This window comes from Enterococcus sp. DIV2449a, from assembly GCF_051711225.1.
Lineage (GTDB): Bacteria > Bacillota > Bacilli > Lactobacillales > Enterococcaceae > Enterococcus_D > Enterococcus_D casseliflavus.
In genome coordinates this window covers 622,501-737,843 of the sequence record NZ_JBIOME010000001.1, presented here as the reverse complement: position 1 = coordinate 737,843, position 115,343 = coordinate 622,501, and the positions used below count along the sequence as shown (strand labels likewise).

Genomic DNA, 115,343 nt, shown 5'->3' with positions numbered 1-115,343 from the left:
GTTTCCTTCGTTTCTTGCCTATTACCTTCAAGGACTACTGTTCGATTTCTTCCATGCCAGCGGAAACTTCGTCTTTTATCTGCTTTTATGGCCAGTATTTGAGCGAATAACACCCACCTCCTATAAATTGGCGAAAAAAAACGACTGATTTCGATGGAACGAAGCATTCGGCTAACTTTGTTTTCGTGTTTCTTTGAAAGAATGTTCGCGTAAAATTTTTCTTAAAAAACAAAAAAACTACGACTACTCTCCTGTTTCCTTTGCTTAAAAATCTATCCAAAAATCTCCAGTGAAAAGCCTTTCGAAAGGGTTTCTTCCATCTTTATACGTCCATTCATTTGAATGAAATGATCCCTCTTTCATCCATGCCCTTGACCGAATGTAGTTGGATTTCTTTCAGATTATTAATGAATGATGATGTTTGCTTTTGCTATCATCAGAAATTTATTATTTTTTTTAAATAACAATTTAATTTTTCTTGACCAAAAGAATTCAGAGGTTTATCCTAGCTATGGAAAATCAACGACTGAATAAAAAAGAAGCAAGTGAAATTTTTAATTCAATTTGACCTTTGACATTTGTGAAAAAATGCATAAGAAACTTGATAGTGATCAAGCGCTTATGGAAAGAAATTTTTTTCTCACTAAATTTCAAAAAACGCTCTATTTTAATCAGTCAGAAAAATCATTTTAAGAAGGAGAAAGCGATGAATGAGAAACAATTACGCTGGTATAATATTGCGCTGATGGCGTTCGTCTCTGTTTGGGGACTGGGAAATGTTGTAAACAACTACGCTCAACAAGGATTGACTGTTGTTGTTTCGTGGCTATTAATTATGGCTCTTTATTTTGTACCCTATGCATTAAGTGTTGGTCAGTTAGGATCGACCTTCAAAGAGTCAAGTGGTGGGGTTTCCTCATGGATCAAAGAAACCTCAACAAAGCGGTTGGCTTTTTTTGCTGCTTGGACTTATTGGGTCGTTCACGTGCCTTATTTGGCACAAAAACCCCAAGGAATCTTAGTGTCATTGAGTTGGTTATTTAAAGGAAATGGTACATTTGTATCAACGATGGGCTCCATGGAAGTCTCATTGATTTGTTTAGCTATTTTTCTATTCTTTTTATGGATTGCCTCTAAAGGATTGACGACCTTAAAAATGATTGGGAACATCGCCGGAACAGCCATGTTCGTGATGTCGATTCTTTTTATCCTTTTAGCAGTTACTGCTCCAGCAATGACTGGTGCTGAAATTGCTACACCAAACATGTCATCTGTTTCAACCTATATCCCTAAATTTGACTTTACCTATTTAACTACGATCTCGATGCTGGTATTTGCGGTAGGTGGCTGTGAAAAAATCTCGCCTTACGTAAATAACACAAAAAATCCTGCCAAAGAATTTCCAAAAGGCATGATCTTTTTAGCCGGTATGGTGGCATTATGTGCCTTGCTCGGCTCGATTGCTATGGGGATGCTTTTTGATGCCAACCATATTCCAGAAGATTTGATGGTCAACGGCGCTTATGAAGCCTTTCAACGACTAGGAAACTTCTACGGAATCGGCAATTTCTTTGTCATTCTTTATTCCATCGCCAATGCGTTGGCGCAAATCTCTGCGTTGGCTTTTTCAATTGATGCCCCATTGAAAATATTATTGTCTGATGCTGATTCAGAATTTGTACCAAATGGCTTAGCAAAACTAAACAAAAAAGGAACACCAGTAAATGGGTATATTATGACTGGTATCCTAGTCAGCATTTTGATCATCATTCCAGCACTAGGAATCGGCAATATGACCGAACTGTATCGTTGGTTGCTGAACTTGAATTCAGTTGTCATGCCATTGCGTTACTTATGGGTCTTCTTAGCCTTTATGCTAGTCAACAAACACGCCAATCGCTTTACTTCCGATTATAAATTCGTGAAAAACACCAAGGTTGGCTTTGGGATCGGCTTATGGTGTTTCTTGTTCACGGCCTTTGCCTGCATTTTAGGGATGGTTCCTAAACTTGATTATGCGGCAGATCCGCAAGCTTGGTTCTTCCAATTGGCCTTAAATATCATTACGCCAATCGCCTTTCTTTTGATTGGCTTGATCTTGCCGATCATTGCGAAACGCGTAAATAAAAAATAATCATTCCCTCAAAAAAGAGGTGTCCGACAACTATTTCAGTTGTCGGGCACCTCTTTCTTTGTAAATGAACTTCTCCGCCGTGCGAGGCATTTGCTCCATCCTCTTGCCGAAGCGTTCATTCTTCGTCATTTTCCTCTTTGATTCCATACTTGATCCATTGCACCTTATAGCGAAAATCTTTGATCAGCTCTTTTGCGGTCCATTCATTCGAAATAAAATCTGTCAGACTATCCATCACAACCGCCATAATAAAATAAAGGAAACTGACAGCTTCTTGCGTATCGTGGATCGTAAAGCGATTTTCTTCCAACAGCTCCAACCACTGACGAATCATGGGCGAATCGTCAGGGATCGCATCGCGCTTCGTCCAGGCATTGCTTTGAGTACATAAGTGGATCATTTTCCAATGATCATCTTCAGGTGACCATTGACTGCACCAAGCCAAGTATTCTTCGATCCCTTTGAAAAAATCATTTTTGTTGCGATTGATAAACGTAAAAATCGCGGAATGGATTTGGTTTGAATAGTCGGCGATCGCATAGTCATAGGCATCTTCTAAGTTTTGAAAGTACTTGTAAAACGCCCCTCTAGAAATGTGCGACTTTTCGACGATGGCAGAGACCTTGACTTGACTGATGTGCTTGCTGAAGAATTCTTCTAAAAGCACGGCATCGATTTTTTCTTTTTTCTCTTGTTTTAAATGAAAAAATGTTGTACTTGGCAAGGGATTCTCCTCCATCATTCGCAATCTACTCCCTCTATTATAAACAAATCCCTCTACTTTTCCACTCAGACTTGTGCAGTTTCTCTTGATGGGGCGTTTTGTTCGATCAGATTGCCATCTTCCATTCGGAAAATGCGATCACTCCATTGGATCATTCGCTCGTCGTGAGTGACCATGACTGTCGCTTTCTTTTTCTCATGCGCTTCTTTCACCAATAACTTCACCACTTCATACGCATGATCGGTGTCTAAGCTGGCAGTTGGTTCATCCGCCAAAATCAAGCTTGGGTCATTAAACAACGCCCTGCCGATTGCTACTCGTTGACGTTCCCCACCAGATAAATCGCGGGGAAACTTGTCTTGAAGATCGAGAATATCTAATGAAGCAAGCAATTCATCAATCCGTTCCTTTTCCTTGGCTTTTCTTGAAACTTTGTCGACCAAATAAAATTGTTCCTTTACCGTTAGAAAAGGGATCAAATTCGAGCTTTGCAAGATAAACCCAATCTCTTTAAAACGCAACTTCCCTCGTTGCTTTTCATTTAATTGGGAAAAGTTCACCTGGTTGATGATGATCTCTCCCGATGTTGGACTTTGTAAGCCGCCAGCGATGGTCAAAAAGGTACTTTTTCCTGAACCAGAAGGGCCGATGATACTGACGAACTCCCCTTCTTGAACGTGAAAATTGAGTCCTTTTAATGCCGTTACTTCGGTATGCTGCTTGCCAAATTTTTTTATAATATCCTTCATTACTAAAATGTCTTTCATCTTTGTTACCCTCCTATTGCCGTAATTGGATCGACTTTTGTGACCGTCCGAATGGAGAATAAGCCGCCTAGAACTGCCACGAGAATCAAGATGCCGCTATAAAGCAGCCATTGCTTGAATTCAAAGAAAAATGGCATGGCATCTGGTAAAAACAAACTGGTGCCGTATGCCGCCGCAAAGGCTAGGGCTACCCCGATCACACCGACCATAAATGCTTGCGCAATAATTGATTTGGCAATAAAGCTGGTCCGAATCCCTTGGGCTTTCATCACACCAAAAATCGCCGTTTTTTGTAGGGTGATTACATACATGAAAATCCCCACGATTGCCGTTGCAACAACAAATAAGAAGTAGATCATGGCATTTAAGGTCAAGTTTTGAGCAGAAAATCCAGGAAGCTTTTCAATAAAGTCTTCCGTTGCCAACACTTTGAGCTGAGTTCCTTCTTGGTTATCGACTTTCGGATCACTTGATTTGGTCACAATGATATTGATGGGCTGCTCCTTGTCAGATGCAAATGGTTGGTTAGCAAACTTCATTTTCGTCCAAGTATCGAGGGAAGTATAAATAACTGGTGACACCGTATAAGACGTTTCTGGGGTGATCCCAACGACTTTGAAGGTTTCATCTGAACGCCCGATTTTCACTTGATCCCCGACCTTGATACCTTCTTCTGCTAAGTTTTCTGAAATCGTGATCTCATTTTCTTGTGAAAACAGCTTGCCTTCTAAGACTTCTGGTAACAAGAACGCATCCTCTTGTGTACCAAAAACAGTCACATTGACTTGTTCATCGTTGACCGTGATGACACTGCTGTATAGACCAATCGGGGCTTTTTGGGTCCCTTCTACACGGTCTAGATCCCCTCTCGTCAATTGCGAAGCCGCAAATGTGTCATTCGCATCTTCTGATAAAACGATCGCGGATGAATCCCAGTCGACGATGGCCTTTTTAAAATCCCAGTTAAGTCCGGTAGCTAAGCCAGACAATATAAAAACAACATAGGCGATCAAAAACATGATTCCTACGATCAGCCCATATCTTAATTTTGAATAACGCATTTCTTTTATAGCCAGAAACATTGCTCTTTCCTCCTGTTTTCCAAATATTGACAAAGTGTCACTTTTTGAAGAATACCACACAAGGTGACACTTTGTCACTTTTTACAACTCGGAAAGTTTGTAAGGTTGATCGATCATTCTTTTTCTGTCATTCACTGAGGATGTTTTTTTTAAAGGAGTGAGGAAAAAGAGAGTTGAATAGTGGGCGTTTCGCGTAAAATACGCCATTTCCTTTTAACATTCTTGGCTAGATGTAAAAAAAGCATGGCCGACCGTAAATAGTCGAACCATGCTTGGCAAAAACGAACACGAGGTTTTCATTACTGGTATTCTTGAGATCAGCTGACTTTGCTTTGTCCAATTGTGGAAATTACTGCTCGTAACTGATGACACGAAGTATCAAACTGCCGTTTTTCCTCAGGGGTAAGCGTCAATTCAATAATTTCGCGGACGCCGTTTTGGTCCACGACTGCAGGAACCCCTGTGAATAAATCGTTGATGCCATATTCCCCATTAAGGTAGGAAGATACCGGCAGAATCGCTTGCTCATCATTTAAGATCGCTCGAACGATTCTTGCGACACTCATCCCTATCCCGTAAAAAGTTGCTTGTTTTCGATCGATGATTTCATAGGCAGCATTTTTTACTCGTTCAGAAAGAACCGCTAAATCGGCAACGGTCAAACGATCCTTTTGCTTGATCAATTCTAGGATCGGTTGCCCACCGATCGTTGTATGGGACCAGACAGCGACTTCCGAATCACCGTGTTCCCCAATGATATACCCATGAATATTCCGTGGATCGATGGCTAATTTTGCCGCCACTTCTTTTCGAAGTCTTGTGGTATCGAGGGTCGTTCCCGTACCAACGACACGATTGGCTGGCAACCCTGACACACGCCATGCTTGATAAGTTAAGACATCGACTGGGTTTGAAGCGATGACAAGCACGCCATCAAAACCTGAAGCCATCACTTGTTTTGTGACGCTTGCCATAATTTCGGCGTTCACATCGATCAATTCAAGCCGTGTTTGTCCTGGCTTTTGGTTGACCCCTGCGGTAATAACGACGATGTCAGCATCTTTACATTCCGAATACTCTCCCGCCCAAACTTTGATGTTTTCTTGCCCCCATGACATACCGTCTAACAAATCGAGGGCTTCTCCTTCTGCTTTGTCCCGATTGACATCGATCAAGACCAATTCATTGATCAGTCCTTGATTGATCATGGAATACGCAATGCTCGTTCCAACGAAACCTGTTCCGACAACGACAACTTTTCTGCTTGTACTTTTCATGTGCGATCCCTTCCCTTTCTTTTCAAATACTTGTGCTATTGTTTTGCGTATAGTACGCATTTTCTCAAAAAATAGATGATTTTTTTGTGTTTCCTTAGTAACTATGACCGGCAATCAGCGCTTTGGTTTGCTGATACAAATGAATTGCATATTTTCCTAACACATAGCTGACGACGATTACGGCAAAGCTTGTTTCAATAATCGTTAAGGCTTGTAGAAACCCAAATATCAGTGGGTGATTTGCAAAAAACAGTGCTGATTTGAACATTGCAGTCGCCGAGATCACAAGAGGAAACGTAAATGCCGCATAGCTTGGGTAAAACCCGACTGCCAGCATGTTTTTCATATAAGCGACGACAAAGAAATAAATCGTTTGTGACAATAACAGCATAAAGGCGACAAACCAAGCAGAGCCTTGTTCAAATACGGAAAGGTAACCTGCTAAGCAAAGAGAACCCGGCGCGGTTAAAATCGTGATCAATGGAACTGCCGCACGTTCCGTCAGTTTTTGATGGACGATTCGCTTTAAAATAATCGGCAAAAGTGCAAAATACAATACCAATGCGATCCAGACAATCACTTCTCCTAGCTCTTTAAAAAAGACAGCAGAAGTATTGGGAATGACGCCAATCCCGACGAAGGTAATAAACCAGCTTGGATAAATGTATTCCAGCGAAAGGTCGACAGGCAAAATATGCACGACAACAAAATAGATCATTAAAGCAAAATGTAAGCCGATAGCCCCCCACCAGAGCAGATCATTCACCACTGCATTGGGAATGACCCGTTCAAAAACAGTGGAAATCACCATCAGCGCCATCGTAAAGGTCGGCGCAACCGAAGCAACGATTGGGTTTTGCAACTCTGACATCGTGTGCTTAAATGTAAAGCATACTTTCAGAAGGAAGAGCCCCATGATGAAAATACCAAGGGTGCAAAACGCATTTCCAACCGTCTCCATTCCTTCTGAATACAATAAATTCCCCAAAGACACAGTGCCTAAAATCAAGCCGCAAATCGGGATTGGCAATGAATGTAAAAAATGCTGGATCGATGTTTTCATCAACTCATCCTTTCTTAATGTATGAAAATTTCAATTAAATTTGCTTTCTTTTTTCTCTACACTTATACTATAATCACCTGATAACTATTTGTAAAATTGTACTTTTAAATACTAATTATAAATTTTATTAATAATAAAGGAGTCCGCAAAATGATTGAATTGCTCAAAACCTTCATTGTTGTTTATGAAACTAGAAACTTTAGCCTTGCCGCCAAACAGCTCTATAAAACTCAGCCAACGATCTCCTTGCAAATCCAACGATTAGAGGCGGAACTTGGCTTCAAACTTTTTGAACGTAAAGGAAAACAATTGATTTTACCCACCAGCCAAGCGGAGTTTTTGTATCCTCGTGTGGTCGAGTCTCTCCGCTCATTGTCCACTATTTTTTCGCAAGCCAAAGACACCAAAAATTTTAAAACAGCGTGTGTGCTCGCTTGTTCAAATACCACCGCCGTCTACTTACTGCCCAGTATCATGGCGCAGCTGATTGAAGAATTTCCAACGTTTGCCTTTGAAATCAAAATCATGAATTCGCAAGAAGTAATCGATGCCGTCGAATCAAACAAAGCCCATATTGGCCTGATCGAAAAATCAATCGTTTCGCCATTGATCCAAAAAGAATTCGTCTATCGCGATGAATTGGTGTTAGCAGGCAACCTCGCTTCTGATTTTTGGGTCTTGCGGGAAAACGACTCGGGGATGTACTACATTAACGAAACCTATCTGTACGCACAGCACTTGCATCCGCAAATCATCAAAGCCAATAACAGCGAAGTGATTTTGTCCCTACTAAAACAAAACATCGGCAAATCGATCATCTCGAAACTCTCGTTACCACAAGAGTTGCCTTGGCAGGAACTTGATCCAGAGTACCGCTATCGTGATCTTTTTATCATTCAGAATCGTCAACGTGTGACGCCGGAAACCGGAGAGGTTTATGAGGAGATTAAACGGCTGTTGTTGGCATTGATTCCATAAATATTAGTCTTTTGAACCAATTAAAGTGAATACAAAAAAGACGCTGGAGTGTCGTTTGTCGCTCCTCCAGCGTCTTTTTATTTTTATAATTCCTTGATAAACCGTTTCTGTTCATGACTGCTATGATAGCCATGGTTTTCATAAAACCTGTGAGCAGCATGGCGTTTGACATTCGAATTTAATCGAATGCCTTGCATTCCTCGCTGTCTGGCTTCTTCTTCAATTGCAGACAGCAGCTTCCCACCAACACCTTGCTTTTGCACTTGATCGTCCACTACTAAACCTAGAATATTAAAAAATTGCCCAGCAGAATAAACTGTCGAATACGGCTGTGCTTCAATCATCCCAACTGCTTTCCCCTTTATTTCGGCGACCAGTAAGAGATGGTCCTCCTCAGCTAAGATTCTCTTTAGACCTTCGATCAATACTTCTTCTTCGATTGGATAGCCTAGTACCTTCGATAAGTGAGCTAGTTCTTTACGATCAGACAATGCTGCGGCTCTAATTTTCATAGTATTCTCCCGTCTTTTGGCTTTTTATTCGGTCTTGTTTTAGATAACTCACATTCATTTATCAACTTAGAAATTAATGACAGCTAGTTGATTTGTTAAAGTGCAATAGAAAAAAAGTATACAGACAGTGTACTAGAAATCACTTTGCTGTGATCTTTTATGTTATTTAGCTAAACCAGTTTTTAATTTTGATCAAATGAAATGAGTGCGTATTCGTTAGGTATATACCTGATTGTCGTATATTCGAATAATTTTCCCATATCATTATAGACCGCATTTTCCAGTATCCCCACACAATTATTTTTTCCCAAAGCTAATTCTTTAAAGTCAGAGTCTTTTGCAGACTCAACTTTCATAATGGATTTTGATGCAGCGATTTTAAAATCTAAGTTTTGTCTGATATGGTCGTAGATTGATCCGGCTATGATTTTCTCATTAAGTCCCTTAACAATACTTTTTTTGAAATAACTCGTATCTGACATCATCGCTTTCCCATCAATAATTCGTAATCGTTTCACAAGGTATACTCTTTCACCAACCGGAAATGAAATTTTTTTTGCTAATGAATCATCAACAGTCAACTCGCGAAATTCTTGCACAATTGTTTTTTTTTCGACCTCAGTGTCTGCGGATAGTGCCTTCAATCCTTGAAAATTTCCTACCTTGAAAGACTTCTTGTCAATCTCGATTCTTTCAAGAATAACTACCCCTCTTCCTTTCACACTATAAACCAATCCATCTTCATTAAGCAGTTGAATCGCTCGGCGAACTGTATTTCTGCTAGTACCAAATCGCTCAATTAACGCCATTTCGGTCGGTAAAACCATTGTATCGTTATAAAGTCCCTCATTAATTTCATTTTTCAAAGTGTCATATATATCCCGAAACTTATTCACCATAGTTCCACCTCACTCTTTCAGTTAATTATAGCATGATATCATTCTACCTATACAAAAAACTTAAATTTGTTTAAACAAATACTTGATTATTTGTTTAAACAAATTTAAAATGAGCGTAACCGGTTAAAAGAAATGAGGAGGTTTTATTATGAGTGACAAACAGTTAGCGGAGTACATGATTGAGTACGTTGGTGGAAAACATAATATCAAAAATGTGATCCACTGCATTACACGTGTTCGTTTCTATCTAGTGGACAAAGAGAAAGCCGATACAAATAAGATAAAAGAGTTGGATGGTGTAATGGGCGTCGTAGAAGCTCAAGGACAATATCAGGTGGTTGTTGGAAACAAAGTAAATGCTATTTACGAGGAAGTAATGCGTCAGTTAAACAATGATCAAGTCTTTGATTCTACAGAGGGAGTGGTAGAAAATGATTCCAATAGTGATTTTCTTCAGCTATTTCGAAATGGCTTCAATCAGTTTATTGGCATAATTACAGGTTCAATGATGCCCGTCATCGGTCTTCTTGCAGGAGCTGGAATAATCAAAGGATTACAAGCTTCGTTGGTGACGTTTGGTTTACTACAAGATAGTTCGCAATCTTATCTATTGATTAGTACGATTGCAGATGGCATTTTTTATTTTTTACCTGTCATCTTAGGTTTTACTGCGGCTCAAAAATTAAAGGTGAATCCTATTGTTCTGGCAGTCGTGGGTGCGATACTCATTCATCCAAATATAGTCACTATTGCTTCAAGTACAGCTGCGAAGGTCGCTATTTTTGGCATAGAATTTCCCATTATGAATTATACAGCTTCGGTTTTCCCTATTCTGGTCGCTGCTTGGTTAGCAACGTATGTTGAAAAGTTTTTAAAGAAAATTGTTCCTCTCGTGATTTCTTCCATTGTGTCACCAATCGTAGAAGTTCTGGTACTAAGCTTAGCCGTTCTTCTTATCATCGGACCAATCATAACGATTATTAGTGATGGGCTTGCATTCGGAATTAGTACCATTTTTGACTTTAATACGATTATTGGCGGAGCAGTCTATTGCGCACTTTTTCCAGTCTTAGTGGTCTTCGGCATGCACTGGCCATTGATTCCGATCATCGTCAACGATTTAACTGTCAACGGATTTAGTATGATGAATGCCTTCTCGTCTGTATTGATGATGGGTATTGCGGGTGCAACGTGCTCAATCGCATTAAAAACAAAAAAAGCTCAACTAAAACAAGTTGCCTTTGCTGCCACTCTTTCACAAATATGCGGTGTTGGCGAACCGGCAATCTATGGTATTCTACTAAAATACAAAAAAGTTTTCTATCTCGTGACCCTTTCAAATATTTTTGGTGGAGCTTTAGCAGGCTCCCTTCACTTGGTCAACTATGGATTCGCAGGTGGGGTTATAGGATTTGCCTCTTTTATCAACCCGGTTGCAGGGATCGATAACAACTTCTATGCTTATCTACTCTCTCATATAGGAACATTTTTGCTATCCTTTCTTTTGACTTGGCTTTTTGGTTTCAATGATAAAATGAAAGCTGCAGATGAACTGTAAGGTGATATATGATGAAAAAAATAATTTGGCATCAATTATTTTCTAATTACCAAGTACTAAACTTTTCTCCTAATGGACGTAAATTACGTTTGAGAATCAAGCAGCCGCTTTCTGGAAAACGATTAGCACTCGAACTTTGTAACCGCTATGACTCTTTTGATTTAAACGTAGAGTCGATAAAAATCAGTAGTGATCCGAGAACCCAACAATCTAGTGTTATTACCTTAGATAATCGACCACAATTCATTGTCCCAGCTGGGTCTACTTTATGGACAGATGACCTTGATTTTTCAGTAACCAAAGGAGCCGATATTCTGATAGAGGCATTATTTTCTAACGAGATCAATCGAGTATCTTCCTCGGCAAACTTACTGTCTGATCAATTAGTCCGTTCGAATATAAGAGAAACCAATAACTTTATTTTTGGTATTACTTCAGTTGCTCTAGAAACGAATGTTGATGCAAAAGTCATTGCTTTTTTCGGCGATTCTTTAACGAATCAAGGATATTTTAGTGATAGCGTCATCGACAATCTCAACAAGCGTGGTCTGGTTGCAACAAGCTTTAATGCTGGCATATCAGGCAATCGTCTGACACATGTTGGTTCAGGGATTTCTCGTTGGAAAGACAGCTTTGGCGTTGCAGGAATAAACAGGTTCCAAGCAGATGTCGTGGATCAAAAGCCAGACTTGATCGTTTCATTGATCGGGTTAAATGACTTATTTCATCCAGGAACTGGCTCACCGCTTTCAGAATTACCTACCAAAGAGGAGTTGATCCAACACTACAAAGTTCTAATAAGTCTGGCAAAAAAAGCCGACATTCCGTTTGTTCCCCTCACGCTTCCCCCTTTTAACTATTCTTACAACCAAGGAAAGCCGAGTTGGACCGAGGAAAAAGAAGCTATCCGAACTGCGTTTAATCAATGGTTAATGACGCAAGAAAATACGATCGATATCAATGATATGGTAAGAGATCCTTCTGATAAAACGAGATTAGCTTCTGCATTTGATTCGGGGGATCATCTGCATTTTTCTCAAACTGGAGGGGAAATTTTAGGAAAAGCTGTGGCTGAGAAAATTCTTTGCCTTTCATTGCTGTGAATTGATAGACTCTCAACAAAAACTGTTAAAAATAGTCAAAAATAAAACCTACCTCCCATACACATCTGGTTAAAATGTATACGGGAGGTTGACCTTTTCACTATGAATTTTCTTCAACTCTGCACTTGAATATCCTTACTCTCGATCACTAGCAATTATTCTACATACAATGTCACAAATTTTGCATGGCCTATCTTTTCAAGAGTGACTACATTCTTTTCCACAAGAAGTGCTTCTTTTGTAGCTTCTTTTAAATCGACTGTTTCTACTACGTTCACTGGATGGTTAAATGTGATCGTCGCGTGTCCAACTTCATCTAAAAGCCCATTGTATAGACGCAAAATATAACCTGGACGAGCTTCGGCTTTTTTCAATACACTTAGGGTCAAATTGCCATTGATCTCAAAAAGACTATAGTTTGCCGGTAAGGTTGGTTCAACCGGCCCTAAAGTAAAAATCAATCGGGAATTCAGGAATTCTGCGGATTGATAAAGCGTGATCGGTGTTACTGCTTGTTTGGCATGTTGTGCAACATTTGCTTGATCAAATCCTTGAGCAAAGTAAGCAACAGAGAAATCAAAATGCATCGTTTTGTGGCACTGCGCAGCTGGTGTCGCAATCACTGATTCTCCTGAAGCACGCCCTGGTCGATACAGTAGATTCTCTTTCCCCATGAAGCCATAGGTTCGGAAAATCGTTAAGCGAATCGTATCAAACGCTTCCCCCACGATCTCATATTCACGTACCCCCTGAGGCATGACTGCTACGCCATGGGACGCATCAAATAAACCGACAAAAGATTGACAAGTTTCTATAGCGATCGGCTTCTCATTCCATTGCTCTTTATTAGCTTCCCAAAGAGCCATTTCTTTTTCAAAAACAACCGGACGCTGCAACGTGCCAAACTGTTGGTCAGCCAGCGAAAATTTTGAGACAATTCCGGTATCAAATAGCACACATACCCGATGGCTATCCACTTGTTGGTTTTCAACCGTTAATTTGAAATCTATTTGTTGCGATTGTTTTTTTAACACAATCGTCAATTGGATCGGCAGTGAAGCCGAGACCTTCTTTTCTGCACGTTCAGCTAAATCCTTCGGAACCCTCAGCGTGAATGCCACATCAATCTTTTGGTAGATTGCTGATTGCTGAATCGAGATCGTTGGTTGCGCATCAATTGATGAAATCACAAAATCTTTCACAGGTGGTGAATAATTGAATGAATCACCATCGTCGCCATTTTCTTCAATGATCCCTTGATTTTGATAAAGCACCTGATTGGTTTTATCTAGAATATCCAACGAGCCATTGCTATTGACAGTGATCTGATAGTACTCATTTTCGATCGTATTGGTTGTAATCTCCTGCAATGGTGCGCTTGTATCACCTTTTAAATCAATTGTCAGCTGGGTATACCCCATACTCGGCACGTCAGTCGTTTCTATGGCAATCTTTGCTTTATAGACTTTCTCCGGCAAATAGATCTCCTTGACTGGATCTAATATGTTCCCCTGATTCAACACATACTCCGTTTGGTCGGTAAGCTCTAAAATCGTATAAGGTAACGCCTGACCTGACTGGTCAAGGATCGCAAATTCTTTTTGCGGCAAATAGACCTCTGCTTCGATCACCCCATTACGTTTTGTGTCATAGGTATTGAAAAGCGTAAAAGTAATTTCTTTTGCTTGTGGGTTGTTGATTGCAGTAGAAATCTGTCGTAACGTCAATTCGACAAGATTCATAGAAATATCTCGCGCTTGCTTATAGCGCATATAGATATCTTCGTTGGTCGTATCAGAAACACAAGAACCAATCGAATCATGCGCCGCATTTTCAAACATTAACTTCCAAATCTCTATGACTGTTTCTACGGGGTACTCAAATCCTAATTGCATAGCCATGGTTAAGATAGGCTCCATGACATTGACTAAGTAATGTTGGATCTGAGTGTTCATCGCCTTCAAATCAGGGCGTGAAGAAAAAATCGTTTTGTGAATTCGCATCAATTTGCCGTTGATCAGTTCACCAGCGATTTCTTCCAACTCAGGATGGCGTGCTTTGACCGCAGCAATGTATTTTTCGATCGTTGAAAATTGTAACTCATACTCATCCTGATACAGTTGATTCATTCGATCAACCAATTCTGGAAGATTTTCTCTAACTGGTGCTTGGTCGAAACCATTTGGAAAATACACTTGATCCGTTGCACTGCGTCCCCAAGTCGTTTTAAACGGTTCTTGATGTAAGAACTCTGCTAATTCTGCTTCTCGTTCAGGAATGGCACCGCCAATGTAGTACCCACTTGGGATCTGGTAAACATTGACCACAGAACCATCTTCTCCACGCCATTTGTACTCTGTGTGTTTAACATCGTCATCACTTACACCGCGCCAAAACATCGTGTCAGTGATACCAAACTCACGATAGATTTGTGGCATACTAGCTGCTTGTCCGAAAGAATCTGGCACATAGCCGACATTCATGTAGGTTCCGAATGCTTCACAAATTTTCATGCCATATAACATATTTCGAACAATGCTTTCTCCCGAGATCACTAATTGATCGGTTTGTGTGTACCATGGGCCAATGATCAATTTTCCTTGTTGGACAAGTTGTTGAATCCTTTCTTTGTCCTGTGGGCGCCATTTCAAGTAATCATCTAACAGAGAAGCCTGTCCATCTAAAATGAAACTTTCATAAGGATCATCCTTTTCTAGTTGTTCAATGACGTTTTTTAGATCGTGCATCAAATAGATTTTCGAGCGACTCGTCGTAAAATACCATTCGCGATCCCAATGACTGTGGGGTACGACATGTACTGTTTTTTTCATTCAATCATTCCTCTCCCGTGATTAAAAAAGGCACGTAACGATGGGTGTCGTTCGTGCCTATTAATTTTTCTCAATTTTTTTACCATCTGGTACGCATCATTTGATCCTTACATAAATGCTTCGAATTTTGAAAATCGTTTCTCTTCAAATACTCTTGTTTTCTTCCCCAAGTCTTGTCCTTGTCAAATACCTTAAAGCGTTCTTGAAAAATCACCTGCTCGTGCCTTTTCTTTTGCTACTATTTAGCTAATCAGCCTTGTTGCTTAATTTTCAAAGCTCACTTCAATATCATCGAGGGCAATATCTTCTGTTTGTTCTTCTTGCTTATTGAAATTCACGAATAAAGGCGCAACAAAACCGATGAAGGCTGCTCCTGCAAATAGTCCAATCAAATACGCCCAACCGTTTCCAACAGTGAAGAAGCCGTAGATTCCCCCAACTGGTGGCATTTTGTCATACATTCCTAATGCGATCCCCAAACCAGAAGCAATTGCACCTCCCAACATGTTGATCGGCACAAGCCGTAATGGATTGACTAATGTAAAAGGAATTGCTCCTTCTGTGATTCCGATGAACCCCATAATAAAGTTATTACGCCCAGCATCCAGTAGCTCTTTGTTGAATCGATTTTTGTGGAACAAAGTTGCTAAGGCATATCCAAATGGTACCGCACAAATCGCAACGTTCACGATGATGGCTGGTAAATAGACTCCTTCCGCTAGTAACACATTTCCTGCCATCCAAGCAGCTTTGTTTACAGGTCCCCCTAAGTCAGAGCCAATCATTGCCCCCATGATGACTGCCAGTAAAATTTTGTTAACGTCATTTTCAATCATGGTTCGGATCCATTCAACCAAACTAGTATTGATCCACGCCAATGGCTCAGAGAGTAAGGCGCCCATGACGATTGCTACAGACAATGTAGCAATCAAGGGTAAAATTACCAGCGGCATCACCCCAGCAAACGACTCCGGTAATTTGATATGTTCTTTCGCCCACTTCACTAAGTATCCTGCTAAGAACCCAGCAATAACTGCCCCTAAAAACCCAGCATTGGTGCTAGAAGCGACTGCACCACCGATAAAGCCGGCACCTAGCGCAGCCTTATCTCCAACAGAATACGCGATAAAACCAGCCAAGACAGTATTGATCAAGCCGATTCCTGTCCACCCTACTTGTTCAATCAAATAAAGCGCATGTTTAAAGCCTTCCGTGTCAGCATAAGGATCTAAGCTTGTGATCCCCATACCAAGAGCAATCATTTTCGGAATGGCAACAACCAGTGAAGCACCAATAATCAATGGCAGTACAAAACTAATTCCACTCATCAAGTGGCCTTTTAAATCTGCTAGAACTCTTTTCATCATCCTTGCCTCTTTCCTTTAGTTTGCGTTTCTTTGTTCAACAGCAGCTACACATTTCTTCAGCACCGCTTCCGGTGCTTTGATACACGTATTGATATTTACTCGAATTTGTGGTTTTCCTTCAAACCGTTCCATCCCAACAACTTTTTGGTCAGTCGCTAAAAGCAAGAAATCTGCTTCTTTTGCTTCGGCTGCAGTGATCTCATTGACTTGCCCTAATGAGCCTTGCTGTTCGATCTTGACCTCATAGCCAAGTTTCGCACCAGCTTTTTCTAAAGCTTTTGCCGCCATCGGTGTATGTGCCAATCCAGCTGGACAGGCGGAAATTCCTACTATTTTCATACAATTTTCTCTCCCATCATTTCCTTTTTGATCAATTCTGCTAAATAAGCTTTGTCTTCTGATTGTTGAATCTGCTGGATGAATGTCTCTTCAAGCAATGCGGTTGCTAGGCGACTCAACATTTGCAGATGCACCGTTCCTTCATCTTTTTTAGGAACCATCAAAGCAAACACATTTTTGACTGCCGAATCATCGAAGGTTTCCCATTCGATGGCTTGCTCTAAACGAATAAACAAAACGGTCGGTTCCAAAACCGGTTCAGCTTTTGCATGTGGAATAGCAAAGCCTTCTTGTAAGCCGGTTGAATATTGTGCTTCCCGTTCAATGAATGCCGCACATGTATCTGCTGCATTGGTAACGATCCCTGATTCATAGGCATGATGCGCAATTACGTGAAACAGTTCTTCTTTTGATGTAACAGCCACATTCAAGAGAATATTTTTTTCCTGAAAATCCATCTCATCTGCTCCTTTCCTTTATTATGAAACCATTAGCGTAATTCGTGTGGTTTATTTTCTGTACACGTTTAATTTACGGTTTCTAATTCACGATGTAAACACAACAAATTTCCAATTCAAGTGGCAATCATTAGTAAAGCGTTTTCCAAAATGATTGCCAACTCTTCTGGAAATTTTCGGTACTGGTGAAGCATTTCATTCTTATTCTTTCTATTGTATGATGAGAAAGAGCACGGAGGTGAAACAAGTGTCAAAACTTGCTTATCAACGATTAGATGAACTAATGGAAGTATTAACTAGACAAACGGCGCCGCTACCAATGAAGGAGTTAACGAAAAGCTTCTCGATTTCTGAGCGAACGGTTCGGACCGACATAGCAAATTTGAATGATTTGTTAACAAATGTGGGTGCCTCCATCAAGTTGATTCGAGGGCAAGGCTATTTGTTGTCTATTGGTTCAAAAGAACGATTTCATGACTGGTGGACTGAAAGTATGTCGACTACCGAGTCCTTTCTAACTACGAGTGAAGAACGACAAGCCTATCTACTTTTCCTTTTATTTAAGAATGAAAACCCTTTATCCTTAGATGATTTTCTTGATCGATTATTTATTAGTAAAAACACCTTTTACTCATACTTAAAAACGGCTCGAGACAATTTAGCGACCTATCAATTAAAAATAGTAAATCGTCCAAATATTGGCTTTGAAATCTTGGGTAACGAATTCGCCAAACGACTAGCAATCAGTGATCTGTTGATTGAAAAAGATCTCCAAGAGTATTTGGTGGGCTTTACGGAAATGGAACTTGAGTTGTTTGATACGATTGATCTGACCCGCTTGCAAGAATTGTCATTAAATCATCTGGCGCCCTTAGACTTGTTAGACTCTGACTACTATCATAAAAACATTCTTTCTCATTTTGCTTTAGCAATCAGTCGCTTTATAGCTGGCCATCAGATCAACGAATTTCCCTTGCACGTGCCCGCGCTCAAAGAAGACGCCCAGAAAGTTGTTGGTCACTTCTTAGAAGAAATCGATCATGCATTTGATATACAATTGACTGCTGGAGAAAAACAATACTTCATTTACTATCTTGCGATGAATGCACCACGTTTAGTTGAAACAGGCGATGCAAGCGATTCTTCCACGAAAACTGCGAAAGCCATTGTGGAAGAATTATTAACTGCGATCAAACAGACGTCAAACTATGCGTTAGAGACAGACAAGATGTTAATAGAAGATTTGACATCTCATATTGAGGGCTTTATCAACATGAATCTAATGGATGCACGCCGTAGCAATCCATTGCTGGCAACGATCAGAAAATCTTTTCCACAGGCTTATGATTTATGTTTGACTCATTTAGAAACGGTAAGCCTGAAACACGGTTTTTATTTTTCTCCTGATGAGATCGGCTATATTGCTTTGCACATCGCAGGTGCTATGGAAAGGAGTTCTATCAGAAATCATCATAAACATCGCGTCATCCTTGTTTGCGGAACTGGTCGAGCCATGAGTCGTATTATTGAAGCAAAAATTATCAAACACTATCAAGAAACGATCGAAGTCGTTGATCGCTTTTCTTACGTCGAGCTACAACAATGTGATCTTTCTTCGATTGATTTTGTGATCACAACCGTTCCATTAGAACAGTTCTCGGTTCCTTCTATTTATATCAACATGGCCAAGCTAGATAAAGAAATTGACAAAATCGAACCGTTTATTGAAACGCTCAGCGAAACAAAAGACGGCATCTATTCATTGTTTCATAAAGCATTTTTCTTCATGAAAATCATGTAGATAAAGAAACCTTACTAAAAAAAATGGCGCAGCAATTGTACCAAAAAGATTTTGTGCCCCAAGATTTTTATGACAGTGTGAAAAAACGAGAAGCAATTAATCAGACCAATATTAACGAGTGGCTTGCTATCCCCCACCCCATGACATTGATGGCAAAACGCTCAGCCGTTTCAGTGGCGATCATTCCTGATGGCGTTGATTGGGGAAATGGTGATTTGGTTAAATTCGTCTTTCTCTTTGCGATTCAAAAAGACGAATATGAAGATACCGAAGAAATCTATAGTCTTTTATTAGAGTTGATGGATCGTGAAGATATTCAACAAGCAATTTTGCAAAAAAGTGACTATCACCACTTTTTGAGCTGTATAAAGCAATTATAAAAGGAGCTGGGGAATCCAGCTCCTTTTGTTGATTCTAACTTAGGCGAGATACAAACAAACTATACTTATTGAATAGTGGTTTCTAAACTCAGAATGAATAGATCTATGTTAAAAATCAAGTAGGTTCTATCTAGAGTACTCTTTTTAACTTACTATATTCATCAATTGTTACTGCCAGCCAATCACACTAAGTTCTGGCCACTTCGAACACCATTTTTCAATCTTTTTTTCATAAACTTCCCGGGAAATCATCGCTTTGTTTGGTCTTACTATCCCAGAAAAGAGGTCATACATGCCATAAGGGGCAAAAATCTGGAGCTTGCTTTCCTGATCGACAAAAACACCGATCGAAGTTGCAGTACTGGGCCAAGTACTGATCGCTTCTTCAGTAGAGGTATATGCGGGAATAGAAAACCCGAATTCTTCTTCATACCATAGATGCACCCTCGCCTCATTCTTTACATCCAGCGCATATTGATTTTGTTTAGTAGTTTCCACTATTTGTTCTAGCACCATTCGTTCTTTCTCTTGACTCAAATCTGTGTCAAAATAAACGATATCCACATCACTTATTCCGTAACCGATGGGCTTAGAGAAAAGATGATTCCATACAGACTGCGTGACACTTCCTCCGCCGACATAAAGGTTTGGAATACCTAAAGCCGAGACATCTTTAATGATATTGTAAAGAGCAGTATCTTTTTTCAAAATATTAATCAATACCGTTTCTTGAATAGCTAGACTCTTATTCTGATACATTGTTCTTCTCCTTTTCTAAGGATTATTTTTAAATAATCTTCAAAATAACTGTGAGATTCTATACCATCTAAATAAAATGCAAATGTATATTTAACTAGACTCTGACAAAACTTTTTTTACTTATAGATATTGTATCATTTTATTCAAAGTAATTGCTTTCAATAGAAAAAATGGCAACTATCAACTAAAAATCAAAAGAGCGATACTTACCAACAATTTCCACTTATTTGACAATCCCTCCCTTTTCAGCTAAGATTTTCTTATTGTCACATTAATTGAATATCCAAACCACCACCGGGTGTAGAAGTGTTTGGTAAACTCATTAGGTCCTTGAAGAGTTTACTGGATGCTTATTTTTTTTGAGGAGGAAAAAGTATATGACATGGATGTATTTATTTTTAGGCGGTTTTTTTGAAGTGGTATGGGCTTCGACTATGAAGCTAAGTAATGGATTTACCCACTTTTGATATAGTGTCTCTACACTACTCGGAATGATTTTCAGCTTTGGCTTCCTGGCTTTAGCGGTAAAAAACTTACCATTAAGTATTGCTTACCCCGTTTGGACAGGGATCGGCGCAGTTGGTTCGATCATTGTCGGCGTCGTGTTCTTCAAAGACCAGCTATCCCTTCTGACTTGGGTGTTTGTTGCTTTATTAATAGTCGGGATTTTGGGCATCAAGTTTACCAGCGGACATTGATGATATCTAAAAAACAGCCGTCAGTTCATTTCTGGCGGCTATTTTATGGCAATTCATTCAGTTTCAGTATAAATATAGTTAGCTTAAGTATAACTAAACTTTACTTTTGTATAACTATGGTTTACAATGATTTTGGGAGGTGATCGTTTGAAAGAAGATTTTGGCGACTCTATTGCTAATAAAGTATATGAATATCGGGTGTTAGCTAGGCTTACTCAACAAGAACTTGCGGACAAAGTAGGTGTTTCAAAACAAACGATTTTTGTCATGGAAAAAGGCAACTATACGCCAACGCTTTTATTAGCCTATCGTCTAGCGAACGTTTTTCAAGTGGACATCACAGATTTATTTACTTATACAGAAGGAGAGAGGAAATATGGTCATTAAATCACTTTCAGATATTCCCAGCGCATTATTTTACCGTCTGAAAACTTGGGCAGAATATTCTAATGCCAACTGGAACCTATTGCTAGGTATCGGTATGCTTTTACTGATTTTTGGCATTGCTTTGGTTTATGTTTACACTAAAAAAATTGGCAAAGAAGATGAACATTCGCAAAAAATTTATTACATCTCCACCATTGCGATGCTGCTAACGATCGTCTTTTTAGACATTCTCTTTCCAAAAGATTACATGTGGAATCAGTTTTTCCTTTACAAGTATGCTCTGGCTTTTATAGTGAGTGGGCTGAGTTTGGTTTATCAGTATAGAAAACAATTTTTATAAAAAACAAACTCGGTCCCTTTAAGATGGGAACCGAGTTTTTTTTCTGTGATCAGTACCTGTTCATAGATCACTCACTTTTTATTCGCAGAAGTAAAGCAGAAAAACTGCAAACAATCGTAACATTCGAAAATTGTTTGCAGTTTCCTACCTCTAATTTAGTATAAGCAACACTCGATCAAAGCTTCTTCAAGCGTTTCTTCGATCCTTCTTACTCACTCTTTCTTTTTGAGCGTTTCATAAAGAGACCTAATAGTGATGCGACAACCAATGCCACTCCTCCATACAAACCGTACGGCGTTGCTTGTTCCCCAGTTTTCGGAAGAATTTTTTCACTAGTTGCTGTTTTTGTTGTTTCTGGTACTTTAGTCGTTGGTTCCTTATCAGTAGACGATGTCGTAACTTCTGGATTTGTCTGATCATTTGGTGTGTTGCTTGGCTCTTTTGATGGGTCTGTCGGTTCGGTTGGATTTTTTATATACGTCACAGTCAGTTCCCTATCTTCATCTTCCACAGTCAATCCTGTTTGTTCTTTGACCGTCGTAACATCTGCCGTGTAGCCATCAATATTCTTGCTTTTCACCGCATCAAAGGTCGTATCATCATCTTTAGCTTGCCATTCTCCAAAAGTTTTGTCACCTGTTGCTTCATTGGTAATGACAGTTCGTGTAAAAGTAACACTGTCCGTTTTGTCTGGTGCGGCTTTCTTACCATCTTCATACATATAATGGATCGTTTGTTTGACTTCTTTGGTTTCCGTAGATTCGATCATGTTTGGCGAATAAGTGACAGTCACTTCGCGATCTTCTGATTCTGCAGTCAACTCAACGACTTTATCAACCGTTTTTTGGTCTGCATTGTATTTGTCAATTTCTGGACTTGACACTTCATCAAACGTTGTATCATCATCTTTGGCTTGCCATTCACCAAAAGTTTTGTCACCTGTTGCTTCATTCGTTGTCACTGTCCGTGTAAAAGTAACAGTGTCCGTTTTGTCTGGTGCGGCTTCTTTGCCGCCTTCGTAGATATAATGAATCGTTTGCTTGACCTCTTTGGTTTCTGTTGACTCAGTTATATTTGGTGAGTAAGTAACGGTCAATTCTCGGTCTTGGGTGTCGGCTGTCAAAACTGTGACTTCATCTATGCTTGTTTTGTCTGCGTGATAGTTCTTGATTTCAGGACTTTTCACTTCATCAAACGACGTGTCATCATCTTTAGCTTGCCATTCTCCAAAAGTTTTGTCACCTGTTGCTTCATTGGTAATGACAGTTCGTGTAAAAGTAACACTGTCCGTTTTGTCTGTTGCGGCTTTCTTACCATCTTCATACATATAATGGATCGTTTGCTTGACCTCTTTGGTTTCCGTAGATTCGATCATGTTTGGCGAATAAGTGATAGTCACTTCGCGATCTTTGTCCTCTGCTGTCAAACCTGTGACTTCCTCAATGCTTGTTTTGTCTGCGTGATAGTTCTTGATTTCAGGACTTTTCACACCATCAAACGTCGTGTCATCATCTTTGGCTTGCCATTGACCAAAAGTTTTGTCACCTGTTGCTTCATTCGTTGTAACTGTCCGTGTAAAAGTAACAGTGTCCGTTTTGTCTGGCGCGGCTTCTTTACTATCTTCATACACATAATGGATCGTTTGCTTGACCACTTTGGTTTCTGTTGACTCAGTCATATTTGGCGAGTAAGTAACGGTCAATTCTCGGTCTTGGGTGTCGGCTGTCAAACCTGTGACTTCGTCAATGCTTGTTTTATCTGCGTGATAGTTCTTGATTTCAGGGCTTTGCACTTCATCAAACGTCGTGTCATCATCTTTGGCTTGCCATTGACCATAGGTATTTTTTCCTGTTGCTTCATTCGTTGTGACTGTGCGTGTGAACGTGACCGTGTCTACTTTGTCTGGGGCGGCTTCTTTGCCGTCTTCATAAACATAATGGATCGTTTGCTTGACCTCTTTAGTTTCTGTTGACTCAGTCATATTTGGCGAGTAAGTAACGGTCAATTCTCGGTCTTGGGTGTCGGCTGTCAAACCTGTAACTTCGTCAATGCTTGTTTTGTCTGCGTGATAATTCTTGATTTCAGGACTTTGTACTTCATCAAACGTTGTATCATCATCTTTGGCTTGCCATTCACCAAAAGTTTTGTCACCTGTTGCTTCATTCATTGTGACTGTGCGTGTAAAGGTGACCGTGTCTAGTTTATCTGGTGCGGCTTGTTTACCGTCCTCATAAACATAACGGATCGTTTGTTTGACTTCTTTGGTTTCTGTTGACTCAGTCATATTTGGTGAGTAAGTAACAGTTGATTCACGATCCTTGTCCTCTGCTGTCAAACCTGTGACTTTATCAATGCTTGTTTTGTCTGCGTGATAGTTCTTGATTTCAGGACTTTCCACTTCGTCAAACGTTGTGTCATCATCTTTAGCTTGCCATTCACCAAAAGTTTTGTCACCGGTTGCTTCATTCATTGTGACAGTTCGTGTAAAAGTAATAGTGTCCGTTTTGTCTGGTGCGGCTTGTTTACTATCTTCATACACATAATGGATCGTTTGCTTGACCTCTTTAGTTTCTGTTGACTCAGTCATATTTGGCGAGTAAGTAACAGTTACTTCGGAGTCTTTGGTGTTAGCTGTCAAACCTGTAACTTCATCTATGCTTGTTTTGTCTGCATGGTAGTTCTTGATTTCGGGACTTTTCATTTCATCAAACGTCGTGTCATCATCTTTAGCTTGCCATTGACCAAAAGTTTTGTCACCTGTTGCTTCATTCGTTGTAACTGTCCGTGTAAAGGTGACCGTGTCTAGTTTGTCTGGGGCGGCTTCTTTGCCGTCTTCATAAACATAATGGATCGTTTGTTTGACTTCTTTGGTTTCCGTAGATTCGATCATGTTTGGCGAATAAGTGACAGTTACTTTAAGATCTTCTGATTCTGCAGTCAAACCTGTGACTTTATCAACCGTTTTTTGGTCTGCATTGTATTTGTCAATTTCAGGACTTTGTACTTCATCAAACGTCGTATCATCATCTTTAGCTTGCCATTGACCAAAAGTTTTGTCACCTGTTGCTTCATTCGTTGTCACTGTTCGTGTAAAGGTGACTGTGTCTACATTGTCTGGGGCTGCTTCTTTGCCATCTTCATACACATAATGGATCATTCGCTTGACTTCTTTGGTTTCCGTAGATTCGACCATCTTTGGCGAGTACATGACAAATTCTTCAATATCTTCTGAATCGGCCTTTACGTCCATGACTTCATCGATAAATTCCCTATCTGTAAAGTAGTTGGCTATCTCTGGACTCTTGACTAAGTCAAAGGTTGTATCATCATCTCTTGCTTGCCATTCACCGAATGTTTCTTCGCCAGTGGCTAGATTCGTTGTCACTTCTCGAGTAAATTCAACTGTATCTACGTGATCTGGAGCAGCTTCCGTACCGTCTTCATGCAAATAGTGAATGATTCGTGCGACAATTTTACTTTCTTCCTTGGTTTCTATCAAGGGACTATAGATATACGTGACCGTTTGCGGAACTTTGCTAAAGACAACCTTCTCATCCCCATGGACTTCCTTCAATGTATAGTTAGGAATATCTTCAGGAACAACTTCAACTGTATCGCCAATATTTCCGCCAGTCAGTACATTAGGCGGCAATAATTCCTTACCATCTTCATCTAAGTAATTGACTGTGACTGGTGCTCCTTCAATAAACCAAGGCTGCCATACATAGGTATCAGCCATCGTCGCGCCATCATAGGTCAACACTAGTTCCTCTGACTTCAATATGTGTTCACCATATGGCGCATCTACGATACCTGTCCCTACATTTTGCCAGTAACCGGTATAATAACTTGAATGGAATCCGTACATCCCACTTGGGTCAACCAAGTTCACCGGATAGGAATTGCCTGGCCAATTGTTCCACCCAACAAAACTGAATTTTGGTCCTAATTTTAATTCTCTTAGATAGCGTACATTTGCTAAAAACTGGTTCATCCCGGCACCTAAAGAATTTATGACACCGGTGCTATCAAAATTCGATAAATCTAATGTAGATCCGCTATAGCCATAAAACATACTATTCATCGTGGTTGCTTGACTCGTATCAAGATAAGTCAGTCCCACAATCTCATTCAATTGAGAGGGCACGGTGCCGTAGTGGGAGTAACTCTCAAACAACCCTGCTACATCTGCTGGCAAAATGACTGGCGCTGTGAGAACAACTTTTTTTATGACCATATTTTTAAGTTCTTCCGTTAAAGGAATCACTTGATCCACCGCAGTTGTCAATGTACCTGCTCCTACAGTCAAAACCCCTTCAATATCTAATGTTGCTGGCGCAGTCCCCCACATACCCGTCCACAATATATTTTCTGCTAGCGCAGATTTTACTTCCTGACTCTCATCAGCCGCCATACTGCTTTCTGTGTCTTCTTCTGTACTGGCGTTTTCTGCAGACTGTTCTGTTCGCTGATCAGGTTCCGTTTCTTCTACTTGAGTTGTCTCGACTGTTTCTTGTTCAACTGCTTTTTCTTTGCTCCCCGTTTCAGAAGTGGTCGTTTCCTCCGTTACTGCTGGTTCGGAAACTTGCTGTTCAGAAAGATTCTCACTCGTACTCAGTGTTGCTTCCTCTATCTCTGAAGTGCTGATTGTTTCGGCCGCAGCAGGGATGCTAACAACTGCTTGTGTGACAATTGGGCTTCCCAAAATAAACACTGACGAACTAACAAGAAGACGCGACAATAGTTCTTGCTTCGCTGATTTTTTCATTACTGTTCCCTCTTTCAATTTAAGTGAATAAGCGCAGCGATACTCTCCCCAATGCAAAAAAGCTGCCCGTTGACAACTACTTCTTACTTCTATGTAATACGTTCGTTGTTCTCATTCCTTATGTCCTGCATTATTACATGGTTCTCGGATCAGGACACGACAATAAACGGCTTGAAAAATACAAAAAAAGTCCTATTTTATAAAAAGAAAATAAAGGAATATGAAGGGGGCGATCGCTAAAAGTGTATACAAAATACAATAAATAACACGTTATTGTCAGACTACACTCTATTTTTAACTCTTTCTTCTCAATAACTTACCACACTGATGGGAGTTCTGTGATTCTAAAAAAGATGTGTTAGATTAAAAAAAGAGGACTGATTCCTCAGCCCCCTTTTGCTTTGTCTGCTTTTTAATCAATGAAGCGTAAGCAACACCGTTATTCAAGAAAACACTGGCTTACCATTACTTTTGCCGATAGGTAACCATAAAGAAACGTTCCGTTTTTCTAAAATGCTCTCTTTATCGCACTATCCCTTAAAAGCTATCGCATCAATTTGAAAAAGAATCCCCACCTCGCCAGAATGAGCAAATTCTGTCTGAATCGATTTTCTAACAGGAAATTTCCCATGGAAGGTTTCTTTTAAAATCTTTTCCATAATCGGAATATCAAAAATATTTTTGAAAAGTACATCCATCTTTACCACATCTGCTAGTGCCAAATCCACCAATTTTAATCGCTCTTCTAATTGCTTCAGTGCTCCTACAATCTGCTTTTCGATCGGCTCGCCAATATTTCCCACGCAATAGCCAACAAAAACAAAATTTCCTGCTTCGATCACGCCCGAAAGCGCCCATTCCTCATTAATATCGTAACGTTTTATCATTTTCTTCTTTACTCCTTTTGCGTTTGAGCCATTTTTTTCACTACTTTTATAAAAAAAACTTCTATGCCTATGTTTTGCCAAAACACAGGAAATTCAATGATTACCGCAAATGAATGTTTCGTTTTTCAACCAAAAGAAAAACTCCTAGGACTACCATCATGATGGAAAGAGCCATTCCTACAGAAAACTCATCACGACTTCCAAAATGAAGAATCTGCCAAAGCCTTGTCAGCTGCTTTACATTTGCGGCTTTTACGATCAGCTGTAAAAGATAATAGAGGAAAAACAATAGGGCAGTGACACCGAATGCTTTTGCTGCCGTGTAGCAAACAAGCGCTTTTTCTTGTTCATCTTTCGTTTGGACAAAGGCATAGTATACCCAATAGCCCCCATATATTGATGTAAGAATAGACACTGTTACGATAAAATACTTTGTAAAAATATACCCTGCTTCCCCGATACTCATACCCATTCCTTCTCTTCTAGTACATTTAGTGTTCATTTTATGATGCTCTTCTACTTTGGCTCATATTTAACAGCTTATTGATTTTTTCTTTATTGCTTCAGCCAGCCTTTATTTACGGCATCATCTATAAGTTTTCTAACATAGTCCCAAACTTCTGGCATAATTTCTTTGATGACCTCGTTTCGTTTTAATTCGCGTTCAACATCAATGTTATTTTCTATCCAGGTATTCCCGTCAAAGTAGTATATCTGCAAGACAGGCTGTAACCTATCGATAGCCGATGCATATTTTGCTTCTACGGTTGCCATTTCCTCAAACTCTTCTCACAAAGCCATAAATTCATCATATTGTTCACTCGGTAATGTAGAAAATAAACTTGTAGCTGCTTCCCGTTCTCGCTGTACTTTATCCAGGTACCCAGCTTCATCATAACAATAGGTATCACCTGCTTCGATTTCTACCATGTCATGAATAATTAACATTTTGAGTACTCGCAACAAATCCACTTGCCCTTCGGTTGCGACATGTTCTGCAAGCAATAGTGCACATAATGTCAAATGCCAGGTGTGCTCTGCATCATTTTCTCGTTGGTTTCTATCATAGATTAGTGTCGATTGTCTAAGGATGGATTTAAGCTTGTCAGCTTCGACAATAAACTGGATCCTTTTTTCTATTGCATTCATTTGTGACCTCCACTTATTTGTTAAATGAATTTATATCAAAGGTACAGCTTTTTTCCACAGTGCCTCCAAAGTTGCATAAAAAGACTGCAGCCTTTTCTTTTGGTAAAACAATTACTCCTGCACAAACCTTAATGGAGTCTCCCTTCAAACTTCCTACAACACTTTTTTCTCACGAATGATCTTTGTTGATACTTAAACTACTCCACGGAAAAATGCAATGAATGGGGCGTAGGCGCGATCAATGTCAGTCCACATCTTTCTTTAAAATAGGTTTTGCTATCTTGTTTCGCCACTTGCAAAATTTCTGCTTCAGCAAAAGGGACCACATTGTCACTCCCCCGCAATTCACTGCATTCCAAAATAATCAAAATCTCTGCTTCTAATGTATTGATTCTCGCATACTGTTCAAAAAAGTTCTCGTGATTGATTTCTTGGATCGCTCGTTTGATTTCGAAGCAATTGGCAAGAATCTTTTCTTTGAGTTCTGGAAACTCTTCCTTGAAAAAAAGCCGCTCCGTTTCTTCCATGTAGAAGTTTAAATATTCTTCCATTGAATGGATCTTAAATGCTGACTCCATCTTTAGCCCTCCTGTTCTATTGATTGGTGAATCTTATGTAAAATCCTGTTTATATGTTTATCGTTGTAACGAATACGTCGATGCGTACTCTATGGAAATATTGAAAGGAAATCGACCTTTAGGCTGAAATCACTAGCATTACGTTAAATAGAGGATTCGAACACTTTTTTTTCCCTTCGCTTTTTCGTAAAACGTTTCTGTTGACCGAGATCTTTATGCCTGCATTATTACATGTTTTTTAGGAAAGGAGACGCCAATCATTTGTTTGTTAGAAGCAAATAAAGTCCTGTTAGATACCTTCGGGTTGGATCGTATCAATTTTAGTTTCATAAAAGTAAACAAGCCCAAGAGCCGATTGAGCGATTGACAAACTACATAGGAAATCTGAGAAACGCTGTGCAAAACTTTTCGCTTCCCACTATAAAAAGGGAGGATTCTCTGGTTTTGAGAATCCCCCTTTTTTTCATACTGTGAAATTCACAGTTTTACGTATGTTTTTGACTAAACTCATTCTGGAACTTTTCAACTGCTTCAATCAGTTCAAGCCAGCGATCCCCCGTTGGAAAACTATTCCATTTAAAAAATTGGACGTTGGGGTTTTGGTCAATAAAAGCTTGCCGATTGACGGGGTAATCTGTCACGACAAAATCGGGATTTTCGGAAACAAATGAAAGTGTGTAACCGAACCAGCGTTTCAATCGTTCCTTTTGTCTGATTTCTTGGATTTTTCCGAATTTTGATTCGTGAAAAATACGAACCGTAGAACGATCAATTTTCGCTACCAGAGAAAGAAGCATACTATATTGAAAAAGCAAGCGATTGTTCGCTTCATACATGGTTGCAAAAATTGGTGATTGTTGCGCTAACGATTGGTACATCTCCTGAACAAGCGGAAAAATCTTAGGAAAGACACGGCGATAATCTTTGTCCGTGGTGCTTTTTCCAAAGGCATCGATCTTATTTTTCGATGCAAAAAGAAGCGAAACCGAATGAATATTCAAGGCATTGACCAACAAATAATCAATATTGCTTTCAGAAACGAGAAAAACTTTCTGAGCGTTTTCCGCAAATAGCCTTGCTGCAGCGATGGCTTGAGGAGAAAAATAAGCCCCAATTGTTAGCTGACTAGGAATCTCTTCAGGTAAGTACGTCGTCATGACAGAAAACATATAATACAAGAAGAGAAATTCTGTTTCTGGAAGCCCATTTAGAATCAAATTGTTTCTTAGCAATGGCTTGATCAGCTCTTCTTTAAATTCTTCAAAGGAAATCGTCAGATGCCTCATCTCCCTCATCTCTTGAGGAATCTCTTTTACAGGAAAGCCTCTTTTAAAACGATAAATACTCAATGCCAGCAATTGCACAAATTTCTCCTGATCAATCCCGCGATAAAAACTGGGATAACTTGTCAACTTTTTCTTCAATGTACTGACACTTTGTTTCGTCAATCCACTATAACGCGCGTTCGTTGCATCATAGATCTGCCAATACATGATGTGGAAAAAATGCCGAATGCGGTATTCTTCGCCCACAAAAAGCGGTTTTCTTTTTAGGTTCAATCGAATGTGATAATTTTCAAGAATCGTTTCTACTTCCTTTAGTTTTCTTTGAACCGTGCGATTGCTGACATAATGTTGTTGGGCGGTTTCTTCCAGCGACACATATTTATCACTGAAGAGTCTGTCTAAAATTTGAAATGGCATGCTTTCTGCTAGCATGACCGAATAAAGCTTAGACAAAAGAAAATTCGGCGCAAAATAAAGCGTCATCTCTCTACCTTCATGCAACGCAATCTCAAAATAAGGATATGCCGTTTGCAAATCGAGTGCTCGCTCAAAAACTAAGACGATTCTTCGTTTTGATAAGTTAGTCTTTTCAGCAAGGACATTTAGTTTTTCACGCTCCACAGCCTGCTCAAAAAAATGCGCAAACAATTCGTAAACATCTTGGTCTAATTTAGTTAAAAGAAATTTATACATAATAATACCTCTTAACTTTATTTTTAAGGTAATTATACTCCTTTCACGATCTATTTTCATTCAGTGTGTATTCATTGACTACTTATTTCATTTTATAAGAAGCTGTCTCTGAAACTATCACCTTCTGAATCATTTAGGATAAGCAAAATTATGGCTACAACTACTTAGAACTACGAGTTACTATGTCTGGAGAACATTGCTCTTTCTAACAGCTAGTTTAAGACGACAAAACAGTCCAAACCGCTATTTATCAAAAAATTATTTTATAATAATAAAAGTAAAAAATCGTATATTTTGCTACTATAAAAAGTGGGTCGGTTTTTAGGAGTATTTACAATCGAATAGTTAGGTAGCCTTTGAGCATTTCAACAATTCCAAAAGCTTTTACTTTCTATCAATTACGCTTATATAAAGTTGAAAATTAGTACAGTTATTTTTAATGCATCTTCGCCATAATCAAGCTAACTTCTTACATTATTTAAAAAGAATGGGGGGACAGGTGTTCATGCTTCGCTGAATGAACTGAAATCAATGAAAATATCAAAAAAAATAGTATGGTCAAGTGTTGCTAGTATTCTCGTTCTAATTTTAATAAGTCTCGCTGTCTTTTTCTCCCCTAGTAATAAAGCTGGGATCGTTGTCTCAAATGACCTTGGAAAAATCACAGTTCCGTTGCGAATAAATAGAACCTATTTAACTCAAACAAACACTGTCTTCTATCAGCCTGAAATACGCTCAGCCAAAACAGCTCTGGAGGAGGCGAATTTATTAGGAGAAAGTACACTTTCGATAAAAATCGGTGAGGAAGAAAAAGAAATTGTTTCTTATATTGATGCCAATGTTAAGAACTTCTCTCTAGAACTAAACGTGATAGACTATGACAAAACAACAGGAAAATTAGTCTTGACTATTGCCTATCGGGATGGCTTGAATGATGAATTCAAGAACGTAACATTCGAAAGATAACTGATAAAAATCTATATTCTCGCTCATATTTAAATAGGGTTAAACAAAGAGTATCCAGAAAACAATCAATTCTGGATACTCTTTCCTCTCTATTGAAAAGCTTTTAATTTTCAGTTTTTCTTTTTCGTCTCAAAATTACTACGAAAGAAAACAGAACAGTGATGACTCCCAAAAAGCCCATGATTCGTTGACCTGTAAGTTGTTCTCCTGTTGCAGGCAACTTATTTTTTGATTTGGTTTGTGTGTTTGTTTGCTTGCTGTTATTTCCTGAGCTATTCCCGTTCTCTTCTTCCGGCGTCATGTTTTCTGATTCTGGTGTATCTTTTCCTGAATCTTCTCCCGGTTCATTCTCTTTATCAGCACTGTAAACATAAATAACTTCTTGGACGGCATCACTGAAGGTACCTTTTGCATTTTTAGGCGTCTTTGAAACCCGCCAGCCAGATATTTCTTTGGCGTTGCTTTCATAAGACAAGCCAACTTTTCCACTAAGGATCGTTGGTTCAGCTAATTGATTTCCTTCCATGTCTTCATATCTTACGATAACCAGTGCTGCATCACTACGTTCATAGACATAGGTAACTTCTTGCGCATTTTCACTATAAGTCCCGTTAGCGTTAGTTGGTGTTTGAGAAACGTACCAGCCTGGGATCGTTTTGGCTTCACTTGTATATGGTAACCCTATTTTGCCACTCAATACCGTCGGGGCGGATAGTTGATTCCCTTCTTTATCTTCATACTTCACGGTAACTGGCGCTGCATCGCTACGTTCATAGACATAGACGACTTCTTGAGCTGTTTCGCTGTATGTCCCGTTGGCGTTAGTTGGTGTTTGAGAAACGTACCAGCCTGGGATCGTTTTGACTTCACTTTCATATGGCAGACCTATTTTGCCATTCAATACTGTCGGGGCGGATAGTTGATTGCCTTCTGTATCTTCGTACTTCACAGTCACTGGCGCTGCATCACTACGTTCATAGACATAAACCACTTCTTGTGCCGTTTCGCTGTAAGTCCCGTTGGCATTAGTTGGTGTTTGAGAAACGTACCAGCCGTTGATTGCCTTAGCTTCACTTGTATAGGGTAACCCTACTTTGCCATTCATTACGGTTGGTGCTGCCAATTCATTGCCTTCTGTATCTTCATACTTGACCGTCACTGGCGCTGCATCGCTACGTTCATAGACATAAATTACTTCTTGGGCACTTTCACTGTAAGTCCCATTGGCGTTTTCTGGCATTTGGGGTACGTACCAGCCGTTGATTGCTTTAGCTTCACTCGTATAGGGTAAACCTACTTTGCCATTCATTACGGTTGGTACTGCCAATTCATTGCCTTCTGTATCTTCATACTTGACCGTCACTGGCGCTGCATCGCTACGTTCATAGACATAAATTACTTCTTGGGCACTTTCACTGTAAGTCCCATTGGCGTTTTCTGGCATTTGGGGTACGTACCAGCCGTTGATTGCTTTAGCTTCACTCGTATAGGGTAAACCTACTTTGCCATTCATTACGGTTGGTACTGCCAATTCATTGCCTTCTGTATCTTCATACTTGACCGTCACTGGCGCTGCATCGCTACGCTCATAGACATAGACGACTTCTTGTGCCGTTTCGCTGTATGTCCCGTTGGCATTAGTTGGTGTTTGAGAAACGTACCAGCCGTTGATTGCTTTAGCTTCACTTGTATAGGGTAACCCTACTTTACCATTCATTACGGTTGGTGTTGCCAATTCATTGCCTTCTGTATCTTCATATTTCACGGTAACTGGCGCTGCATCGCTACGTTCATAAACATAAACGACTTCTTGTGCCGTTTCGCTGTAAGTCCCGTTGGCGTTAGTTGGTGTTTGAGAAACGTACCAGCCATTGATTGTTTCGGCTTCACTTGTATAGGGTAACCCTACTTTCCCACTCAATACTGTCGGTGCAGATAGTTGATTCCCTTCTGTATCTTCATACTTGACCGTCACTGGCGCTGCATTACTTCGTTCATAGACATAAACGACTTCTTGCGCGGTATCACTGAAGGTCCCTATCTTATCCCCTTGAATCTCTTTCAGTGTATAGCCCGAGATATCCTTTTCTTCCGTAGTAAAGGGGTCGCCTACATACCCTGATAAAGTGACATTCGGTGCAAGCGTCTGTCCGTTTTCGTCAAGATATTTGACCGTAACATCTTCTGCAGTATTCACATACTTCACAGGTACTTGATAATTCACTAAATATTGAATGGTACCTGTACTAGCAGCTCTCTCGGTGGATAAACGATTAGGAACAAGAGAAGTGATTGACAAATAGTCAACATTGGCGGGAATATTTTTAAATTGAATTCCTTCTTCAGTCAGTTCAAACCCATCATTTTCATATAAGGGAAAGCTATAGCCATTTTTATCTATCCCCCGAATCGAATAAGAATACTTTTTGTTGGACAAAGAAGAGAGCAACGCATTTCCTTGGGTATCAACCATCATACGGTCTTTATAAAGAACATCAGATTGGCCATCTTTTACTAGCATTGGCTCTAATAGTATTTTCTCCTGAGTCATAATAGATAGTTGGGAATTTTGATGGTGTTCTGGAGATAGCTCTAACTTAGAAAAATCCGTCATGCTACTTGCATAGACCGTCAGATAATCTGTTACCCATCCACTAAGATATTGACCAACCCCAATTAATTCTTGGGCTGTCAAATAGGCATCATAATTTCCTATGTGGATATTTGAAAAAGATCCTTTTGGAAGAATGTGTGCTAGTACATTAGGACGGGTAAACAATGTTGCGTTTTCCGCCATAGTGATTTTGGGAACATTCGTAGCAATAATAGACGTCGTATATAACGCCTGCAAGTTGCTTGCGTATTCTAAACCAGTAAAATCGACTACTGTGTCTTTGACTAAAGAAGAAAAATCTAACTGTTTTAGATTCACCATATCTTCTTGAGTGATCGTATCAACTGTTTTGTTTAGCCCTTTCGCTACCTCATTTTGCAAATTCTTATCTGGCATCCAAGCGTCTAATGAAACGCTGCGATTAGATGCCTCTTTCATTTCCGCTGATGATTCAGTTGCCGAGCTAGCTGTGTCTTTACTTGAATCAGGGAGGGTTTTTTCTGTACTTTCCGTCGAGCCACTTTTCTCATCATCATTAACCACTTCTTGCGATTCTGAGTTACTTGTGGTGTCACCGTTGATTTCTTCTTTTATATGAGAAGAATCGACTGTTTCAGTAGTCTCCTCCACTTTTTCTAATGTTCCTAATGTCGTTATTTCTTTGTTTGATGGAATGGTTTCCTGTTCCTCAGCCATAACTTGTGCCAAAGGTGCCAACACAGGCTGACTTAACAAGATCGCCAATGACAAATAGCCCCAAAATTTCCTTTTCATAACATTCTCCTTTTATATTCGTTTAAATACGATACGCTTTCCTATCTTTCACCTATCGACAAACTTCCCCTTCTGATGATGGTGACGACTTGTTAATTACAACTTTTAGACACAGGATACCCCTGTTCATTTTGATAGTATTACATGGTTCATCATTCTGAACACGTCAACATTTGTATCAGAAATGACCAAACTTGTCAGGTTTTAACGAACAGGTTATTCAAGCATACAGATCGTTCACTTCACCTGCTCCTTCATGCTCCAAGCTTGGCCTCAGTTAGCGTTATAATCACTGATTTACATTGTTTTTTTGAATTTACACAAAAAAAGAGACACATAACATGCATCTCTTTGGGCGGCCCATTGTAAGTTCAGCCTATTATTGATTTTTTATTAGTTATCCCGATACTCGATCGTCAATCCTTTTAAAAAGTTGCGGGCATATTTGTCTAAACATGGTTTGTAATTGCGATGGCCTTCTTTTCGTAAAATGGCGCCTAATTCACCTTTTGAAACTTTGACTCCCGCTTGCTCGAAAATGTCCAGCATTTCATCTGTTGTTAGGGAAAGGGCGATTTTTATTTTCTTCAGCATCAAATTATTTACATTGCCATTGTTCAACTCTAAGACAGGTTCTGCAGCATCTGGCTTTGTTCCTCGTTGCGAGCGAATCAAACCATTTAAGAAACGCTCAAAGGCTTCATTGGTACACTCAATCTCGTAGGTCTCAGGATCTTTTTTCTTCAATAATTGTCTTACTTCTTCTTTTGTGAAAGAAGCGCCGCCAAGTTCAAAAATTTTCACCATGTCGGTATCCTTGATATCCAAAGCATAGCGTAAACGCGTCAAGCGATCATTGTGATTCATTCTATACACCATCCATTTCTTAGGTTGATTATAACAAATAAAAATGCTTAAGAACCATCATTTTTGAATTCCTTTGCTTGGGATTGCTAGAAAATCAATTGTCCAACGCTTAGACAACACCCGTTTGCTCTCATGTGAAAGTCACTTGTACTGATTCACGACACAATCAGTAACGACCAAAACAGTTTCTGTCGCCATCATCTGTCTTCTTCACTGTAACATGGTACATAGATTAGGAAAATCATTCGAGTATTTTCTACTGCCGATCATTACCGATGATAAAAGTAGGTCTGCTTTATCCTTCTTTCCTCATAAAGCAATCGAACACTGAAGGAACAAAAAATGTATGATTTTCGCTTTTCAGGACAAAGAACTAGGAGGGGAAAAATGACATTTGTGTTGATTCTATGTATAGGAATAGCCCTTGTGCTTAGTATCTATTCAACGAACAAAAGAAAAAAGAAATAAGCGAGTTTGATTTCTTTTAGGAAGGGCGTATTTTCGTCCTTTTTCATTTACTGCTTAAAATACCCTGATTTTCAATCTTCTTTTAAAAATGGGGGGCTTAGCCGATCGTTGCCTCTATATGGATGACAGGATGCACGCTTGGTCATCGTTTCCTCATCTCTAAAAGGAACCTGCTTAAGTGTATTATTTTTCTAAACTCTTCTTATCCGCTATACTTAATTTAACGAGAAAATTTTTTGCTTAACAATAAAATAATCAAAAGCAAGGCACGTGTTCTTGACCCTTTTGGTTGATTTTATTGTTTTATTTCGTGTAGCAAAAACAAAAAGGAGAGGAAAGAAATGAAGAAATACGGGAAATTTTTGGTAATGATTGGGGTATCGACGGTGATTATGTTTTGTATGATGTATTTCAATGTCTACGCCCTCGATCATATCTTTTTCAGCCAAACCCGCCTGTTTATGGCACTTATGATGGGCGCGATGATGGCGATCATCATGCTGTTATTTATGTGGAAGATGTATGACAACAAGAAAATGAATATCGGAATTTTAGTTGTCAGTGTTGTACTTTTTTTTGGTTCACTATTTATGGTCAGAAGCCAAACCGCCGTGGGAGATACGGCCTGGATGAAAGCCATGATTCCCCATCATTCGATTGCGATTCTAACCAGTAAAAATGCCGATTTGTCTGATCCAAGAGTAAAAGAACTTGCAGAAAAAATCATTGACGCACAGGAAAAAGAAATCAAAGAAATGAAAGAATTGATCGAAGAGTTGGAAAACAAATAGCCAGTTTGTGTGCTCACTCAAAGTACCAGCAGATCAACTTTATCGCACGGATGCGAAGCCCTTCAAGCAATGGCTGAAGGGCTTCTTTTTTTATCGTCAGTTGCTTTCTTTCTACTGAAAAAACCTGACCGTTATTGCATCCGTTCTTGTTTGACTTTCTTATCCACAACATGACGCTTGGCAAGCTCTTGGCGAATAGCCGCTAAATCAATCCCCATTTCTGCCATTAAAACCAATGTATGATACGCCAAATCAGCAATCTCATAAACGGTTTCTTGGCGGTCTTCCTTCATCGCCCCAATCACGACCTCGGTTGCTTCCTCGCCAATTTTTTTTAAGATTTTCTCACTACCTCTTTCAAACAAGTAGCTGGTATAGCTGCCTTCTTGCGGCGTATCTTTACGACCTTTAATCAGCTCATACAACGCATCGATGGTCGGAGAGGATTCTGTACCATAAAGCACCTCTGTAAAGCAGCTTTCTGTGCCTGTATGGCAAGCAGGTCCGTCTTTTTTTACTTTGGCGACTAAGGCATCTTGATCGCAATCTGCGGTCAATGATACTAAATGCTGGTAATTGCCGCTGGTTTCTCCTTTGCGCCACAATTCTTGGCGACTGCGGGAATAAAAGGTCATCAATCGGTCCTTCAAGGTCAAGGTCAAACTTTCTTGGTTCATATAAGCCAAGGTCAAAACTTCATTTGTTTCCACATCCTGCACGATCACTGGAACCAATCCTTGTTCATCAAATCGTACTTGCACCATGTTATCCACTCCTTCTATTGCCTATCAAAACGCCAACGCTATACGTTTCGTACGGGAATATCGACGGCCTGTAATTGTTTTTTCAGTTCTGGGATTTTCACCTCGCCATAGTGAAAAATCGAGGCCGCCAGCCCTGCTTCAATATTTGGCAATTGAAACAGCTCGATAAAATCGGCACTTTTGCCAGCACCACCCGATGCGACGATCGGTAATTTGGTGATTTCGCTGACAGCTTTCAGCAAATCGAGATCAAACCCCTGCTTCACGCCATCCGTATCCATGCTGTTGATGACTAGTTCACCAGCACCTAACTGCTCAGCTTGGCGAATCCATGCCAATGCTTCTAAACCTGTATCTTCCCGTCCGCCTTTGGCAAACACATGCCAGTTCTCACCGACACGGCGAACATCAACGGATAAAACAACACACTGGCTGCCATAGCGTTTCGCGCCTTCTGCAATCAACTCTGGTCTGCGAAGCGCCCCCGAATTGACGCTGACTTTGTCGGCGCCACAGTTTAAGACTCGTTCAAAATCTGCTACTTGATTGATGCCACCGCCCACCGTCAAAGGAATAAACACTTCTGACGCCACGCGCTGCAAAATGTCCGTGAATAAGCCGCGTTCTTCTACAGAAGCAGTAATGTCATAAAAAACCAGCTCATCGGCGCCTTGTTCATTGTAAAAGCGCGCCAAAGTCACTGGATCATTGACATCTTTTAAGCCAGCAAAATTGACCCCTTTCACGACTCGCCCATCTCGCACATCAAGGCAAGGAATGATTCGTTTGGCGATCATGCTTCTGCCTCCCCTGCTGCTAAGACATCCGCCAATTGGAGACTGCCGTTATATAAGGATTTCCCAACGATCACGCCAGAGATGCCCAACTGTTTTAATCCTTTGATATCTGCCAATGAAGCCACGCCGCCAGAAGCCACGATGTCGCAATCTAATTGATTGAGTTTTTCGTATAAGGGCAGATTGATGCCTTCTCCTGTACCGTCACGCGAGATTTCGGTAAAGATGATCGTTTGCGCGCCCCATTCCACCAATTGTTGGCAAAAAGTAAACGCGTCTGTTGCCGTTTTCTCGAGCCAGCCTTCCACGGCCACTTTTTCTTCCTTGGCATCGACCCCAATCGCGATCTTATTACCGTATTTCTTGAGCATCGCTTTTGTGAATGCTGGGTCTTTCTGGGCAATCGTGCCGAGGATCACCCGATGAACGCCTGCTGCCAAACAATGCTGGATCGTTTCTTCCTCACGAATCCCGCCGCCAACTTCGACAAACAGATTGGTTTGCTGGACGATTTTTTTTGCGACATCAAAGTAATGGAGTTTGCCAGCTTTGGCACCATCTAAGTCGACGAGGTGCAGATAGTTGGCACCTTCTTCTTCAAATGAACGAGCAAATGCCACTGGATCATCCCCAAACACTTCTTTTTGCTCATAGTCTCCTTGGTACAAACGGACCACTTTTTGATCTAACAGATCAATTGCTGGAAAAATTTTCATAGCGGCACCTCCGTAAATGCTTTTAAAATCTTCAACCCGACAGCCCCACTTTTTTCTGGGTGGAACTGAGTACCGAAGACATTGTCTTTTTGCACGATACCGGGAATTGCTAGACCATAGTCACTGTCTGCTATGACATACTCTTGGCAATCAGTAGCAAAATAACTGTGGACATAGTAGACAAAGTCTTGTTCCCCTAGTCCGCTGACTAGAGGACTTTCCTTTCTGACAGTCAGCCGATTCCAACCAATCTGCGGCACTTTCAGATTCAGTTTGGCTTCTTCAAAGGCGCTTTGCATGGAAACGATCCGTCCTGGAATCAAACCGAGCCCCGCATGTGTGCCAAACTCCTCACTACTATCAAACAACAGCTGCATCCCTAAACAAATGCCTAAAAAGGGTTTGCCAGCTGCTGCCAATTCTTGGATCGGTTCGATCAGCGACAACTCTGCCAACTTTTGGCGGGCATCGCCAAAAGCGCCTACGCCAGGTAAAAGAATGCGGTCGGCAGCTTTTAATTCTGCTAGTGAACGCGTGATTCGGCAGTCAACCCCCAAATAATCCAGCGAACGAGACAAGCTGAACAAATTGCCGACCCCATAGTCGATGATTGCTAACATAATACGCCCCTTTCCTTATCTCATCCATCTGTGTGGAAGATACGTAATCATTTTTCCCTCATGACTCACTGGATCGTCCCTTTGGTTGAAGGGATCTCATCTGGGGCTGCTTGATTGATCGCTACTGCTTCACCTAAGGCACGCCCAAAGCCTTTAAAACAAGCTTCCACAATGTGGTGGCTGTTTTTCCCAGCGATTTGATGGAGATGGATCGTAGCACCTAATTCACGGGCAAAAGCAATGAAAAATTCTTCAACCAATTCTGTATCAAACTGCTGCCCGATTTTTTCGCTCGGTATCGCCAACTCTACGACTGCCATGCCACGACCGCTGATATCGATCGCTGTCATGACTAAGGCTTCGTCCATCGGCAGCAGCATACTGCCATAACGTTTGATGCCTCGTCGCTCCCCAAGACTTTCTGAAAACGCTCGGCCAATGGCGATGGCAACGTCTTCTGTTGTGTGATGGGCATCTACTTCTGTATCGCCATCACAGACCAACGTCAAATCAAAGCGACCGTGGCGGACAAATAATTCCAGCATGTGGTCTAAAAACCCCACACCAGTCTTGATTGATTGCTGACCAGTACCATCGATCGTCAACTGCAGGTGGATCTTGGTTTCAGTCGTATTGCGGGTAACTTCTGCTTTTCTCATTCCTTCACCTCTTCTATGATCGTTGTTAACACCGTCATCAATCGTTCCATCTGGGCCCTCGTTCCTACCGTGATTCGCAAATACTCTTTGATGCGGGGCTGATTAAACCAGCGGACGAAGATTTTCTGCTCTTTCAGTGCCTGATACAACTCTTCACCAGCAATCGCAGGGTGCCTTGCAAACAAAAAATTTCCTTGGCTGTCGGTCTGCTCAAAGCCGAGCTTCGCTAGGGCTTGCTTGCTCCACTCACGCACGTGGATCGTTGCTTGGATCTTCTCATCGACATACGCTTGTTCCTGCAAAACGGCTGCACCTGCGGCTTGGGTCAAACTATTGACATTGTAAGGATTCAAGCTAAATTTCAACCGATTCAAGTCTTGGATCAGTCTTTCATTGGCAACCGCAAAGCCTAGGCGTGCCCCTGCCAGCTGCCGAGATTTTGAAAACGTCCCCACAACCAAGAGATTTGGGTATTGATCGATCAAAGAAACCATTGAAGAGCCGCCAAAATCGATATAGGCCTCATCGACAATCACTAAGCGATCGGGATGCCGTTTTAGAAAGGCACAAATTTCGCTTTGTTCTTGATAAATCCCAGTCGGCGCATTGGGATTGGCAAAAATAACGGTCCCTTTGAGCGAATCGTAGTCCGTTAACGCAATCGAGAAATCTTCTTGCAGCGGAACAACGGTGGCAGCGACTTGGTACAAGGCACTATACACTTGATAAAACCCATAGGTCACATCGGGAAAGGCGATGCCGTTTTCCGTGAAGCCTTGAAAGAGATAGGACAAGACTTCGTCACTGCCATTACCGAGAAACAGCTGGGCTGGTGTAACGCCAAGATAAGCAGCCAGAGGGGTTGTCACCACTTCAGCAGCAATATCCGAGTAACGATTCAGCTTGTGGGCGGCATCGGCAACCGCTGCTTGAACACTTGGCGCTGGCGGATAAGGACTTTCATTGGTGTTCAGTTTAATAACGGCTTGCTCGTCTACTTGTTCCCCTGGTGTATAAGGAGTCAGCTTGTGATACTTTTGATGTAAAAAGGTCATTTTTCTCCCTCTCTTCGTACATTGATCGAACGGGCATGGCCGATCAAGTCTTCGGTTTCTGCGAACAATGCTACGGCTGGACCAGCCGCCTTCATGGCTGCTTCTGGGTAATACAAGTAGCTGCTTTTCTTAATAAAATCATCCACTGATAACGGTGAGTAAAAACAGGCGGTCCCTTCTGTTGGTAGGGTATGATTTGGTCCAGCAAAATAATCTCCCAGCACTTCTGGTGTATGATGTCCTAAAAAGACACTGCCCGCATTTTCTACTTGTCCCAACAAAGCAAAAGGATCTGCCACTGCTAATTCAAGATGTTCAGGGGCGATTTGATTGGCAATGGTAAGTGCTTCGGACAAATCATTGACTAGGATCAGCTTTCCGCTAGATTCAAGCGCCGCAGCAGCAATGTCTTTTCGGGGCAGTTCCTTCAGCTGCAAGTCAAGCTCTACTTGGACTTGTTCAATCAAGGCTGCTTCTGTTGTGACTAAGATGGCTTGCGCTAAGATATCATGCTCGGCTTGTGCCAAAAGATCCGCTGCCAGCCAGCGAGGATTTGCGCTGGCATCGGCGATGATCAGCACATCGCTGGGCCCTGCGATCATATCGATATCAACTTCGCCGTACACCATTTTTTTCGCTGTGGCGACATAAATATTTCCTGGTCCCACGATTTTGTCGACTTTGGGAATCGTTTCTGTCCCATAAGCCAATGCCGCTACGCCATGGGCACCCCCGACTTTGTAGATTTCATCCACTCCAGCAACGGAAGCTGCCGCTAAGATAGCAGCTGGAACTTTTCCTTGGCTGTCCGTCGGTGTGATCATAACGATTTTTTTGACCCCGGCGATTTTTGCGGGCAGGACATCCATCAAAACCGTACTAGGATAAGCTGCTGTGCCGCCAGGAACGTAGACCCCGACTTTTGCTAGTGGCAAGACCCGCTGTCCCATCACAACGCCATTTTCCTTCGTCAAGACAAAGCCTTGCTGGACTTGCTTTTGATGAAATGCCAAAATGTTTTCCTTCGCCTGTTCCATCACCTCAAGCAGCTCAGGGGAGACGGCTTGGACAGCCGTTTCAACCTCCTCAAGACTGACGGTTAAGGAAGACAAGGTCACTTGATCGATTTCTTCAATTAATTGAAACAACGCCTGATCTCCTTGCTGCTGAACACGGGCAATGATTTGGGCGACAACGGTTGAAACATCCTTCGTTTCCGACTGTTTCCTTGCCACAATCGTTTCGATCGTATCTTTTTGGGTCGAAAAAATTCTCATAATTGCTCCCTCACCTTCTCAATCACTGTTTGAATGCGTTCTTGCTTGAAACGCCACGTGGCGTGGTTGATCACTAAACGCGCTGAAGACGGCGCGATGTCTTGGATCACTTCTAAATCATTTTCTTTTAGTGTCGTCCCCGTTTCGACGATATCAACGATCACATCGGAGAGACCTAACAAAGGAGCCAATTCAATGGATCCATGCAGTTGGATCAATTCCACCGAGCGACCTAACCCTTGATAAAACTGGCGGGTGATCTGCGGATATTTTGTGGAGACCCGCAGCGGTCGGGAGAAATCTTCCTCGAAATCCTTACGCGCAGCTACTGCCAAACGGCAGACCCCCATATGCAAATCAAGAAATTCGATGACTTCTGCCTTGCTTTCCATTAAAATATCTTTGCCTACGACACCGATATCCGCCACTCCGTGCTCCACATAGATCGCCACATCGCTCGGCTTGACTAAGAAAAAGCGCAGCTTGTTTTCTTCATCACAAAAAATTAGTTGGCGATTGTCTTTGAAGACGCCTTGCGCAGCGACTCCAGCTTTCGTGAATAAATCGTATACGGCATCCCCCATGCGGCCTTTAGGTAGCGCTATGTTCAAATAGCCTGAACTTTCGTTGTCAGTCGACACCTTTTTCCCTACATGGTTGAGCTTCATACCAAACCCGATCGCCCCTTGCTCTTTGCCTTGCCGACTCATCAAGCGATCATAACGGCCGCCATATAAAATCGTCTCTCTTGCTTCTTCGATGAATCCTTGAAACAGCAAGCCACTGTAATAATCGGCATCATTTAAAATTGAAAAATCCAGCCTTATCCGAATGGAGGCTGACAGTTGTTCTTTTTGCAATGCTTGATACAGTTGTTTTAGTTCTGCTAAACCAGCTTGTGCTTGGGGATACTCTGCCAGCAGCTCTTTGGCTTTTTGATACTTGGTTTCAAAATCACCTGACAAACGTACCAGTTTCGCCAATTTTTCAGCTTCTGTTGCTGACAAGCCAGCCTTTTCAGTCAGTGCATCCATGCCATGGGAACTCTTGTCCCGCAGGCAGTGCAGTACCTTTTGTCGATCCGCTTCGGGGAAGCGTTGGCAGATGCCATCCAAAATCCCCATATGAGACAGATCCAAGGTCCCTTTTCCCACCTGAGCCAAACTTTCCCAAGCCAGTTTTACAACCTCCAGTTGATCTTCCCATGTGATTTGGTCAATGAGCTCCAAACCGATTTGATCGATCTTTTGGTATTCCCCTGCTTGACGATCCTGTCGATAGACATCTTCCACATAATACACTCTGCGCGCTTCTCCAGAAGGTGTATTTTTGGCAATCGACAAGGTGACATCGGGTTTTAGCGCCATCGTCCTGCCATCCGTGCCTGTAAACGTGATGATGGAAGAACCACGCAAGAACTGATCACTTTGCTGATAGTTGCGATACTCTTCAAAATTGTTCGAGTGATAAGGTGAAAAATGATGCTGCGTATACAATTTTCTTAATTTCAGTTCGACTTGTTCGGCTGGTTTTAATACATTCCATAACTCTTCCACACTTATCACTCCTATTTCATGCTACTGATTCGGCTTTCTCACTGCTAAAGGCTCGCTTTATCATCGATTCACCATCAGTTTTTCTAATAATACTAATGGTTTTGCCATAAATAAGCAATGGTATTTTTCGAAATATTCTGGAATTTTTAGTCGATTTCAAGAGAACATAGCGATGTCGTTTCTTTGTTGACGATTATTCCATCGAATCTGGAAGTCAGTTTTCCTTTCTTAATGAAGTAACTTAGTACTTGTGCATCCGCCATCACTTAGTTGCACAACCATAAAAAAGTCCGAAATATACGACCATCTTGTTTCAGAAACTCGTTATCGATTACTCTATCCTTTGTACCGTACAAAGAATTGGCGCAAATGAAGCGATGATATGAAAATCACCCAAAACGTTCATTGTTGTACTTATCGCTTATATTACGGCACAAAAAGCACACAGCAGAAGAATCAGAGAAAACAGCTAAATAGTACATGCTCTATAGCTTAATAAGGAGAGAAAAGTAAATGAACAAACTTATAGGAAAACAAATCTCATGGAACCACGCTTTACTAGGAACAGTCCTCGCAGGTATCGGTTTGGTCGGTCTTTTGTATGCCCCTGCCATCGTCAGCATCTTCTCATTATCGATTGCCAGCTATTGGGCATTACGGCTGGTTTACGGTAAAGAAGCAGTCAAGCAGCTCTTCGGAAAACCCATCGCACCAGTGAAGACGATCAGCAAGTATTTTTTTCTAAACATCCTGATCAGCTTTCTCGTTTCTCTCGTTTTGCAATACGGATTAAAGTGGGATCTTCACGGAAATCCAGTGAACGAAGGCTTTCAGTGGTTGACTCTGCTAGTTATTCCAATCATGTTACTTGGAGAAGAACTCTTTTCCATCTTCTTTTTAGCGATTTTTTCTAGTAAATGTACCTTGCCAGTTGCCAGCATCCTTTCCGCAATCATCTTTGGCTTGGTTCATTACAGCACTTATGACAACGGCAATGTTTTCCATACCTTGGTCCATATTCTTTTCATTCAAGGGGTGGCGCGCTTGCTATTTAACCAAGCTGCCATCAAGAGCAACTCGATCCTGACTAGTTGGGGCACACATGTCTTGTTCGACCTGTTTGCTATTTTAGTGGCTTATCTGACTGCTTGAGAAAAACGAAAAAGACTGATTCAATTGAAATCAGTCTTTTTTGATACAACAACTAGTTACCTGAGTATTCCTCCCTGAAAGGAAGCATTGATCGCTTTTGTGCCTTTCACGAGGTTGGGTGTTTGTTCTATTCGCTGTGTTTCATAAGAAAATGTCCTTACTTTTTAAAGGGATCCTCTTTTACTTTCTCACAAATTTCTGCTTCACTGTACACCTTCATCAGCCGCTTGACTTCGCCTTCGATATTAAAACGCAGGGCTTCTGTCGCCTTCAGGTTTTTCAAAGCTTGTTCAAGATAACAAAAAAAGGTCGATTCCTTCATTTACCCAGCCTCCTTGTCAATCGTTGGTTTTACAGGTCACTTTAACAACGTCGCTCAACTCCTGATCAATTCCTCTAGGAAACAAAAGAATTGTGCAGACATCTGCTTCTTAGTGGTTACACCAGACCGTGCTTTTGGAGTGCTTGCGCAATCCCGCCGTCTTCTGGTCGAGCCGTCACCTCGTCAGCTACTGCCAATAGCTGTTCACAGGCATTGCCCATCGCAATTCCTGTCGCAACGGCTTCAAACATTTCGACATCATTATGGCCGTCACCAAACGCCAAGGTATCTTTGTTATCGATCCCTAGATGGTTCAAGAGAAAATCGATGGCTGTTTTCTTGTGGATATTCTTGATGCCGATCTCGCCACTGTCTTTGCCAAAAACAGGAACTGTACTGCGAATCATTTGGAATTGTTCGTGGTATTGGTCATGAACCTGTTCATAAGGAATGGAATGATTGATGAAGGAAACTTTGTTCACGTCATCGTAATCGATTTTCGCTTCGTCCTCGATCAATAAATCAAGGAACCACTGAATAGTTTGAACACGTTGTTTTCCTGCTTCACTTTCAACAGGCTCACCTGCTAAGACGATCTCACTCAACCGATTTCGTAAATTGGTACTTGCAAATAATCCTTGATTCGATTCCAAGTAATACTCGATTTGGTTTGCTTTTAAGAAATCGATCAGTCTTAATAAGGCTTCCTTTTCAAAAACTTTGTGCAAAATCACCTCATCGTGCACCTCGCAATAACCGCCGCCGGCACCAATCATTCCACTTAAAGGCAGTGCCAGTACATCTTCTGTGATTTCGGCTTTTGAACGACCCGTACACAAGAAAAATTCATGCCCCTTCTTATGTGCCGCTGTGATCGCTTGGCGAGCACTTTCAGGTACGTTTCCCGCATCATCGCACAATGTTCCATCTACATCTAAAAAGACAATTTTCTTCGTCATTTCATTCCCTCTTTCCTAACCCAATCAATAAAGCGCTCACATGAACATATTTGCTGAATCCAAGATGTCACCATCAGCCGCTTGCTATTAGTATAACAAATCACAAGATAACCTCGCTAGACTATTTTACTGACTCATACATAAACACGCTCTCGTTTTTTCTCGATGCCCTTTATCCTTGATGATCGTCAAATGGCTTTCATTTGATCACTTTTAAGGTGACTTATCCTTTGCGTAGCTTACTCCTCACTTAAATAAATCAACCCCCATTTAGGTAGTTGGTTAGTTGCATGACCCGTAAGTTCGCGATAATAGTACCGTTTGTCATGCTTGATCATACTGATAATTTCCTCTTCCTTCATCCCCAGCTCTTGACATAGGTCAGTTTTGGTATTGGTCACAAGTTCCAGTAGAATTTGGATCTGTGCGTCCACAGCCAGAAGCGCTCGAAAGGTATCAAATAAGTTCTTTGTTCGATCATAGTAAATGTCTTCGAAGTCAACACAAAGTTCCTGATAATAAGTAAAAAGTTTTGGATAGGCTGTCAGTACCCCAGCGCTTAACAATACTTCCTTTGAATAAGACAGATAATCCTTCGGGTCATTTATTTTTTCTGATAACACAGAATCACTCCTTTCCATCCATGGCTTTTCTTCAATGATAGCATTGATCCCTCATTTAATCGTAATGATTTCCTTCTTCGTTAATCGCCCCTACATCCCTTCACATAAAACAAAGGCTTTATCTTCTAGTATTTCAAATCACATGAAATCCTTGGGTGGCATCCCTTTCTGCGCTCACCTCCAATGCATGATCTAAGGAAATCAGTTACTCTCATTATAGTTTTTTGTTTCTCCAAGCTTATAATTCCTTTTTGCTCTAGCAGAGGAATAAGAGAGAAAAATCCAGCGTACCCGCATTGCTTTATCTAAGAAGAAAGATCAAAAGGAATTTATTTGCAGTGATTTTCCGATGATTACACGATCAACCAAAAGAACGAATGGAAATGAATGCTTTTAACCAATGCTGTGGCGCCTTCATTCTCACGACAGCACAAAAAACCAATGATCGCTGGTTTCGATCATTGGTCAAAGTTCTCAATTTACATTTTGTAAAAGGACAATCTGTCCTTTCTTTTTCGATCATGCCAAGATATAAGCGAGGCTAAAACGTCCTCTTACACTGTGAGCACAAAAAAGGATCATGCATATAGAAAATCTAAAATCTCACGTGGCGCGTCTACCAAAGCATCTGGGTTTTCTTCAGAAAGCTTTTTCGGATCGTGGCTGCCCCACGTAACGGCGATCGTTTTGACACCCGCGGCTTTTCCCATCTGGATATCAAAAATAGCATCTCCTATCATGATCGTCTTTGTCGGGTCAAATTGATAGTATGCCACGACTTTATTGATTCCTTCGGGATGAGGCTTGTAGTGGGTCACCGCATCAGAGCCGATGATTTCTTCAAAGAACGCCACAAGGTCCTGAGCAGCTAGGTTTCGTTTGACGACTGCTGTCTTCTTACTTGAAACGACGAAACAAGGAACCTTTCGTTTGTTTAAGATTTCTAAGACATGGGGAATTTCTGGAAATACTTTCAAGGTACTTTCTTCATAGGTTTGGTAATAGGCTCGGAAAATCCGAATCAATTCCGCTGCGGTTTCTTGATCTAATGGCTGTTCAGACATTTTAAAAAATGATTCTTCGATCGGTATCCCCATATAATGTTCAATGACTACTTCACTGGGTACTTTGAGTCCCATCTCTTTAAAAGCTGCTTTTGTCGCCTTCACACTACATTCTTTTGAATCCAATAAAGTTCCATCTAAATCAAATATCACACATTCAACCTGCTTCACGATATTTCCTCCTCCAAAAGGTATTCCATCAATTTTCTACAAATGCTTTTTTCATTTACCCAGTATTTCTTTCCATTACTGATTATCTCTATTTTATCACTAAAAAAAAGCATTATCATATTTTTCCATAACCTTCTTCATTTATTGCTAATATACTTATATAAAAAACGACTCGCTTTGAACACAGAGTCGTTTCTACAAGATAGGCAAATCTACCTGAAGGCCTATTTATCAGGCATAAAAAGTTAAACCCATTTTTAGCTTTTTTATTGCAAGATATATCCTTTGCCCCAAGCGGTACGGACGCGTTTTTCAGTATAGTCGTATTCATCTAATTTCTCATTGATTCGTTTCGCCAAAATCGATAGCTGCGATTTTCGGGAATTCGTGCCGCCGTTGCCCCAAATTTTCCAGCAAAGGTCCTCTCGGTTGATAAATTGCTCTTCTGCTAGATTATTGAAAAAGATCTGTTCTTGCAGACTAAGAAATTTAGGGAACGATTCCTTCGTTACTGATGCCTTTTCTAACTTGCGAGTATTTGGTGGCAAAGCCGCCAAAAATTCTCTCAACTCGACAAATGACCGATTAAGATAGGTCGCATTTTCCGCTTTTTCCAATATCGCTTCTTGTTCGTCATTCCCTGGCAAGATTCGAACGATCCGCTGTTGATAATAAGGAGCCAATGTCTGATTGAGCAATAAAAATTCTGGATCAGCAATTGTTTCACTGACAAATAAACAGTCAAATAACTTGGCACTTTCTATCAACCATTCCTCCTCTTCGGTACTTCTGCCCACGAACACTTCATGGCTCAAAATCTGCAGCTCCCGCTGCAAATCAATCTCATATGATATATTTTTCGTCAATATGATAATTCTCATGATACACCCTACTTTCCTTTCTTATTTATTCAGAAATGAGTTGGAAATGATTTCTGAATACTTTATGTTGACATTATTACTTATTTTTATCAGCTTGAGGTGTCATTTTTTGTTCATAAATGGTGATCTGGTGTCATGTTTTAAAAAATAGATTGACTTTCATTTCATGGTTCATACTCTTCGATAGCCAATAAAAAAGCAACCTGTTAGCCAGATTGCTTTCTTGTCCTCACTACTCCCACTTCAAATCCAACAGCTCCAGCATTTCATGGTAGGCGGTTTCGATCCGCTGGCGTTTTTCTTCAGGGACATTTTTGGCATATTGCCCATCTGGCAGATAATCTTCGGCAAGGTAGACTTGAAAATCAAAGGCCTGCAAGACGCCGTATTCTGGATCATAATAGGTACGATCAGGGATCGGTTCTTTGGACACCCAAGTCGGATGCATGGCAATCTTGCTTAAATAGGTCCGCTGCCCTTCTTTGGAGATTTCAACTTCTGGGATGACGCCTCGTTCGGTCCAATAGTTGTTATTGACGGTTTCATAACGTTGATTCGACAATAAGTTTCCCATTGAATAAATGATAAATTTCTTTTCACCGTCCTTTTCGATGATTTCGGTTGGTTCTGCTACATGCGGATGGCCGCCGAAGATAATATCAGCACCAAAATCGATCATCTTCCGATAAACAGTTTGTTGTTCTTCCGTTGGTTCTAAAGAATACTCGACACCAGACTGAGGCATCACGATGGTGATATCCGCCAAGCTTTCCGCTTCTTTGATTTCTGCTTCCACTTTATCTAACGACAAGTCTTTCAAATAGGTGTCATACTCTGCTTGAGTTAAGCTTTCTTCGAGGCCATTGAAGCCATAGGCATAGGCCAAGAGAGCAACTTTAATCCCGTTGACTTCTTTGACCAGGATTCCGCTATTGTCGACCGTGACACCAATCGTTGCCAAGCCTTGGTCGTGAAAAGCAGCCGCCGTTGTTTTGATTCCTTCGATCCCTGTATCTAAAATATGGTTATGGGCAAGATCAATCACATCAAAGCCCGCGTCTTTGATACTGGCAACAGCATCGATAGGGGCGTTGAATAAGGGAAAACCGCCAAGCGGTTTATTAGGATTGATGGTTCCTTCAAAATCACCTAAAGCAAGGTCCGCCGATGCAATCAGCGGTTTGACTTGCTCAAAATCATTGTCAAAATCATAACGCTTCCCATCGTAAGCGCTTAAATAAACAGGTGTATGATAAAGCATATCGCCACTAGCTGTCACTGTGATGGTTTTTACTGCTGGCTTTGTTTCGGTAGAACTACTCGTTTCTTGCATTGGCTTTGTTGCCTTTGTCGTTTCTGCTGTATGACGCTGTTCGGGGATGCTTGTCACTTGAATCACTAGATAAATCACTCCAAGTATGATTGCCAGCAACGCTGTACTTACCCCCACAATGATCCGCTGGTGTTTCTGACGCTCCCGTCTTCGTTGTTGTCTCATGCCCTCACCCTTTCACTCTGCTTTATCAAAAACCTATCTTCGTTTACGTTCTAACGAGATTCCCTGCTCCCTTTCCTGCGAACCTCACTAAATAATATCTTTTTATTAAATAATTATACTATATTTGAGATTCCTTTAATAGGTCGTTTTGTAAAGAATAAAAAAACAGCCCGATCGTGATCGAACTGTTTTATTCGCTTCTTTTATTCTTTTCTATAGTAGCTCTGACCTCAGAAATTTTTGCTTCCTGAAGCTATTTTCTACTTTGCTTCCTCATGCTTCACGGGACAACTGCTATGACAATCAGAACAATGATCCTTTTTCACCATGCGGTACACTACACGGGTGCCATAGCCAAAAATCAGGCCGCTTAGAATTATTGTAGCAATCATTTTTCGCCTCCTACGACTTGGACCAAGGGTGCACTCCCTCGGAATGGTTTCTTCAACAGAGCAAATACCAATAGCCCAGCAATGAGGATTGCCGCGAAAACACCCAGCGTGAGGTGTCCGCCTTCAAAGACGACGTGCCCGAATTGGTAGACCAACAAGCTGGCGCAGTATGCCAAGCCGCATTGATAGCCAATGGCTAACCACGTCCACTTGCTGTCCCCCATTTCACGGTGGATCGCACCGATAGCAGCAAAACAAGGGGCACATAGTAAATTAAAGACGAGAAAAGAGTATGCGGCCACAGCAGTGTAATCGCCGCGCAACACTTGCCAAATCTCCGTCCCGCTTTCTGACAACTCCCCGGTTTGTCCGTAGAGGATCCCAAAGGTACCGATCACATTTTCTTTGGCTACCAAGCCAGTGATCGTCGCCACGGCGCCTCGCCAGGTTCCCCAGCCTAGGGGAGCGAAAAGCGGCGCCAAAAATCGTCCGAAAAAGGCCAAAATGCTTTGGTCTTCTGTGACCCGCTGCAAGGCAAAGCTGTAGCTGGAGGTAAACCAGACAAAGATACAAGCCACAAAAATTATCGTCCCGGCTTTTTTCACAAAAGCAATGGCTCGATCACAGGCACTTTTCAAAATCGTTGTGAGCTGCGGCAAGTGATACGCTGGCAGTTCCATAATAAATGGTGCCAGATCACCTGCAAATAAAGGCGTTTTTTTCAAGACGATCCCTGAAAAAATCACAGCACCCATGCCGACAAAATAGGCCGATGGGGCGACCCAACTATACTGAGGGAAAAAGGCTCCTGAAATCAATGCGATGATCGGCAATTTGGCAGAACATGGCATGAAGGTCGTGACCATCACCGTCAACCGACGATCCTTTTCATTTTCAATCGTTCGGCTTGCCATCACCCCCGGCACCCCGCAACCGGTAGCGATCAACATGGGGATAAACGACTTGCCAGATAGACCAAACTTGCGAAACAGGCGATCCATGACAAATGCCACCCGTGCCATGTATCCGCAGTCCTCCAAGATAGCCAAACAAAAAAACAGCACGAAGATCTGCGGCAAAAAGCCTAAGACCGCACCGACCCCTGCCACGATGCCGTCTAAAATCAGTTCTTGCAGCCACTGGGCGACTTGCAGCTGTTCTAGCCAGTGCGCTGCTGTTTCGGGAATCCAGCTGCCAAATAATACATCATTGACCCAATCAGTACCAATCGTACCAATCGTCTGAATCGATAAATAGTAGATTCCCCACATAATGAAGGCAAAAATCGGTAGTGCCAATACGCGATGGGTCAACACGCGATCGATTTTGTCGCTGAAGGCTAAGTGCTGATCTGTTTCCTTGATGACTGCCAGCGCCAACAATTCTTCAATGAAGCCATAGCGCTCATTGACGAGAATGGCGTCACTGCTGTCTTTAAAGATCAGCTCTAAAATCGAAATCGTCTCCTGAAGGACTGCCTGCTGGGAATCAGTCAGTTTACACATCGTCTGAATCGCTTCATCTTTTTCGAAGAGTTTTATGGCAAACCAGCGTTTTTGCTGCTGAGGGATCGTCTCTGGCAAAATCGCCATGATCTCGGTCAAGCCAGCTTCTAGACGAGCATCGTAGCGGGGAGGAAACGGTTGTGTATTGGCTACATGCTTCGCTGCCTCGATCATTTTGGTTAAGCCGCGTTGCTTCAAAGCACTGATGCCAACTACGGGAATCCCTAGACCGTAAGCTAGCTTTTCGAAATTGATCTGCAAGCCTTTTTTCTTTAATAGGTCGATCATGTTGATGGCTGCCACAGTCGGGACATTCATTTCTAATAATTGCAATGTTAGATACAGGTTGCGCTCCAGGTTGGTTCCATCGATAATATTGATCACCGCGTCCAATGATGCTTCCATCAAATAATTGCGAGAAATCAGTTCTTCTGGTGTGTACGGCGACAAGGAATAGATCCCTGGTAGATCTTGGATCAATACTTGTCGGTCTTTTCGCAGTCGTCCCGCTTTTCGTTCCACGGTAACGCCTGGCCAATTCCCCACTGTTTGTTTGGCACCGGTCAATTGATTGAAGGTACTCGTTTTCCCGCTATTGGGATTTCCTGCTAATGCAAAGTGATAGGTCATTACGCTTCGACTCCTTTTTCGACAAAAACCAACGCTGCTTCTTGCTTTCTCAAAGACAACTCATAGCCGCGGAGCCGAATCTCCATCGGATCACCCAAAGGAGCCAGCTTCACCACTTCCAAATAGACGTTTTTCGTAAGCCCCATATCCATCAATCGACGGCGCACCGCACCTTTGGCGGCGATCTGATTGACCTTCCCGCTTTCACCGACTTGCAGCTGATCCAAAGAGGTAATGATGGTTTGCTGCTGGGTTTCTGTGACATCGATTTGTTCCATGACCCGTTCATCTAAAGCGATCCGCGTCCCTTGGTGTAAAACGATGCCGCCTTTGCGATCTTTTTGTACCACAACGATTTCAACGCCCGTGCGAATACCAAGATCATTTAAATGAGCCGTGATTTCTTTGGTGGTTGCCAACGAGTCGATTTTGTATGTTCCAGAAGCCCGAGTTTGCGCCATTTTCATTGCTTCTTACTCCTTTTGTGAAGTGTTGTTATAATTAACCTACTTTAATTGAGAATGATTATCATTATAATAGAGCCATTTCCATAAGAAGTCAATCTGTTTTGGGCCTCACTTTGAATCTTCCTTCACAATACGGTTTTTTTTTACTCATTTTGATTGCATATCCCCTGTATTAATTACGCAAAAACCTTGTAATTCTAAGTATTTCCGCTTTTTCCCCTTGCATAAAAAACACAGAAACACTATAAATTGTGTATGTCGAATTCACAAGCACAAGATATAGTGTTTTTTCGTTGACTTTCTCCGAGACTTATTTATACTAGGTTTATAACTATTACAACTCGGAGGAAACAATTATGAATATCAAACTATTTTCTAAAAACAACTGCATGCAATGTAAAATGGCGAAACGCTTTTTAAGTGAAAATCAGATTGCATTTGAAGAAATCAATATTGATAATGAGCCTGAAGCATTAGAATTTTTGAAAGAACAAGGATTCCAAAGTGTGCCAGTCATTACCTCTGATGCGCAAACGATCATCGGTTTCCGTCCAGATCAACTACGTCAATTAGCGAGCTAAGATTTTTCTCAATGTGATGCTTTTGAGGGATTTGTCAGTCGTCCAGACCGCAAGTCCTTTTTTATACGAACAAAACAAGAAAAGAGGTTAGCCATTTATGAGCTTGAAAGAAATCAAAGATGTCAGTTATTTCAAATTGAATAATGAGATCAACCGTCCAGTAGATGGTCAAATTCCATTAAATAAAGACAAAGAAGCCTTAGCGGCATTCTTTAAAGAAAACGTTGAACCAAATACCTTAACCTTTGCGACTGCAATGGACAAAATCAATTATTTGATTGAAAATGATTATTTAGAAGAAGAATTTATCAAAAAGTATCGCCCTGCCTTTATTGAGCAATTGTATCAATTCTTAGATGAGCAACACTTTACTTTCAAATCATTTATGGCTGCTTACAAGTTTTATTCACAATACGCATTAAAAACGAATGATGGTACCGCGTATCTAGAACGTTACGAAGATCGGGTCGCTTTCAACGCCCTTTACTTTGCGGATGGCAATGAAGAGTTAGCAATGAGCTTGGCAGATGAAATGATCTACCAACGTTACCAACCAGCAACCCCTTCTTTCTTGAATGCAGGACGCAAACGTCGCGGTGAGTTGGTTTCTTGTTTCTTGATCCAAATCACTGATGACATGAACGCGATCGGTCGTGGGATCAACTCCGCGCTGCAACTTTCACGGATCGGCGGCGGTGTCGGGATCACGTTATCAAACTTGCGGGAAGCCGGCGCGCCTATCAAAGGCTACGAAGGGGCAGCAAGTGGTGTGATGCCTGTAATGAAATTGTTTGAAGATAGCTTCAGCTACTCAAACCAATTGGGGCAACGGCAAGGGGCTGGCGTGGTCTACTTGAACGTCTTCCACCCAGACATCATCAGCTTTTTATCAGCGAAAAAAGAAAATGCGGATGAAAAAATCCGTGTCAAAACCTTATCATTAGGCGTGATCGTACCTGACAAATTCTACGAATTGACGCGTAAAAATGAAGAGATGTATCTCTTTAGTCCCTACAGTGTCGAAAAAGAATATGGCGTGCCCTTCTCTTATGTCGATATCACCAAGGAATACGACAACTTAGTCATGAACCCACGGATTCGCAAAACCAAAATCAGAGCCCGTGATCTAGAAAACGAAATTTCTAAATTGCAGCAAGAATCTGGTTATCCTTATATCATCAATATCGATACAGCAAACCGCAGCAACCCAATCGATGGCAAGATCATCATGAGTAATCTTTGTTCCGAGATCCTTCAAGTCCAAGCACCATCTGAGATCAACGGCAAACAAGAATACGAAGTTTTAGGAACAGATATCAGCTGTAACTTAGGTTCCACCAATATCGTGAACTTGATGGACAGCCCTGACTTTGGGAAATCTGTTCGAGCAATGACTCGTGCCTTGACCTTTGTTACTGATGCGTCTGACATTGACGTAGTACCATCGATCCAAAATGGGAATGCCTTGAACCACACGATCGGTTTAGGCGCAATGGGCTTGCATACCTATTTTGCAAAAAATCAAATGGAATATGGTTCACCAGAATCCCTTGAATTTACTGATCTTTATTTCATGTTGTTGAACTATTGGACATTGGTTGAAAGCAATGCCATCGCCAAAGAAAAAGGCGAAGTTTTCCATAACTTTGAAAAATCAGCGTATGCAGACGGCAGCTACTTCACCGATTATATCCAAGGTGACTACCAACCAAAATCGGAAAAAGTCAAAGCATTGTTCGAAGGTGTCTTTTTACCAACTGGTGAAGATTGGGCAGCCTTGGCACAAACCGTCAAAGAAACCGGCTTGTATCACCAAAACCGCCTAGCCGTTGCACCAAATGGTTCGATCTCTTATATCAATGATACGAGTGCCAGCATCCACCCAATCACTCGGATGATCGAAGAACGCCAAGAAAAGAAAATCGGCAAGATCTACTATCCAGCACCTTACTTGAGCAATGAGACGATCGGCTACTACAAATCAGCCTACGATATGGATATGCGCAAAGTGATCGATGTTTACGCAACTGCTCAAAAACACGTCGATCAAGGGATGAGTATGACCTTGTTTATGCGTTCAGATATTCCAGAAGGTCTTTACGAATGGAAAGAAACGACAAAACAAACCACGCGTGATTTGAACATTTTGCGTCACTACGCTTTCCACAAAGGCATCAAATCGATCTACTATGTACGGACCTTTACAGATGATGCAGAAGAGATCGGCAGCAACCAATGTGAAAGCTGCGTCATCTAATCCAACTTTTGCCTGAAAACGAACCAACCGCCTGCCCCTGCTCTTTCTTGACAGCGGGTCGGCTGTTGTCTTGATACGATTATTGGAGGAACCGACTATGGGTAAGACTTACTATGAAGCAATCAACTGGAATGAGATCGAAGATATCATCGATAAATCCACTTGGGAAAAATTAACAGAACAATTCTGGTTAGATACGCGGATCCCTTTATCAAATGACCTTGATGACTGGCGGACGCTATCACCATTAGAAAAAACAACGGTGGGCTACGTCTTTGGCGGCTTGACTTTATTAGATACCGTTCAATCAGAAAGCGGTATGGATCAACTGCGTAAAGATGTCCGCACCCCACACGAAGAAGCGGTCTTGAACAACATCCAATTTATGGAATCTGTCCATGCAAAAAGCTATTCATCGATTTTCAGCACCCTGAATACAAAAGCGGAGATCGCTGATATTTTTGAATGGACCAACACCAATCCATATTTGCAAAAGAAAGCCGAACGAATCAATGAGATCTACAAAAATGGCACACCGCTAGAGAAAAAAATCGCCAGTGTATTTCTAGAGACCTTCTTATTCTATTCAGGTTTCTATACACCCCTTTACTACTTAGGCAATAACAAACTAGCGAACGTAGCGGAGATCATCAAATTGATCATTCGTGACGAATCCGTTCATGGCACGTATATCGGCTACAAATTCCAATTAGGTTTCAACGAATTACCAGAAGACGAACAGCAAAAGCTGAAAGACTGGATGTACGACTTGTTGTATGAGTTGTATGAAAATGAAGAGCGTTATACCGAAGAATTATACGATGAGATCGGCTGGACCGAAGAAGTCAAAACCTTCTTGCGTTACAATGCCAATAAGGCTTTGATGAATCTAGGACAAGACCCGCTTTTCCCAGATACCGCCAACGATGTCAATCCAATCGTCATGAACGGTATTTCAACTGGTACCAGCAACCACGACTTCTTCTCACAAGTTGGGAACGGGTATCTGCTTGGTTCCGTAGAAGCGATGAAAGACGATGACTACTTCATCGGACTTGATTGATCTGCTGACAAATAAACACCTTGTTTCTCGCCGATTGAGGGTGAGAAACAAGGTGTTTTTTAGTGAGCCAACTGGTCTTTGATAAAGGTCAACGTTTCTGTCAAACAGGCCTGTGCTTGGGGCAAGCTATAATCAAATTGGTATTCGTGGGTCACCGTTTCCGAATCCCCTTTGTAAAAGCGACTCGTCACGGGAATATCAAGAGCTTGCAGCTGGTTGGCAAAGGCAATGCCTTGGTCTTCAAAGGAATAAGCATTGCCATCCGTGATATACGTTGGTGGAAAATCAGCCGTCAATTTATCCACCAGTGAGATCTCCTGCAGATGGGGACTATCTTGCCATTCTTTTTTTCCTAATAACGACCAAGCCACCGTTTTGACAAAGAATTTCATAAAGCGATCATCTGAAGAAGTCCCAGCGATCTGCTTCAAATCAAGCGGTCCGCAATAGGAAATAAACCCTTTCAGGGCCGATGCAGGAATGTCTTGATCAAAGGACATTTCCTTCGCATACGCTGGATTGGTTTGCAGCGCCACATATTGCCCAGCGATTTGGGCTCCTGCAGAATCCCCGCCGAAGAAGAGTTGATCGAAATCCAGCATGGGGTATGCTTGGGCATCTGCTTTGATCGAGTCTACCGCTTGGGCTAATTGTTTGACCTGTCCAGGATAATGCAGACTTGGTGCCCATTCATAATTAATCGAAATCACAGCGGCTTTGGTTTCATCGACGACATAGGTCGCAAACTCTTTGACCCCTTCTTTGTCTCCGCCGACATAGCCGCCCCCATGGACCCAAAAAATGACTGGAACAGGGCCTTGTGCCTCTTTGGGATAATATAGATCAAAGGTACTACGTTGATAATCCGATTGATACGTCAAGTCCTGTTTGACCGTCACATTCGGCAAACTTTTTTGATAAGCTGCCTCATCCTTGATGGTCACTTCTTGGTTAAACAGATGACCGATCAAAAAAGCCCCCGGTCGTGGGGAGAGTTGAAAAGCCAGAAAAACGGCAGCTAAGAGTCCGATCAGGACCATCGCCACCCACATGAAAAAGCACAGAATTTTTTTCAAGTAAAAGCTCCTTCCTTCGTTCTGTTTCAGCTTTTTCATTTAACCATGTTTTTTTAGCAAACTCAATGACAATTGCTAAAGATTAAAAAAGGATGATACCAATAGGCATCATCCTTAAAATAACATCGTTTATAATGGCAACATCATAAACAAACCAGCTGCGATCGCTGCCCCGATCATTGGACCGATGATTGGTACTAACGCATAGCCCCAATCGGAAGTCCCTTTGTTTTTGATTGGCAAGATTTGGTGAGCGATCCGTGGTCCTAAGTCCCGTGCCGGATTGATGGCATAGCCTGTTGGTCCACCAAGCGACAGCCCGATCGCTAAGATCAAGATCCCAACGACGATGGGATTTAATCCATCCGTAAAGGTATTGGCACCAAAAGCCAATAAGCCAAAGACTAAGACAAAGGTACCAATCACTTCAGTGATGGTATTCGATACTAAATTACGAACCGCAGGCCCTGTTGCAAAGGTGCCTAAAATCGCGCCTTGGTCTTTTGTTTCATCCCATAATGGCAAGTAGTTGAGCCAAACGAGGATCGCCCCTACGATCGCACCAGCAATTTGTGCCAGCATAAACGGTACAGCCAAGCTCCAAGAAAAATTCCCCGTCATCGCCATGCCTAATGTAACGGCTGGATTCAAGTGAGCAGGTCCCATGTACCCTGAAACGTAAACGGCAATCGTTACCGCTGTCGCCCAGCCCATTGCGATCACGATCCAGCCAGAGGCTTCTGCTTTACTCTTTTTCAGATTGACAGCCGCACACACACCATCCCCTAACAAAACCAAAATAGCCGTTCCTAGAAATTCACTAAAGATCTGGGTTGTTTCATTCATCTTTTTTTCCTCCTTTTAAGGCTGCTAAATCTGATTCTGCGATCACTTGGTTCAATTCTGCTACATGGGCTGCTTTTTCTTCCTCGCTCCAGCCAAAGAAGTCGGTCATAGCTGCAACGACACCGGCTTTGACTTCATCTAAGGTGTCTCGCATAAATAGGATATGGTTGGTCCGACGCAATAGATAATCGACAGGCGTCAGAACCATTTCTTCATGCAAGGAATAGTTCAAGGCCGTACTTTCTTTTTCATCTAAGCCCTCAAACTTCGTCTTGTAGTTCAACACTTGGGGAAGATTCGACCCATAAAGATGAGCCAAATACGTCGCAGCTGCTTCATCGAATCCAGCGGCTTGCGCTTGGTCAGCCAGCTTCGCTAATTCTTCCTCTACATTGGCTGCATCAAGCTCACCACCAGAAACTGGGTACGTGGTTGAATCCACCAACTCGAAGGATGCACCGCTTTCTTGGAGCAATTCATTGATCCGTTTGACTGCTCCTTCCGCCATCAAGCGATAATCGGTGATTTTTCCCCCTGCCAACGTCAATAGTCCGTCTTTTGAGCGTTCCAAACTGCTGCCGCGAGAAACTTGCGATGGATCCACTTTGCTGGCTTCTACTCGTTCTTGTGCTTGTTTTACAGCTTTTTCTACGACTGGTCGCTGCCGCTCATCTTCAAGATACTCTTTGACGCTTTCAACGATCTGCTCAAAGCTTTCATCCGATAGTTTGCCTTTACCGCCGCCATTGTAATCAGACCCGCCATTATTCACAATCAACGGACGCAATCCTGCCCAGCTCGCTTCGATATCATCAAGGGTGATCTGAGCGTGAGGGAAGCGTTCATTCACGATGGTCAGTAGATAATCAACATCTTCTTGCGTGACCGTTGGATGGGCGAAATCGCCTGTATAATCCGTATCGGTTGTGCCAAAATAGGTCTTATTTTCTCTTGGTACCACGAAAACCATCCGACCATCATTTTTCCCAGTATCAAAATAGGTTGGTTGCGGCACTTTTAGTTTTTCCCGATCGACCACTAAATGGACACCTTTCGTCGGACGCATTTGTGGCGGCAACTCATCATTCTTGTCTAATTGACGAACGATGTCTGACCAAGGGCCTGTCGTGTTGATCACGACTTTGGCGTGAACCTCAAAGCGCTCGTTTGTCAGTTGATCCTCCACTTCTACCCCATTGATGATGCCTTGCTCATCATGTAAGATGCCGACGACTTTGGCTTTACTGATCATTGCTGCCCCATCGGCTTGTGCTCGTTTGATGTTTTCGATCACCAAGCGGGCATCGTTGTTGCGAAAATCAAGATAGACACCGCCACCGACTAAGTTTTCCGCCTGCAGCTGAGGTTCGCGTTCTAAGACCTCTTCTTTCGTCAGCAGATAATTTTCGTATTTACTGCCTGTCACATTCGCTAAGCGATCATAAAGATCCATCGCCACTTTGACAGAAAACAAGGAGAAGGTTGCCCCTGGTTCATCATAGATTGGCAAAAGCATTGGATCTGGTTTCGGGATATGCGGAGCAATTTGCTGCACGATCGCCCGCTCCCGCACGGTGTCAGCGACCACTTCCACGTCAAAGGTTTTCAAATAGCGAATACCACCATGAACGAGTTTGGTGGACCGCGAAGACGTTCCTTCGGCAAAATCCTGCATTTCCAAAAGAACCGTCTTCATCCCAGCGGCTGCGGTTTGAACAGCAACCCCCGCGCCAGTGATCCCACCACCGATGATCAATACATCATAGGTGGTCTTTGCCGCTTCTTGAATGGTTTGCTTCCGATCTTTATGTGAAAAGGTCATGGCTTACTCGCCTTCTTTCTTCGCTTTGAATTTGAAGGTCTGAGTAGCTGCCACCGCTTGTTTCCAGCCTTCGTACAAATTGTCTCTTTCTTCTGCTGGCATTTCTGGTGTAAACATTTGCCCTTCTTCTGCCATTGATTTCAATTCATCCAAGTCTTTCCAGAAGCCAACCGCTAGCCCTGCCAAGTAAGCTGCACCTAATGCGGTTGTTTCCAGATTCGCAGCTCGTTGCACGTCAATGTCTAAAATGTCCGCTTGGAACTGCATCAATAAATCGTTTTTGGCTGCACCGCCATCGACTTTCAGCAATGGGATATCGATGCCAGAATCTTTTTTCATCGTGTCGATGACATCTTTTGATTGATACGCAACAGCTTGCAGTGTTGCCCGAACAAAATCTTCCTTCGTCGTCCCACGAGTCAAGCCAAAGACGGCTCCTCTTGCATCTGAATCCCAATAAGGTGCGCCCAATCCAGTAAAGGCAGGCACCACATACACTTCATTATCGCCTTTTGCTTTGGCAGCTATCTCTTCTGATTGCGGAGAAGACTCGATCATTCGTAGACCGTCCCGCAGCCATTGGATCGCTGATCCAGCAACGAAGATACTTCCTTCTAAGGCATAATAGACTTTGCCGTTGATGCCATACCCGATGGTCGTCAGTAGGTCATTGTCAGACAATTGTGGTTCTTCACCCGTATTCATGACGATAAATGCCCCAGTGCCGTAAGTATTTTTGATCATGCCTTTTTCAAAGGCCATTTGTCCAAAGAGGGCGGCTTGTTGGTCCCCAGCCATTCCAGCGATTGGTACTTCACTGCCGTAAAAATGGTAGCTGCGGGTGTGACCATAGACTTCTGAGTTGCTTTTGACTTCTGGCAACATCGAGCTTGGAATGTTCAAAAGATCCAAGATTTCTTGATCCCACTCTAATTTATGAATGTTGTAAAGCATCGTCCGACTAGCATTGGAGTAATCGGTGACATGGACTTGCCCATCTGTCAGTTTCCACACAAGCCATGAATCGATCGTTCCGAAAAGTAGCTCGCCATTATCCGCCTTTTCTTGTGCCCCTTCGATATTGTCTAAAAGCCAGCGCACCTTGGTCGCTGAGAAATACGCATCAATGACTAACCCAGTTTTTTCATGAATCATCTCTGTATGGCCATCTGCTTTTAATTGGTCAGCGATCGGTGAAGATTGGCGGGATTGCCAAACGATTGCATTTGCGATCGGCTGGCCTGTCGTTTTGTCCCAAACCACTGTCGTTTCACGCTGGTTAGTGATCCCGATGCCGGCGATTGCTTCTGGTCGGATACCTGATTCAATAAATGCCCCTGCGATGACTGATTGGACAGAGTTCCAAATTTCATTGGCGTTGTGTTCTACCCAACCCGATTTTGGAAAGTATTGCGGAAACTCTTTTTGTGAACTGCCGATTTTTTTCCCGTTACGATCAAAAATAATTGCTCTTGAACTAGTGGTTCCTTGGTCGATCGCCATTACATAATTTTTTTCTGCCATTTGATTCGCTCCCTTTAGTTTTTTATACGCTTTTCTTGTTAGCGCTTTCTGACTTGCTTTTATTTTAGCTGAACTTTCGCAATGTGGTTCGTCAATTTTTTTTCAAATTTCTAAGAAATTGACGAAATCCACTATTGAAAGCGTTCGCGGATCATTTTTTTGATCGTTTCCCGATCATAAGCGGTACCTAGTTCACTGATTCGATAAGTCGGTGTTTTCGTCTCGATAGCATAATTTGCCAAGATCAAATCATATTCTTGTTCCGGGCGATAGCGTTCCACGACTACGCCATTCAAATTTTTGAGATACAGCAGCCACATGTAGTAGAGGGCTTCTTTAAACAGTTCATCCATTTTCAAAGCGATCCCGACGCGAAACTCCCGATTGATTTGATAATCGATGATCGTGATCACGCTCAAGTATTTGACCATCGTCATCATCAACAAACTATTTTTATCAGATGGCTTGATATCAAGCTCTGCTAAAGCCTTATCCAATAGTTCGTGACTGATTTGCTGGATGTTACGACTGGATAGCTGCGCTTCTAACTGCCAAATATTTTCTCGATCAAAAACCTCCACATCCCCTTTGAAAAAATACACGCGGCTGTGGATCTGCAGCAGGTGACCATAACAAGTGGCTTCGATTTCACGGGGAACAAACGATGGGCGATAGAGATGCAAAATATGTTCCAAAATCAAGGTATCCGTCAAGGCAGTTGGCGTAAACCGAGAACGCTGCAGCATATACACTTGCAGATCGTGTTCGGATAACACCGAGAACGACAGTAAAAAGACAAAGTGCAGCATCGCCTCCTCTTCTCTGACTTCTAATGCATAATGGCCAAACCCACGAAATACCAACTCCCGTAATTGCTGAAACAAAGGATCTTTCGTGTAGGGTACCATTTTCTCCCGTAAGACTTGAAAGGATTGAGTAGCAATTTTCAGTCGCGCCTTCATGATCCTCAGCCATAGGGACAAGCGCTGTTGGGCTTCTTTCGTGAAGGTCATGTTCAGACCTCGTGTGATCAGACCGACGTATTTTTCATCGATCGGCAGCGGCTGACTGTCGAAAGAATGGACATACCAAAAGAGTTCAAAATAGAAATAACGAATTTGCGTTTCTTCCCCAATCAGCTTTCCTTGCCAGATCTCTAACTCGAATTCTGCTAGCAAGCCATTTAGCTCTTTGATTTTGCGAAACAAGGATGACTCGCTGACCGCTAATTTTTGTGCCAGCTGGACAGTGGTCACCTCTTGATGCTGCAAAAGATGCTCGAGGATTTGAAATTTCAATGCTGAACGATAAAACGCCCATTCGATTTGATTAAGGGAAAAAGTGGGACTCATTTCAAAGACCAGGACACCTTTTCGATAATACAACTGACACTGCTCTTGGTAGTGAGCCAGCTCATCTTGCAACTCCTCCACATATTTTTCCAAGGAAGGCTTACTGATGCCAAGATAGCTCGCCAGCTCGTGCAGTTCCATTTTTCCGCCCACCAGTAAAAGCTTTTTGAGCAGCTGCAATTGCTTTGCTTCTTTTTTTTCTAATAACTGATCAAGTCTCATCGGCATCACTTCCCGACCATAGAAAAGTTTCGTCGATTACATTAGTGAACCGTGGATGGAAGAAAAAGTCTTTTTGGGTCAACTCCTCCATCGTTGCCTGCTGCTCGATCGCAAACGCTAGTAAATTGATTTTTTCCAAAATATTGGCTTTTGATAAAAGCTGCGCACCAACGATTCGGCCGCTGGCTTGTTCGATCATCACTTTTCCATGAACCTGCGTTGGATCAAACAAGGAACTGGCGGCAGTAAACGCATGACAGACGATCGGAGATTCGAAGAAAAACCGATCCGACTCGGTCAAGCCGGTGCTTGCTAAGTACCACCCAAACAGTTGCGTTCCGACTGTCCGCAATCCGCCACGAAACGGGGTGGTTTTGCTTGCCAGATTACGAGCTGCTGCGATTCCTGAGCGAACCGCATTGTTGACTAAGGGCATATAGACCGTGTCTTTCGTAATAGCATTTGGAATTTGGATCAAATCGCCGACCGCAAAAATATCCGTGGCAGAAGTTTCCAAGTAGGCATCTGTCCAGATGGTTTGATCACTGTGTAATTCAAAGACCGCAAATGCCTCTGGCAAGCGAGGATGAACGTTGACTGTCGTCAATACCAGATCGCTTTCATAGCCTTGATCGGCGGTTTCGATCCGAAAGCCTGTTTCCGTTTTAACGACTGCCAAAGTTGGCTTGGACCAATGCAGCTGCAAGTTGGGGATTTTTTCGATCTCCGTTAAAAAGGGCTGCAAAAAATCGTGATCAAAGTACTTGAATAAAGGATATGACATTGATTCGATCACACTGACTTTTTTTCCGATCGCAGTCAAGGTATTCGCCGCTTCCATCCCCGCTTGACCAGCACCTACGATGGTAATCGACTCTGCTTGGGGCAATTGCTGCAAGAAATGCTTGGCTGCCTCATATTCCTTGTAGGTCAGTAGTGCTTCTTCTGGTTGTGGCAAAACAGTGGAATCTTGACTGGAGCCTACTGCCAAGACGAGTCGATCATAACTTAGTTCTCGCTTATCCGTTCGAATCCGATGATCCGAAGGAAAAATCTCCAGAAGCGTTTCTTCTAAGGCAACGTCGATCGTTTCTGCCTCCAGCTGCTCCTTCGTACAAAAGAATGCTTCTTCCAGCGATGCGATCCTGCCTTCGATCAGCAATAACAAACCGCTTGGAACAAACCCAAGATGGGCTTTTTTTTCTATCAATAAAATCTCTGCGTCAGGGTATAATCGGCGTGCTTCACGGGCGCAGCTGACACCCCCAAAGGACCCGCCTATGATAATGATTTTCATTGGATCACCTCTCTCCCTTAGCTTAAATGAAACGCTCTCATTTGACGAGTAAAAAGCTATCAGGCTGACTATTTTTTTGTTAACTGCGGTAAAATAAATGAGACCTATGCTACACTATACGCAAAGGAGTGTTCAAATGGTTTTCTTTTATCAATTCATGCTGGGATTGTTTGCCAGTACATTCGTTGCAGCGGCAGCATTCGTCTTTCAGTGGCTGACTGTTTCTGGCGCACTGGCTGCGATTCTTTGCGGCACACTGGTCATTGGCTTTGGTCCGTGGTACAGCATCTTTTTGATTGGCTTTTTCTTTGCCAGCTCTGGCATCATTGGTCTTTTAAAGAAAATGCGCAGTCAGCCAGAGTTAGCTGTGCTTGCCAAAGGTGCTCGCCGTGATGCAAAACAAGTCTTTGCGAACATCACACCAAGCATCTTTGCTCTACTGCTTGCCTTTTGGACGAAAGAACCGCTATTCCTTTGGGGATTTGTGGCGGGAATCGCTAGCTGTACGGCTGACACTTGGGGCTCAGAAATCGGCGTGCTAAGTCCAAGTCAACCGCGTCACTTACTTACGGGAAAAAAATTACCACCAGGACTTTCCGGCGGTGTCAGTTGGTTGGGAACTGCCGCTTCCCTAGCAGGGAGTCTCGCCATCACTGGTTTATTCGCAACAGCCTTATGGTTGAACGGCAAGCCGTTCTCCTTTGATCTCTGGTTGACCTTGACTGCCTTAGGCTTTGGCGGTAGTCTCTTGGACAGCTTACTGGGCGCAACGATTCAGGTGCGCTATCAATGCCCTGTCTGTCACCAATACACCGAAAAAAAAGTCCATCACGACGTTGCCACCAAGCAAATCGGCGGTCTTTCCTTTGTAACGAATGAAGGGGTCAATTTGCTGACTTCAATAGTGATCGTTATTTTGACTGTATGTTTCTTTTACTTAAAAATGTCTACCGCATCATAAAAAAAGCAGCAAAGCACGTCACTAATGTGAGGTGTCTTGCTGCTTTTTGACTCAATACCGATTAAGCAATATCCACTAAGCGGATCTTCGTGACATTTTTGTAGACAGACAATTCTTCGATCACTTCAGAAAAGCCTAGCCCTCGGGGGAGATCAATCGTATAAATGTTGGTATAAATGCGATAGTCTTCCATGAATTTGACATCAAAATTGACATCTTCGATCACGATATTTTTCTCTTGGAAGTACTCCGTCAAAAACTCTTTGGTCTCGGTGCGATGGATGTACTGGATCTCTAATTTTTTTGCTGTCGGTACGCGGACGATCCGCTTAACGATCGTCAATGCAAAGAAGATCCCGATAAAACTGCTTAATGCGATGGTGTAAAAGCCCATCCCGATGGCAATTCCTAAACCTGCGATCGCCCATAAGGAAGCAGCCGTCGTCAACCCCGTCACCGAGCGCTTCGTCACAATGATCGTTCCGGCGCCTAGAAAACCGACCCCGCTGACGACTTGGGCGATCAATCGTGCTTCGTCTGAACGAATCACGCCCGCTAAATCTGGATGATCCAGCGCATCTCGCATGGCACCTGTGGCGATCTCCACTTGGATCAAAGCAATGACACAAGCCCCCATGCAAACCAAGATGTGGGTTCTAAGACCAGCTGGTCGGCTTTTGTATTGCCGCTCGTACCCAATCGCTCCTCCCATGATCATTGCCAGCAGCAATCTCAGCGCTACTTCAGGAATGGATAAATGCATATCAACCATTGGCATCCCTCTTTTCTTCGTATTCTCTCTTTTAACTATAGCATCTCTGATGAAAAAAAGAAAAAAACAGCACCGAATCAGTCAAATAAAAAAAGCCCCCTCAGAAAATAAGCAAGTAAGCTACAAACCATTGCTCGCAGCTGCGCTGGCGCTACTGCACAAGCGCAAGGGGAAGCTGCGAGGATGGCTCATTTTTCCTTCTGACTTATTTCTGAAAAGGGCTGATTTTGTTTTACAGGTTGCTGGCAGCAGCCTCATCGATGATCACGATCACGTCATCATGCTTTTGTAAAACAGAAGCCGGTAATTCGTTGGTTACGGGTCCTTCAATCATTTTTTGGATCGCATCCGCTTTGACTTCGCCAAATGCCATCAAAATGATTTTTTTGCTTTGCATGATCGAACCGATTCCCATTGAAATTGCCGTCGTTGGGACGTCTTCGACTTTATCAAAGTAGCGTTTGTTGGCATTGATGGTTGATTCAGTCAAATCAACGACTGAGGTCGTTCCTTCAAAAGATGCACCAGGTTCGTTGAAGCCGATATGTCCGTTTTGACCGATACCCAAGATTTGGATATCAACTGGGTGATCCGCAATCACGCTATCGTAGCGTTGGCATTCTGCTTCTAAGTCTTCCGCTTTGCCGTTTGGTACGAAGGTTTCTTTGAATGGTTTTTTATTGAATAAATGAGCATTCATGAAGTAGCGATAGCTTTGTTCGTCTTCGCCGCCTAGTCCTACGTATTCATCTAAGTTGACTGAAGTCATTTCTGAAAAATCAACTTCACTGGCAGTCATTTCTGCATAAAGGGTCTCTGGCGTGCTTCCTGTTGCTAAGCCTAGCACCTTGGCGCCATTTGCCATACCTTCTTGAATCAATTCAAAAGCTTTCTTTCCGCCTTGAGCAGCATCTTTAACGCGAATAATTTCCATGATCAGCGCTCCGTTTCTATTTGGTATAGTCCAATAATACCACAGGTTGTGTTTGATTACAATAATTAGTCTAGACCAGATGACGATTTTTTCTCGCCGATCAAAAAAAAGACGAGCTCTAAAATGCGCTCGTCTCTACTCGTATTCTACTTGTTTACCAATTTGTATAAACATCAATACCGCTATGACCGACACCTGTGTCATAGACTTTATAGGCACCTAAAGATGATTGACCAGTCGATCCTTTCGGTTGATTATCACTGGCAACAACGATGTACCCATCGGCATCACGGATGGTTCCGTCTGATGCTACATGGCGACCAGGGATATTCAATCCGCCTCCTGGCAAGACTTTTTGTGAGTAGTACGATTCTCTCACACCATTGAAGTAATTGATCCCATCCACTGGATTCAAGACACCAGAACCAGCACCAGGAACGCTTGAACGGGTTTGACTCACGTTAGCAGTCGCTGTGGATTCACTTTTTTCTGTGCTTTCTTTCGTACTTGTTTCTTTGTTTTCTACTGATTGGCCATCGTTAGAAACCAACAATGTTTCGCCATCAAAAATCATATTTGGATTTTCGATCGAATCATTTAAAGCTAAAAGGTCTTCGACCGTTGTTTGATAAGTAGCAGCGATCCCAGATAGAGTGTCTCCTGGTTTGACAACATGGGTTTGTTCTGCTGCTGAAACAACTGTTCCGCCAACGAATAAACCAAATCCTGCAACAACTGTAAATGCAAATTTTTTCAAATGAAAAAACCTCTCTTTTGATTATTTGTCCCGCTATCGGGCACAAGTAAGAGAATAACATTACAATATTGCAGGAAGGTTTCAGAAATATTTTTCATTATCACAATTGTTAAACAGAAAGTTACAGGATTTTTATTCAAAAATGCTAAACTTACAATATTGTTATCCCTTTCGATGAGTGCTTTTAGTGGCCACATGCTATAGTGATGCTAGTAATGGAAAGGAATGACACCCATGAAAAAACTACTAGTAACGCTTGGCGTTTTGATTATTGTCGTAGCCGGCTATTTCGGCTACACGTACTATGCAACAACGTATCGCGGCATCACGGCTTATGCTATCACGCCCAACAAAGTCCCTGAAAAGACACAAACCTACAGCGATTCTGGTGAAAAAATAGATGGCTCTTTTACCTACAAATACACCTTTGAATTCGTAAAGAAAAATGGTGAAAAAGAACTCATGACCTATGACCTGACGGGCGAAAATGTAAAACCATTGGCTCCAAATACTTTAGTCAAAGCAGAAATCAGTAAGACCCGCATCATTTCTGGTCCCAATGAAGTCCCTCAATCAGAAGTCCCCGCAAAAATACTATCTGAGCTGGAAACCTTTGACGAATAAGGACTTCTTACAAGAAACTTTCTACTTTTTAAGGTTCATTTTACTTTGACCGACTATGCTAGTTTTATACCAAAACTATTTTTCTTCCTCTTACCAGTCCTCGCCCGACTGGTATTTTTTGATTTTTCCCAATGGTCAAGAGTTACACTTCTTATAGACAGAACCGCTCTAGCTTCGCAATGGTTTTTTTCTCAAACTTTGATCAAGCAGCTATTGATGATCGGAAATAAATAAAAACCAGAATCAAGAGGATACAAGCTGGTGCCATCATAAAAAAACCGCTAGATTGTTTATCTCTAGCGGCTTTTTTTGCGATTTTAATAGAGTTCCAAGTATTGTTCTCTTTCCCACTCGGAGACTGTTTGGCGGAAGGCTGCCCATTCTAATCGTTTTGCTTCGACAAAGTTGGCATAGATGTGTTTGCCTAAAGCATCGATCATCACTTGATCTTTGCGCAATGCTTTGATGGCATTGTGGATCGTTGATGGCAGATCTTCGATTTGTGCTTCTGCACGTTCTGTTTCGTTCATGATGTAGATGTTGCGGTCGACAGCTGGTGGTGGTGTCAACTCACGTCTAACGCCATCAAGTCCTGCTTGCAGTAAAACAGCCATTGCTAAGTATGGGTTGGCTGATGGGTCGACCGAACGCAATTCCAAACGCGTTGACAAGCCTCTTGATTCTGGTACCCGAATCAATGGTGAACGGTTGCGTCCTGACCATGCCACGTATACAGGCGCTTCGTAACCTGGCACTAAGCGTTTGTAAGAGTTGACGGTTGGGTTGCAGACAGCTGTGTAAGCACGGGCGTGTTCAATCAAACCGCCTAAGAAGTGATACGCTGTTTGGCTTAATTGCATTGGCCCTTCTTCATCAAAGAAGACATTTTCATCGCCTTTGAACAAGGACATGTTGCAGTGCATGCCTGAACCGTTGATGCCGAATAATGGTTTTGGCATGAAGGTTGCATGCAAGCCGTGTTTACGAGCAATAGTTTTCACGACAAGCTTGAAGGTTTGGATGTTGTCACATGCTTCCACTGCATCCGCATATTTAAAATCGATCTCGTGTTGCCCTGGTGCTACCTCATGGTGAGACGCTTCAACTTCAAAGCCAAGGCTTTCTAATTCTAATACGATATCGCGACGGCAGTTTTCCCCTAGATCGGTTGGGGCAAAATCGAAGTAGCCGCCTTTGTCGTTTAATTCCGTTGTGATTTCGCCTGCTTCATCTAATTTGAATAGGAAAAATTCGGGTTCTGGTCCAAGATTGAAAGAAGTAAAGCCAAGGGATTGCATGTCAGCTAATGCCCGTTTTAAGTTGCCACGAGGGTCGCCTGCAAATGGGGTGCCATCTGGATTGTAGATATCACAGATCAAACGAGCCACTTTGCCATGTTCACTTTCCCAAGGGAAGATCATCCATGTCGACAAATCAGGATACAGATACATGTCACTTTCTTCAATACGGACAAATCCTTCAATAGAAGAACCGTCAAACATCATTTTGTTTTCCAGTACTTTATCTAATTGACTTACAGGTACTTCAACGTTCTTGTTTGTTCCTAAAATATCAGTAAACATCAAGCGTAAAAAGCGCACGTTCTCATCCTTTACGATTTGTTTGATGTCTTCGGCAGTTCTTTCAAATTTTGGCATAGTATCCCTTCCTTTTTCCCAATTCTTTTTTTATATCACAGCAATGATCTACAAATGTTCTACATTCGTGGACCTTTTTGCTGGTATGGCTGTTGTTGATTCAATCCACCTTGAGCCAAGAGTTCATCATAAAAAATTCGACGAACATCTTCATCGGTCAGCGGCGGTTTGTTCTTCGCTTCTTTTTCTTTGGCAACTTTCATTTCATAAACTCGTTTGATCCCAGCCATGTTCAGTCCATCGGAAAGATAGTCTTTGATCTCTAGCAAGGTATCAATATCATTCAGCGAATACATGCGTCGATTGCCATCGCTGCGTTCCGGGTGGATCAATTCTTGTTCTTCGTAATAACGAATTTGACGGGCGGTGAGATCGGTCAATTTCATGACTGTTCCGATAGGAAAGACTGACATTGAGCGCCGCAATTCTTTTTCCCGCATAACTTGGCTCCCCTCCGTTTCAATGATGCTGCGTAACTTTATGGAAACTATACCAATTCTTTTTTTGCGTGTCAACCCCTCATGTTAGAAAAAGTGACATGAATGCAAATTTTTTTGATTTTTTCATTAGGTCCTTGATTTGATCGTATGTTCAAGCAGTTGTTTTTATGGAAGAAATGGTGCTTTAGCCAAAAATGTTCGGTTTTTGCGTTCAAAGCAAGCCAAACCACTTATACTTCATAATTTTGTCACGACAAAAAAACGGTGCATCGGTTGCACCGTTTCTGCTTATTCCTGTTCTTGCGCCATTCTGCGTAGTGGATAGGTATCCTCAAGCGCAAATCCTTTGATATGATAGGTCTGTGTTGCTTCATCGAAGGCATTGCTCAAAACTAGTGACTCCCGTTTTAAAGGATTCAGCGCATTGCCTTCATCGGCTTGCAGAACCAGATGATAAGGCTGCATGATCTGCATCAACTCCATTTTGATTGCCTGAGTCAAGCGTTCTTTGCCTTTGGTACTCTTTGCCGAAATCAAGACGTTGGGAAAGAGCGTTGGGACAAACTGATCGGCGTCGATGCGATCCGCCTTATTATAGACCGTCAACATCGGTAATTGGGTCAAAGAAAGTTCCTCCATTAATTTTAAGACCGTCTCCTCTTGCTGGACCCGTTCTTCGGAACTGGCATCGACGACATGCAGCAAGAAGTCCATGTTTTGACTTTCCTCCAGTGTGGAATGAAACGCATCGATCAATTGGGTCGGCAATTCTTGGATAAAACCAACCGTATCGGTAATGGTGACTTCAAATCCTTCCGGCATCCGCCAGCGTTTCGTCAAAGGATCGAGTGTTGCGAACAGCTGGTCTTGTTCATAGGTATCCGCACTGGTTAAAATATTTAAAATAGTTGATTTTCCGGCATTGGTATAGCCAATCAAGCCCATTTGAAAGACTTGGCTGTCTTTGCGCTTTTGGCGTGTCCGGTCTCGATGGGCGGCCACTTCCTTCAATTCCCGTTTGATGATGGTGATGCGGTTGCGGATGTGTCGACGATCGGTCTCCAGCTTGGTTTCCCCTGGCCCTCTCGTTCCGATTCCGCCCCCTAGCCGAGACATGTTCTTTCCTTGCCCTATCAAGCGTGGAAGCAAATAATCCAGCTGCGCCAATTCTACTTGTAGCTTTCCTTCTTTGGAACGGGCACGCATCGCAAAAATATCGAGGATCAGCTGGACGCGATCAATCACTGGCACTTCTAGCGCATCACCGATCAACTGGCTTTGCCTTGGTGTCAGTTCATGATTGAAGATCACTAGATCTGCTTCATGTGCTTCTGCCAACTGCTGCAATTCCGCAACTTTCCCCTTGCCGATCACGGTTTGTCGATCGACTTGCTGCCGTTTTTGCACCAGTGAAAAAACAACTTCGCCATTGGCGGTTTTTGTTAAGCTTTTCAATTCTTTCATTGACGAATCAAAATGAAGATAGTTTTTCTCCGTTTCTACTCCGACAAGAATCACACGTTCTTGGCTCATCTTTTCTCCTCCAACCATTGGTTGATTTCTGTTTCAAGGGTACGTTGTTCTTCAGGTTGTCTCACTAAATCAATCCATCGGGGCTGTGCTCGGTTATTGAACCACGTCAGCTGCCGCTTGGCGTAGCGGCGTGAGTTTTGCTTGATTTGCTCAATGGTTTCATCCAATGTGGCCTGCCCGTGAAAAAAGGGCAAAAATTCCTTGTAGCCGATCCCTTTGGCGGCTTGCGTTTCTGGATACTGCAAAACAGCTTTTGCTTCTTCGATCAAGCCTTGATCCATCATTAAGTCCACTCGCTGATTGATTCGCTGGTATAACAATTCTCGCTCAGTGGTTAAACCGATCATGAAGAAATCGTACAAAACTTGCGGTGTTTCTTTTGGTGCAGCAATACTTTCGCCAGTCGTTTCAAAAACCTCCAACGCACGAATCACTTTCCGCTCATTGTTGTAGTGGATCTTCGCTGCTGCCAAGGGATCGACCGCCTGCAGCTTTTGCCATAGAGCTTCTTTGCCGATGGCTGCTGCTTCTTGTTCATAGCGCTGACGAATCGTTGGGTCGCCTTCTTCTGCCCCTAAACGAAAGTCATACAAAAGCGCTTGGATGTATAGCCCTGTCCCCCCCACAATGATCGGCAGTTTTCCTTGCTGCTGGATCGTCTCAATGGCCTCACGCCCCATTTGCTGGAAATCAGCCGCAGAATACGTTTCCGTCATTGCACGAATATCGATCAAATGATGAGGAATCCCTGCCATTTCTTCCTTCGTCACTTTGGCGGTACCGATATCTAATTGTCGATAAATTTGCATGGAATCCCCGCTGATGATCTCCCCATGGTATTTTTGGGCTAACTGGATACTCAAGGCGGTTTTACCGACTGCGGTCGGTCCCACGATCACTAAGACTTTTTTCATCCTTTTGTTTCCTCGCGGACCTGCTGCACAATTGCCCGAGCGTTTTCTGGAAAATCGGTGATGATCCCGGTCAACCCCAAAGCCAAGCAGGTGCGAATCGCCGCTTCTTCATTGACAGTCCACGGACGGATCGCAATCGGAAAATCAGTCAAGACCGTTGCTGTCTCTTGAACCCAGCGATAGGCCGGATGAATTCCTTCGATATACGGTCGGCTGAGCGCCAACGGTGGTTTGTCTTCCCCGCGTCCCATAATAAAATCAAGGATCGCATCCGGTTCGATCGCATGCATCCGATCCAAAGTCTCGATATTAAAGGAACAATACCAATGAGTAAAAGGCCATTCTTGGCTATTCAATAAGTCGGATACTTTGGCTTCGATTCCTTCATACTCATAATGATCGGTTTTTAATTCGATCGTCAAAATGCCACGATAATTCTTCGCTGCAAGTAAATCCAACACTTCTTTTAGCGTGGGTACTTTGGCGGCTTGGAATTCCTCAGAAAACCAGCTGCCGGCATTGAGTTCTTTTAGTTCAGCAACCGTCAGGTCACAGATCCGACCTTTGCCGTTGGTCGTTCGATCAACCGTTTCATCATGCATGACGATCAAGCCGCCATCTTTTGATAGATGTACATCTAACTCAATGATATCAGCTTTGACCCGCACCGCTTCCGCGAATGCCGGTAGCGTGTTTTCAGGTCGGTTGCCGCTACTCCCGCGGTGGGCAACGATTTGTACCATCATTCTTTCACTCCATTCTCACTCTTTATTTTACCATGGAATCTGCTAGAACCAAAAAGCCTCTGTTTGTTTTGATCCTTTTAAAGGGGACAGCGCTTTGTTTCGGTCAAAGAAAAACACTCTTACTATGATCGCAGTAAGAGTGTGTGTGATCAGTTGAAAAAGTGCAATCGTCGATACTCTGGTTTGGTTACCTTAACCAAGGCGACCGACTGACCAAAAGAATCAAATCGTTTTTGAAAAATAGGTCAACGGTTCGCTCGTCATGTTTTTCATTTGGTTTTTACGCTCATTGACCATTTCAACCAATTGATCAAGGAAATTTTCCATAATGATCCGACCGCCTTTATACGTATAACCACCGATCTTAACGGTTTCCTCTGGCGACAAAATCACCCGACGTGTCCCGATTTTTTTGAAAAATTCTTCCAAGAAAAAATTCGGTAGATAAAAACTGTTTTGCGCTGCAAAAGATTGTAGATAGGCAAAATCATCGATGGTGATATAACAGTCGTCAAAGGCATCAAAGCTGACATACTCATCCATCAGCATGACCCGTTTTTGTAGAATCTCACTGATTTTTTGATTCAATAAAACCAACGTTTCGATTTCTTTGACTTTATGCTCCAACAAACGGCGTTGTTTTTCTTTTTGTTCCTCATACCGAATGCGTAAATTAAAAATGATGGTTACTAACAATGCGCCCACTAAGACGCCGATCAAACCTGCTATTGCTACTGCCATTCTTCGATCCTTCCTCATTCCTTTTTTCATATTGTATCATATTTGAAAGTTTCGCAAAAAAGATAACGAACTTTTTATTTGACCTTTCTTGACCTAATCGGTATACTATCTCTTAGATATTGCGAAAACTTTATGCTAAACTATATCTATAACGATTTTTAGGAGGACTATCACTATGAATTTAATTCCTACAGTCATTGAACAATCATCTCGCGGTGAAAGAGCGTATGACATCTATTCTCGTCTATTAAAAGACCGGATCATTATGTTGAGTGGTCAAGTAACCGATGACTTAGCAAACTCAATCATTGCTCAGCTTTTATTCTTGGACGCGCAAGATTCTGAAAAAGACATCTACTTGTACATCAACTCGCCTGGCGGAAGCGTTACTGCTGGTCTAGCGATCTTTGATACGATGAACTTTATCAAAGCCGATGTTCAAACCATCGTTATGGGGATGGCTGCTTCTATGGGTTCATTCTTATTGACCGCTGGTGAAAAAGGCAAACGCTTTGCGTTACCAAATGCAGAGATCATGATCCACCAACCATTAGGTGGCGCCCAAGGTCAAGCAACTGAAATCGAAATTGCTGCCCGCCACATTTTGGCAACCCGCGAACGTCTGAACAAAATCTTGTCAGAACGTACTGGTCAACCAATCGAAGTGATTGAACGCGACACCGATCGCGACAACTTCATGACCGCACAAGAAGCCAAAGATTACGGCTTGATCGACGAGATCATGGAATCAAACAAATTGAAATAAGCTTGCATAAAAAAGGGGGCGTGACATAAGTTAACTAGTTACGCTCTCCAAAATATAAGGAGCACTCGAAAATCATGTGATTTTTCGAGTGCTCCTTGTTTTTTTTATTCATTTTGGGTAGTTCAAGTACCTATTTTTGTCAATTTCATCATATTGATTGCCGTAATGAGTAAACCCGTCTGTTTTCTGACTTTTTCTAAGCCCCGAACCGTGTATCGAGTGAAACCCAAACAAGCCTTCATAAATCCGAAGACTGTTTCCACGTCGATCTTTCTCCGACCATATATTTTTTGAATTTCAGGCGTTGATAAGCGCTCTTTTTGTTTTTCTTTATGGTATTCCCAAGACGGATTTACAGTGATCTTTCTGCGATTCCCCTTTGGGGTTAAGGCTTCCGGAATGAGCGCTTGGTTCGCATCCGTTTTTTCTGCTTGGTATTCTTTAAAATCTCGGACAAAGCCATCCGCATCTGTTCGTTGACGGTAAGCATGAAAATTGAATCGTACCCCTTTGGGGTCGATGTAAAAGTCCTCCTTAGGCTCATAATCCCAATTCATTACTTTCCGATCATCTGTCTGCCATTTCTTGCTTTGTTCTTTAAACATCGTTCCATAAGGAATCAGTGCAGTATGCTGGGGAAGTTCATCTTCTATATAGCGGTAATTGCTTTCTGAACCATAGCCTGCATCGGCGACCAAATAATGAGGGGACTTTTGTGCAATCTTCATCTTTTCCAGTAATGGTTTCAGCGTCTTAGTGTCTGTTGGGTTTTGAAAGACATCGTAGCCGAGTACAAATTGATTACAAGTAGCGATCTGCAGGTTATACGCAGGCTTAAGTTGGCCATTTTTCATAGGGTCTTCTTTTACGCGCATGAATGTCGCATCATGATCAGTTTTTGAATAACTGTTTCTTGTCCCATAAGTAGAAAACTGCGTTTGATGTTCCAGAAGTTTTTCTCGTTTTGTATTTAATTTGCGTACTTGGCTTTTCAACGTTCGCCGTTGTTGTTTCGCTGGATTTGGCGAAAGACGTTTCGTTGCCTCAACTTCTTTTTCTAGTTCTTCCAGACGTAGTTCCATCCGTGTTAACAGTTCATCTATCATGTCTACTTTCAAGGTCGTCTCTTCGGGAATCTGTTTCAGGGCATACGCTTCTCTTAGTTCCGTCATCATAGTAAGCAGTTTTTCGCGATTCATTTGATCGAATCGGATCGTGTTTTTCTTCCAGACAAAGCTGTACTTATTCGCATCTGCCAAGATTTTTGTACCGTCAATAAACAACGCATCATCAATCAGATTCCGTGCACGCAGATACTCTGTCAACTGATCTAAGCCTTTATTGGTCAACTCCTGCACATCGTTAGATACACAAAAACGGGCGATCGTTCGATAAGTTGGAACCCGTTCTTGCGTCAACCAGCGAGCATATAGGTTTTCTTCAGCTAAGCGTTCAATCTTGCGACTTGTAAAGGTTTCTCGCGTATACGCAAAAAGAACCAACTTCAACATGGCACCTAAATCATATTCTCTTGGTCGACCAAAAAGATAGGGGTCATTAATCTGAAGCGCTTCGACCAGTTCATGGATAAAAACGGCGACATGATTTTCTTTTGGAGAAAATGAAGTAGATAGATCCAAAGTGAGTTGATTCATGTTATAATTAGTATACATTTTGTTTAGTCCTTTCAGGATTAAATGATGGGGCATTGGCGGCAACCGGTGCTCCTTTTTATTTCACCCAAAAAACCGCAAGAAATGAACGATTTATCGTCATTTCTTGCGGTTTTCTTCTATGGACTTATGTCACAGTCCCTTTTTCGTCTTTGGATTCGGCGTCAGACTTCACCATATCCCCCCTGTTGGTAAGCATACCCATTTTCCACGTAATGCATGATGTTTGCCTGATTTTTGGCGATTTCTTCCTCTGTCAACGGGCGGATCACTCGTGCAGGACGACCAAACGCCAACACATTGGGCGGAATGACGGTTCCTTCCGTTACTAACGAACCAGCACCCAACAAACTATTTTCACCGATCACTGCATGATTCAAAACAATCGAGCTCATGCCGATCAGCGCCCCTTTTTTGATGGTACAGCCATGAAGCATACACTGATGTCCAACAGTCACATCGTCTTCCACGATCGTCGGGGCATCGTGATCAACGTGAATGATCGTTCCATCTTGAATATTGGTACGCGCGCCGATTTCGATGCGATTGGCATCGCCTCGAATCACTGCTTGAAACCAGACCGTACTCTCTTTTCCTAGAGTCACGTTTCCTACGATCGTCGCATTTTTTGCCACAAAACAAGGTGTTCCTTGCAACGAGGCGGGCGAAACTGTTTTGTGGGTTTCATTCCCTGATTGTTCTTTGTCCATCAACTTCTCCTTCCAATCCATAAACGGATCTGCGCTTTCTTTTTTCACTATAGCACCACCCTTGCGACAATGCAAAAAGAGCGCCAGTCAGACTGGACGCTCTTTTGGGTTTACTCGGCTTCTTCTGAAAATTGACTTTGGTACAGTTGGCTATAAAAGCCGCCAGCTGCCAACAAGGTCTCGTGATTGCCTTTTTCAATGATCGACCCTTGATCCATCACTAAGATCAGATCTGCTTCACGAATCGTTGACAAACGATGGGCGATCACAAAGCTGGTACGACCTTCCATCACTTTATCCATTGCTTTTTGAATCAGCGCTTCTAAGCGGGTATCCACCGAACTGGTGGCTTCATCGAGAATCAAAATCTTCGGATCAGAGATGACTGCCCGAGCGATGGTCAACAATTGTTTTTGCCCCAAGGAGACATTGTCCCCTTCAGAATTGATGATCATTTCGTAGCCGTCTGGCATCGTGCGAATGAAGTGATCGACGTTGGCGGTTTTCGCTGCATCAACGACTTCATAATCGGTGGCATCTAATTTCCCAAAGCGAATGTTGTCGCCGATCGTGCCTTCGTACAACCATGCATCTTGTAAGACCATCCCAAACAGTGACCGAACATCATGACGTTCCATTTTCTTCGTGTCGATGCCGTCGATCTTGATGGCCCCTTCATTGACATCATAAAAACGCATCAACAAATTGATCAAGGTGGTTTTCCCAGCACCTGTTGGTCCCACGATCGCCACGGTTTGTCCAGCTTTGACTTCAAAGTTCAAGTCTTTGATCAACGGTTTTTTCGGATCATAGGCAAAGCCGACATGTTCAAAGGTCACGTCGCCTCTGATTTGTTCTGGCAATTGGATATCCGTTTGATTGACGGGTTCTTCTTCCTCATCTAAGATTTCAAAGACCCGTTTTGCTGCTGCTGAGGCACTTTGCAAGACGGAAGACAGCTGGGTAATGTTCCCCATTGGCTGACTGACTTGCCAAATGTATTGAATGAACGCTTGCAGCTGACCAACAACGATCACGCCGCTGATCACATAAAAGCTCCCCATGACTGCCATTGCGATATAGGTAAAGTAAGCGGTCATTTGCACCAGCGGCATCATCAAGCCTGACACAAAAGCAGAACGAAAGCCGTAATAGCGCAACTGGTGATTAACGTTTTTAAACCCTTCAAGTGTTTGCTTTTCCCGTCCATACACTTTCAACACACTGAATCCAGTCATGTTTTCTTGTACGTAGCCGTTCAGATCCCCTAACGCATTTTGCATGCCTTGGAAGTCTTTTTGCGACTTTTTGACGATCGTGCGAGAAATCAATAAGGAGGCTGGGATCATGATCAATGAAACCAACGCCATGTAGGTATTGATGTAAAACATCATGGAAACCGCCATAACGATTCCTAAGAAGGCATTGACGATCCCGATCAAGGCTTGCTGCATTGCACCACTGACGGCATCCACGTCATTGGTCACCCGTGACAGGATATTCCCTTGTTGGTTGCGGTCGAAGTAAGAAACGGGCAAACGATTGATTTTTTCTTCAATGTCTTGCCGCAAATCTCGCATCGCAGATTGGACAACGTTGGTGATCAGCAGCCCTGACATCAATTGTGAGAAACAGTAACCGACACCGACGACTGCGATCCAGATCAAGCAAAGGATCACGTAATCAAAATTAACGCCTTCGCCTGCAGCGATGTTGCGGCTGATCTCTGTCGTTGGCAATCCAGAAACATACGGCATTGCCGCATTGAAGCCGACGGTTGCAACAGTAAACAGCAAGACTAGGATAAATTGTACTTTGTACGGTTTGATGTAAGCACCTAACCGTTTTAAAGAAGAGATTGCTTTCATTGTGCCAACTCCTCCTCTGATAATTGTGACGCCGCAATGTCGTAGTATACTGGACAAGTTTGCAGCAGTTCTTTGTGGGTGCCGATGCCAACCACATCGCCTTCGTTCAAGACGACGATCTTATCGGCATTCATGATCGTTCCTACCCGTTGAGCAACGATCAAAACGGTCGATTCTGTGGTTTCTTTTTTCAAACGTGCCCGCAATTTTGCATCCGTTTGGTAATCCAATGCAGAAAAACTATCATCAAAAATATAGATCTCTGGTTGGCGGATCACCGCACGGGCAATCGCTAGGCGTTGTTTTTGTCCGCCAGAGAAGTTGGTTCCGCCTTCTGCCAAGTGAGCATCAAAGCCATCTGGTGTGCGAGAAATGAAATCTGCCGCTTGCGCAATCTCGGCTGCTCGTTCCAGCTCTGCTTGCGTGGCATCTTCTTTGCCATAGCGTAGGTTTTCTGCGATCGTCCCTGTAAATAGCAACGCTTTTTGAGGGATAAACCCGATCTTGTTGCGCAACGTCGTTAAGCTGTAATCCCGAACGTCAACACCATCCACCAAGACATGGCCTTCACTGACGTCGTAAAAACGTGGGATCAATTGGATCAAGGTTGATTTTCCACTTCCAGTACTACCGATAAACGCCACGGTTTCCCCTGGTGAAGCGGTAAAGCTAACATTACGGATTACTGGACTTTGAGCATGTCCTGGATAAGCAAAGGTAACATTTTTGAATTCCAAGAAGCCTTTCGTCTTAGTTTCTGTCACTGGCTGTTCTGGCTCTTTGATTTCAGAAGTCGCATCTAACGCTTCTTGGATTCGACGAGCAGAAACCGCCGCTCGTGGATACATCGTAAAGACAGTCGCAAACAGCATGAAAGAAAACAGCGCATGGAAGATGTATTCGATAAATGCAATCAAGTCACCGACTTGCAGCTGTCCTTGATCGATTTGAATACTTCCCGTCCAAATAATCAAAATCATCACGATATTGAATAAGAAGAAAAAGCCTGGTTGTGCCGTTGCCATCAAGCGAAACAAGCTGCGAGAACTAGAAGCATAGGCTTGGTTGACTTTGCCAAAGCGTTTTTCTTCAAATTTTTCATTGACGAAGGCACGGATCACTCGTAAACCAGAGAGATTTTCCCGCAAAATGCCATTGATTTTATCTAGATTGGCTTGTTGCTTGGTGGATAATGGTTCCGAGATTTTGGCAATGGCGATGACTGCCATCAGCAATATCGGCAATGCCCCCAAAACATACAACCCTAGTTGTGTACTTGTCCGCATGACCATGTACAAGCTTACCACAAACATCATGGGTGTCATTAAACCTGTCCGTAAGATGCTTTGCATAAACAGCATGATTTGATACGCATCATTGGTCACACGGGTGATCAATGATGAAACCCCGATTTTTTCATATTCGGTATGTGAATAGCCTTGGACTTTTTCAAAAAGATCGTCACGAATATCTGCCACAATGTTAGTGGTGATACGTGACGTGAAATAGCCTAACAAAATGTTCATCGTGATCCCCACAATGGTGATCGCGATCATCGCCGCACCCATTTTCCATATGTAGTCGCGATCACCAGCGGCGATCCCTTTGTCGATCATTCTTGCCAATAACGTCGGCAAACCTAATTCAATCAAAATAAAACCAAAAACACAGATGAAATTAAAAACCAGCAGTTTCTTGTTTCTCATCGTGTAGTGCCACATTAATTTCAAAAAATCCCCTCCTTTTTTACTTCATTACTTCTACTATAGCATAGGAATATTCTTATTGTAATGCACTTTCAACGAAAAAAAGCAAACTTCAGCGATAGTCCTTTCATTTTCTTTCAGTAAGCCTTTTCAAAATGACGTGTTTCTATACTTATTCGTTTTTCTGTGATAAACTAGGGATACTTGTAGTGGAACGACTTACAAACCCGGTGAATTTTTTATGACGACATTTGGAAAGCAAAGACGAGGCTTTCTCTTTTTTCTCACAACGATTGTCTGAAAAAAGCATGCAGCGGCTCTCGAAGCCTTCTTTTCAGGTCACTTTATTCGGACCTCGATTTTGTGATGCAGCGAATTCATCAACCAAATAGACTACTGCGAAAAGCAGATAAAGGAGAAAAGATATGATTTACAAAATTTATTACCAAGAAACAAAAGACCGCAACCCAAAGAGAGAACAAACCCACTCTTTGTACATTGAAGCAGACGATGCAGTGATCGCACGCCGTCTGGTTGAACAAAATACCCCATACAACATCGAGTTCGTTCAAGAACTAGATGAAAAACATTTAGCTTACGAAAAAGAAAACGCTGATTTCAAATTAGCGGAGTTTTAAGATGAAAGTTTCGCTGAAAAATAATGAGACTGGCGTATTCGGCGTCGGTGGACTTGGCGAAATCGGAAAAAACTGTTATGGGGTTCAATTCCAAGATGAGATCATCTTAATTGACGCGGGAATCAAATTCCCCGAAGATGAACTGCTTGGGATCGACTATGTCATTTCCGATTATAGCTACATTGTTCAAAATTTACCGAAAGTCAAAGGCTTGATCGTCACTCATGGTCACGAAGACCATATTGGCGGAATCCCTTACTTGTTGCGGGAAGCCAATATCCCGATCTATGCGGGACCATTGGCACTTGCTTTGATCACCAACAAATTAGATGAGCATGGCTTATTGCGGGATGCGGAATTACACGAAATCAATGAAGATACGGTGATTCGTTTCCGTAAAACATCCATCAGCTTCTTTCGAACGACTCACAGTATCCCTGATGCTTTAGGTGTTGTTGTCAAAACGCCTTCTGGCAATATCGTCGCAACTGGCGATTTCAAGTTTGACTTTACGCCTGTGGGCGAACCAGCAAACTTGCACAAAATGGCAAAAATTGGTGAAGAAGGCGTCCTTTGCCTCCTTTCCGATAGTACCAATGCAGAGATTCCGACCTTTACCAAATCAGAAAAAACGATCGGCAGCTCGATCCAAAAGATTTTTGAAAAAATCGATGGTCGGATCATTTTTGCCAGCTTTGCCTCCAACATTTTCCGTCTCCAACAAGCTGCAGATGCGGCGGTTGCGACTGGACGTAAAATCGCCGTTTTTGGACGCAGTATGGAAAATGCGATCGTCAACGGACAGCGCCTTGGCTATATCAAGGTGCCAGATGGAACCTTTGTGGAATCTCATGAGATCAATCGTTTGCCTGCAAACGAAACCATGATCCTTTGTACGGGTTCTCAAGGAGAGCCAATGGCTGCTTTGAGTCGGATTGCCAACGGGACTCACCGTCAAATCCAAATTCACCCAGATGATACCGTGATTTTCTCAAGCTCACCGATCCCAGGAAATACCACGAGTGTCAATCAGCTGATCAACTTGTTGTTGGAAGCTGGCGCAAACGTGATCCATGGCAAATTGAACAACATCCATACTTCTGGTCACGGTGGCCAAGAAGAACAAAAACTGATGTTGCGTCTAATGAAGCCAAAATTCTTTATGCCTGTCCACGGGGAATTTCGGATGCTGAACATCCACACCCAGCTGGCACAAGATGTCGGTGTACCAAAAGAAAATTGTTTCATTATGGAAAATGGTGACATGTTGGCCTTAACAGCGGATACCGCTCACTTGGCTGGTCATTTCAATGCCAATGATGTTTATGTCGACGGCAGCGGTATCGGTGATATCGGGAATGTCGTCTTACGAGATCGTCGTATTCTTTCAGAAGAAGGCCTCGTCTTAGCGGTAGCGACAGTCGATGTGGCGAAGAAAGAAGTTCTTGCTGGACCAGATATCCTTTCTCGTGGGTTTGTTTATATGCGGGAATCCGGCGAGATGATCAACGAGGCCCAACAAATTCTCTTCCGTGCGTTGCGAGAAGTCTTGAACCAACCAGACCCAACAGAGCACAAATTAAGAGAAGCGATGTCATCGGCTTTACAGCCATTCCTATTTGAAAAAACCGAGCGTCATCCAATGATCCTTTCAATGATCATGACGCCGGACGATTTATAGTCATACATGCAAGGGCAGTTCTCAGGTTACTGGGAACTGCCCTTTTTCCTTTCCGTTGCAAAAAGCAAAAAAAGACCATCGAATCGATGGTCTTTTGGGGTTTTTGATTTCAAAGTGCTCTTACTGGCAGTTTGTTTGAAAGCTTACGCTTTGTTTACGTTAACTGCTTGAGGTCCACGATCAGAATCTTCCACGTCGAAAGTTACTGCTTGACCTTCTTCTAAAGTTTTGAATCCTTCACCTTGGATCGCTGAAAAGTGTACAAATACGTCTGTACCGTCTTCGCGAGAGATAAAACCAAACCCTTTTTCAGCATTGAACCATTTTACTGTACCTTGTTCCATTAAAAAAAACCTCCTCGTGCATAAGCACTTAATTGTGTGTAACATTGCCTTTGTGCGATAGAGGCCTAACGTGCGTTTCAACATCTATTCAGCAAACAAAATTACAATAATATTTTACACTTGCCCGTATTTTTTTGCAAGACAGACGATTAGACAATTCACCTTTATTTTTAATAATGTTCGCAAACTCGGCTTATTTTCACACGTCTTCCTGTTGCCACAGCCCCTCTTCTCGCAAACTGACATAGGCATTGTCGCCAATGATCAAATGATCCAATATGTCGATCCCCATCAAGTCTCCGCACTTGATCAAGCGGCGTGTAAACAGCAGATCTGCCTCTGAGGCTTGGGGACTGCCGCTGGGATGGTTGTGGACGACGATCACTCGGGCGGCACTGTAGCGTACCGCCCAATGAAAAATCTCCCGTGGGTGAGCGATCGACTGATTCAACGATCCGATGAAGATCGTTTTTTTCTGAATGATCTCATTTTTCGTATTCAAATATAGCCCTAGTAAATGCTCTTGACGACAATCCTTCAACTCTTGGATCAACTGATGGGCGATCGCCATACTAGAGTTGACCTTACCGTACTTTGGTTGAGCGGAGTGCTGGATTCGCACACCTAATTCAACCATCGCTTTGATCTCGATGGCTTTGATTTGTCCGACGCCGCGAATTTCTTGTAATTCATCAATCGTCGCTTGCTTTAATTCATACAATTCTTGAAAACGATTCAAGACATTGGCCGCTAACTCGAGGACATTCAGAGGACGTGAGCCAGTTCGCAGCAAAATGGCCAATAATTCTTGATTCGAAAGGGCATCGACTCCATATTCTACTAAACGCTCTCGGGGAAACGAACTTTGGGGAATCACTGTTTCATTGATCATAAAAAAACTCCTTTGCGTCGGTCTAATAAAAGATACGCAAAGGAGAGAGTATTTCATGAATCAGGTGCGCAAAAAATCACAGTTAGATCGAAAAGGCGGTTTCTAGAAAATCTGGGACATCCTCTAGTGATGGTAAGACTTTCAAGACTTTTTCTTCAATGATGGTCGTCGGTGCGATCAAATCGGGAATCATAATGACTGAGATCCCTGCCCCATGAGCAGCATGAATACCGTTAGCCGAATCTTCAAGGATCACCAATTCTTCTTTTGGTACCGCCAATAATGCGTGGGCTTTTTCAAAAATCTCAGGATCTGGTTTTGCCCGTGTGACATCATCAAAGCAGACGATCTCAGGAAATTCCGCCGTTAAGCCTGCGGCTTCCAGCAAGGTATCGATCACTTTGCGCTGGTTGCTAGACGCCAACACTCGGGGAATCTTTTTCTCATCAAGATAATGCAATAACTCGTGGATACCTGGCTTCAATTCAGCCTCGCCCCGTTGGAACATTTCCAGCGTTTGCTGAAAAGCCGCTTGGATAAAGTCTTCGATCATTTGATGGCCAAAGGCTTCGTCGAACCGCTCATGGTAAGCTGCCCAGACTTCTTCATCCGAGACCCCCACATAAGCTAAATACAACTCTTTTGTATAGGGAATCCCCATTTGATCCGCCACGATTTGAGTAGCCTGGTAATAGAGCAGCTCCGTGTCAAAAATCAAGCCGTCCATATCGAAAATCACACCACGTAACTTAGCCATTTCTTCCTCCTATTGCCAACAACAATTCACGAACTTCTGAAACAAAATACAACGATCCTGTCACCAGCAGCAAATCTTCATTGGTCATTTTTTCTAATAATTCTGCCAAGCCAAACTGCCATAAAGAGACGGTTGAGATTCGTTTTTCATCGAGTTCCTGATAGCCGTCTGCTAAATGCAATGCTTTTGGGAAATCAAAGGTCGTTAAATAAATCTCGGCTTGCGGAATTGCCAGCAATTGCTGAAGCATCTCATTGACGTTTTTGGTTTCTAAGGCTGAGAACAGCACATGGATGCGATAGTCGCTGAACTCTTCTTTCATCGTATCCACCAAGCGAGCCATGGCATGCACGTTATGGGCGCCATCGATGATCACCAGTGGTTCACTGCTGATTCGTTCCATTCGGGCGGGCCAATAGGCCTTTCTTAGCCCATTGCGAATTTCTTTAGCTGAAAATGGCAGCTGCCGTAGGTCGCAATACAGACTGTACAATTGGATCGCAACACCGGCATTTTCTGGTTGATGGCGGCCTAACATCGGTGTTTTCAAGCCTTTGATTTTGCCATGCTCATTTTCAAAATCAAACAATTCGCCCCACTCTTCATCAGGATGACGATAGGTCACACGGTACTCTTGCCCTGCATGATACGCAGGTGCCTGTGCTTCTGCAGCTTTCAAATCGATCACCGAAAGCGCACTTTCAACGATATTGCCAGTCACAAGGGGAATTTGTGGTTTAATGATTCCCGCCTTATGGGCAGCGATTTTTTCAATGGTATCGCCTAAGACATCCATATGATCCATGCCGATCGTCGTGATCGCTGTCAACATCGGGGAAATAACGTTGGTACTATCTAAAAGTCCCCCTAGGCCAACTTCCATTATCGCAACATCGACGTTTTTTTCTTCAAAATAGCCTAATGCCATGGCAGTAATGATCTCAAACTGAGTGATGCCCGTCAAGGTTTCATCACGATCGATTTCAGCAACCAGCGGCTGGATTTTTTCCACCCAAGCGACCAAATCCTCATCTGATATAAATTGTCCATTGATTTCGATCCGTTCATTGAACGCTTCAATGTGCGGGGAAGTAAAAGTCCCCACTTGCTGCCCAGCTTCTTCTAAAAGACTGCGCAAATAGCTGACGGTTGATCCTTTGCCATTCGTGCCGGCGATATGGATCATGGTTATGTTTTTTTCAGGATTGCCCATTCGTTTTAATAATGCTTCGACACGCATCAATCCGGGTCTTTGCCCAAATGCCAAACGCGAATGGATCCACGCTGTTGCTTCTTCGCTTGTCATCTCCTTCACCTCGCTCTTATTTTATCAAAAATCCCACAGCTTTCCCAATTTCTTTCCTTTAAACGAGAAATTTGTTTGGCGGTTTCTATCGATTACGCAAAAACAAGCATCTACAAGAGATGCTTGTTTGCAGACAGTCGACGCTTCCTATTGAATCGTGCGCAATTGCTCGATCCGTTCTTGGACTGCTTTTTGTTTTTCAAGATAATCGGCTTCTTTGCTGCGTTCTTGTGCTACGACTTCCTCTGGTGCATTGGCAACGAAGCGTTCATTTGCCAATTTGCCTTGTACCCGTTGAACTTCTTGGGTGAACTTCGCTAGTTCTTTCTCCAAACGCGCGATTTCTTCTTCAATGTTGATCAACCCAGCTAGCGGCAAGTAGACCGTCGCGCCTGATAGGATGGCTGACATCGCCAATTCAGGGGCTTGTAAGCTGTTAGAGATTTCTAGTTCTTCTGGATTACAGAAGCGTTCGATATAGTTTTTGTTGGCGATCAAGAATTCTTCGATCTCAGGCTCATTTGCTTGGATCAGCAAAGTGATTGGTTTCGAAAGTGGTGTGTTTACTTCTGCACGGATGTTTCGAACCGAACGAATCAATTCTTTCAACACTTCCATCCCTTGCGCCGCTTTTTCATCGGTCCATTCTGGTGCCACTTGTGGATACTCAGCAACAACTAATGATTCCCCTGTATGCGGCAGTTTGCTCCAGATTTCTTCTGTAACAAATGGCATGATTGGGTGCAACAAGCGTAAAATTTGATCAAGAACATGGACTAAGATGCTCTTATTGACTTGTTTCGCTGCTTCATTGTCACCGTATAAGGTTTCTTTCGACATTTCAATGTACCAGTCACAGAAGTCATCCCAGATAAAGTTGTATAATTGACGACCCGCTTCCCCAAATTCGAAGCGTTCAAAAAGGTCAGTGACTTTTTCAATCGTTTCATTCAAGCGCGTCAAGATCCAACGATCCGCCACTGATTTTTCACCAGAAAAATCAATGTCTTCGGCAGTCATTTCGCTGACATTCATCAAGACGAAACGGGAAGCATTCCAAATTTTATTGATGAAGTTCCAAGCGGCATCCATTTTTTCATAGCTGAAACGCACGTCTTGTCCCGGTGCAGAGCCATTTGATAAGAACCAACGCAATGCATCGGCACCGTATTGTTCAATGACTTCCATCGGATCGATCCCGTTTCCAAGCGACTTACTCATTTTGCGACCTTGTTCATCACGGATCAATCCGTGGATCAAGACATTTTCAAATGGTCGTTTGCCAGTAAATTCCAAGCTTTGGAAAATCATACGGCTTACCCAAAATGCGATAATGTCATAGCCAGTCACTAATGTATTGGTTGGGAAGTAGCGTTGGAAATCTTCATTGTTTTCATCTGGCCACCCCATTGTTGAAAACGGCCATAAAGCAGAACTAAACCAGGTATCCAATACGTCTGGATCTTGCTGCCAATTTTCGGCATCCGCTGGCGCTTCAAGTCCTACATACATTTCTCCCGTTTCTTTGTGGTACCAAGCTGGGATTTGATGGCCCCACCACAACTGACGAGAGATCACCCAGTCATGGACATTTTCCATCCAACGTAAGAATGTTTGGTTGAAACGTGGCGGATAAAAGTCCACCGCATCGTCGGTTTCTTGGTTGTCGATGGCTTGTTTTGCTAATGGCTCCATTTTTACGAACCATTGTGTCGACAAACGAGGTTCGACTACTACGCCTGTCCGTTCTGAGTGCCCTACGCTATGAACCATTTTTTCGATTTTGATCAGACGACCTAACGCCTCTAAGTCTTTCACGATTTGCTTACGAGCAGCAAAACGATCCATGCCTGCATAAGTACCTGCTAAATCGTTCATTGTTCCGTCATCATTCATGACATTGACCCGTGGTAGGTCATGGCGGTTACCGACCTCAAAGTCATTCGGGTCATGGGCAGGAGTAATTTTTACGACCCCAGTTCCAAATTCTTGGTCCACGTACTCATCTGCGATGATTGGGATCTCTTTATTGACCAAAGGCAAGATCACTTTTTTACCGATCAATGCTTGATAACGTTCATCTTCTGGATGAACCGCGACTGCTGTATCCCCCAGCATCGTTTCTGGACGAGTCGTTGCGATCTCCACCACACCGCTGCCATCTGCTAATTCGTAAGACATATGGTAAAAAGCACCTTCGATGTCTTTGTGGATCACTTCAATATCAGATAATGCCGTGCGGGCTTGCGGGTCCCAGTTGATGATGTACTCGCCACGATAGATCAAGCCTTTTTCATATAGCGTCACGAAAACTTTGCGAACCGCTTCGGATAATCCATCATCTAACGTAAACCGTTCACGGCTATAGTCTAGGGATAAGCCTAGTTTCGCCCATTGTTCCCGAATGTGACCGGCATATTCTTCTTTCCAATCCCATACTTGTTCAACGAATTTTTCCCGACCAAGGTCATAGCGAGAAATCCCTTGTTCCCGCAGCTTTTCTTCTACTTTGGCTTGGGTAGCGATCCCGGCATGGTCCATTCCTGGTAGCCATAAGGTGTCATACCCTTGCATCCGTTTTTGACGAATGATGATGTCTTGTAACGTGGTATCCCAGGCATGACCTAAGTGCAATTTTCCTGTTACGTTTGGTGGTGGAATCACGATAGAATAAGGTTTTGCTTCTTTGTTGCCGCTTGGTTTAAAACGGTCATGTTCTAACCAATCTTGGTAGCGCCCCGCTTCTACTTCTTGGGGATTGTACTTGGTGGATAGATTTTCAGTTTCTGTCATAGTTGGTCCTCCTAAAGTTACGTTTTTTAGACGTAATGGTTGGTGTGGTTTTTTTGTGCCTGTTGCTGGGTAAAGCGTGACAATGTTTGAATCGTTCAGGATTAGTGCGTCGGTAGAGATGATTATCAGCTGTTTGTTGACGACACGCGTGTTGTTCGTAAAAAAAACGTTGCTTACAGAGGTCAAGGCACACTTCCGTGATCCTCTATTATGTCTTAGGGCTTTTGGCAACCGATCTGACTCGCTTCGTGGACCAATTTTGATGACTTCTTGTACTGTTCATCATCTATTCTGTCTTGCTTCGCAAGCCACTCATTGTGATTCCTAGTATGGTTACTACGCTCCCTATGGTCGCCTAGTACTGTTCATCATCTATTCTGTCTTGCTTCGCAAGCCAATCGCAGTGATTCCTAGTACGGTTACTACGCTCCCTATGGTCGCCTAGTACTGTTCATCATCTGCTCTGTCCCACTTTGTGGGCCACTCGCAGTGATTCACAGCAAAAAGCGCCCTAATGCCGAGGCATTAGGGCGCTGATACGCGGTACCACCTAAATTGCAGATTGCTCTGCCACTTTGACGTGAGGTAACGTTCACGACGCGCTTGATCTTACTGTGCGGCTTTGTCTGCAAGAAACAAACCGTGGTTCGGATCAAAGACCTTCAAGCTACCTTTTCAGTGTCTGGGGAAGTCTTGCACCGACCGACTTCTCTCTGACCGCCAGGGTCACTGATACTCCTCTTGAACATTGTCTTGCTATCATAGATTCTTGTTTCATCTTGCTACATTCTACAATGAACTTTTTTGAAAGTCAATCAGAGGTTTGCTTTCGCAGCGTCAATGGCTGCTTGATAATCCGGTTCGTGGGAGATCTCAGGCACGATCTCAACGTGTTGGATCACGCCTTCACGGTCTAAAACGAAAATTGCTCGGGCAAAATGACCGAAGTCTGGGATCATGATTTGATAGGCCTCACCGAAGGTATTCGCCGGATCATGAAGCATGATCATGTCAACACCTTCTTGGCCGCACCATTGCGCTTGTTCTTCTTTTGTATTGTTAGAGATCGTGACAAAATGGATGTCATCCAATTGACTTGCCTCTTGGTTGAAACGCTTGGTCTGCAATGCACAGACGCGTGTCACGATATCGGGAACCACGCTGATGATCGTTGGTTTTCCTAAAAAATCAGTCAGTGTGTATTCCTTGTCCTCTAAACTTTTCAAGCGAAAATCAGCTGCTTTATCCCCTACTTTTGGTTGGTTGCCAGGCATCTCATAAACCGTTTCTTTGCGTGTAACTTGCATAACATCTCTCCTATAGCATTTTCTCCCAGTATAAGAAAGATTGTCAAAAAACGAAAAGGATTTGCTCAGACTTTCGATTTTTGCGAGTAGGTCGTATCAAAAAAGATCAATGTTTGCAATTCTGTCGTCAAATCAATGTATTGGATATTGACGTCTTTTGGCACGATGACGGGATCAGGGGCAAAATTTAAAATCGCTGTGATCCCAGCATCCACGATCGCATCGATCGCCATTTGTGAATAACGACTAGGAACGGTCGAAATCGCTACGGTGATCCCTTTTTCTGCTACGACTTCAGCCAATTGATCCATTCCATAGACATAACGCCCACTAATGGTCTGACCAATCATTTCTGGATCATTGTCAAAAACCGCGACCACGGAAAGATTTTCATTTCTGCGAAAATTGTTGTTGGCTAACGCTTTTCCTAAATTTCCATAACCAATCAAGGCGATTTTTTTCTCTTCATTGGTTTCTAAGATATAGCTCAATACCTCAATCAGATAGGGAACATCATAGCCATAGCCACTTCTGCCCAATTCTCCTAGATGAGAAAAATCTCGGCGGATCGTGGCTGAAGGAACTTGCGTGATTTCTGCAAACTCTTTCGATTTGATTCGCTGAATACCAGAGGCATCCAGTAATTTTAAGTGTCGTAAATAAGCTGGCAAACGTTTTGCCGTCGCTTTCGGAAGTTTTTTATCTCTTAATGCTTCCATCCTGTCCACCCTCCTTGTTAAATGATTCACATATTGAGTGTAGCATGTTCCATTTTCAATAGCAAGAAAATATTCACAAACTCTCTCACTCGATGAAAAACGACCACAAATGTTCAAAAACAGTTGTGGTCGTAGCATTAAAATCGGGGTTTTATTATAAAAATTCAGCGAATTCCGTTGCTGCTTTTTCTTGATTTGCCGTGATTGCTTCCAGTTTCAACCCAGCCATCGCACGTTCCATCATCCCTTCGATATCGAGACGTTCTTCATATTGGTGGACCTTATCCAGTCTTGGGCGCGTCTTTGGTTGAGGAGGTGCAAAGATTGTGCAGCAATCCTCAAATGGCTGAACTGATAATTCAAAGGTATCAATGGCTTCGGCAACTTCAATGATTTCCAATTTGTCCATCGTTGCCACTGGGCGCACGATCGGCGTATTGGTTACTTCATTGATGGCGACCATGCTATGCAAAGTTTGTGAAGCCACTTGTCCTAATGATTCACCATTTAAGATGATCAAGCCATGACGAGCTTCCCGAATCGCATCCGTCAAACGCAGCATCATCCGACGGGTGATGGTCATCCAATAGCCTTGTGGCACACGATTTTTGATTTCTTCTTGGATTTCTGTAAACGGAACTTCGATAAACTGGATGCTTCCCACATAAGGCGCAAGCTTCTTCGTTAAATCTTTGGCTTTTTGCAACGCTTGTTCACTCGTATAAGGAGGGCTTGCAAAATGGACCGCTTCGATCTCAACGCCGCGTTTCATGGCAAAGTAGCCTGCAACTGGCGAATCGATACCGCCAGAAAGCATTAACATTCCCTTTCCACTGGTGCCCACTGGCAGCCCAGCGGCTCCTTGGATCGTTTCATAAGACAAATAAGCGCCATCGATCCGTATTTCTACACGCAAATTGATGTCTGGTTTTTTCATTTGGACTTTGATATCAGGAAAACGGTCGATCACCGCATTACCTAAGGTCAAATTCAACTGGTTGCTATCTTGCACAAACGAATGATCACTGCGCTTGGCTGTGATTTTAAAGGTCTCAACGCCCGTATAGATCTCTGCCATGACGTCTTGAACGGCTTTCTTTAATACTTCGATATCTTTTTCGACCCGAATGCTGGGGGAAAAGTTTTGAATCCCAAAGACTTTTTGCAGCTTAGGAATGATCTCTTGGCTGTTTTCACCGTTCAATAGCAAGTGCATGCGATCTCGCTCGGCATGAACTTTGACATGGGGATAATCTGCTAAGGTACGTTTGACGTTTGAAGCTAATTGCATAATAAAACTACGACGATTTTTGCCCTTTGTTGACAGTTCGCCATAACGAACCATGATTTCTGAATAATTCACGAGAAAACTCCTTTAATTTGGATTGATTTTATAGTGGTTTGTCGAACTTAATTGATTTTCGAAAATTTTTGGTACAACTGGTGGAAGACGATCAGAAACTGCTCGACTTCTGCCATTGTATTGCTCTCATCTAAACTGATACGAACAGCCGATGTTGCTAACTGTTCTGGAACGTGCATCGCATGAAGCGTACTGCTAGCCATCTTTTTACGGGAGGAACAAGCGCTCGTCGTCGAAAGATAGATCTGCTTTTCTTCAAAGGCATGGACTAAGACTTCTCCTCGGATCCCTTTTAATGAAAAACAAAGTATGTGCGGCGCAAACCCTTCTGTGCCAGAAAAAAGCGTGACTTTCTCGTACCCAGCCAGTGCTTCTTGCAGATAGCCTTTTAATAATTGAACATGGTTCGGCTTTTCAGCCTTTTGCTCGGTCGCTAAACGTAGGGCTTTTGCCATAGCAACGATTGCTGGCACATTTTCGGTACCGCTGCGCTGGTTTTGCTCTTGCCCACCGCCGGTCATCAAAGGCGCCAGCTTACGGCCTTGTTTCCAATAGATAAAGCCTGCGCCACGAGGTCCATGAAATTTATGCGCAGAGAACACGGCAAAATCGACCCGCTCATTGAACCATTGTTCTTGCGGCACCTTTGTGATGGCTTGGACGGCATCTACATGGAAATGGATCGTTGGGTGGTCAGCTAGCACAGCTGCGATCTCATGGATCGGTTGGATCGACCCTACCTCATTATTGACCGCCATCACCGAAACCAAAATCGTTTCTTTGCGAATCATGTTTGCTAATTCAGACACGTTGACAAAGCCTTGGGCATCGACAGGCACAACACTGACCTCAAACCCTAACTCGGCTAATTGAGCCGCTGTTTCACTGACGGCAGGGTGTTCAATACTGGAAATAATCAGGTGATTCCCATAGGCTTTTTTCGCTAAAGCAGTCCCTTTGATGACCCAGTTGTCTCCTTCAGTTCCCCCACTGGTAAATGCGATCTCTTTGGAAGAAACGTTTAACAGATCGGCGATCTGCTGACGAGATTGCTGCAGCAGGCGATTGGCTTGATTTCCTAAATCATGCAGGCTTGAGGGATTGCCGATGATTCGCTGACTGACTTGGACATATGTATTTAAAGCTTGTGGATAAATAGCGGTTGTTGCACTGTTGTCAAAATAGATCAATGATAGGACCCTTTCTCTAAAAAAATTCTTTCCCATTATAACTGCTCTTGGGCTGAGTTTCAAGGTGACTCGCTGGCTTTGGCTTTTTTTAAAGGAAACTTTTCCTTCCTTCGTAAGCGGTACTCATGCAGCGAGCCATTCTTTCCATGAAAAAAGCCAGTCAGTTTTTCACTGCTGGCTTTCGTATTATACTAAGTCGCGGTTATTGAAGTAGAAGTTTTCGATCCGTTTGAAGGCACCTGGTTCTACTCGTTCCAACGCTGTGCCGATTTCATCTAGCGCATCTTGATAGCGATATTCTTTACTGAACAAGTAAAGTGATTTGTCGATCGCTGCCTTGATATCTGGATGAGAATGACGATAGCGGTTGGCATATTGCATCATTTGCTCAGTCAATGCCGCAGCATCCACTAAGTCTTTTGTTTGTTCATCTAAAAGATCAAGATCTTCTTCACAGACAGAAACCAATTTATTGATTTCTTGCATGTTGATGCGAATCTTGTTCAATTCTTTGCCTAGTTCTTCGACACGATCCGTTGCCACGAAGAAGAATTCTAAATACTCGCCTGGCAAACCAGGTAAGCGTTGTTTCTCAACAAACCGTTTCAAGTTGCGTAGACGGAATTCGAAGCTTTCCACTTTTTCTTGTGCAACTTTTTCGCCACGACGTAATTCCGCAAGAGAATCATCGATTTCGACTTGCTGGCTTTCCACATCATCCAAAATCTTGTAGGCATCTTTGTAGAAGCTTTGCACTTCTGAATAAGGAATCTCATGTTTTTCCAATTTCGGTAAGTACTCGTTGTTGCGGCGAGCCAATTCGTCCACTTCGGTTTGGAAGCCGCGGACGCGACCCAATTCATTATGATTCAAAGTATAGCTTTGTGCCGTATGATCCAATTCGATCAACAACTGACGGTTGTTCTTCGTTGCGTGGTCAATGTAGTCTTCGATGATCTGACGATTTTTCATGACATATTTCTTGGCATTGATCTCACGTTCCATCACCGTATACAAGGCATCGATATCACTTGCAGTATCACGGCTTGCCACTTCAACGGAAGCGACTTCTGTTTTCGCTAGATCGTTCATGGAGTTTTCAACCCGTTTTTTCACACGGTTGATTTCTTCTTGGAAGTTTGCTTCTGGGAACACATATTTTTGTTCTAATAATTTTTTATAACCCTCTTGGATTTCTTTCAACTGATCAGGGAAGGTACGATTTAATTCTTCGTATGCCGCTGGGATCCGTTTCATTAGGTCTTCCACTTCATAGGTGTGTTTTTCCGCTTGGTCTAACACTTCCCGTGCTTCCACAGGATCGCCTGAAGTATTTAAGGTAACAAATTGGGTGAACTCAATTTCAATGTTTTTGATTTGTTTTTGCAGCTCATTGTAGGCAGGACCGAATTCTTCGCCTTGATCCCGCAGCTTCTTCTTCAAGTCTTCGTAAACGTCCAGCGCTTTTTGAACTTCCAGTGAATTTCGTTCTTCACTTTCTCGTAATTCTTTCAAGCCTGCGCGAATCTCTTCCACTTGGCGTTCCATCTCGTCCATGGTCGCTTCGGCTTGGACGATCGCCCCTTTTGCTTTGAAAAAGCGGATGCGTTCGTTCAGCTCTTCCACTTCAAAGATTTGACTTTCAAGTTCAGCAAAAGATTTTGTGGAGATATCTGTCCATTGTTGGTTCCACTCACGGAAGGTGTTTTGACTTTGACCAACCAAGTGCATTCTTTTTACTTCATCGACTTCTTCGATCACCGGCAAGTCAAACAGATTTTCTTTGCGTTTTTCCAAGTCATTCAGCTTTTCTTGGTTTTTCTTCCGCATGAAAAAGCCAATTGCATACAAGACCGCTGCGATGATGATGATGGCAATGACAATTCCAAAGATGATATTAGTTCCCATTTTGTGGTTCCTCCAATTTTCAAATATACATGTTTCGTCTAAAACCTGCTGATCAGCAGATTGATTGATAAGTTCGTTGAGTATAAAAAGGACAGATAGTCCCTTTATAAAAAAGCATCTACGCTAGATTATAGCATAAAGAAAAAAATCAAGCATTAGATTGAGGCAAAAAAGATCGACTTTTTTCGCATCGAATAAAATAAATCACGGCTTTTCCAGCGATAATGAAAACAAATCGTGAAATTTACATCAACAAGTGACTTTTTTTCTGATTTTTCCGATTTTTTTCAAGAAACCGCTTGATTTCTCCCTATTGAAACTGTACTCTAGTAAAAAGCTTGAACAGGAGTAATGTCAAATGAAAGTAGCGAAATTCGGAGGCAGTTCCCTTGCCTCAGCCGAACAAGTCGAAAAAGTTGTTGCGATAATTGAAAGTGATCCTAAAAGACGGTTTGTTGTTGTTTCAGCGCCTGGTAAGCGTTCCAGCGACGATCAGAAAGTCACCGATCTGTTACTAGCTGTCTGTACCCGTCTGTGTGCCCAAGAAGAAATCACTGATTTAATAGAAGAAATCTATACCCGCTATACAGCGATTGCTGCCCCCTTTGGTATCGAACAAGTCCATTTAGACCGCATCTGGCAATCATTGGCGGCTTTTCAAACACTGCCTACCCAAGACAATCCGCATCTTTATGATACGGTCTTGGCAAGCGGCGAAGACAACAACGCCAAATTGATCGCAGGGATTTTACAAAGCCGTGGGTTAGCTGCTCGCTACATGAATCCGCAAGAACTTGGGTTGCTGGTGACGGATGAACCTCAAAACGCCCGTATCTTGAACAAGTCGTACGCCAAGATCGCACAATGGCGCGACAGTCCTGAAATCTTAGTGATTCCTGGCTTCTTTGGCTACACAGAAGCCGGCGAGATCTGTACCTTCTCTCGAGGAGGATCAGATATTTCTGGTGCCATCGTGGCGGCTGGTCTGCAAGTAGAATTGTACGAAAACTTTACCGATGTCGATGGGATTTTTTCTGCTCATCCAGGCTATGTTCATCATCCAGAGTCCATCAAAGAAGTGACCTACCGAGAAATGCGAGAGCTGTCTTATGCGGGCTTTACTGTGTTGCACGATGAGGCCTTGATGCCTTCATACCATGCGAAAATTCCCGTGGTGATCAAAAACACCAATAATCCAAGTCATCCCGGTACCTTGATCACCAACCAGAGAGACAATTTGGATCAGCCCGTGATCGGCGTTGCCAGTGACGAAGGCTTTTGTATGATCTATATCCGCAAATACTTGATGAACCGCGAAGTTGGGTTCACGTTACGGGTCTTAGAGATTTTCCGTGAATTTGATTTAAATTATGAACACATGCCTTCAGGAATCGATGATATCTCGATCATTATGCGCTCCAACCAGTTGAATCCAGTATTGGAAGAAGAACTGCTGCGCAAGATCGCCTACGAGATCGATCCCGATGAACTGCGAATGACCCACGATCTATCCATGGTCGTCGTCGTTGGTGAAGGAATGCGTCAACGAGTCGGGATCACTGCCGACAGTACCGCTGCCCTTGCGCGGAAAAATATCAACTTAGAGATGATCAACCAAGGGTCCTCTGAGGTCAGCATCATGTTCGGTATCCACAAAGAACAAGAAAAAGCCGCTGTCAGAACCCTTTACTACACTTTCTTTGATTAAACCAAACGTGCCAGTTGCACCACTCCTTTTGCTGATAAGCAATCGGAACGGGCAACTGGCACGTTTGGTTTTTATTCTGACGATTCTTGAGCTTGCGCTTGTTTTTGTGCCAATTGGCGGTTGATTTCTGCCTTGATTCGCGGTTCAGGAGCAAACCGTTCTTCCCAATCGCTCGGCTTCATGACTTTGTGGGTCTCAGGATCATAATGAGGCTGCCCATCTGGAAAAAGTTTCCCCATGTTGGCGTCATGAACGATAGCCAAGATCGGCGCTGGATCGACCCCTAACAGTGAAAACGAGCCATAGGTAAAATACAGCAGATCACAAAGCGCATCGACTTGTTCTACTAGAGAATCACTGACAGGCTGTTGTTTGGCAGCCAGCTTGGCTTGGGCTTGATCGATCGCTTGATGCAAATGCTCCAGACCTGATTGGAAGGTCTCTTCGTCATTGTTGCTGGCAGCATAAAGGAACTCAACTAATTCTTCAATTTTAAAACCAGCACGAAACTGGGCTTTTTCCGCTGAAAAAGCTTGTGGATATGGCGGTCGCGTTGGATCAAAGGTTTTATGAAACTCTTCCGTCATTTCAAATGGACTCATTTTGCTCGCTTCTTTCTGCTTTTTCTCATGGTTCTGTTTCATGGTTCTGCGCCGTCTTCTACGTTGCGTCATAGATTGGCTACTTGCTTATTTTTTTCATTCCCTGGCTTTGGCATCCTCGGCAATAATGCCAAAATGGATCAAGGCTTTCTTGATGCCGTCATGATCGTTTGTATCCGTCACAAAGTCGGCACTGGCTTTAGTGATGGGCTGGGCATTGCCCATCGCAACCCCGATCCCCACGCCTTCTAACATCTCCACATCATTAAAATGATCCCCAAATGCCATCGCTTCTTCCATCGCGATCCCTTCATAGGCCAAAAATTCTTTGATGCCTTTGATTTTCGAACCGTTTTTCGGCACGATGTCAACAGAATAGGCATTGGATCGCTTAAAATCACATTGCGGCAGCTTAGACCGTAATTTTTCGCGCTCTGATTCAGGGCTCAGCATAATGCACTGATAGATGGGCTCTCGTAAAATATCCAACGATTCATAGCGCTTGGCGTTACGATTGGGACTAAAGCGCTGCAAGACTTTCTTTAAAAAGCCGACGGGAAATTTTTTCGGTACATAGCGCAAGTAGCGCTGCATAACGGGTGATTGGCTTAAACGGATCGTCAAGCTGCCAGCCACTTGGGTTTCTCCGCCAAACATGACTTGACGGTAATTTTCATCTGCGTATTCTACGATCGCTTCCAGCGTTTGTTTTGGAAAAGGTTTGGCATAAATCAAGTTTTCCTTCGTATAGACATATTGGCCGTTATAGGTGATAAACATGTCTAACGACAAGTAATCGATCACCTTCTCTAAATCAACCGGACCACGTCCGGTGGCAATGCCGCAGAGGACGCCGTTGGCTTGGGCTTGTTTGATGGCTTCACGGGTACTGGCAAGCGCCTTGCCGTTGCTGGCAATCAGCGTGCCATCAATATCAAAAAAGATTGCTTTTATCATATGACTCCTCAAAATAATTTCAACTGATTAGGATTTAATGCTTCGTAATCGATCTGCAGCGCATCGATCAATGCGCGAGCATTGTCAGCGGCATCACGACCGGCATTATTATTGAAGACCACTGCGACTTCTTTGGCATTGGCTTCGATGGCTTGGACTGCGTGTTTTAACTCCGTTAGTTCGGCTTGGTCATAGCGATACAAGGTCCGCAGATTTTTGGCATCTGGTCCCGTCGCTGTCCAGCCGCTGTCGTTGCGTCCATGAAAACGGCACAAGACAAACGCGGGATTGGTCACGGTTGGATCAAGGGGAATGGTAGTCGATAGCTTTTTCGGCTGATCAACAACTACTAAGGAAAACTGCTTTCGCTTCATATAATCGATCATTCCCGGATACAGTTTCGGCTGATACCAGCTGCTGTCTCTCAGCTCGATCGCCACTGGGTAGCCCGCAAACCATTCTCGCACTTGGTCTAAATAGGCGACATTTTCTTTCGTACATTTAAAGCTGTTGGGAAACTGCGCCAATAGGCAAAAGAGTTTGCCTGCTTCTACCATTGGCGCGATCGCTTCTTTATAAAGCTGCAGTGCTTCGGTCATGGTCAACTGATCTGGCAAATTTCCTTGGGTGGTCACACTTTGATGGACTTTCAACACAAAGCGGAAATTTTCGGGAATCTGGGTCAACCAGTTGCGCACGTCTTTTTCTTTTGGCAAAAAATGATAGGTGGTATCCAGCTCAACTAACGGAAAATAACGGGCATACTCAAATAATTTCGAGTTTTTTCTTTGCACGAGACTGCCATGTTCACTAAATGTGGTACAACCAATTCGAATCATTTTTTCCCATCGCTCCTTGTTTTCTTATTTTAATAGTATACAATAGTTTTGAGTTAAGAGTAAATAAATCATTGCAGGTGATGAAAAAATGAAACGAATTCTCGTGTTGCACACTGGCGGCACCATCGCCATGAAAGAAGACACCCTGACAGGCGGCGTCAGCCCTGATGTCAGCAATCCGCTGATGGATGCACCGATCCACATTGACGACGATGTTGAATTGATCGTCGAAGACATTTTTAATATTCCCAGTCCTCATATGACCCCAAAAGAAATGCTGCAGTTGAAAGAACGTATCCAGCTGGCGCATTTAAGCGGTGTCGATGGGGTCGTGATCACTCACGGAACCGATACGCTGGAAGAAACAGCCTTCTTTTTAGATACCACAATCGGCGGTCAGTTACCGATCGTGGTGACTGGCGCCATGCGCTCAAGTAATGAAATCGGCAGTGACGGGCTTTATAACTTTGAAAGTGCGATTCGGGTAGCGAAATCACCTGATGCCTTAGGAAAAGGCGTCTTAGTCGTGATGAACGATGAGATCCATTCCGCACGTTATGTTACGAAGACCCACACCACCAATATTGCGACGTTCCGCACCCCGACATTAGGTCCGATCGGCTTAGTCACAAAGCACCGTATCTTGTTCATGCAAGAGCTGTTAAATAACCGCCATTTGGATGTTGATCGTGTCGATGGTCTGTTTCCGATCGTCAAAGCCTATGCGGGAATGACTGGGGAATTGTTCGATGCTTTAGCCGACTCGCTGATCGATGGACTAGTGATCGAAGCTTTAGGCGCTGGCAATCTGCCGCCGCAAACCATAGAGCCTTTGAAAAAACTGATCGCTAGAAACATTCCAGTCGTCTTAGTTTCTCGCTGCTTCAACGGCGTTGCCGAGCCGGTCTATGACTACTTAGGCGGCGGGATCGAATTGAAAGCTCTTGGGGTGATTTTCTGCAATAGCATCAATAGCCAAAAAGCCCGCATCAAATTGCTGATAGCGAAAAACCGTGGGTTGACCATGGATGAACTGCCTGATTTCATGGAGAATTAACCAAACAACAACCCTTTTGCCATTCCGATAACGGAGGCAAAAGGGTTGTTTTATTTTTCTAGCCAAGTAAAGATGGCTTCGCAGTAAGTATCCTCACCGATCTTGATCTCGTGGATCGTTTGCAGCGGCACAGCCTCGCCGGCTTCATCGACTGTCTTCTCATTGATTTGAAAATGGCTTTCGATCAAATGGCCGTAAGCCACTTCCCGATCAAAACGGATCGTCACTTGTGTCACTTCATGTTTTGTTAAAAACTCATAGCCTAAGACGTCCATCAGCCAATTGAAATACATGGCATTGTTGACATGCTGATTGCTATCAATATCGTAGAAACGCACCCGATACGGCAAAAATTGTCCTTGCGTGATAGGGGTGATCTTCGGATAGCGTTTGATTCGCTTGATTTTTTCACTGCCAAAAGGCGCCACGATCTCATCTGGTACACTGCTGACTTTGCGCGTCTCAGGGTCCATCAACGCAAAAACCGCCTCGATTTTGACCAGTTCCGTTCCGTCTTCTGCCAATAACCAAAAGTAACGGTAGCAGAAAAATTTATTGTATTCTCTCGCCTGGGTCGCCACTTGGATCTGCTCCCCTACGCGTGGCAAACGAGTCACCGTTATGTGATAGCTGGTAATGATCCAGGTCAAGCCATAACTAGCGATGACTTCTGGTCCGCGGTTTAACGCCGCACTTTGTTCCTCTGATGTCTTGATGGCGATGCCTAGCATGGCTGGAAACGTCATCGTTTGGTTGACATCACATTCATAATACGCCACTTCATGCGTGGTTTGATACTTTGCTGCCATAGTTCTAATTGCCTCCTAAAAACGACTCAATATTTCATCGACACTTGGTCCATAGCTTTCGCCAAACTGATTCAAATGGACCAATAAATAATACAATTGATACACTGGCAGTCGCTCTTGCCAATCCTCATCTAATGGATAGACTTCTTGATAGCCTTCCAAAAATTCCTGACGAAAACCACCGAAGAGCTGGGACATCGCAATATCCATTTCTCGATCCCCATAAGCGACTGCTGGATCAAGAAACACTGGTTCTCCTTGCTGATCGAACAGCACATTCCCCCGCCAAAAATCACCGTGTAATAAAGCAGGTGTGACGCTGCGATCACGCCAATTCTCATGCAAAAATTCTTTCAAACGCAGATAAGCAGCTTCCCGTTTGGCATGCCAGCGGTTACCCAACTTCGCTAATTCGACTTGCACATCCAAACGGCAGACTGTGTAAAAATCAAGCCAATCGCTGGTTTTCGGATTGACTTGCGGCAAAAAGCCGATGTAATTGTCTTCGTAAAACCCAAAAGACTCCTGCGTCTGCTGATGAAGCCGAGCCAAGCTTTGACCTAAGCGTCGCTGCTGTCCTTCCCCACCATCAATCCATTCCATCAATAAAAATGCCCTCTCTTCAGTCTGACCGAGATGTTCGATTTTTGGCACCCGCACGAAAGGGGCTAATTCAGCTAAGCCGTTGATCTCTGCTTGAAAGAACACCGATGAAACATGAGGATGGGTCTTTAAAAAATAGCGATTTTCTTCTGTAGTGAAACGATACGTTTGATTGACATCCCCACCACTGATGGGCGTCAGCGAGCCGGTCATCCCGATTGCTGCGAACAATGCTTCCTCCATACGGATCTCCCTTTCTTTACTCAGTCAGTTGGGCATTCAAATACGCTTGCTCTTCTTTCGTCACCCCTAGTCCTTGCAGGAGATACTGATCAACCGAACCGAAGTGCTGATCGATCGCAGCCAAGCTTTCATCAAGAAAACTCTCTTTGGCACTCATCAAAACCGTGATCGCCGTTAACAGCTCTTGCGGCAAATGCTGGGTCATTGGGGCAAATTTTTCTTTTAGCATTGGGGCTAAATAGCGATTGGTTGCTAAATAATCTTCTTTGATCGTCGTTGGTGCCACCGCCAACACATGGAGCAATAAAAAGGCGCCAAAGCCTGTGCGATCTTTGCCAGCGGTACAGTGGAACAAGGTTGCACCTTCGCCTTCCGCATTAGCGATCACATGATCAAAGAACTGCCGATATTGTTGGCGGGCATAGTCGCTTTCAACAAAGTGACGGTAGACTTTTTTCATCTGCTCTTCGGCATCTTCCCCATCTTCCAAGCGCTGCTTCAAGCTTTCTGGCGACAAGGAAACCATCGTTTCGTCTTCTTTAAAAATAGGTAAAAAAAGCTGCTTTGCTGTGGCGATCGGTCGATCAGGTTGTGCATTGGCTTCAGCGATGGAGCGAAAATCAATGACCTGATTGACCCCATAGTTTGCCAGTACTGCTTGATCTGAAGCAGTCAATTCATTGATCGCCGCACTGCGGATCAATTTTTTTCGTTTGATCGTCGTGCCGTTTGTCGTTTGATAGCCGCCAAGTTCTCTGACGTTTGCTGCTCGTTCTAGTTGAATCAATTGTGTCATTGCTTATCCCTCCCGCGATGTTCTAGTTAAAAGTATAGCAGAAACTTCGCTATTAAGGGCACTGAAACCTAGATTTTTCTATGAGCTGAGCTTTAACGGACAAAAAAAAGAAAGACCACACGCAGTCTTTCTTTGCTTTCGCTTGTTACAAAATGTTTCTATTCGGCTTCGATCACGGCGGCAGAATCATCTAAGATCGAACGATCCAGTTCGTTGATACGACTGCTGGTCACCATTCCCGCAACCATACTGTCGCTGACATTAACGAGTGTCCGTGCCATATCGATCAATGGTTCAACAGAAATAACTAAGCCTACGATGGCGATCGGCAAGTTCATTGAGCCTAAGACGATCAATGAAGCAAAGGTTGCCCCACCGCCGACACCAGCAACGCCGAAAGAGCTGATCGTAACTACTGCAACTAGCAGCAGGATAAACTGCCAATCAAAGACATTGATCCCAACCGTTGGTGCAACGATTGTTGCCAACATCGCTGGATATACACCCGCACAGCCGTTTTGACCAATCGATAACCCAAAGCTGCCTGCAAAGTTAGCCGTGGCTTCATCAACACCTAACGCTTTGGTTTGGGTTTCGATGTTCAATGGCAAGGCACCCGCACTTGAACGAGAAGTAAAGGCAAAGCTCAAGACTGGAAAAGCCTTTTTGAAATACGTTACTGGATTGACCCGAACAGCGATTAGCAATAATGAATGAACAAGTAAGACCAAAATCAAAGCCGCATAAGAGGCGATGATAAATTTGCCTAAGTTCAAGATGGCTTCAAAATCACTTGAAGCTAATACATTAGTCATCAATGCCAAAACGCCATAAGGTGTCAGGCGCAAAACTAACGTGACGATACGCATCACGATTTTATATAAGCTGTCCATCAAATTCGCAAAAGTTTCCGCTTCTTTCGGTGATTTACGTTTGACACCAAGAAAGGCGATCCCCACAAAGGCTGAGAAAATCACGACCCCGATCGTACTTGTCGAACGAGTACCCGCAAAATCGGCGAAGACATTGCTTGGGATGAAGGAAACGATTTGTTGTGGGATCGATAGGTCTTGGACTTGTGTCGAACGTTCCGCTAATTCTGCGATCCGCGCTGTTTCCGTTGCCCCTTCGGTAAAGCTGGCACCGTCAAGACCAAAGACCATGACCATCAGAATCCCGATCAAGGCAGCGATCGCCGTTGTCCCTAGCAAAGTCGCAAGAACCGTAAAACTGATCTTCTTGATTTTTTCGCTTTCTTTCATCTTGGTGAAAGCACCAACGATCGAAACGAAGATCAAGGGCATGATCAGCATTTGCAAGAGAGCTACATAGCCGCTACCGACCATCGTGATCCAGTCAAGAGCTTGCGTGACAACGTCAGAGCCTGTCCCAAAAATCAGCTGCAGCACGCCACCAAAAACGATCCCGACGAACAACGCCGCAAAGACCCGCGTAGAAAACTTCACGTGACGTTTTTGCAATAAGTAGAACCCATAAATAAGGGCAGCAAAAAGTAGAACAACAATAATAGTTAACAGATTTGTCATTTGAATCCTCCTTTTGTTCAATAAACATGACAAAGTCTGTCAGAGGAAGTAAAGGTTCCCAGTGACCATTCTTCAACAGTTCACTCTAATGAGACGTGTGGCATCATTAGTGACTATTCCATTTTAAAGAAGTTTGCTTCATCTTACAATAAATAAGTTCCCACTTTTCTGGGATGGTACCGCTTTTTTGTCAGAAAATAAAAAAAGAACCGTTGCCGCAACCCCACACTGTTAGGATTTCTACTTTCCTAACGGTTGGATTGCGGCAACTGGTTCGTTATTTTTTCATTTCGACTTTTTGAAAAATTTCAGAGAATATTCAGGCAATCATTAGAAATTGCTGTCTTACGCCAAAGCCCCCATTGGGTCCCAAGGTGCTAAGACTGTTGGTTCTGCTTCAAAGGCAGCCAATTGTTCTGCTGTCAGGAACTCTTTGCGAACCACGATTTGATAGGTGTATTCATCCATCCACGCATCGCTCATAACGAAGAAGCCATTCGTTCCGACTTTTTCACCCCAGCTGTTTTCGACTTTCCATTTGGTTGATTCGCCGTCGATCAAGTCAACGCCAGTCAAGACCATCGCGTGGGTCATTAAGCTTTCGCCAAAATCTAAGCGTTCTGCTTTGGTCATCGTAAAGTCGATGTCAAATAGGTCGTTAATATCATACGCATCTAATGCCATGATCCCAGTATCTCTGGTAGAAGATTGACCGACATCACAACCGAACCACACGGACTCCCCTTGTTCCAATTGAGCAATCGCTAATTTTTTGAAGGTCGGCATATCGACGTTCAAGTATTTGACTTCTTTGCCGCCAACCACGTTGCCTAGCATTTCTACGGTATACGATTGATTGTAAGGCTTGTCGGCAGTTGGTGCGTTGATGATGCTGACATAATCGTCAAGGTCCACCCCGACATATTTTTCATAAAAGCTTTGCGGTGTTAAGTTGCGATCAATGTGATAGTTTTTGTCTTCATCACGGTATTCAAAATCAAAGGTTTCTGGCGGTGTGCCTAAAGAAGTCGCTAAGAAACGATAAATGTCTTCCAACATCGCTTCTTTGGCTGTTTGGATGTCTTCAGCTGTTTTGCCTTCAGCCACTAGCTGACGCAAAGCAACCGCATCTTTACGCAGTTTTTTGTTCAAGTAATTGTTTAGGTCACGAGAATTGGAAGAGTTGCTGCTTTCTGGCATGACCGTTTTTGGTACGACACCATATTTTTGGAAAATCGAAACGATCATGTCCCATTGCCCACCATCTTGTTGTGGTGTTTGCAATAAGAAAGCAACTTTGCGACTTGTTAAAGGCTCGTTAGCAGTTGCTAAAATATTTTCATAGAAATAGTTGGCTTTTTCGTATTTGTCCCAAAAGAAGGTATGGTTTTGCGACAATTCAAATTCTTTTAAATTGAAATCATTCAGCATCTTATGACGGAATGTATTCAATGCGGCAAACATCCAGCAGCGGCCTGATTGTTTTTGGTTTGAGACTTTCCCGGTTGTCACATCAACTGAAAAAACTGGCACATTGTTGACTTTTGCTGACACGTTTTCCGCAGAAGCGGTGATCCCATTTTTCACAACACTCCGTTGTAGTGCCGTTTGTTTATTATTGTCTTGATACGCTTGCGCAAAGGCAGCGGTGGTCTTTTTTGAAATTTCTGACATATTTCTTCATCCTTTCACTTTCCGTTCCTTCCATTTTACGCCTCTGCCTCTCAAATAACAACCGCTCCTAGAAAAATGAAAGGATCATCTTTCTAAGAGCGGTTGCTCGTATCAAGGATTTAAAGAGTTAGCATCAAAAGCAAAAAGCCAAGTAAAACAAAGGATAGTCCTCGTTCAAATCGTGCATAAAGGAAGCGGATCGGACGACTAGCTAGCAAGATCGTCAGTAAAACACTGGCTAACACCAACGTCACAAAGCCTAATACCGACAGGTTCAAGTCAGTGATCGCTAATGCCCGCAAGCCCTTGATGAAGATCCCCTGTAAAAGATAGACCAGCAGGGTGTTTTTGCCCCACTTCGTAAAAAAGAGGTGCTCTCTAGGCACGAGGCTCAGAAAGCCGATGATCCCCATCAGCCCGATCACGAAAAAGACCGCACGCAATGGACCGCCGAACAACGGATAGCTCAAGTAATCGTCATAAGGCTTGGAACCAAAAACCATGTACTTGTTCATCCCATGAAAAAACGCGATAAAGGTGTAGATGATCGGTAAGAAAAGCAAACTGATAGTCCGAATCTTTGGTTTCAATAAAAAGCGCATCTCATTTTTGGGAAAATAAAACCCGATGATGAAAAACGGCAAAAAGACAAAGGTCCGCTGCAAGGTCAACACTTGATTTAAAAATGGCACGTAGCCAGCGAAGATACTCAAGCCGATACTCAGTAAGATCGCCTGCTTTTTGGACATTTTTTGAAAGACCAGCAAGGAGAGCTGCCAAAAGAACATGCTAAGCAAAAACCAAAGTGCCCATTGCGGATTCAACAGTTGGATTTTTAACGACTCCCGTAGACCGATCAACCAGTAATAGACGGTGTAAAACACCTGAAAGAAGACATAAGGCAGCAAGAACTTTTTCATCAGCTCACGTAGCTTGTGTCCCTTCGTCAACGGTTTGGCAAAGTACCCAGCCAGAAAAACAAAAGCTGGCATGTGGAAAGTGAAGATAAAATAATATAGGTCATGATAAAACTTCTGATCGCCGATAAAAGGCTGTAGTAAGTGACTGAAGACGACCAAGATCATCAGTAGAAATTTTGCATTATCAAAGTAAGCCGTTCTTTGCGATTGGCTCATAAAAGTTCCTCCTCTAAGTTGTATCTGTCAAAGGATACCTGATCCATGAAACAGAACTGTAACAAGCTATTTACTTTTTCCTAACGATTCTTGTTCATTTGATTACCAGTTGCTATTTTGTATGCTTTGTATTAATATATATAATACAAAGGAGCTGTTTTCGATGATATTCGATATTCAAACCCAAAGCAACCAACCGATCTACCAGCAGTTGCGGGAACAGATCATTGTCGGTATCGCAAAAGGCGATTTAGCCGCTGGCGAATTGCTACCATCCGTCCGTCAATTAGCCGAAGAGATCGGCATCAATACCATGACGATCTCAAAAGCCTACAATTCCCTCAAAGAAGAAGGCTTGTTAGTCACGGATCGCCGTAAAGGAACCGCCGTTGCCGCACCACCACCGTTTACTTCTGGACAAGAAGCGGAGTATCGCCAAAACTTGCAGCTGCAACTGGCAACCGCTCTCTTACACGGCAAAAGCAAGCAAGCGCTTTTAACGGATGTTCAACAACTGCTGGACCAATTTCCTGAAAGGAATGAATGCAAATGACCTATCTTTTTTTCATTATTGCTCTTGTCCTCTGTGGGACGACCGCATTTGGTTTACGCTTGATCAGTAAACCCCACAAAAATGTTTTACTCGAAAATACCCTTGCCCCTGAGCATCTGGATGATCCTAGCGTCCACAGCTTGATCACAGAATTTCGCAAGCGTATCTTACAAATCGTTGGTACGTTTAGTGTAGCAAGTCTCCTTTTTTTGTTCAATTTATCTGACTCCATCATCCTTACCCTGTTCTGGCTTTATATGGCCGCTTTGCTTGGGACAGCTTACCTGGTGCAAGTGCATTACATTGGAAAAATGCGGCAATTGATCCTTGCCAAAGGATGGGAACTACCTATCGATCCGATTCGGATCGATACAAAACTCGTTCAAGCCAAAAATAAACGGATGCTGCCGTGGTATAGCCTCGTTCCTGCGGGGATTTTGTTGATGATCAGTTTGTACCAAGCATGGCAGTTGCCTGATCTTTCTACAGGATACTTGATGGGCGGCGTCTCCTTAGCAACTTTTGCGCTGTTCGTCTATCTCTGGGTGATCATCAGCCGCTTACCCGTTCGCGGGATCAGCGGTGATTCAGCTATCGACCAGCACATCAATGATTTAACAAAGCGCTATTGGTCCTTATTGATCGCTGTCACTTGTACCATTACGCTACTCTTGTTGACTGTCCCGCTGGCATCCATGTCCGCTACTGGAGCATTCAGTACTATCCTCTTAGTGCTCTTTGTTGTTTTGGTTGTTTTCTTGATCGTCTTTACCTTCTTCTTGTTGCTAGATCTGCGTAAAAAACAAGATCAGCTCTTAGAACCAGCAGGACAACCGCGCTATTATGGTGAAGATGCTTACTGGCGATATGGTTGTTACATCAATCCTAATGATGCGCGACTGTTCGTTCCTGACCGTGTCGGGATGAATATCGGCATCAATCTAGGCAAACGTAGCGGACAAATCGTCTCAGGTATCACCGCTGTCTTCTTACTTGTATTAATGGTCGGTACCATCATTCCGATGTATCGCTTAGATTTCGCTCCTGATGCGATTACCGGTGAAGTGCAAGGACAAGAAGTCACCTTCGATGCACCAATGACTGGGAAAACAACGGTCTCTTTGGCAGATATAGAGACGGTGGAATTGATCGAAGCTTTGCCATCGCCTCGTGTTCGTACCATGGGTGTAGGAACCGCCAGTTACCAAATCGGTAAATTTACCGTTGCTGGTGATCCTGCCAGAATGTTCGTGGACATAAACTCGACACCTATTTTAAAAGTCACCACCAAAGATGGGCCAACCGTTTTTTACACAAATAAAAAAGCCGCCGAAACGACGGATTTATACGAGGAACTAATACAAAAGATTTCCTCAGCGAAGTGAGTGTTCTGGAGAAAAAACTGGGGAACCCATTATCCCCAGGCTATCCACAACCAAAAAAACGACCTTCCGAAACGAAGGTCGTTTTTGATACTCCGGCAGTAGGACTCGAACCTACGACATCATGATTAACAGTCATGCGCTACTACCAACTGAGCTATGCCGGAAGAATCTATCTGTACTATACCAAATAGTCAGATAATTTAGCAAGAGCAAAAATCAATTTTTTGTTCCTTTTTTTCAAGAAAATCCCCTTTTAGAAACTTCCCTTCCCGCAAAGTGTTTTTCTCAAGAAATATCCGAAAATCTCATTGACAAAGCAGCACCTTTACGGTATTCTATATCTTGTGTTAAATAACACGCCGCTTTAGCTCAGTTGGTAGAGCGCATCCATGGTAAGGATGAGGTCGACGGTTCAAGCCCGTCAAGTGGCTTTGGTAGGACAACGTTTCTAGGACGTTGTCTTTTTTTGTGCATCTAATTCCCAAAGTATAGCGATAATTTCTGAACTTAATCATTCGTACGCCCCTAATTTCCTGCGATATACAAAAGAAATAAGATCGTAAAACCCAATAGTAGGACCGATACAACTGCTTTCACTATCCTCGCTGCATCTTTAAATTTAAACAAGAGCGTATATAGATTAATAAAGTAAATGATCGACAGGGCTGCTTCTTGCGAATATTCTTTCACTTGGATCAAGCCTAGCCATATAATCAGCAAAAGAATCGAAAAAACAACCAAATAGTTTTCTGCAACACGCTTCATTTCATTCTCCTTTTTTATTGTTTACAATTGATATAACAAGATTTATTCCAACATCCTCTCAATGTCCCTCATTATTTAAACAAGAATCTGAAATACAAGGTTTAATTCCGCAAGTCAAACTTGAACAATTACCACGGGGTGAAGGTTCAATTCAATTTAACCAATTCATTTCAAATGCCTTCTTTCTATTTAATTATGAAAAGTATAATAGTAGGCAGAAAAATAATTACTATAAAAATAACAAACATGATCATTAAAATTTTAAAAATCTTTTTCATCATTTATTTCTCCTTTCCAACAATATTCGATTGTATTCTGCTGCATCCTGTAAAGTCGATAAATTATCAGCCCCTCTCTCCAATACTTTTCCTACAGCCTTTGCTTATTAAAAGTGTAACAAACTATCTCTTCTAATAGTCAATTTTCAATAATTTAAATAAATATCTTTTTATAAAACGAACAAAACGGATTTTTCAATTGGTGCTCACAGCTCCATTTTAGACACATCTTTTTTGCAACAAAAAACCCGCTCTCCTAAAGCTAAGAGAGCGAGTTTTTCAACTACAGTGAATTTTTTTAAAGGATACGCTTTATGCTGACTTAAAAAATAACATACTGTTTCCGTTTGATTCAACTTCTTACTTCACGACCAACACCGTACATTTCGAATGATTGACGACATAATCGGTAGTTGAGCCTACGACAGCTCGGGTCAATGTGCCTTTACCAGTTGCACCGATAATGATCAAATCAATCGGGTACAATTCTGTTGCTGCATGAATGATAAAGCGTTTTGGATCGCCGACTTCAACGATTACCTCAACATCTTCTACCCCATGCTGATTGGCATCATAGATTTTTTTCAACATGTCCGTTTCCACACGCAATTTTTCTTGGTCAAAAATTTTTGCAAAAGCATAGGCACTTGTGGATAACTCAGCATTGTTGATAACAGAGAGGACATACAATTTGGCTTTGTTCATACGACAAATCGCGAGTGCTTCTTGGAACGCTTTTTCTGACTGATCCGACCCATCCAAGGCAACAAGTACATTTTGACAATTACGTAACATCCAAATCGCCTCCTTTTCTTTATTTTACCACAAAAAATGGAAGCGTTACAAAAAAGGACAAGGTCTACTCTTAAGAGACCTAAAACTTCCTTTAAGATTTGTGAAGTTCCTTACTTGTCTCTGTGATTATACAGTAAAATAAAGAGAAGAATGATTCGAGGTGAAAGAAATGCGCTCTTTTTTCCAGGCTGCGGTCACTGTGCTCTTGTACTTAGGGCTTTTCTTGCTGATAATCGGTATTATCGCCTTTTTCTTGCTAAAACTTTAAGCTTGGTTTGTTGAAAAGCAAGTTGCTGTCACATCCCTAAGAGGAGTGATACACTTGGTTTATCAACAATTATCGAAACGAAACAGTTTGCTGCTCACTCGTTTCAAAAAGGAGATCATGCAAAATGGACTTACATATTACCCCTACTGCCGCTGCTCGCTTTCCAGAAGGACACGACTTATATATTCTGACGAGTAATGACGGATCGAACCAATTTTCTTCAGCAGCTGGATGCTGTATGATCGGCGAACGTTTTTTGATCACACCGATCGACGAACCGTTAGCCCCATATAATGAGTTAGTCTCAAGCAATCAGTTTACTTTCTTTACATCAACCTATGATCAAATGTTCTTGACTGGTCATCTGATTCTAGATGTTCACCCAACTTCAGGAACCTTGATTTTGAAAAACGAAAGCGGCTATTTGGATACCAATCTTTTATTGGAAGCCTCTCCGCAGCTGAAACAAACGAATGCGTAACAAAAGAGCTGACAAACGCCTTGTAAGGTGCTTGTTAGCTCTTTTTCTCTATAATGAATCTGGAATCAACGCTAAGAGTTCTTGTGTCTCAGCGGCTAAAGCGATCGCACCAGCATCAAGCAGTTCTTCTTTTGACCCAAAACCATATAAAACGCCGATTGCCGGTAACTGGTTTTCTTTTGCCCCTAAAATATCATGCTCGCGGTCGCCGATCATGATGGCTTGCTGCGCTTTTTGCTCCTTTTCGATCTCAGTTAACGCGTAGCGGATAACGGCCGCTTTTTCCCCACGTTTATTCTCAAGATCCGCCCCATAGATTCCTTTGAAATAGCCATCATACTTGAGATGGGTCAGGATCTCTTTTGCAAAAACTTCTGGTTTCGACGTAGCGATATACAAATCGTGATCCTGCGCCAGCTCCTGCAATGTTTCTTCGATCAACGGATATGGTTGGACTTGAAACATGCCCGCTTGACGATAATTTTCCCGGTAGAAGGCAACGGCTTGCTGGGCAGCAGCTTCATCGAAGCCCAAGCCACGGAAGGATTCAACCAAAGGCGGCCCCACAAAGCTCCGCAGTACGTCTTGCGCTAATTGCTCTTTTCCCATTTTTTCCATCGCATATTGAATCGATCCATAGATTCCTTCACTCGAATCAATGATCGTTCCATCTAAATCAAAAAGTACTTTTTTTCTCACG

101 protein-coding genes, 2 tRNA genes, 3 pseudogenes and 1 other annotated feature (1 of these 107 running past the window's edge) are annotated in these 115,343 nt (G+C 42.8%); of the genes and pseudogenes, 27 read left to right on the top strand and 79 right to left on the bottom strand.

All coding sequences use genetic code 11. The features are described 5' to 3' along the window. Both IGI76_RS03500 and IGI76_RS03495 read left to right on the top strand, forming a co-directional pair. Window positions 1-148: the end of a hypothetical protein gene (locus IGI76_RS03500; protein WP_333718988.1), read on the top strand. Its footprint begins 392 nt before the window's first position; only the last 148 of its 540 coding nucleotides appear in the window; its start codon lies off the left edge, out of view; the stop codon is at window positions 146-148. 558 nt (window positions 149-706) lie between these two features. Continuing rightward, on the top strand, window positions 707-2,134 hold the full coding sequence (locus IGI76_RS03495) for an APC family permease (protein ID WP_005225272.1): 1,428 nt from the start codon (window positions 707-709) through the stop codon (window positions 2,132-2,134). Window positions 2,135-2,249: 115 nt separating this feature from the next. Here the strand turns inward: IGI76_RS03495 and IGI76_RS03490 are convergent, their stop codons facing one another. The 5 genes from IGI76_RS03490 to IGI76_RS03470 form a co-directional block, all read right to left on the bottom strand. Then, complete coding sequence (locus tag IGI76_RS03490; RefSeq protein ID WP_081117236.1) at window positions 2,250-2,876, bottom strand: TetR family transcriptional regulator; 627 nt, start codon at window positions 2,874-2,876, stop codon at window positions 2,250-2,252. A 47-nt stretch (window positions 2,877-2,923) separates the two neighbouring features. After that, complete coding sequence (locus IGI76_RS03485) at window positions 2,924-3,625, bottom strand: ABC transporter ATP-binding protein (protein WP_086294630.1); 702 nt, start codon at window positions 3,623-3,625, stop codon at window positions 2,924-2,926. A gap of 5 nt (window positions 3,626-3,630) precedes the next feature. Then, window positions 3,631-4,707 carry an ABC transporter permease gene (locus IGI76_RS03480; protein ID WP_167823081.1) on the bottom strand — a complete coding sequence of 359 codons (1,077 nt, stop codon included), beginning with the start codon at window positions 4,705-4,707 and terminating at the stop codon, window positions 3,631-3,633. 317 nt (window positions 4,708-5,024) lie between these two features. After that, entirely contained in the window at window positions 5,025-5,984 is a 960-nt protein-coding gene (locus IGI76_RS03475; RefSeq protein ID WP_086294628.1) for an L-lactate dehydrogenase, read from the bottom strand. 94 nt (window positions 5,985-6,078) lie between these two features. Then, complete coding sequence (locus IGI76_RS03470; RefSeq protein WP_086294627.1) at window positions 6,079-7,047, bottom strand: TDT family transporter; 969 nt, start codon at window positions 7,045-7,047, stop codon at window positions 6,079-6,081. Between the two features lie 150 nt (window positions 7,048-7,197). Here IGI76_RS03470 and IGI76_RS03465 point away from each other — a divergent pair, with 150 nt between their 5' ends. Then, entirely contained in the window at window positions 7,198-8,025 is an 828-nt protein-coding gene (locus tag IGI76_RS03465; protein WP_086294626.1) for a LysR family transcriptional regulator, read from the top strand. A gap of 83 nt (window positions 8,026-8,108) precedes the next feature. Here IGI76_RS03465 and IGI76_RS03460 read toward each other — a convergent pair whose 3' ends face one another. Further along, window positions 8,109-8,537, bottom strand: coding sequence for a GNAT family N-acetyltransferase (locus IGI76_RS03460; protein ID WP_086294625.1), 429 nt, complete (start codon window positions 8,535-8,537; stop codon window positions 8,109-8,111). Between the two features lie 182 nt (window positions 8,538-8,719). Beyond that, entirely contained in the window at window positions 8,720-9,436 is a 717-nt protein-coding gene (locus IGI76_RS03455; RefSeq protein WP_086294624.1) for a GntR family transcriptional regulator, read from the bottom strand. 148 nt (window positions 9,437-9,584) lie between these two features. Here IGI76_RS03455 and IGI76_RS03450 point away from each other — a divergent pair, with 148 nt between their 5' ends. Further along, on the top strand, window positions 9,585-10,994 hold the full coding sequence (locus IGI76_RS03450; protein ID WP_167823080.1) for a PTS transporter subunit EIIC: 1,410 nt from the start codon (window positions 9,585-9,587) through the stop codon (window positions 10,992-10,994). Between the two features lie 11 nt (window positions 10,995-11,005). Next, window positions 11,006-12,097, top strand: coding sequence for an SGNH/GDSL hydrolase family protein (locus IGI76_RS03445; RefSeq protein ID WP_236596213.1), 1,092 nt, complete (start codon window positions 11,006-11,008; stop codon window positions 12,095-12,097). Window positions 12,098-12,252: 155 nt separating this feature from the next. Here the strand turns inward: IGI76_RS03445 and mngB are convergent, their stop codons facing one another. From mngB to IGI76_RS03425, 4 genes are all read right to left on the bottom strand, one after another. Continuing rightward, window positions 12,253-14,928 (bottom strand): mannosylglycerate hydrolase, encoded by a 2,676-nt coding sequence (gene mngB, locus IGI76_RS03440; RefSeq protein WP_333718987.1) that lies wholly within the window; start codon window positions 14,926-14,928, stop codon window positions 12,253-12,255. A gap of 263 nt (window positions 14,929-15,191) precedes the next feature. Beyond that, window positions 15,192-16,292: a PTS fructose transporter subunit IIC gene (locus tag IGI76_RS03435; RefSeq protein ID WP_015509121.1), complete on the bottom strand. Its 1,101-nt coding sequence runs from the start codon at window positions 16,290-16,292 to the stop codon at window positions 15,192-15,194. Between the two features lie 18 nt (window positions 16,293-16,310). After that, on the bottom strand, window positions 16,311-16,634 hold the full coding sequence (locus IGI76_RS03430) for a PTS fructose transporter subunit IIB (RefSeq protein ID WP_005237427.1): 324 nt from the start codon (window positions 16,632-16,634) through the stop codon (window positions 16,311-16,313). After that, complete coding sequence (locus IGI76_RS03425; protein WP_086294620.1) at window positions 16,631-17,092, bottom strand: PTS sugar transporter subunit IIA; 462 nt, start codon at window positions 17,090-17,092, stop codon at window positions 16,631-16,633. Before IGI76_RS03425 ends, IGI76_RS03430 begins: the two co-directional genes overlap by 4 nt. 247 nt (window positions 17,093-17,339) lie before the next feature. Between IGI76_RS03425 and IGI76_RS03420 the strand changes: the two are divergent. After that, window positions 17,340-19,273, top strand: a pseudogene (locus tag IGI76_RS03420) (BglG family transcription antiterminator). A 168-nt stretch (window positions 19,274-19,441) separates the two neighbouring features. Here IGI76_RS03420 and IGI76_RS03415 read toward each other — a convergent pair. Further along, window positions 19,442-20,032 carry a nucleotidyltransferase family protein gene (locus IGI76_RS03415; protein WP_201705799.1) on the bottom strand — a complete coding sequence of 197 codons (591 nt, stop codon included), beginning with the start codon at window positions 20,030-20,032 and terminating at the stop codon, window positions 19,442-19,444. 377 nt (window positions 20,033-20,409) lie between these two features. Here IGI76_RS03415 and IGI76_RS03410 point away from each other — a divergent pair. From IGI76_RS03410 to IGI76_RS03400, 3 genes and pseudogenes are all read left to right on the top strand, one after another. Next, window positions 20,410-20,730, top strand: a pseudogene (locus IGI76_RS03410) (DMT family transporter). Window positions 20,731-20,877: 147 nt separating this feature from the next. Further along, window positions 20,878-21,117, top strand: a complete 240-nt coding sequence (locus IGI76_RS03405) for a helix-turn-helix transcriptional regulator (RefSeq protein ID WP_015509117.1) — start codon at window positions 20,878-20,880, stop codon at window positions 21,115-21,117. Beyond that, window positions 21,107-21,457: a hypothetical protein gene (locus IGI76_RS03400; RefSeq protein WP_015509116.1), complete on the top strand. Its 351-nt coding sequence runs from the start codon at window positions 21,107-21,109 to the stop codon at window positions 21,455-21,457. The genes IGI76_RS03405 and IGI76_RS03400 overlap by 11 nt, the downstream gene beginning before the upstream one ends. Before the next feature lie 208 nt (window positions 21,458-21,665). Here IGI76_RS03400 and IGI76_RS03395 read toward each other — a convergent pair whose 3' ends face one another. The 6 genes and pseudogenes from IGI76_RS03395 to IGI76_RS03370 all read right to left on the bottom strand — a co-directional run bounded on the left by IGI76_RS03395 (window position 21,666) and on the right by IGI76_RS03370 (window position 30,818). Beyond that, the gene (locus IGI76_RS03395) at window positions 21,666-26,225 is read right to left on the bottom strand and encodes a mucin-binding protein (RefSeq protein WP_438781047.1); all 4,560 of its coding nucleotides are present in this window, start codon (window positions 26,223-26,225) and stop codon (window positions 21,666-21,668) included. Window positions 26,226-26,755: 530 nt separating this feature from the next. Further along, window positions 26,756-27,112 (bottom strand): RidA family protein, encoded by a 357-nt coding sequence (locus tag IGI76_RS03390; RefSeq protein ID WP_015509114.1) that lies wholly within the window; start codon window positions 27,110-27,112, stop codon window positions 26,756-26,758. Window positions 27,113-27,212: 100 nt separating this feature from the next. After that, a complete protein-coding gene (locus IGI76_RS03385; protein WP_074536376.1) occupies window positions 27,213-27,578 on the bottom strand; it encodes a hypothetical protein in 366 nt (121 codons plus the stop codon). Window positions 27,579-27,667: 89 nt separating this feature from the next. Then, window positions 27,668-28,261 (bottom strand): annotated as a pseudogene (locus IGI76_RS03380) (HD domain-containing protein). A 197-nt stretch (window positions 28,262-28,458) separates the two neighbouring features. Next, window positions 28,459-28,839, bottom strand: a complete 381-nt coding sequence (locus IGI76_RS03375; protein WP_005225213.1) for a DUF7006 family protein — start codon at window positions 28,837-28,839, stop codon at window positions 28,459-28,461. Between the two features lie 485 nt (window positions 28,840-29,324). After that, window positions 29,325-30,818 carry a helix-turn-helix domain-containing protein gene (locus IGI76_RS03370; protein WP_333718984.1) on the bottom strand — a complete coding sequence of 498 codons (1,494 nt, stop codon included), beginning with the start codon at window positions 30,816-30,818 and terminating at the stop codon, window positions 29,325-29,327. Between the two features lie 531 nt (window positions 30,819-31,349). Here IGI76_RS03370 and IGI76_RS03365 point away from each other — a divergent pair. Then, entirely contained in the window at window positions 31,350-31,784 is a 435-nt protein-coding gene (locus tag IGI76_RS03365) for a hypothetical protein (protein ID WP_153883494.1), read from the top strand. 103 nt (window positions 31,785-31,887) lie between these two features. Here the strand turns inward: IGI76_RS03365 and IGI76_RS03360 are convergent, their stop codons facing one another. Beyond that, a complete protein-coding gene (locus IGI76_RS03360) occupies window positions 31,888-35,172 on the bottom strand; it encodes a MucBP domain-containing protein (protein ID WP_438781045.1) in 3,285 nt (1,094 codons plus the stop codon). 393 nt (window positions 35,173-35,565) lie between these two features. Then, window positions 35,566-36,039 carry a DUF1456 family protein gene (locus IGI76_RS03355; RefSeq protein WP_010747557.1) on the bottom strand — a complete coding sequence of 158 codons (474 nt, stop codon included), beginning with the start codon at window positions 36,037-36,039 and terminating at the stop codon, window positions 35,566-35,568. 809 nt (window positions 36,040-36,848) lie between these two features. On the opposite strand from IGI76_RS03355, the gene IGI76_RS03350 reads away from it, so the two are divergent. Next, the gene (locus tag IGI76_RS03350) at window positions 36,849-37,298 is read left to right on the top strand and encodes a DUF305 domain-containing protein (RefSeq protein WP_005225207.1); all 450 of its coding nucleotides are present in this window, start codon (window positions 36,849-36,851) and stop codon (window positions 37,296-37,298) included. Window positions 37,299-37,429: 131 nt separating this feature from the next. Here IGI76_RS03350 and hisIE read toward each other — a convergent pair whose 3' ends face one another. The 8 genes from hisIE to hisG all read right to left on the bottom strand — a co-directional run bounded on the left by hisIE (window position 37,430) and on the right by hisG (window position 44,742). Further along, window positions 37,430-38,062 (bottom strand): bifunctional phosphoribosyl-AMP cyclohydrolase/phosphoribosyl-ATP diphosphatase HisIE, encoded by a 633-nt coding sequence (gene hisIE / locus IGI76_RS03345; protein WP_128432695.1) that lies wholly within the window; start codon window positions 38,060-38,062, stop codon window positions 37,430-37,432. Between the two features lie 38 nt (window positions 38,063-38,100). Further along, window positions 38,101-38,859, bottom strand: a complete 759-nt coding sequence (gene hisF / locus IGI76_RS03340; RefSeq protein ID WP_201691532.1) for an imidazole glycerol phosphate synthase subunit HisF — start codon at window positions 38,857-38,859, stop codon at window positions 38,101-38,103. Continuing rightward, the gene (gene hisA, locus IGI76_RS03335) at window positions 38,856-39,575 is read right to left on the bottom strand and encodes a 1-(5-phosphoribosyl)-5-[(5-phosphoribosylamino)methylideneamino]imidazole-4-carboxamide isomerase (RefSeq protein WP_015509107.1); all 720 of its coding nucleotides are present in this window, start codon (window positions 39,573-39,575) and stop codon (window positions 38,856-38,858) included. The genes hisF and hisA overlap by 4 nt, the downstream gene beginning before the upstream one ends. Next, on the bottom strand, window positions 39,572-40,195 hold the full coding sequence (hisH, locus tag IGI76_RS03330) for an imidazole glycerol phosphate synthase subunit HisH (RefSeq protein WP_015509106.1): 624 nt from the start codon (window positions 40,193-40,195) through the stop codon (window positions 39,572-39,574). The genes hisA and hisH overlap by 4 nt, the downstream gene beginning before the upstream one ends. A gap of 65 nt (window positions 40,196-40,260) precedes the next feature. Continuing rightward, window positions 40,261-40,854 carry an imidazoleglycerol-phosphate dehydratase HisB gene (gene hisB, locus IGI76_RS03325; RefSeq protein ID WP_005225202.1) on the bottom strand — a complete coding sequence of 198 codons (594 nt, stop codon included), beginning with the start codon at window positions 40,852-40,854 and terminating at the stop codon, window positions 40,261-40,263. Next, window positions 40,851-41,909, bottom strand: a complete 1,059-nt coding sequence (hisC, locus tag IGI76_RS03320; RefSeq protein ID WP_201691530.1) for a histidinol-phosphate transaminase — start codon at window positions 41,907-41,909, stop codon at window positions 40,851-40,853. The genes hisB and hisC overlap by 4 nt, the downstream gene beginning before the upstream one ends. Further along, window positions 41,906-43,186, bottom strand: coding sequence for a histidinol dehydrogenase (hisD, locus tag IGI76_RS03315; protein WP_016610474.1), 1,281 nt, complete (start codon window positions 43,184-43,186; stop codon window positions 41,906-41,908). The genes hisC and hisD overlap by 4 nt, the downstream gene beginning before the upstream one ends. Further along, a complete protein-coding gene (gene hisG / locus IGI76_RS03310; protein ID WP_201691528.1) occupies window positions 43,183-44,742 on the bottom strand; it encodes an ATP phosphoribosyltransferase in 1,560 nt (519 codons plus the stop codon). The genes hisD and hisG overlap by 4 nt, the downstream gene beginning before the upstream one ends. 513 nt (window positions 44,743-45,255) lie before the next feature. Here hisG and IGI76_RS03305 point away from each other — a divergent pair. Next, on the top strand, window positions 45,256-45,894 hold the full coding sequence (locus tag IGI76_RS03305; RefSeq protein ID WP_333718981.1) for a CPBP family glutamic-type intramembrane protease: 639 nt from the start codon (window positions 45,256-45,258) through the stop codon (window positions 45,892-45,894). A gap of 157 nt (window positions 45,895-46,051) precedes the next feature. On the opposite strand, the gene IGI76_RS03300 is transcribed toward IGI76_RS03305, so the two are convergent. The 9 genes from IGI76_RS03300 to IGI76_RS03260 form a co-directional block, all read right to left on the bottom strand. Continuing rightward, window positions 46,052-46,216, bottom strand: a complete 165-nt coding sequence (locus IGI76_RS03300) for a hypothetical protein (RefSeq protein ID WP_201705794.1) — start codon at window positions 46,214-46,216, stop codon at window positions 46,052-46,054. Between the two features lie 116 nt (window positions 46,217-46,332). Beyond that, window positions 46,333-47,175, bottom strand: a complete 843-nt coding sequence (locus tag IGI76_RS03295; protein ID WP_128432704.1) for a Cof-type HAD-IIB family hydrolase — start codon at window positions 47,173-47,175, stop codon at window positions 46,333-46,335. A gap of 239 nt (window positions 47,176-47,414) precedes the next feature. Continuing rightward, window positions 47,415-47,798 carry a DUF7006 family protein gene (locus tag IGI76_RS03290; protein ID WP_010747547.1) on the bottom strand — a complete coding sequence of 128 codons (384 nt, stop codon included), beginning with the start codon at window positions 47,796-47,798 and terminating at the stop codon, window positions 47,415-47,417. A gap of 578 nt (window positions 47,799-48,376) precedes the next feature. Further along, window positions 48,377-49,033, bottom strand: a complete 657-nt coding sequence (locus tag IGI76_RS03285; protein ID WP_333718980.1) for an HAD family hydrolase — start codon at window positions 49,031-49,033, stop codon at window positions 48,377-48,379. 266 nt (window positions 49,034-49,299) lie between these two features. Beyond that, window positions 49,300-49,914: a transcriptional regulator gene (locus IGI76_RS03280; RefSeq protein ID WP_074934499.1), complete on the bottom strand. Its 615-nt coding sequence runs from the start codon at window positions 49,912-49,914 to the stop codon at window positions 49,300-49,302. 232 nt (window positions 49,915-50,146) lie between these two features. Further along, window positions 50,147-51,412 carry a CapA family protein gene (locus tag IGI76_RS03275; RefSeq protein ID WP_201691514.1) on the bottom strand — a complete coding sequence of 422 codons (1,266 nt, stop codon included), beginning with the start codon at window positions 51,410-51,412 and terminating at the stop codon, window positions 50,147-50,149. Between the two features lie 260 nt (window positions 51,413-51,672). After that, the gene (locus IGI76_RS03270) at window positions 51,673-51,804 is read right to left on the bottom strand and encodes a hypothetical protein (protein ID WP_010747544.1); all 132 of its coding nucleotides are present in this window, start codon (window positions 51,802-51,804) and stop codon (window positions 51,673-51,675) included. Next, a complete protein-coding gene (feoB, locus tag IGI76_RS03265) occupies window positions 51,801-53,939 on the bottom strand; it encodes a ferrous iron transport protein B (RefSeq protein WP_201691512.1) in 2,139 nt (712 codons plus the stop codon). Before feoB ends, IGI76_RS03270 begins: the two co-directional genes overlap by 4 nt. Further along, window positions 53,939-54,406, bottom strand: coding sequence for a FeoA family protein (locus IGI76_RS03260; protein ID WP_201691510.1), 468 nt, complete (start codon window positions 54,404-54,406; stop codon window positions 53,939-53,941). Before IGI76_RS03260 ends, feoB begins: the two co-directional genes overlap by 1 nt. Window positions 54,407-54,762: 356 nt before the next feature. On the opposite strand from IGI76_RS03260, the gene nrdH reads away from it, so the two are divergent. The 3 genes from nrdH to nrdF all read left to right on the top strand — a co-directional run bounded on the left by nrdH (window position 54,763) and on the right by nrdF (window position 58,307). Further along, entirely contained in the window at window positions 54,763-54,987 is a 225-nt protein-coding gene (gene nrdH, locus IGI76_RS03255; protein WP_005225182.1) for a glutaredoxin-like protein NrdH, read from the top strand. A 97-nt stretch (window positions 54,988-55,084) separates the two neighbouring features. Next, window positions 55,085-57,244 (top strand): class 1b ribonucleoside-diphosphate reductase subunit alpha, encoded by a 2,160-nt coding sequence (nrdE, locus tag IGI76_RS03250; RefSeq protein ID WP_005225181.1) that lies wholly within the window; start codon window positions 55,085-55,087, stop codon window positions 57,242-57,244. Window positions 57,245-57,341: 97 nt separating this feature from the next. After that, window positions 57,342-58,307 (top strand): class 1b ribonucleoside-diphosphate reductase subunit beta, encoded by a 966-nt coding sequence (gene nrdF / locus IGI76_RS03245; protein ID WP_005225180.1) that lies wholly within the window; start codon window positions 57,342-57,344, stop codon window positions 58,305-58,307. Between the two features lie 59 nt (window positions 58,308-58,366). On the opposite strand, the gene IGI76_RS03240 is transcribed toward nrdF, so the two are convergent. The 6 genes from IGI76_RS03240 to IGI76_RS03215 form a co-directional block, all read right to left on the bottom strand. Further along, the gene (locus tag IGI76_RS03240) at window positions 58,367-59,422 is read right to left on the bottom strand and encodes an alpha/beta hydrolase (protein WP_438781038.1); all 1,056 of its coding nucleotides are present in this window, start codon (window positions 59,420-59,422) and stop codon (window positions 58,367-58,369) included. Window positions 59,423-59,512: 90 nt separating this feature from the next. Continuing rightward, window positions 59,513-60,229 carry an MIP/aquaporin family protein gene (locus tag IGI76_RS03235; protein WP_005225178.1) on the bottom strand — a complete coding sequence of 239 codons (717 nt, stop codon included), beginning with the start codon at window positions 60,227-60,229 and terminating at the stop codon, window positions 59,513-59,515. Next, the gene (glpO, locus tag IGI76_RS03230; RefSeq protein WP_333718978.1) at window positions 60,222-62,051 is read right to left on the bottom strand and encodes a type 1 glycerol-3-phosphate oxidase; all 1,830 of its coding nucleotides are present in this window, start codon (window positions 62,049-62,051) and stop codon (window positions 60,222-60,224) included. Before glpO ends, IGI76_RS03235 begins: the two co-directional genes overlap by 8 nt. Before the next feature lie 3 nt (window positions 62,052-62,054). Next, window positions 62,055-63,575 (bottom strand): glycerol kinase GlpK, encoded by a 1,521-nt coding sequence (glpK, locus tag IGI76_RS03225; protein ID WP_005225176.1) that lies wholly within the window; start codon window positions 63,573-63,575, stop codon window positions 62,055-62,057. Window positions 63,576-63,706: 131 nt separating this feature from the next. Beyond that, window positions 63,707-65,149: a helix-turn-helix domain-containing protein gene (locus IGI76_RS03220; RefSeq protein WP_015509062.1), complete on the bottom strand. Its 1,443-nt coding sequence runs from the start codon at window positions 65,147-65,149 to the stop codon at window positions 63,707-63,709. After that, window positions 65,139-66,446, bottom strand: coding sequence for an FAD-dependent oxidoreductase (locus IGI76_RS03215; RefSeq protein ID WP_438781035.1), 1,308 nt, complete (start codon window positions 66,444-66,446; stop codon window positions 65,139-65,141). The genes IGI76_RS03220 and IGI76_RS03215 overlap by 11 nt, the downstream gene beginning before the upstream one ends. 136 nt (window positions 66,447-66,582) lie before the next feature. On the opposite strand from IGI76_RS03215, the gene IGI76_RS03210 reads away from it, so the two are divergent. Beyond that, the gene (locus IGI76_RS03210) at window positions 66,583-67,407 is read left to right on the top strand and encodes a DUF92 domain-containing protein (protein ID WP_333718977.1); all 825 of its coding nucleotides are present in this window, start codon (window positions 66,583-66,585) and stop codon (window positions 67,405-67,407) included. Between the two features lie 61 nt (window positions 67,408-67,468). On the opposite strand, the gene IGI76_RS03205 is transcribed toward IGI76_RS03210, so the two are convergent. Continuing rightward, the gene (locus IGI76_RS03205) at window positions 67,469-68,179 is read right to left on the bottom strand and encodes an MgtC/SapB family protein (RefSeq protein ID WP_034858162.1); all 711 of its coding nucleotides are present in this window, start codon (window positions 68,177-68,179) and stop codon (window positions 67,469-67,471) included. A gap of 49 nt (window positions 68,180-68,228) precedes the next feature. Here IGI76_RS03205 and IGI76_RS03200 point away from each other — a divergent pair, with 49 nt between their 5' ends. Further along, the gene (locus IGI76_RS03200; protein WP_438792252.1) at window positions 68,229-68,471 is read left to right on the top strand and encodes a hypothetical protein; all 243 of its coding nucleotides are present in this window, start codon (window positions 68,229-68,231) and stop codon (window positions 68,469-68,471) included. Here the strand turns inward: IGI76_RS03200 and nagB are convergent. Together nagB and IGI76_RS03190 are read right to left on the bottom strand one after the other, a co-directional pair. Further along, the gene (nagB, locus tag IGI76_RS03195; RefSeq protein ID WP_005225171.1) at window positions 68,412-69,113 is read right to left on the bottom strand and encodes a glucosamine-6-phosphate deaminase; all 702 of its coding nucleotides are present in this window, start codon (window positions 69,111-69,113) and stop codon (window positions 68,412-68,414) included. The two genes, IGI76_RS03200 and nagB, sit on opposite strands and share 60 nt — an antisense overlap. 154 nt (window positions 69,114-69,267) lie before the next feature. Continuing rightward, window positions 69,268-69,870, bottom strand: coding sequence for a LysM peptidoglycan-binding domain-containing protein (locus IGI76_RS03190; protein WP_005225170.1), 603 nt, complete (start codon window positions 69,868-69,870; stop codon window positions 69,268-69,270). A gap of 234 nt (window positions 69,871-70,104) precedes the next feature. On the opposite strand from IGI76_RS03190, the gene IGI76_RS03185 reads away from it, so the two are divergent. Beyond that, window positions 70,105-70,494, top strand: coding sequence for a YxeA family protein (locus IGI76_RS03185; RefSeq protein ID WP_060792935.1), 390 nt, complete (start codon window positions 70,105-70,107; stop codon window positions 70,492-70,494). 317 nt (window positions 70,495-70,811) lie between these two features. Here the strand turns inward: IGI76_RS03185 and glnA are convergent, their stop codons facing one another. The 6 genes from glnA to IGI76_RS03155 all read right to left on the bottom strand — a co-directional run bounded on the left by glnA (window position 70,812) and on the right by IGI76_RS03155 (window position 76,526). After that, window positions 70,812-72,152 carry a type I glutamate--ammonia ligase gene (gene glnA / locus IGI76_RS03180; RefSeq protein ID WP_005225167.1) on the bottom strand — a complete coding sequence of 447 codons (1,341 nt, stop codon included), beginning with the start codon at window positions 72,150-72,152 and terminating at the stop codon, window positions 70,812-70,814. Window positions 72,153-72,211: 59 nt separating this feature from the next. After that, entirely contained in the window at window positions 72,212-72,592 is a 381-nt protein-coding gene (locus tag IGI76_RS03175) for a MerR family transcriptional regulator (RefSeq protein ID WP_005225166.1), read from the bottom strand. A 288-nt stretch (window positions 72,593-72,880) separates the two neighbouring features. Next, window positions 72,881-74,125: a GTPase HflX gene (gene hflX / locus IGI76_RS03170; protein ID WP_201691388.1), complete on the bottom strand. Its 1,245-nt coding sequence runs from the start codon at window positions 74,123-74,125 to the stop codon at window positions 72,881-72,883. Next, entirely contained in the window at window positions 74,122-75,039 is a 918-nt protein-coding gene (miaA, locus tag IGI76_RS03165; RefSeq protein ID WP_201691386.1) for a tRNA (adenosine(37)-N6)-dimethylallyltransferase MiaA, read from the bottom strand. Before miaA ends, hflX begins: the two co-directional genes overlap by 4 nt. Next, on the bottom strand, window positions 75,036-75,785 hold the full coding sequence (locus IGI76_RS03160; RefSeq protein WP_016611940.1) for a glycerophosphodiester phosphodiesterase: 750 nt from the start codon (window positions 75,783-75,785) through the stop codon (window positions 75,036-75,038). Before IGI76_RS03160 ends, miaA begins: the two co-directional genes overlap by 4 nt. Window positions 75,786-76,007: 222 nt before the next feature. Further along, entirely contained in the window at window positions 76,008-76,526 is a 519-nt protein-coding gene (locus IGI76_RS03155; RefSeq protein ID WP_008377057.1) for a hypothetical protein, read from the bottom strand. Window positions 76,527-76,701: 175 nt separating this feature from the next. Here IGI76_RS03155 and clpP point away from each other — a divergent pair, with 175 nt between their 5' ends. Continuing rightward, window positions 76,702-77,292, top strand: coding sequence for an ATP-dependent Clp endopeptidase proteolytic subunit ClpP (gene clpP / locus IGI76_RS03150; RefSeq protein WP_005225161.1), 591 nt, complete (start codon window positions 76,702-76,704; stop codon window positions 77,290-77,292). 122 nt (window positions 77,293-77,414) lie between these two features. Here clpP and IGI76_RS03145 read toward each other — a convergent pair whose 3' ends face one another. From IGI76_RS03145 to IGI76_RS03130, 4 genes are all read right to left on the bottom strand, one after another. Beyond that, a complete protein-coding gene (locus IGI76_RS03145; RefSeq protein ID WP_201705781.1) occupies window positions 77,415-78,965 on the bottom strand; it encodes an IS1182 family transposase in 1,551 nt (516 codons plus the stop codon). A 164-nt stretch (window positions 78,966-79,129) separates the two neighbouring features. Continuing rightward, on the bottom strand, window positions 79,130-79,723 hold the full coding sequence (locus IGI76_RS03140) for a gamma carbonic anhydrase family protein (protein WP_236596256.1): 594 nt from the start codon (window positions 79,721-79,723) through the stop codon (window positions 79,130-79,132). A gap of 62 nt (window positions 79,724-79,785) precedes the next feature. Beyond that, the gene (locus tag IGI76_RS03135) at window positions 79,786-81,543 is read right to left on the bottom strand and encodes an ABC transporter ATP-binding protein (RefSeq protein ID WP_005225159.1); all 1,758 of its coding nucleotides are present in this window, start codon (window positions 81,541-81,543) and stop codon (window positions 79,786-79,788) included. Further along, a complete protein-coding gene (locus IGI76_RS03130; protein WP_086299150.1) occupies window positions 81,540-83,273 on the bottom strand; it encodes an ABC transporter ATP-binding protein in 1,734 nt (577 codons plus the stop codon). Before IGI76_RS03130 ends, IGI76_RS03135 begins: the two co-directional genes overlap by 4 nt. A gap of 401 nt (window positions 83,274-83,674) precedes the next feature. On the opposite strand from IGI76_RS03130, the gene IGI76_RS03125 reads away from it, so the two are divergent. Next, complete coding sequence (locus tag IGI76_RS03125) at window positions 83,675-83,887, top strand: DNA-directed RNA polymerase subunit epsilon (protein WP_005225157.1); 213 nt, start codon at window positions 83,675-83,677, stop codon at window positions 83,885-83,887. Window position 83,888: 1 nt separating this feature from the next. Further along, window positions 83,889-85,568: a ribonuclease J1 gene (gene rnjA / locus IGI76_RS03120; protein ID WP_201691384.1), complete on the top strand. Its 1,680-nt coding sequence runs from the start codon at window positions 83,889-83,891 to the stop codon at window positions 85,566-85,568. A 143-nt stretch (window positions 85,569-85,711) separates the two neighbouring features. Here the strand turns inward: rnjA and IGI76_RS03115 are convergent, their stop codons facing one another. From IGI76_RS03115 to ezrA, 10 genes are all read right to left on the bottom strand, one after another. After that, window positions 85,712-85,912 carry a cold-shock protein gene (locus tag IGI76_RS03115; protein ID WP_005225155.1) on the bottom strand — a complete coding sequence of 67 codons (201 nt, stop codon included), beginning with the start codon at window positions 85,910-85,912 and terminating at the stop codon, window positions 85,712-85,714. Between the two features lie 199 nt (window positions 85,913-86,111). Next, complete coding sequence (radC, locus tag IGI76_RS03110) at window positions 86,112-86,804, bottom strand: RadC family protein (RefSeq protein WP_333718974.1); 693 nt, start codon at window positions 86,802-86,804, stop codon at window positions 86,112-86,114. A gap of 82 nt (window positions 86,805-86,886) precedes the next feature. Continuing rightward, window positions 86,887-87,561: an HAD family hydrolase gene (locus IGI76_RS03105; RefSeq protein ID WP_005225153.1), complete on the bottom strand. Its 675-nt coding sequence runs from the start codon at window positions 87,559-87,561 to the stop codon at window positions 86,887-86,889. Continuing rightward, window positions 87,554-88,867 carry a bifunctional folylpolyglutamate synthase/dihydrofolate synthase gene (locus IGI76_RS03100; RefSeq protein WP_015509046.1) on the bottom strand — a complete coding sequence of 438 codons (1,314 nt, stop codon included), beginning with the start codon at window positions 88,865-88,867 and terminating at the stop codon, window positions 87,554-87,556. The genes IGI76_RS03105 and IGI76_RS03100 overlap by 8 nt, the downstream gene beginning before the upstream one ends. 147 nt (window positions 88,868-89,014) lie before the next feature. Then, on the bottom strand, window positions 89,015-91,660 hold the full coding sequence (locus IGI76_RS03095) for a valine--tRNA ligase (protein WP_333718973.1): 2,646 nt from the start codon (window positions 91,658-91,660) through the stop codon (window positions 89,015-89,017). A gap of 523 nt (window positions 91,661-92,183) precedes the next feature. Next, window positions 92,184-92,418, bottom strand: a binding site (T-box leader). 57 nt (window positions 92,419-92,475) lie between these two features. Continuing rightward, complete coding sequence (gene tpx / locus IGI76_RS03090; RefSeq protein WP_010747457.1) at window positions 92,476-92,967, bottom strand: thiol peroxidase; 492 nt, start codon at window positions 92,965-92,967, stop codon at window positions 92,476-92,478. 65 nt (window positions 92,968-93,032) lie between these two features. Next, entirely contained in the window at window positions 93,033-93,686 is a 654-nt protein-coding gene (locus IGI76_RS03085) for a redox-sensing transcriptional repressor Rex (RefSeq protein ID WP_005225148.1), read from the bottom strand. Between the two features lie 154 nt (window positions 93,687-93,840). Continuing rightward, window positions 93,841-95,049, bottom strand: a complete 1,209-nt coding sequence (gene thiI, locus IGI76_RS03080) for a tRNA uracil 4-sulfurtransferase ThiI (RefSeq protein ID WP_005225147.1) — start codon at window positions 95,047-95,049, stop codon at window positions 93,841-93,843. Window positions 95,050-95,096: 47 nt separating this feature from the next. Beyond that, window positions 95,097-96,239, bottom strand: coding sequence for a cysteine desulfurase family protein (locus tag IGI76_RS03075; protein ID WP_026008148.1), 1,143 nt, complete (start codon window positions 96,237-96,239; stop codon window positions 95,097-95,099). 186 nt (window positions 96,240-96,425) lie between these two features. Beyond that, the gene (gene ezrA / locus IGI76_RS03070) at window positions 96,426-98,147 is read right to left on the bottom strand and encodes a septation ring formation regulator EzrA (protein WP_005225145.1); all 1,722 of its coding nucleotides are present in this window, start codon (window positions 98,145-98,147) and stop codon (window positions 96,426-96,428) included. Between the two features lie 358 nt (window positions 98,148-98,505). On the opposite strand from ezrA, the gene IGI76_RS03065 reads away from it, so the two are divergent. Further along, the gene (locus tag IGI76_RS03065) at window positions 98,506-99,855 is read left to right on the top strand and encodes an aspartate kinase (RefSeq protein ID WP_086339174.1); all 1,350 of its coding nucleotides are present in this window, start codon (window positions 98,506-98,508) and stop codon (window positions 99,853-99,855) included. A 71-nt stretch (window positions 99,856-99,926) separates the two neighbouring features. Here IGI76_RS03065 and IGI76_RS03060 read toward each other — a convergent pair whose 3' ends face one another. The 3 genes from IGI76_RS03060 to IGI76_RS03050 all read right to left on the bottom strand — a co-directional run bounded on the left by IGI76_RS03060 (window position 99,927) and on the right by IGI76_RS03050 (window position 102,253). Then, window positions 99,927-100,457 (bottom strand): HAD family hydrolase, encoded by a 531-nt coding sequence (locus IGI76_RS03060; RefSeq protein WP_086339173.1) that lies wholly within the window; start codon window positions 100,455-100,457, stop codon window positions 99,927-99,929. Window positions 100,458-100,553: 96 nt separating this feature from the next. Then, a complete protein-coding gene (locus tag IGI76_RS03055; RefSeq protein ID WP_123834029.1) occupies window positions 100,554-101,414 on the bottom strand; it encodes a Cof-type HAD-IIB family hydrolase in 861 nt (286 codons plus the stop codon). A gap of 8 nt (window positions 101,415-101,422) precedes the next feature. Further along, the gene (locus tag IGI76_RS03050; protein ID WP_086339171.1) at window positions 101,423-102,253 is read right to left on the bottom strand and encodes a DUF72 domain-containing protein; all 831 of its coding nucleotides are present in this window, start codon (window positions 102,251-102,253) and stop codon (window positions 101,423-101,425) included. 88 nt (window positions 102,254-102,341) lie between these two features. Here IGI76_RS03050 and IGI76_RS03045 point away from each other — a divergent pair, with 88 nt between their 5' ends. Further along, window positions 102,342-103,310: an asparaginase gene (locus tag IGI76_RS03045; protein ID WP_333718971.1), complete on the top strand. Its 969-nt coding sequence runs from the start codon at window positions 102,342-102,344 to the stop codon at window positions 103,308-103,310. A gap of 50 nt (window positions 103,311-103,360) precedes the next feature. Here the strand turns inward: IGI76_RS03045 and IGI76_RS03040 are convergent, their stop codons facing one another. The 6 genes from IGI76_RS03040 to IGI76_RS03015 all read right to left on the bottom strand — a co-directional run bounded on the left by IGI76_RS03040 (window position 103,361) and on the right by IGI76_RS03015 (window position 110,118). Then, the gene (locus tag IGI76_RS03040) at window positions 103,361-104,119 is read right to left on the bottom strand and encodes an acyl-ACP thioesterase domain-containing protein (protein WP_333718970.1); all 759 of its coding nucleotides are present in this window, start codon (window positions 104,117-104,119) and stop codon (window positions 103,361-103,363) included. 15 nt (window positions 104,120-104,134) lie between these two features. Beyond that, window positions 104,135-104,965, bottom strand: a complete 831-nt coding sequence (locus IGI76_RS03035; RefSeq protein WP_060793111.1) for a fructosamine kinase family protein — start codon at window positions 104,963-104,965, stop codon at window positions 104,135-104,137. A 16-nt stretch (window positions 104,966-104,981) separates the two neighbouring features. Further along, window positions 104,982-105,761, bottom strand: coding sequence for a tyrosine-protein phosphatase (locus tag IGI76_RS03030; protein WP_010747448.1), 780 nt, complete (start codon window positions 105,759-105,761; stop codon window positions 104,982-104,984). Window positions 105,762-105,919: 158 nt separating this feature from the next. Beyond that, window positions 105,920-107,308 carry an L-cystine transporter gene (locus IGI76_RS03025; RefSeq protein ID WP_060793110.1) on the bottom strand — a complete coding sequence of 463 codons (1,389 nt, stop codon included), beginning with the start codon at window positions 107,306-107,308 and terminating at the stop codon, window positions 105,920-105,922. Window positions 107,309-107,653: 345 nt separating this feature from the next. Then, window positions 107,654-108,982, bottom strand: coding sequence for an aminopeptidase C (locus IGI76_RS03020; RefSeq protein WP_005225135.1), 1,329 nt, complete (start codon window positions 108,980-108,982; stop codon window positions 107,654-107,656). A gap of 119 nt (window positions 108,983-109,101) precedes the next feature. Further along, entirely contained in the window at window positions 109,102-110,118 is a 1,017-nt protein-coding gene (locus IGI76_RS03015) for an acyltransferase family protein (RefSeq protein ID WP_086339168.1), read from the bottom strand. Window positions 110,119-110,281: 163 nt separating this feature from the next. Between IGI76_RS03015 and IGI76_RS03010 the strand changes: the two genes are divergently transcribed. Further along, a complete protein-coding gene (locus tag IGI76_RS03010) occupies window positions 110,282-110,671 on the top strand; it encodes a GntR family transcriptional regulator (protein WP_005237540.1) in 390 nt (129 codons plus the stop codon). Then, complete coding sequence (locus IGI76_RS03005) at window positions 110,668-112,056, top strand: hypothetical protein (protein WP_333718969.1); 1,389 nt, start codon at window positions 110,668-110,670, stop codon at window positions 112,054-112,056. The genes IGI76_RS03010 and IGI76_RS03005 overlap by 4 nt, the downstream gene beginning before the upstream one ends. A gap of 90 nt (window positions 112,057-112,146) precedes the next feature. On the opposite strand, the gene IGI76_RS03000 is transcribed toward IGI76_RS03005, so the two are convergent. Then, a tRNA-Asn gene (locus IGI76_RS03000) sits at window positions 112,147-112,220 on the bottom strand. 194 nt (window positions 112,221-112,414) lie between these two features. Between IGI76_RS03000 and IGI76_RS02995 the strand changes: the two genes are divergently transcribed. Beyond that, window positions 112,415-112,487 (top strand) — tRNA-Thr (locus tag IGI76_RS02995). A 94-nt stretch (window positions 112,488-112,581) separates the two neighbouring features. Here IGI76_RS02995 and IGI76_RS02990 read toward each other — a convergent pair. Further along, on the bottom strand, window positions 112,582-112,821 hold the full coding sequence (locus IGI76_RS02990; protein ID WP_010747444.1) for a hypothetical protein: 240 nt from the start codon (window positions 112,819-112,821) through the stop codon (window positions 112,582-112,584). A gap of 638 nt (window positions 112,822-113,459) precedes the next feature. After that, on the bottom strand, window positions 113,460-113,894 hold the full coding sequence (locus IGI76_RS02985; protein ID WP_005225130.1) for a universal stress protein: 435 nt from the start codon (window positions 113,892-113,894) through the stop codon (window positions 113,460-113,462). Between the two features lie 392 nt (window positions 113,895-114,286). Between IGI76_RS02985 and IGI76_RS02980 the strand changes: the two genes are divergently transcribed. Beyond that, entirely contained in the window at window positions 114,287-114,643 is a 357-nt protein-coding gene (locus tag IGI76_RS02980) for an iron-sulfur cluster biosynthesis family protein (RefSeq protein ID WP_010747443.1), read from the top strand. Between the two features lie 48 nt (window positions 114,644-114,691). Here the strand turns inward: IGI76_RS02980 and IGI76_RS02975 are convergent, their stop codons facing one another. Beyond that, window positions 114,692-115,342, bottom strand: a complete 651-nt coding sequence (locus tag IGI76_RS02975; protein WP_010747442.1) for an HAD hydrolase-like protein — start codon at window positions 115,340-115,342, stop codon at window positions 114,692-114,694. Window position 115,343 lies beyond the last annotated feature (1 nt).

What these genes read in the sequence shown, in the direction of transcription:
- IGI76_RS03495 (WP_005225272.1), top strand. Translation starts at nt 707, where the DNA reads ATGAATGAGAAACAATTACGCTGGTATAATATTGCGCTGATGGCGTTC.
- IGI76_RS03490 (WP_081117236.1), bottom strand. Translation starts at nt 2,876, where the DNA reads ATGATGGAGGAGAATCCCTTGCCAAGTACAACATTTTTTCATTTAAAA.
- IGI76_RS03485 (WP_086294630.1), bottom strand. Translation starts at nt 3,625, where the DNA reads ATGAAAGACATTTTAGTAATGAAGGATATTATAAAAAAATTTGGCAAG.
- IGI76_RS03480 (WP_167823081.1), bottom strand. Translation starts at nt 4,707, where the DNA reads ATGTTTCTGGCTATAAAAGAAATGCGTTATTCAAAATTAAGATATGGG.
- IGI76_RS03475 (WP_086294628.1), bottom strand. Translation starts at nt 5,984, where the DNA reads ATGAAAAGTACAAGCAGAAAAGTTGTCGTTGTCGGAACAGGTTTCGTT.
- IGI76_RS03470 (WP_086294627.1), bottom strand. Translation starts at nt 7,047, where the DNA reads ATGAAAACATCGATCCAGCATTTTTTACATTCATTGCCAATCCCGATT.
- IGI76_RS03465 (WP_086294626.1), top strand. Translation starts at nt 7,198, where the DNA reads ATGATTGAATTGCTCAAAACCTTCATTGTTGTTTATGAAACTAGAAAC.
- IGI76_RS03460 (WP_086294625.1), bottom strand. Translation starts at nt 8,537, where the DNA reads ATGAAAATTAGAGCCGCAGCATTGTCTGATCGTAAAGAACTAGCTCAC.
- IGI76_RS03455 (WP_086294624.1), bottom strand. Translation starts at nt 9,436, where the DNA reads ATGGTGAATAAGTTTCGGGATATATATGACACTTTGAAAAATGAAATT.
- IGI76_RS03450 (WP_167823080.1), top strand. Translation starts at nt 9,585, where the DNA reads ATGAGTGACAAACAGTTAGCGGAGTACATGATTGAGTACGTTGGTGGA.
- IGI76_RS03445 (WP_236596213.1), top strand. Translation starts at nt 11,006, where the DNA reads ATGAAAAAAATAATTTGGCATCAATTATTTTCTAATTACCAAGTACTA.
- mngB (WP_333718987.1), bottom strand. Translation starts at nt 14,928, where the DNA reads ATGAAAAAAACAGTACATGTCGTACCCCACAGTCATTGGGATCGCGAA.
- IGI76_RS03435 (WP_015509121.1), bottom strand. Translation starts at nt 16,292, where the DNA reads ATGAAAAGAGTTCTAGCAGATTTAAAAGGCCACTTGATGAGTGGAATT.
- IGI76_RS03430 (WP_005237427.1), bottom strand. Translation starts at nt 16,634, where the DNA reads ATGAAAATAGTAGGAATTTCCGCCTGTCCAGCTGGATTGGCACATACA.
- IGI76_RS03425 (WP_086294620.1), bottom strand. Translation starts at nt 17,092, where the DNA reads ATGGATTTTCAGGAAAAAAATATTCTCTTGAATGTGGCTGTTACATCA.
- IGI76_RS03415 (WP_201705799.1), bottom strand. Translation starts at nt 20,032, where the DNA reads ATGTATCAGAATAAGAGTCTAGCTATTCAAGAAACGGTATTGATTAAT.
- IGI76_RS03400 (WP_015509116.1), top strand. Translation starts at nt 21,107, where the DNA reads ATGGTCATTAAATCACTTTCAGATATTCCCAGCGCATTATTTTACCGT.
- IGI76_RS03395 (WP_438781047.1), bottom strand. Translation starts at nt 26,225, where the DNA reads ATGAAAAAATCAGCGAAGCAAGAACTATTGTCGCGTCTTCTTGTTAGT.
- IGI76_RS03390 (WP_015509114.1), bottom strand. Translation starts at nt 27,112, where the DNA reads ATGATAAAACGTTACGATATTAATGAGGAATGGGCGCTTTCGGGCGTG.
- IGI76_RS03385 (WP_074536376.1), bottom strand. Translation starts at nt 27,578, where the DNA reads ATGAGTATCGGGGAAGCAGGGTATATTTTTACAAAGTATTTTATCGTA.
- IGI76_RS03375 (WP_005225213.1), bottom strand. Translation starts at nt 28,839, where the DNA reads ATGGAGTCAGCATTTAAGATCCATTCAATGGAAGAATATTTAAACTTC.
- IGI76_RS03370 (WP_333718984.1), bottom strand. Translation starts at nt 30,818, where the DNA reads ATGTATAAATTTCTTTTAACTAAATTAGACCAAGATGTTTACGAATTG.
- IGI76_RS03365 (WP_153883494.1), top strand. Translation starts at nt 31,350, where the DNA reads ATGAAAATATCAAAAAAAATAGTATGGTCAAGTGTTGCTAGTATTCTC.
- IGI76_RS03360 (WP_438781045.1), bottom strand. Translation starts at nt 35,172, where the DNA reads ATGAAAAGGAAATTTTGGGGCTATTTGTCATTGGCGATCTTGTTAAGT.
- IGI76_RS03355 (WP_010747557.1), bottom strand. Translation starts at nt 36,039, where the DNA reads ATGAATCACAATGATCGCTTGACGCGTTTACGCTATGCTTTGGATATC.
- IGI76_RS03350 (WP_005225207.1), top strand. Translation starts at nt 36,849, where the DNA reads ATGAAGAAATACGGGAAATTTTTGGTAATGATTGGGGTATCGACGGTG.
- hisIE (WP_128432695.1), bottom strand. Translation starts at nt 38,062, where the DNA reads ATGGTGCAAGTACGATTTGATGAACAAGGATTGGTTCCAGTGATCGTG.
- hisF (WP_201691532.1), bottom strand. Translation starts at nt 38,859, where the DNA reads ATGATCGCCAAACGAATCATTCCTTGCCTTGATGTGCGAGATGGGCGA.
- hisA (WP_015509107.1), bottom strand. Translation starts at nt 39,575, where the DNA reads ATGAAAATTTTTCCAGCAATTGATCTGTTAGATCAAAAAGTGGTCCGT.
- hisH (WP_015509106.1), bottom strand. Translation starts at nt 40,195, where the DNA reads ATGTTAGCAATCATCGACTATGGGGTCGGCAATTTGTTCAGCTTGTCT.
- hisB (WP_005225202.1), bottom strand. Translation starts at nt 40,854, where the DNA reads ATGAGAAAAGCAGAAGTTACCCGCAATACGACTGAAACCAAGATCCAC.
- hisC (WP_201691530.1), bottom strand. Translation starts at nt 41,909, where the DNA reads ATGACCTTTTTACATCAAAAGTATCACAAGCTGACTCCTTATACACCA.
- hisD (WP_016610474.1), bottom strand. Translation starts at nt 43,186, where the DNA reads ATGAGAATTTTTTCGACCCAAAAAGATACGATCGAAACGATTGTGGCA.
- IGI76_RS03305 (WP_333718981.1), top strand. Translation starts at nt 45,256, where the DNA reads ATGAACAAACTTATAGGAAAACAAATCTCATGGAACCACGCTTTACTA.
- IGI76_RS03300 (WP_201705794.1), bottom strand. Translation starts at nt 46,216, where the DNA reads ATGAAGGAATCGACCTTTTTTTGTTATCTTGAACAAGCTTTGAAAAAC.
- IGI76_RS03295 (WP_128432704.1), bottom strand. Translation starts at nt 47,175, where the DNA reads ATGACGAAGAAAATTGTCTTTTTAGATGTAGATGGAACATTGTGCGAT.
- IGI76_RS03280 (WP_074934499.1), bottom strand. Translation starts at nt 49,914, where the DNA reads ATGAGAATTATCATATTGACGAAAAATATATCATATGAGATTGATTTG.
- IGI76_RS03275 (WP_201691514.1), bottom strand. Translation starts at nt 51,412, where the DNA reads ATGAGACAACAACGAAGACGGGAGCGTCAGAAACACCAGCGGATCATT.
- IGI76_RS03270 (WP_010747544.1), bottom strand. Translation starts at nt 51,804, where the DNA reads ATGATTGCTACAATAATTCTAAGCGGCCTGATTTTTGGCTATGGCACC.
- feoB (WP_201691512.1), bottom strand. Translation starts at nt 53,939, where the DNA reads ATGACCTATCACTTTGCATTAGCAGGAAATCCCAATAGCGGGAAAACG.
- IGI76_RS03260 (WP_201691510.1), bottom strand. Translation starts at nt 54,406, where the DNA reads ATGAAAATGGCGCAAACTCGGGCTTCTGGAACATACAAAATCGACTCG.
- nrdH (WP_005225182.1), top strand. Translation starts at nt 54,763, where the DNA reads ATGAATATCAAACTATTTTCTAAAAACAACTGCATGCAATGTAAAATG.
- nrdE (WP_005225181.1), top strand. Translation starts at nt 55,085, where the DNA reads ATGAGCTTGAAAGAAATCAAAGATGTCAGTTATTTCAAATTGAATAAT.
- nrdF (WP_005225180.1), top strand. Translation starts at nt 57,342, where the DNA reads ATGGGTAAGACTTACTATGAAGCAATCAACTGGAATGAGATCGAAGAT.
- IGI76_RS03240 (WP_438781038.1), bottom strand. Translation starts at nt 59,422, where the DNA reads ATGAAAAAGCTGAAACAGAACGAAGGAAGGAGCTTTTACTTGAAAAAA.
- IGI76_RS03235 (WP_005225178.1), bottom strand. Translation starts at nt 60,229, where the DNA reads ATGAATGAAACAACCCAGATCTTTAGTGAATTTCTAGGAACGGCTATT.
- glpO (WP_333718978.1), bottom strand. Translation starts at nt 62,051, where the DNA reads ATGACCTTTTCACATAAAGATCGGAAGCAAACCATTCAAGAAGCGGCA.
- glpK (WP_005225176.1), bottom strand. Translation starts at nt 63,575, where the DNA reads ATGGCAGAAAAAAATTATGTAATGGCGATCGACCAAGGAACCACTAGT.
- IGI76_RS03220 (WP_015509062.1), bottom strand. Translation starts at nt 65,149, where the DNA reads ATGAGACTTGATCAGTTATTAGAAAAAAAAGAAGCAAAGCAATTGCAG.
- IGI76_RS03215 (WP_438781035.1), bottom strand. Translation starts at nt 66,446, where the DNA reads ATGAAAATCATTATCATAGGCGGGTCCTTTGGGGGTGTCAGCTGCGCC.
- IGI76_RS03210 (WP_333718977.1), top strand. Translation starts at nt 66,583, where the DNA reads ATGGTTTTCTTTTATCAATTCATGCTGGGATTGTTTGCCAGTACATTC.
- IGI76_RS03205 (WP_034858162.1), bottom strand. Translation starts at nt 68,179, where the DNA reads ATGGTTGATATGCATTTATCCATTCCTGAAGTAGCGCTGAGATTGCTG.
- IGI76_RS03200 (WP_438792252.1), top strand. Translation starts at nt 68,229, where the DNA reads ATGAAAAAAAGAAAAAAACAGCACCGAATCAGTCAAATAAAAAAAGCC.
- nagB (WP_005225171.1), bottom strand. Translation starts at nt 69,113, where the DNA reads ATGGAAATTATTCGCGTTAAAGATGCTGCTCAAGGCGGAAAGAAAGCT.
- IGI76_RS03185 (WP_060792935.1), top strand. Translation starts at nt 70,105, where the DNA reads ATGAAAAAACTACTAGTAACGCTTGGCGTTTTGATTATTGTCGTAGCC.
- glnA (WP_005225167.1), bottom strand. Translation starts at nt 72,152, where the DNA reads ATGCCAAAATTTGAAAGAACTGCCGAAGACATCAAACAAATCGTAAAG.
- IGI76_RS03175 (WP_005225166.1), bottom strand. Translation starts at nt 72,592, where the DNA reads ATGCGGGAAAAAGAATTGCGGCGCTCAATGTCAGTCTTTCCTATCGGA.
- hflX (WP_201691388.1), bottom strand. Translation starts at nt 74,125, where the DNA reads ATGAGCCAAGAACGTGTGATTCTTGTCGGAGTAGAAACGGAGAAAAAC.
- miaA (WP_201691386.1), bottom strand. Translation starts at nt 75,039, where the DNA reads ATGAAAAAAGTCTTAGTGATCGTGGGACCGACCGCAGTCGGTAAAACC.
- IGI76_RS03160 (WP_016611940.1), bottom strand. Translation starts at nt 75,785, where the DNA reads ATGATGGTACAAATCGTTGCCCACCGCGGGAGTAGCGGCAACCGACCT.
- IGI76_RS03155 (WP_008377057.1), bottom strand. Translation starts at nt 76,526, where the DNA reads ATGGCAGTAGCAATAGCAGGTTTGATCGGCGTCTTAGTGGGCGCATTG.
- clpP (WP_005225161.1), top strand. Translation starts at nt 76,702, where the DNA reads ATGAATTTAATTCCTACAGTCATTGAACAATCATCTCGCGGTGAAAGA.
- IGI76_RS03145 (WP_201705781.1), bottom strand. Translation starts at nt 78,965, where the DNA reads ATGTATACTAATTATAACATGAATCAACTCACTTTGGATCTATCTACT.
- IGI76_RS03135 (WP_005225159.1), bottom strand. Translation starts at nt 81,543, where the DNA reads ATGAAAGCAATCTCTTCTTTAAAACGGTTAGGTGCTTACATCAAACCG.
- IGI76_RS03125 (WP_005225157.1), top strand. Translation starts at nt 83,675, where the DNA reads ATGATTTACAAAATTTATTACCAAGAAACAAAAGACCGCAACCCAAAG.
- rnjA (WP_201691384.1), top strand. Translation starts at nt 83,889, where the DNA reads ATGAAAGTTTCGCTGAAAAATAATGAGACTGGCGTATTCGGCGTCGGT.
- IGI76_RS03115 (WP_005225155.1), bottom strand. Translation starts at nt 85,912, where the DNA reads ATGGAACAAGGTACAGTAAAATGGTTCAATGCTGAAAAAGGGTTTGGT.
- radC (WP_333718974.1), bottom strand. Translation starts at nt 86,804, where the DNA reads ATGATCAATGAAACAGTGATTCCCCAAAGTTCGTTTCCCCGAGAGCGT.
- IGI76_RS03105 (WP_005225153.1), bottom strand. Translation starts at nt 87,561, where the DNA reads ATGGCTAAGTTACGTGGTGTGATTTTCGATATGGACGGCTTGATTTTT.
- IGI76_RS03100 (WP_015509046.1), bottom strand. Translation starts at nt 88,867, where the DNA reads ATGACAAGCGAAGAAGCAACAGCGTGGATCCATTCGCGTTTGGCATTT.
- IGI76_RS03095 (WP_333718973.1), bottom strand. Translation starts at nt 91,660, where the DNA reads ATGACAGAAACTGAAAATCTATCCACCAAGTACAATCCCCAAGAAGTA.
- tpx (WP_010747457.1), bottom strand. Translation starts at nt 92,967, where the DNA reads ATGCAAGTTACACGCAAAGAAACGGTTTATGAGATGCCTGGCAACCAA.
- IGI76_RS03085 (WP_005225148.1), bottom strand. Translation starts at nt 93,686, where the DNA reads ATGGAAGCATTAAGAGATAAAAAACTTCCGAAAGCGACGGCAAAACGT.
- ezrA (WP_005225145.1), bottom strand. Translation starts at nt 98,147, where the DNA reads ATGGGAACTAATATCATCTTTGGAATTGTCATTGCCATCATCATCATC.
- IGI76_RS03065 (WP_086339174.1), top strand. Translation starts at nt 98,506, where the DNA reads ATGAAAGTAGCGAAATTCGGAGGCAGTTCCCTTGCCTCAGCCGAACAA.
- IGI76_RS03060 (WP_086339173.1), bottom strand. Translation starts at nt 100,457, where the DNA reads ATGAGTCCATTTGAAATGACGGAAGAGTTTCATAAAACCTTTGATCCA.
- IGI76_RS03055 (WP_123834029.1), bottom strand. Translation starts at nt 101,414, where the DNA reads ATGATAAAAGCAATCTTTTTTGATATTGATGGCACGCTGATTGCCAGC.
- IGI76_RS03050 (WP_086339171.1), bottom strand. Translation starts at nt 102,253, where the DNA reads ATGATTCGAATTGGTTGTACCACATTTAGTGAACATGGCAGTCTCGTG.
- IGI76_RS03045 (WP_333718971.1), top strand. Translation starts at nt 102,342, where the DNA reads ATGAAACGAATTCTCGTGTTGCACACTGGCGGCACCATCGCCATGAAA.
- IGI76_RS03040 (WP_333718970.1), bottom strand. Translation starts at nt 104,119, where the DNA reads ATGGCAGCAAAGTATCAAACCACGCATGAAGTGGCGTATTATGAATGT.
- IGI76_RS03035 (WP_060793111.1), bottom strand. Translation starts at nt 104,965, where the DNA reads ATGGAGGAAGCATTGTTCGCAGCAATCGGGATGACCGGCTCGCTGACG.
- IGI76_RS03030 (WP_010747448.1), bottom strand. Translation starts at nt 105,761, where the DNA reads ATGACACAATTGATTCAACTAGAACGAGCAGCAAACGTCAGAGAACTT.
- IGI76_RS03025 (WP_060793110.1), bottom strand. Translation starts at nt 107,308, where the DNA reads ATGACAAATCTGTTAACTATTATTGTTGTTCTACTTTTTGCTGCCCTT.
- IGI76_RS03020 (WP_005225135.1), bottom strand. Translation starts at nt 108,982, where the DNA reads ATGTCAGAAATTTCAAAAAAGACCACCGCTGCCTTTGCGCAAGCGTAT.
- IGI76_RS03015 (WP_086339168.1), bottom strand. Translation starts at nt 110,118, where the DNA reads ATGAGCCAATCGCAAAGAACGGCTTACTTTGATAATGCAAAATTTCTA.
- IGI76_RS03010 (WP_005237540.1), top strand. Translation starts at nt 110,282, where the DNA reads ATGATATTCGATATTCAAACCCAAAGCAACCAACCGATCTACCAGCAG.
- IGI76_RS03005 (WP_333718969.1), top strand. Translation starts at nt 110,668, where the DNA reads ATGACCTATCTTTTTTTCATTATTGCTCTTGTCCTCTGTGGGACGACC.
- IGI76_RS02990 (WP_010747444.1), bottom strand. Translation starts at nt 112,821, where the DNA reads ATGAAGCGTGTTGCAGAAAACTATTTGGTTGTTTTTTCGATTCTTTTG.
- IGI76_RS02985 (WP_005225130.1), bottom strand. Translation starts at nt 113,894, where the DNA reads ATGTTACGTAATTGTCAAAATGTACTTGTTGCCTTGGATGGGTCGGAT.
- IGI76_RS02980 (WP_010747443.1), top strand. Translation starts at nt 114,287, where the DNA reads ATGGACTTACATATTACCCCTACTGCCGCTGCTCGCTTTCCAGAAGGA.